The 89,492-nt window shown below is 61.3% G+C and carries 89 protein-coding genes and 8 tRNA genes (1 of these 97 only partly in view); 43 read left to right on the forward strand and 54 right to left on the reverse strand.

Annotated features, from left to right (window positions below; genetic code table 11):
- The 3 genes from Q9Q94_RS17135 to Q9Q94_RS17145 all read right to left on the reverse strand — a co-directional run.
- Positions 1 to 598: the 5' portion of an alpha/beta hydrolase gene (locus tag Q9Q94_RS17135; RefSeq protein ID WP_305981355.1), read on the reverse strand. It extends 572 nt beyond the left edge of the window; only the first 598 of its 1,170 coding nucleotides appear in the window; the start codon lies at positions 596 to 598; the stop codon falls past the left edge of the window.
- Between the two features lie 2 nt (positions 599 to 600).
- On the reverse strand, positions 601 to 1,302 hold the full coding sequence (locus Q9Q94_RS17140) for an NADPH-dependent F420 reductase (RefSeq protein ID WP_371929874.1): 702 nt from the start codon (positions 1,300 to 1,302) through the stop codon (positions 601 to 603).
- A gap of 117 nt (positions 1,303 to 1,419) precedes the next feature.
- Complete coding sequence (locus Q9Q94_RS17145) at positions 1,420 to 2,334, reverse strand: LysR family transcriptional regulator (RefSeq protein WP_305981357.1); 915 nt, start codon at positions 2,332 to 2,334, stop codon at positions 1,420 to 1,422.
- A 98-nt stretch (positions 2,335 to 2,432) separates the two neighbouring features.
- Between Q9Q94_RS17145 and Q9Q94_RS17150 the strand changes: the two genes are divergently transcribed.
- The 3 genes from Q9Q94_RS17150 (at position 2,433) to Q9Q94_RS17160 (ending at position 4,374) form a co-directional block, all read left to right on the forward strand.
- Complete coding sequence (locus tag Q9Q94_RS17150; protein ID WP_305981358.1) at positions 2,433 to 3,059, forward strand: NADPH-dependent F420 reductase; 627 nt, start codon at positions 2,433 to 2,435, stop codon at positions 3,057 to 3,059.
- Between the two features lie 62 nt (positions 3,060 to 3,121).
- Positions 3,122 to 4,120, forward strand: a complete 999-nt coding sequence (locus Q9Q94_RS17155) for an alpha/beta fold hydrolase (protein WP_305981359.1) — start codon at positions 3,122 to 3,124, stop codon at positions 4,118 to 4,120.
- Positions 4,121 to 4,191: 71 nt separating this feature from the next.
- Positions 4,192 to 4,374, forward strand: coding sequence for a 4-oxalocrotonate tautomerase family protein (locus Q9Q94_RS17160; protein ID WP_305981360.1), 183 nt, complete (start codon positions 4,192 to 4,194; stop codon positions 4,372 to 4,374).
- 39 nt (positions 4,375 to 4,413) lie between these two features.
- Here Q9Q94_RS17160 and speD read toward each other — a convergent pair whose 3' ends face one another.
- The 8 genes from speD to Q9Q94_RS17200 form a co-directional block, all read right to left on the reverse strand.
- A complete protein-coding gene (gene speD, locus Q9Q94_RS17165; RefSeq protein WP_305981361.1) occupies positions 4,414 to 4,824 on the reverse strand; it encodes an adenosylmethionine decarboxylase in 411 nt (136 codons plus the stop codon).
- 265 nt (positions 4,825 to 5,089) lie between these two features.
- Positions 5,090 to 6,715 carry an NAD(P)-binding protein gene (locus Q9Q94_RS17170; RefSeq protein ID WP_305981362.1) on the reverse strand — a complete coding sequence of 542 codons (1,626 nt, stop codon included), beginning with the start codon at positions 6,713 to 6,715 and terminating at the stop codon, positions 5,090 to 5,092.
- A 19-nt stretch (positions 6,716 to 6,734) separates the two neighbouring features.
- Positions 6,735 to 7,784, reverse strand: a complete 1,050-nt coding sequence (locus Q9Q94_RS17175; protein ID WP_305981363.1) for a thiamine pyrophosphate-dependent enzyme — start codon at positions 7,782 to 7,784, stop codon at positions 6,735 to 6,737.
- Between the two features lie 11 nt (positions 7,785 to 7,795).
- Complete coding sequence (locus Q9Q94_RS17180; RefSeq protein ID WP_305981364.1) at positions 7,796 to 9,049, reverse strand: transketolase C-terminal domain-containing protein; 1,254 nt, start codon at positions 9,047 to 9,049, stop codon at positions 7,796 to 7,798.
- On the reverse strand, positions 9,042 to 9,620 hold the full coding sequence (locus Q9Q94_RS17185) for a 2-oxoacid:acceptor oxidoreductase family protein (protein WP_305981365.1): 579 nt from the start codon (positions 9,618 to 9,620) through the stop codon (positions 9,042 to 9,044). The genes Q9Q94_RS17180 and Q9Q94_RS17185 overlap by 8 nt, the downstream gene beginning before the upstream one ends.
- Positions 9,621 to 10,000: 380 nt before the next feature.
- Positions 10,001 to 11,194: an outer membrane protein assembly factor BamC gene (gene bamC, locus Q9Q94_RS17190; protein WP_305981366.1), complete on the reverse strand. Its 1,194-nt coding sequence runs from the start codon at positions 11,192 to 11,194 to the stop codon at positions 10,001 to 10,003.
- A 10-nt stretch (positions 11,195 to 11,204) separates the two neighbouring features.
- Positions 11,205 to 12,083, reverse strand: coding sequence for a 4-hydroxy-tetrahydrodipicolinate synthase (dapA, locus tag Q9Q94_RS17195; RefSeq protein ID WP_305981367.1), 879 nt, complete (start codon positions 12,081 to 12,083; stop codon positions 11,205 to 11,207).
- 385 nt (positions 12,084 to 12,468) lie between these two features.
- Positions 12,469 to 13,398 carry a histone deacetylase family protein gene (locus Q9Q94_RS17200; RefSeq protein WP_305981368.1) on the reverse strand — a complete coding sequence of 310 codons (930 nt, stop codon included), beginning with the start codon at positions 13,396 to 13,398 and terminating at the stop codon, positions 12,469 to 12,471.
- Between the two features lie 155 nt (positions 13,399 to 13,553).
- Between Q9Q94_RS17200 and Q9Q94_RS17205 the strand changes: the two genes are divergently transcribed.
- The 4 genes from Q9Q94_RS17205 to mltB are packed head-to-tail and all read left to right on the forward strand — an operon-like array spanning position 13,554 to position 18,487.
- Entirely contained in the window at positions 13,554 to 14,477 is a 924-nt protein-coding gene (locus Q9Q94_RS17205) for a MoxR family ATPase (protein WP_305981369.1), read from the forward strand.
- An 8-nt stretch (positions 14,478 to 14,485) separates the two neighbouring features.
- Entirely contained in the window at positions 14,486 to 15,469 is a 984-nt protein-coding gene (locus Q9Q94_RS17210) for a DUF58 domain-containing protein (RefSeq protein ID WP_305981370.1), read from the forward strand.
- Entirely contained in the window at positions 15,462 to 17,420 is a 1,959-nt protein-coding gene (locus Q9Q94_RS17215; protein WP_305981371.1) for a DUF3488 and transglutaminase-like domain-containing protein, read from the forward strand. The genes Q9Q94_RS17210 and Q9Q94_RS17215 overlap by 8 nt, the downstream gene beginning before the upstream one ends.
- Positions 17,417 to 18,487 (forward strand): lytic murein transglycosylase B, encoded by a 1,071-nt coding sequence (gene mltB, locus Q9Q94_RS17220; RefSeq protein ID WP_305981372.1) that lies wholly within the window; start codon positions 17,417 to 17,419, stop codon positions 18,485 to 18,487. The genes Q9Q94_RS17215 and mltB overlap by 4 nt, the downstream gene beginning before the upstream one ends.
- Before the next feature lie 160 nt (positions 18,488 to 18,647).
- On the opposite strand, the gene rpoS is transcribed toward mltB, so the two are convergent.
- From rpoS to Q9Q94_RS17295, 15 genes are all read right to left on the reverse strand, one after another.
- Entirely contained in the window at positions 18,648 to 19,586 is a 939-nt protein-coding gene (gene rpoS, locus Q9Q94_RS17225) for an RNA polymerase sigma factor RpoS (RefSeq protein ID WP_305981373.1), read from the reverse strand.
- Between the two features lie 7 nt (positions 19,587 to 19,593).
- Positions 19,594 to 20,586, reverse strand: a complete 993-nt coding sequence (locus Q9Q94_RS17230; RefSeq protein ID WP_305981374.1) for a peptidoglycan DD-metalloendopeptidase family protein — start codon at positions 20,584 to 20,586, stop codon at positions 19,594 to 19,596.
- A gap of 8 nt (positions 20,587 to 20,594) precedes the next feature.
- Positions 20,595 to 21,263, reverse strand: a complete 669-nt coding sequence (locus Q9Q94_RS17235) for a protein-L-isoaspartate(D-aspartate) O-methyltransferase (protein WP_371929872.1) — start codon at positions 21,261 to 21,263, stop codon at positions 20,595 to 20,597.
- A complete protein-coding gene (surE, locus tag Q9Q94_RS17240; protein WP_305981376.1) occupies positions 21,260 to 22,003 on the reverse strand; it encodes a 5'/3'-nucleotidase SurE in 744 nt (247 codons plus the stop codon). The genes Q9Q94_RS17235 and surE overlap by 4 nt, the downstream gene beginning before the upstream one ends.
- A gap of 137 nt (positions 22,004 to 22,140) precedes the next feature.
- The gene (locus Q9Q94_RS17245) at positions 22,141 to 23,820 is read right to left on the reverse strand and encodes an ABC-F family ATP-binding cassette domain-containing protein (RefSeq protein ID WP_305981377.1); all 1,680 of its coding nucleotides are present in this window, start codon (positions 23,818 to 23,820) and stop codon (positions 22,141 to 22,143) included.
- 104 nt (positions 23,821 to 23,924) lie between these two features.
- A tRNA-Pro gene (locus Q9Q94_RS17250) sits at positions 23,925 to 24,001 on the reverse strand.
- 66 nt (positions 24,002 to 24,067) lie between these two features.
- Complete coding sequence (locus tag Q9Q94_RS17255; RefSeq protein WP_305981378.1) at positions 24,068 to 24,442, reverse strand: MerR family transcriptional regulator; 375 nt, start codon at positions 24,440 to 24,442, stop codon at positions 24,068 to 24,070.
- Positions 24,426 to 24,746 carry an integration host factor subunit alpha gene (locus tag Q9Q94_RS17260; RefSeq protein WP_305981379.1) on the reverse strand — a complete coding sequence of 107 codons (321 nt, stop codon included), beginning with the start codon at positions 24,744 to 24,746 and terminating at the stop codon, positions 24,426 to 24,428. The genes Q9Q94_RS17255 and Q9Q94_RS17260 overlap by 17 nt, the downstream gene beginning before the upstream one ends.
- Before the next feature lies 1 nt (position 24,747).
- Entirely contained in the window at positions 24,748 to 27,123 is a 2,376-nt protein-coding gene (gene pheT / locus Q9Q94_RS17265; protein ID WP_305981380.1) for a phenylalanine--tRNA ligase subunit beta, read from the reverse strand.
- A 52-nt stretch (positions 27,124 to 27,175) separates the two neighbouring features.
- Positions 27,176 to 28,210 carry a phenylalanine--tRNA ligase subunit alpha gene (locus Q9Q94_RS17270; protein ID WP_305981381.1) on the reverse strand — a complete coding sequence of 345 codons (1,035 nt, stop codon included), beginning with the start codon at positions 28,208 to 28,210 and terminating at the stop codon, positions 27,176 to 27,178.
- A 104-nt stretch (positions 28,211 to 28,314) separates the two neighbouring features.
- Entirely contained in the window at positions 28,315 to 28,674 is a 360-nt protein-coding gene (gene rplT / locus Q9Q94_RS17275; protein WP_305981382.1) for a 50S ribosomal protein L20, read from the reverse strand.
- 16 nt (positions 28,675 to 28,690) lie between these two features.
- Positions 28,691 to 28,888, reverse strand: a complete 198-nt coding sequence (gene rpmI, locus Q9Q94_RS17280) for a 50S ribosomal protein L35 (RefSeq protein ID WP_305981383.1) — start codon at positions 28,886 to 28,888, stop codon at positions 28,691 to 28,693.
- 144 nt (positions 28,889 to 29,032) lie between these two features.
- Positions 29,033 to 29,566 (reverse strand): translation initiation factor IF-3, encoded by a 534-nt coding sequence (gene infC / locus Q9Q94_RS17285; RefSeq protein ID WP_371929875.1) that lies wholly within the window; start codon positions 29,564 to 29,566, stop codon positions 29,033 to 29,035.
- A gap of 25 nt (positions 29,567 to 29,591) precedes the next feature.
- Entirely contained in the window at positions 29,592 to 31,502 is a 1,911-nt protein-coding gene (thrS, locus tag Q9Q94_RS17290; RefSeq protein ID WP_305981385.1) for a threonine--tRNA ligase, read from the reverse strand.
- 164 nt (positions 31,503 to 31,666) lie between these two features.
- Positions 31,667 to 31,743: transfer RNA gene (locus Q9Q94_RS17295), tRNA-Val, on the reverse strand.
- 155 nt (positions 31,744 to 31,898) lie between these two features.
- Between Q9Q94_RS17295 and Q9Q94_RS17300 the strand changes: the two genes are divergently transcribed.
- On the forward strand, positions 31,899 to 32,345 hold the full coding sequence (locus Q9Q94_RS17300; protein WP_305981386.1) for a hypothetical protein: 447 nt from the start codon (positions 31,899 to 31,901) through the stop codon (positions 32,343 to 32,345).
- Positions 32,346 to 32,457: 112 nt separating this feature from the next.
- Here the strand turns inward: Q9Q94_RS17300 and orn are convergent, their stop codons facing one another.
- Positions 32,458 to 33,009 carry an oligoribonuclease gene (gene orn / locus Q9Q94_RS17305; RefSeq protein WP_305981387.1) on the reverse strand — a complete coding sequence of 184 codons (552 nt, stop codon included), beginning with the start codon at positions 33,007 to 33,009 and terminating at the stop codon, positions 32,458 to 32,460.
- An 83-nt stretch (positions 33,010 to 33,092) separates the two neighbouring features.
- On the opposite strand from orn, the gene Q9Q94_RS17310 reads away from it, so the two are divergent.
- The 11 genes from Q9Q94_RS17310 (at position 33,093) to Q9Q94_RS17360 (ending at position 44,417) form a co-directional block, all read left to right on the forward strand.
- Positions 33,093 to 34,343 (forward strand): M48 family metallopeptidase, encoded by a 1,251-nt coding sequence (locus Q9Q94_RS17310; protein WP_305981388.1) that lies wholly within the window; start codon positions 33,093 to 33,095, stop codon positions 34,341 to 34,343.
- Complete coding sequence (gene rsgA, locus Q9Q94_RS17315; protein WP_305981389.1) at positions 34,340 to 35,236, forward strand: ribosome small subunit-dependent GTPase A; 897 nt, start codon at positions 34,340 to 34,342, stop codon at positions 35,234 to 35,236. Before Q9Q94_RS17310 ends, rsgA begins: the two co-directional genes overlap by 4 nt.
- A gap of 222 nt (positions 35,237 to 35,458) precedes the next feature.
- Positions 35,459 to 36,253: a BPSS1780 family membrane protein gene (locus Q9Q94_RS17320; RefSeq protein ID WP_305981390.1), complete on the forward strand. Its 795-nt coding sequence runs from the start codon at positions 35,459 to 35,461 to the stop codon at positions 36,251 to 36,253.
- Between the two features lie 49 nt (positions 36,254 to 36,302).
- Entirely contained in the window at positions 36,303 to 36,989 is a 687-nt protein-coding gene (locus tag Q9Q94_RS17325; protein ID WP_305981391.1) for an RDD family protein, read from the forward strand.
- On the forward strand, positions 36,986 to 37,963 hold the full coding sequence (locus Q9Q94_RS17330; RefSeq protein ID WP_305981392.1) for a stage II sporulation protein M: 978 nt from the start codon (positions 36,986 to 36,988) through the stop codon (positions 37,961 to 37,963). The genes Q9Q94_RS17325 and Q9Q94_RS17330 overlap by 4 nt, the downstream gene beginning before the upstream one ends.
- A 135-nt stretch (positions 37,964 to 38,098) precedes the next feature.
- On the forward strand, positions 38,099 to 39,658 hold the full coding sequence (locus tag Q9Q94_RS17335; RefSeq protein WP_305981393.1) for a DUF4129 domain-containing protein: 1,560 nt from the start codon (positions 38,099 to 38,101) through the stop codon (positions 39,656 to 39,658).
- Entirely contained in the window at positions 39,651 to 40,931 is a 1,281-nt protein-coding gene (locus Q9Q94_RS17340) for a DUF4350 domain-containing protein (RefSeq protein WP_305981394.1), read from the forward strand. Before Q9Q94_RS17335 ends, Q9Q94_RS17340 begins: the two co-directional genes overlap by 8 nt.
- Positions 40,928 to 41,899: a MoxR family ATPase gene (locus Q9Q94_RS17345; protein ID WP_305981395.1), complete on the forward strand. Its 972-nt coding sequence runs from the start codon at positions 40,928 to 40,930 to the stop codon at positions 41,897 to 41,899. Before Q9Q94_RS17340 ends, Q9Q94_RS17345 begins: the two co-directional genes overlap by 4 nt.
- Positions 41,896 to 43,203 carry a DUF58 domain-containing protein gene (locus Q9Q94_RS17350; RefSeq protein WP_305981396.1) on the forward strand — a complete coding sequence of 436 codons (1,308 nt, stop codon included), beginning with the start codon at positions 41,896 to 41,898 and terminating at the stop codon, positions 43,201 to 43,203. Before Q9Q94_RS17345 ends, Q9Q94_RS17350 begins: the two co-directional genes overlap by 4 nt.
- 30 nt (positions 43,204 to 43,233) lie before the next feature.
- Positions 43,234 to 43,503 (forward strand): YceK/YidQ family lipoprotein, encoded by a 270-nt coding sequence (locus Q9Q94_RS17355; RefSeq protein WP_305981397.1) that lies wholly within the window; start codon positions 43,234 to 43,236, stop codon positions 43,501 to 43,503.
- Between the two features lie 194 nt (positions 43,504 to 43,697).
- Entirely contained in the window at positions 43,698 to 44,417 is a 720-nt protein-coding gene (locus Q9Q94_RS17360; protein WP_305981398.1) for an SDR family NAD(P)-dependent oxidoreductase, read from the forward strand.
- 142 nt (positions 44,418 to 44,559) lie between these two features.
- Here the strand turns inward: Q9Q94_RS17360 and Q9Q94_RS17365 are convergent, their stop codons facing one another.
- The 5 genes from Q9Q94_RS17365 to Q9Q94_RS17385 form a co-directional block, all read right to left on the reverse strand.
- Complete coding sequence (locus tag Q9Q94_RS17365) at positions 44,560 to 45,429, reverse strand: DUF4349 domain-containing protein (protein ID WP_305981399.1); 870 nt, start codon at positions 45,427 to 45,429, stop codon at positions 44,560 to 44,562.
- Between the two features lie 126 nt (positions 45,430 to 45,555).
- Positions 45,556 to 46,257, reverse strand: a complete 702-nt coding sequence (locus Q9Q94_RS17370) for a DUF3592 domain-containing protein (RefSeq protein ID WP_305981400.1) — start codon at positions 46,255 to 46,257, stop codon at positions 45,556 to 45,558.
- A gap of 187 nt (positions 46,258 to 46,444) precedes the next feature.
- Entirely contained in the window at positions 46,445 to 47,083 is a 639-nt protein-coding gene (locus Q9Q94_RS17375; RefSeq protein ID WP_305981401.1) for an HAD hydrolase-like protein, read from the reverse strand.
- Between the two features lie 22 nt (positions 47,084 to 47,105).
- Positions 47,106 to 47,900 carry a DUF2971 domain-containing protein gene (locus Q9Q94_RS17380; RefSeq protein ID WP_305981402.1) on the reverse strand — a complete coding sequence of 265 codons (795 nt, stop codon included), beginning with the start codon at positions 47,898 to 47,900 and terminating at the stop codon, positions 47,106 to 47,108.
- 14 nt (positions 47,901 to 47,914) lie between these two features.
- On the reverse strand, positions 47,915 to 49,024 hold the full coding sequence (locus tag Q9Q94_RS17385) for an AIR synthase-related protein (RefSeq protein ID WP_305981403.1): 1,110 nt from the start codon (positions 49,022 to 49,024) through the stop codon (positions 47,915 to 47,917).
- A gap of 263 nt (positions 49,025 to 49,287) precedes the next feature.
- Here Q9Q94_RS17385 and Q9Q94_RS17390 point away from each other — a divergent pair, with 263 nt between their 5' ends.
- The 10 genes from Q9Q94_RS17390 (at position 49,288) to panB (ending at position 59,704) form a co-directional block, all read left to right on the forward strand.
- Positions 49,288 to 51,933, forward strand: a complete 2,646-nt coding sequence (locus tag Q9Q94_RS17390; RefSeq protein ID WP_305981404.1) for a family 16 glycoside hydrolase — start codon at positions 49,288 to 49,290, stop codon at positions 51,931 to 51,933.
- A gap of 128 nt (positions 51,934 to 52,061) precedes the next feature.
- A complete protein-coding gene (gene hda / locus Q9Q94_RS17395; RefSeq protein WP_305981405.1) occupies positions 52,062 to 52,775 on the forward strand; it encodes a DnaA regulatory inactivator Hda in 714 nt (237 codons plus the stop codon).
- Between the two features lie 81 nt (positions 52,776 to 52,856).
- Positions 52,857 to 53,567: an HAD family phosphatase gene (locus tag Q9Q94_RS17400; protein WP_305981406.1), complete on the forward strand. Its 711-nt coding sequence runs from the start codon at positions 52,857 to 52,859 to the stop codon at positions 53,565 to 53,567.
- Between the two features lie 71 nt (positions 53,568 to 53,638).
- On the forward strand, positions 53,639 to 54,022 hold the full coding sequence (locus Q9Q94_RS17405; RefSeq protein ID WP_305981407.1) for a DUF6394 family protein: 384 nt from the start codon (positions 53,639 to 53,641) through the stop codon (positions 54,020 to 54,022).
- 10 nt (positions 54,023 to 54,032) lie between these two features.
- A complete protein-coding gene (locus Q9Q94_RS17410) occupies positions 54,033 to 55,727 on the forward strand; it encodes an NAD-binding protein (protein WP_305981408.1) in 1,695 nt (564 codons plus the stop codon).
- 98 nt (positions 55,728 to 55,825) lie between these two features.
- Positions 55,826 to 57,178 carry a polynucleotide adenylyltransferase PcnB gene (gene pcnB, locus Q9Q94_RS17415; protein WP_305981409.1) on the forward strand — a complete coding sequence of 451 codons (1,353 nt, stop codon included), beginning with the start codon at positions 55,826 to 55,828 and terminating at the stop codon, positions 57,176 to 57,178.
- A gap of 5 nt (positions 57,179 to 57,183) precedes the next feature.
- Positions 57,184 to 57,675: a 2-amino-4-hydroxy-6-hydroxymethyldihydropteridine diphosphokinase gene (folK, locus tag Q9Q94_RS17420; RefSeq protein ID WP_305981410.1), complete on the forward strand. Its 492-nt coding sequence runs from the start codon at positions 57,184 to 57,186 to the stop codon at positions 57,673 to 57,675.
- Between the two features lie 14 nt (positions 57,676 to 57,689).
- Positions 57,690 to 58,031 (forward strand): DMT family protein, encoded by a 342-nt coding sequence (locus Q9Q94_RS17425; RefSeq protein WP_305981411.1) that lies wholly within the window; start codon positions 57,690 to 57,692, stop codon positions 58,029 to 58,031.
- A 91-nt stretch (positions 58,032 to 58,122) separates the two neighbouring features.
- Positions 58,123 to 58,758 carry a deoxynucleoside kinase gene (locus tag Q9Q94_RS17430; protein ID WP_305981412.1) on the forward strand — a complete coding sequence of 212 codons (636 nt, stop codon included), beginning with the start codon at positions 58,123 to 58,125 and terminating at the stop codon, positions 58,756 to 58,758.
- A gap of 130 nt (positions 58,759 to 58,888) precedes the next feature.
- A complete protein-coding gene (panB, locus tag Q9Q94_RS17435; protein ID WP_305981413.1) occupies positions 58,889 to 59,704 on the forward strand; it encodes a 3-methyl-2-oxobutanoate hydroxymethyltransferase in 816 nt (271 codons plus the stop codon).
- Between the two features lie 54 nt (positions 59,705 to 59,758).
- Here panB and Q9Q94_RS17440 read toward each other — a convergent pair whose 3' ends face one another.
- The 5 genes from Q9Q94_RS17440 to Q9Q94_RS17460 all read right to left on the reverse strand — a co-directional run bounded on the left by Q9Q94_RS17440 (position 59,759) and on the right by Q9Q94_RS17460 (position 63,933).
- Positions 59,759 to 61,006 carry a hypothetical protein gene (locus tag Q9Q94_RS17440; protein WP_305981414.1) on the reverse strand — a complete coding sequence of 416 codons (1,248 nt, stop codon included), beginning with the start codon at positions 61,004 to 61,006 and terminating at the stop codon, positions 59,759 to 59,761.
- On the reverse strand, positions 61,007 to 62,269 hold the full coding sequence (locus Q9Q94_RS17445; protein WP_305981415.1) for an ankyrin repeat domain-containing protein: 1,263 nt from the start codon (positions 62,267 to 62,269) through the stop codon (positions 61,007 to 61,009).
- A gap of 150 nt (positions 62,270 to 62,419) precedes the next feature.
- Positions 62,420 to 62,496, reverse strand: a tRNA-Arg gene (locus Q9Q94_RS17450).
- Positions 62,497 to 62,564: 68 nt separating this feature from the next.
- Positions 62,565 to 62,657: transfer RNA gene (locus Q9Q94_RS17455), tRNA-Ser, on the reverse strand.
- A 46-nt stretch (positions 62,658 to 62,703) separates the two neighbouring features.
- Complete coding sequence (locus Q9Q94_RS17460) at positions 62,704 to 63,933, reverse strand: aspartate kinase (protein ID WP_305981416.1); 1,230 nt, start codon at positions 63,931 to 63,933, stop codon at positions 62,704 to 62,706.
- 315 nt (positions 63,934 to 64,248) lie between these two features.
- Between Q9Q94_RS17460 and Q9Q94_RS17465 the strand changes: the two genes are divergently transcribed.
- The 4 genes from Q9Q94_RS17465 (at position 64,249) to Q9Q94_RS17480 (ending at position 66,086) form a co-directional block, all read left to right on the forward strand.
- The gene (locus Q9Q94_RS17465; protein ID WP_305981417.1) at positions 64,249 to 64,542 is read left to right on the forward strand and encodes a DNA-binding transcriptional regulator; all 294 of its coding nucleotides are present in this window, start codon (positions 64,249 to 64,251) and stop codon (positions 64,540 to 64,542) included.
- A gap of 121 nt (positions 64,543 to 64,663) precedes the next feature.
- Positions 64,664 to 65,122, forward strand: coding sequence for a 6-carboxytetrahydropterin synthase QueD (queD, locus tag Q9Q94_RS17470; protein ID WP_305981418.1), 459 nt, complete (start codon positions 64,664 to 64,666; stop codon positions 65,120 to 65,122).
- A 65-nt stretch (positions 65,123 to 65,187) separates the two neighbouring features.
- A tRNA-Ser gene (locus Q9Q94_RS17475) sits at positions 65,188 to 65,277 on the forward strand.
- Between the two features lie 122 nt (positions 65,278 to 65,399).
- Positions 65,400 to 66,086 carry a Bax inhibitor-1/YccA family protein gene (locus tag Q9Q94_RS17480; protein ID WP_305981419.1) on the forward strand — a complete coding sequence of 229 codons (687 nt, stop codon included), beginning with the start codon at positions 65,400 to 65,402 and terminating at the stop codon, positions 66,084 to 66,086.
- Between the two features lie 62 nt (positions 66,087 to 66,148).
- On the opposite strand, the gene rlmD is transcribed toward Q9Q94_RS17480, so the two are convergent.
- On the reverse strand, positions 66,149 to 67,447 hold the full coding sequence (rlmD, locus tag Q9Q94_RS17485) for a 23S rRNA (uracil(1939)-C(5))-methyltransferase RlmD (protein WP_305981420.1): 1,299 nt from the start codon (positions 67,445 to 67,447) through the stop codon (positions 66,149 to 66,151).
- A 333-nt stretch (positions 67,448 to 67,780) separates the two neighbouring features.
- Between rlmD and Q9Q94_RS17490 the strand changes: the two genes are divergently transcribed.
- The 4 genes from Q9Q94_RS17490 to Q9Q94_RS17505 all read left to right on the forward strand — a co-directional run bounded on the left by Q9Q94_RS17490 (position 67,781) and on the right by Q9Q94_RS17505 (position 71,294).
- Positions 67,781 to 67,981 (forward strand): hypothetical protein, encoded by a 201-nt coding sequence (locus tag Q9Q94_RS17490; RefSeq protein ID WP_305981421.1) that lies wholly within the window; start codon positions 67,781 to 67,783, stop codon positions 67,979 to 67,981.
- Between the two features lie 402 nt (positions 67,982 to 68,383).
- The gene (locus Q9Q94_RS17495; RefSeq protein ID WP_305981422.1) at positions 68,384 to 69,358 is read left to right on the forward strand and encodes a TRAP transporter substrate-binding protein; all 975 of its coding nucleotides are present in this window, start codon (positions 68,384 to 68,386) and stop codon (positions 69,356 to 69,358) included.
- A 91-nt stretch (positions 69,359 to 69,449) separates the two neighbouring features.
- Positions 69,450 to 70,736, forward strand: a complete 1,287-nt coding sequence (locus Q9Q94_RS17500; RefSeq protein WP_305981423.1) for a TRAP transporter large permease — start codon at positions 69,450 to 69,452, stop codon at positions 70,734 to 70,736.
- Positions 70,737 to 70,751: 15 nt separating this feature from the next.
- Positions 70,752 to 71,294 (forward strand): TRAP transporter small permease, encoded by a 543-nt coding sequence (locus Q9Q94_RS17505; RefSeq protein WP_305981424.1) that lies wholly within the window; start codon positions 70,752 to 70,754, stop codon positions 71,292 to 71,294.
- Between the two features lie 124 nt (positions 71,295 to 71,418).
- On the opposite strand, the gene Q9Q94_RS17510 is transcribed toward Q9Q94_RS17505, so the two are convergent.
- Both Q9Q94_RS17510 and Q9Q94_RS17515 read right to left on the reverse strand, forming a co-directional pair.
- The gene (locus Q9Q94_RS17510) at positions 71,419 to 72,651 is read right to left on the reverse strand and encodes a HAMP domain-containing sensor histidine kinase (RefSeq protein ID WP_305981425.1); all 1,233 of its coding nucleotides are present in this window, start codon (positions 72,649 to 72,651) and stop codon (positions 71,419 to 71,421) included.
- Entirely contained in the window at positions 72,638 to 73,798 is a 1,161-nt protein-coding gene (locus Q9Q94_RS17515) for an FIST signal transduction protein (protein ID WP_305981426.1), read from the reverse strand. The genes Q9Q94_RS17510 and Q9Q94_RS17515 overlap by 14 nt, the downstream gene beginning before the upstream one ends.
- A gap of 235 nt (positions 73,799 to 74,033) precedes the next feature.
- Here Q9Q94_RS17515 and nifV point away from each other — a divergent pair, with 235 nt between their 5' ends.
- The 4 genes from nifV to nifM are packed head-to-tail and all read left to right on the forward strand — an operon-like array spanning position 74,034 to position 76,840.
- Positions 74,034 to 75,170 carry a homocitrate synthase gene (nifV, locus tag Q9Q94_RS17520; RefSeq protein WP_305981427.1) on the forward strand — a complete coding sequence of 379 codons (1,137 nt, stop codon included), beginning with the start codon at positions 74,034 to 74,036 and terminating at the stop codon, positions 75,168 to 75,170.
- A gap of 14 nt (positions 75,171 to 75,184) precedes the next feature.
- Complete coding sequence (gene nifW / locus Q9Q94_RS17525) at positions 75,185 to 75,511, forward strand: nitrogenase-stabilizing/protective protein NifW (protein ID WP_305981428.1); 327 nt, start codon at positions 75,185 to 75,187, stop codon at positions 75,509 to 75,511.
- On the forward strand, positions 75,508 to 75,960 hold the full coding sequence (locus Q9Q94_RS17530; RefSeq protein ID WP_305981429.1) for a nitrogen fixation protein NifZ: 453 nt from the start codon (positions 75,508 to 75,510) through the stop codon (positions 75,958 to 75,960). Before nifW ends, Q9Q94_RS17530 begins: the two co-directional genes overlap by 4 nt.
- 13 nt (positions 75,961 to 75,973) lie before the next feature.
- Positions 75,974 to 76,840: a nitrogen fixation protein NifM gene (nifM, locus tag Q9Q94_RS17535; protein ID WP_305981430.1), complete on the forward strand. Its 867-nt coding sequence runs from the start codon at positions 75,974 to 75,976 to the stop codon at positions 76,838 to 76,840.
- A 286-nt stretch (positions 76,841 to 77,126) separates the two neighbouring features.
- On the opposite strand, the gene Q9Q94_RS17540 is transcribed toward nifM, so the two are convergent.
- From Q9Q94_RS17540 to Q9Q94_RS17570, 7 genes are all read right to left on the reverse strand, one after another.
- Positions 77,127 to 77,202: transfer RNA gene (locus tag Q9Q94_RS17540), tRNA-His, on the reverse strand.
- A gap of 32 nt (positions 77,203 to 77,234) precedes the next feature.
- Positions 77,235 to 77,311 (reverse strand) — tRNA-Arg (locus Q9Q94_RS17545).
- Between the two features lie 52 nt (positions 77,312 to 77,363).
- Positions 77,364 to 77,440: transfer RNA gene (locus Q9Q94_RS17550), tRNA-Pro, on the reverse strand.
- Between the two features lie 83 nt (positions 77,441 to 77,523).
- Complete coding sequence (locus Q9Q94_RS17555) at positions 77,524 to 77,745, reverse strand: DUF2892 domain-containing protein (RefSeq protein WP_305981431.1); 222 nt, start codon at positions 77,743 to 77,745, stop codon at positions 77,524 to 77,526.
- A gap of 43 nt (positions 77,746 to 77,788) precedes the next feature.
- Positions 77,789 to 78,013: a DUF2892 domain-containing protein gene (locus Q9Q94_RS17560; RefSeq protein ID WP_305981432.1), complete on the reverse strand. Its 225-nt coding sequence runs from the start codon at positions 78,011 to 78,013 to the stop codon at positions 77,789 to 77,791.
- On the reverse strand, positions 78,010 to 81,258 hold the full coding sequence (locus Q9Q94_RS17565) for an efflux RND transporter permease subunit (RefSeq protein WP_305981433.1): 3,249 nt from the start codon (positions 81,256 to 81,258) through the stop codon (positions 78,010 to 78,012). Before Q9Q94_RS17565 ends, Q9Q94_RS17560 begins: the two co-directional genes overlap by 4 nt.
- Positions 81,255 to 82,268 carry an efflux RND transporter periplasmic adaptor subunit gene (locus tag Q9Q94_RS17570; RefSeq protein WP_305981434.1) on the reverse strand — a complete coding sequence of 338 codons (1,014 nt, stop codon included), beginning with the start codon at positions 82,266 to 82,268 and terminating at the stop codon, positions 81,255 to 81,257. The genes Q9Q94_RS17565 and Q9Q94_RS17570 overlap by 4 nt, the downstream gene beginning before the upstream one ends.
- 92 nt (positions 82,269 to 82,360) lie before the next feature.
- Here Q9Q94_RS17570 and Q9Q94_RS17575 point away from each other — a divergent pair, with 92 nt between their 5' ends.
- A complete protein-coding gene (locus tag Q9Q94_RS17575; protein ID WP_305981435.1) occupies positions 82,361 to 82,765 on the forward strand; it encodes a helix-turn-helix transcriptional regulator in 405 nt (134 codons plus the stop codon).
- On the opposite strand, the gene Q9Q94_RS17580 is transcribed toward Q9Q94_RS17575, so the two are convergent.
- From Q9Q94_RS17580 to Q9Q94_RS17605, 6 genes are all read right to left on the reverse strand, one after another.
- On the reverse strand, positions 82,766 to 84,055 hold the full coding sequence (locus Q9Q94_RS17580; protein ID WP_305981436.1) for an MgtC/SapB family protein: 1,290 nt from the start codon (positions 84,053 to 84,055) through the stop codon (positions 82,766 to 82,768). It abuts the gene before it with no gap.
- Positions 84,056 to 84,291: 236 nt separating this feature from the next.
- Positions 84,292 to 84,771, reverse strand: coding sequence for a peptidylprolyl isomerase (locus Q9Q94_RS17585; protein ID WP_305981437.1), 480 nt, complete (start codon positions 84,769 to 84,771; stop codon positions 84,292 to 84,294).
- A complete protein-coding gene (locus tag Q9Q94_RS17590; protein ID WP_305981438.1) occupies positions 84,737 to 85,306 on the reverse strand; it encodes a peroxiredoxin in 570 nt (189 codons plus the stop codon). The genes Q9Q94_RS17585 and Q9Q94_RS17590 overlap by 35 nt, the downstream gene beginning before the upstream one ends.
- A 100-nt stretch (positions 85,307 to 85,406) precedes the next feature.
- A complete protein-coding gene (locus tag Q9Q94_RS17595; RefSeq protein ID WP_305981439.1) occupies positions 85,407 to 85,769 on the reverse strand; it encodes a YkgJ family cysteine cluster protein in 363 nt (120 codons plus the stop codon).
- Positions 85,766 to 86,431 (reverse strand): tRNA (guanosine(46)-N(7))-methyltransferase TrmB, encoded by a 666-nt coding sequence (locus Q9Q94_RS17600; RefSeq protein ID WP_305981444.1) that lies wholly within the window; start codon positions 86,429 to 86,431, stop codon positions 85,766 to 85,768. Before Q9Q94_RS17600 ends, Q9Q94_RS17595 begins: the two co-directional genes overlap by 4 nt.
- On the reverse strand, positions 86,428 to 87,390 hold the full coding sequence (locus tag Q9Q94_RS17605; protein ID WP_305981440.1) for a tRNA-dihydrouridine synthase: 963 nt from the start codon (positions 87,388 to 87,390) through the stop codon (positions 86,428 to 86,430). Before Q9Q94_RS17605 ends, Q9Q94_RS17600 begins: the two co-directional genes overlap by 4 nt.
- Positions 87,391 to 87,512: 122 nt before the next feature.
- Here Q9Q94_RS17605 and Q9Q94_RS17610 point away from each other — a divergent pair, with 122 nt between their 5' ends.
- Complete coding sequence (locus Q9Q94_RS17610; protein WP_305981441.1) at positions 87,513 to 87,935, forward strand: DUF1178 family protein; 423 nt, start codon at positions 87,513 to 87,515, stop codon at positions 87,933 to 87,935.
- Between the two features lie 195 nt (positions 87,936 to 88,130).
- On the opposite strand, the gene Q9Q94_RS17615 is transcribed toward Q9Q94_RS17610, so the two are convergent.
- Positions 88,131 to 89,363, reverse strand: a complete 1,233-nt coding sequence (locus Q9Q94_RS17615; RefSeq protein ID WP_305981442.1) for an alkaline phosphatase family protein — start codon at positions 89,361 to 89,363, stop codon at positions 88,131 to 88,133.
- Positions 89,364 to 89,492: the final 129 nt, after the last annotated feature.

Here is an 89,492-nt window from a genome sequence, read left to right on the forward strand (position 1 = left end):
CAACGCCCAGCTCACTTAACCATTGCTCCGCGCGCAGCGCCCAGCTTGCGGGCAGAACGTTGTCCAGCTCCCCGTGGCTGATGAAGGCTTGCATGCCCTTCAGGCGGGCGGGGCTGGCCAGATGCGGAGCCAGCTCGGGAAGGATGCGGCCGGAGAGGATGCCGAAACCCAGTACGCGTTCGGGCTCGCTCAACGCGACACTGGCGCTCATAATGCCCCCCTGGCTGAATCCGGCAATAATCGTTCGGCCCGGGCTCAGCCCATAAGCGGCCTCCAGCTCGGAAATGAAACGCAGCAAGGTTTCGCGTGCCTGGTCGGCTTCGGCAAGATCAGGTCTCGGGCCGTCAGCCGTGAAAGTGACCCTGAACCATCCGTATTGAGCGGGCCCCAGCAGCAGCGGGCCACGCGGCAACACGACCAGCACCCGGGGATCCAGCGCTTCGGCAATCTCGGCAAGATTGGTTTCATTGCCGCCCACGCCGTGCAGCAAGATCACACAGGCTGTCGGGCGGGAGGAAACGGGCTCGCGCAAACGGAAGGACAGGGAAAAACCGGCATCCTCCCGCAGCGCACTGATCGAGGCTGGCTGTGCTTGCATGATCAGGCCTTGTGCAGCCAGGTCGGGGCAATCGCCGTGCCTTGCCCGGCACCATAGCCAAAGAAAATGTTCAGGCCTCCCAGCGGCTCCAGATAGCGCGCATTCTTCAGGCCGCCCGCATCAATCGTGGCAAAGCCGATGCTCTGCGCCAGCGCCTGCACGCTTTGTTTGGCCGTCGCATCATCACTGGCGACGAACACCGGCACGGTCTGACCCGCGCCAAAATCGGCACCCTCTGCCAGCACCTGCGCAAACACCGTATTGAACGCCTTGACGATCGTGGCGCCCGGCACGGCACGAGCGATTTCCTCTGCCGCCGAGTTGCTGTGGCCAATCGTAAGGCCCATGTAGTCAGGCGTCAGCGGATTGGTGATGTCGACCACAACCTTGCCTTGCAGGCTCCCCAGCGACTCCAGCGCTGCAATGGCTTCGTTGAAGCCGGTGGCGAGTACGATGATGTCGGCCTGAGCAGCGGCAGTTTCAGGGGAAACTGCGCTGGCTCCCGGATTGGCCGCCGCAAGCGCTTGCGCTTTGGCGAAGTTGCGGGCCGTCACAAACACTTCATGCCCTGCCCGTGTGAGTTGTTTGACGAAACCCGAACCCATATTGCCTGCGCCGATGATGCTGACTTTCATGATCTGTTCTCCATGCTGTGATGATTGGCGGTTTGTCGCCAGGACCGCAACGCGCGGTGCATGGAAGATACTTTAAACACCTCATTTACTGAGATAAACAACATTATTGTCCATTGTTTATTGCGAAAAACGGGATTAATGAAATAAGCGATGCGAGAGATTTTCAAGCAGCAGTCTGTCTCATACTCAGGATGCTTTCGTACCGGCAGGCTGTGCGTCGCCCCCAAACGCAGCCAGCGCAAAATCGACGAAGCTGCGCAGCTTGGGCGTCATGCGCCGGTCTGGCGCATACACGAGGTGGAAGGGGCGGGTCGGCACCGGAAAGTCCGGCAGCAATTCGACAAGCAGGCCGGCGGCAAGGTCATCACGCACCAGTTCACAAGGCTGCAACAGGACGCCCATGCCGGCGCGCGCGGCCATCAGCAGCGCTTCACCACTATCGACCATCAGCTTGCCAGAGACCGCGACGGTGATCGGCCCCTCCGGCCCCTCGAAACTCCAGCGTGTTCTCAACTCGGTGTAGGAAAAGCCGAGGCACTCGTGTTGCTCAAGATCGGCAGGATGGGTGATTGGCGCATGGCTGGCGAGATAGGCGGGCGCCGCGCACAGGCGCAGCCGATAGGGCGCGAGCCGGCGCGCGATCAGCCCGCTGTCTGAAAGCTCGCCAACCCGGAAGGCCACATCAAAGCCTTCATCGATCAGGTCAACGAAACGGTTGGCGAGCGACATATCGACCGACACTTCAGGATACGCGGCCAGGTACTCGGGCAAGCGCCTGGACAGGGCATGTATCCCGAAGGACACCGGCGCATTGATACGCAGCCGTCCGCGTGGCGTGCCACCGCTCATGGCCGCCATGCCTTCAGCCGCGTCCACCTCGGCGAGGATGATCTTCACCCGCTCGTAGAAAGCGAAGCCGGCTTCGGTGAGATGCTGACGCCGCGTTGTACGATTGATCAGGCGTACGCCCAGATGCTGCTCCAGAGTCTGCACATGCTTGCCGACCAGTTGCGAGGACATGCGCAAGACTTCTCCAGCGGCCGAGAAGGAGCCGGACTCCACAGCCTTGGCGAACACGCTCATGCTCAGCAGACGATCCATTACAAACGCTCTGTTTCAAGTAATGACGATTATCGATCATTTATCTGAAGTAGTTTCAAGTTTTAAAGTGAGCGCTCCAACCAACAAGGAGCACGAACATGAAAATCGCCATCATCGGAACGGGCAACATGGGCGCAGGCTTGGCCTCGGCACTGGCTACAGCAGGACACGAAATCAGCGTCGGGGCGCGTGATCTGACCAAAGCCGCCGCATTGGCAGAGAAGATCGGTCACGGCGCAGTGGGTGGCGGGATTACCGCCGTAGCCCAGCTTGCTGACGTGGTGATTCTGGCGCTGCCGTTTGGCGCCGCAGCCGAGGCCATCAAGCTGGCCGGAGACCTCGCCGGCAAGCTGCTGATCGATATCTCCAACCCGATCAGCGCGGACTACAAGGAACTCACCATCGGTCACACCACTTCGGCCGCCGAAGAAATCCAGAAGCTCGCCCCGCAGGCCCGCGTGGTGAAAGCCTTCAACACGATCTTTGCGCAATTGCTGGCGCCCGAATCCCGCACCGGCAAAACCCTGCAAGTGTTCGTGGCGGGCGATGACGCTACCGCCAAGGCCACCGTATCCGGGCTGGCGCAGTCCATCGGCTTCGAGGCCGTGGAAGCCGGCCCGCTTTCCAATAGCCGTTTCATCGAGCCTATCGGCGAGATGAACATTCATTTCGGCTACTTCCTTGGCAAGGGCCCGAGCGTCGCGCCGGCCTGGGTTCAGATTTAAACCGTTTGCCCTCACCAGGCGGCCTGCGTCAGCGGGCCGCTGGATTGCCTTCAAGGATCATCATGGACTTCCGTATTCGCACAGTGCTGGGCGCACTCGCCCTGCTGGTCTGCTCCAGCCTTGCACTGGCCGCTCCGGCCATCGAAGTGCTGGGCCGCGACTTCAGCTTTCCCAACAAGCTGGAGGGCCTTCCTGCAAAGCTCTCTGACTTCAAGGGCCTGCAGATCAACAGTTTCACCACCAGTGATGACGTGCAGCTCAGCTACTGGGAGGCGGGTTCCGGCAAGCCGCTGGTGTTCATCCCGGGCTGGTCGGCCAACGGCGCCGAGTACATCAATGTGATGTACCTGCTCAGCAAGAATTACCACGTTTATGTGCTGGACCCGCGCAATCAGGGCCTGTCGCAACGCGTCGATTACGGCACGCGCATCGCACGCTTTTCGGTGGACCTCAAAGAGTTCTCGGCGCACCTTGGCCTAAAGTCGGCCGATTACATCGGCTGGTCAATGGGGGCCTCCGTGCTGTGGGGCTACATCGACCTCTTCGGTACGCAAGGCATGCGTAAGGCTGTCTTCGTGGATGAGCCGGTGTCGATCTATTCGCACGCGGACTGGTCGGAGCAGGAGCGTCTGGAGGCCGGCGGCATGACTTCCTCAGTCGAGCGCATGGTCGCCAGTTTCACGGCCGGCGCGCCGACCAACCAGCTCGTGGTCGACATGAAGGTCATCGAGCGTGCGATGGCCACAGATTCGCCCTATTACGTGAACTCGCAAGCCTTCGCCAACGCGTTCATCAAGACCGACCCTGCCTTTACCGCCAAGGTGCTGTTCGATCACGCGACCAATGACTGGCGCGACGTGATCCGCCACAAGATCACAGTTCCCACTGCGATCTTCTCGGGTGAATACAGCCACAACCTGCCCAGTCAGCGCTGGATGGCCTCGGTGATTCCGAATGCCCGGCTCTATGCCTATACCGAGGCTGAGCAGGGCGACCACTTCCTCATGTTCAAGAACCCGCACAAATTCACCCTGGATCTGCGCGATTTTCTCGAACACTGAGTTCGCGCCGGCCTCGGCCGGCTAACTTCCCCAACCCCAACCTCAATCTCATTTCATTCAAGGAGAAACCCATGCCCGTCGTACGCGTCAGCTGGTTCGAAGGTAAAGACACCCCCACCAAACAGGCTGTAGCCGCTGAAATCACCGAAAGCATCGTGCGCAATACCGGCACCGATGCAAAGTACATCTACGTCATCTTCGAAGACGTGAAACCCTCTGACTGGGCCGGTGAAGGCAAGCTTTTCGGCGGCTGAGTCCTTGGTCCCTGGCGGTGCGCCTGCCAGCGCGCCGCCTTACTCTGCCGTCGAAGACACACATCTCAGCAAGCGCTGACAATTCACAGCGGCTGGCTGGAACACGGCCAGTAACGCATCCATCAGCTGTTCAGCCCGCGTCGTGTTGTCGGCCGAGTAGTTGCACACATACACATCCAGCGTGACGACGCCGAATTCCGGCCAGGTGTGCAGAGCGACGTGCGATTCGGCGAGCAGCAGGGTGCCGGTGACTCCGCCGGCCTGTTCTCCCGCATCCGGAAAACGGTGAAAGGCTTCGCCGACAACGGTAAGTCCGGCAGCCAGCACCGCTTCGCGCGCCAGCAGGGCAAGTGCCGGAGCATCGCTGAGCAAGGCCGGCGCACAGGCGCAAGCCTGCAGGTCGGCAACCAGATGCAGGCCTTGCATGGCGGCGGGAACGGATGGATTCATCAGGGGTCCTGAGGCGTTCAGTCAAAACGGCAGGCGAATGGTGACATGAATCCGGCGGGAATGCGGCTGTACTGCCGGGCGGCGGAAGAGGCGCTTGCAGCCTTGATCTGCAGGCAGGCATGCTGGCAAGACCCGACAGGCATGGTTCTCCAGCACATCCGCCTGAAGAAGACCGCCGGATGCGGCTCTTCGAGCCCCCGCTCAGCAAGAAAAACGCCCGCTGGCACGAGGCGAGCGGGCGTTCAAGGCGAGCGGACCAGAGCGATCAGGTCTGCTCGGATTCCATCTTGATGGCGCCGCAAGGACATTCTTCCACGCACACACCGCAACCCTTGCAGTAGTCGTAGTTGAATTCGAAACCCTTGCCGGGGCCGAGCTTGATCACTGCGTTATCCGGGCATACGCCGTAGCAGTTATCGCACTCGAAACAATTGCCGCAGGAGAGACAGCGACGTGCTTCAAACAGGGCGTTGTCTTCGTTCAGGCCACCCTGCACTTCATCAAAGGTCGATTGACGACGGATGATGTCCAGCATCGGACGCACCGTCTTGTCGGCATCGGTGTAGTACCAGGTGTTGAGCTTCTCGAAGTTGGCCAGTTCGGGCTTGGCCGGCTTGACGTAGGTCGTGCCGTTGAGCCATGCGTCGATGTGGCGTGCGGCGAGCTTGCCGTGACCGATACCGACGGTGACGGTACGGTCGGACGGGACCATGTCGCCACCGGCGAAGATGCCGGCGTAACCGGTCATCATGTTGTCACCCACCTGTACGACGCCGTCCTGGAAGGTCAGGTCGGGCACGCCGTTGAGCAGGCCCAGATCGACGTCCTGACCCAGCGCCAGCACCACGGAGTCGGCTTCCAGCGTGTCGAATTCGCCGGTCGGAACGGGCTTGCCGTTCTCGTCCAGCTCCATCTTCTCGACCTGGATGGCACCCTCGCCCACATGCTTGATGGTGGACAGCCAGCGCATCATCACGCCTTCCTGCAGCGCCTCTTCGACTTCGAAGTCGTGCGCCGGCATCTTGTCGCGGGTGCGGCGGTACACGATGATGGCTTCTTCAGCGCCAAGACGCTTGGCGGTACGGGCCACGTCGATGGCGGTGTTGCCGCCGCCATACACGACCACGCGCCGGCCCAGCATCGGCTTGTCTTCACCTTCCATGCTGCGCAGCACGGCCACGGCATCGAGGATCTTGGCCGATTCGGCAGCCGGAATGGCGGTGCGCTTGGCGATGTGCGCGCCCACAGCCAGGAAGGCCGCGTCGAATTTCTCGTCCTTCATGGTCTTGAGGAGATCTTCGACCTTGGTGTTCAGACGCATTTCAACGCCCATGTCGATGATGCGCTGCACTTCGGAGTCCAGCACTTCACGCGGCAGACGGTACTTCGGAATGCCGAAGCGCATCATGCCACCCGCCAGCGGACCGGCTTCGAAGATCACGACCTGGTGCCCCATGCGGCGCAGCTGATAGGCGGCGGACAGACCGGAAGGGCCTGCGCCGACAACGAGGATGCGCTTGCCGGTTTCCTTGCTAGGGGCCTCGAATTTCCAGCCCTGCTTGATGGCCTCGTCACCGAGGAAGCGCTCCACCGAGTTGATGCCCACGGCCGAGTCGAGCTGACCACGGTTACAGGCGCCTTCACAGGGGTGATAGCACACGCGCCCCATCACGGCAGGCATCGGATTGGCCTGGGTCAGATGACGCCAGGCGGTTTCGTAGTCACCGGATTCGGCGTGGTAGAGCCAGCCCTGGGTGTCTTCGCCGGCCGGGCAAGCGTTGTTGCACGGCGGCAGACGCTTGATGTAGGTCGGGCGGAAGGTCCGCCAGGTGCCGGTCTTGTTGGCGAGCGACGAGCCAACATTCAGCGTGATTGCAAACGGTTTGTTCATTGTTTCAACTCCCCTTGCCTTACTTGTGCTCGCTGTCGGGGAAGCCGACAACAGCCTTGTCGTTACCGAGCAGACCGAACTTGTGGATGTTCTGGTCAGCCATCGCCTGGAAACGCGCAATCAGTTCAACCTGCGGTTTCTTGCCGAACAGGTGGGCAAAGCGGCGCTGCAGGCGCAGATAGGCTTCCACCGGCTGCTTCTGGCGGATCTTCGACACATTCGTCACTTCACCGTATTCGGCTTCGAACACCGGGAACAGACCGGTTTCCTTGGCCAGGCGGGCGAGCTTGATGGTGTCGTGCGAAGCGGAGCCCCAGCCCAGCGGACACGGCACGAAGATGTGGATGTAGCGCGCGCCACGCATGCTCATGGCCTTCTTGACCTTGTATTCCAGGTCGCGCAGGTCCGACACGCTGGCCGTTGCCACGTAGGGAATGCCGTGCGCCATGGCAATCAGCGGCACGTTCTTGCCCTGACCCCAGTCGTTGCCCGGATGCTCACCCACCGGCATGGTGGTCGCGGTACGGGCCGCCGGCGGAGTGGCGGAAGAGCGCTGCACACCGGTATTCATGTAGGCCTGATTGTCGTAACAGATGTAGAGCACATCGTCATTACGCTCGAACATGCCGGAGAGACAGCCGAAACCGATGTCGGTGGTGCCACCGTCACCGCCCTGGGCGATCACGCGCACCTCGGGCAACTGCTGGCCGGCCTTGCGCGCGCGGACCTTGGCGGCGGCAGCCACCCCGGTTGCCACAGCGGCGGCGTTGCCGAACAGCGAGTGGATCCATGGAATTTGCCAGGAGGTTTCCGGATACGGCGTGGAGAACACTTCCAGACAGCCCGTGGCGTTGACCGCAACCAGCTGGTTGTTGGTGGCGCGCATCGCAGCGTCGATCGCATAACGTGCGCCGAGCGCTTCACCGCAGCCCTGACAGGCACGGTGGCCGCAGTTCAGCGAGTTGGTACGTTCGATTTCCGACTGTACCGAACGCTGTTCAGGTGGCAGCAGGCGATTGCCGACGGTGAAGGTGCCGGTCTGATAGAACTTTACGTCTTGATGTCCCATGTCTGCTCTCCTCAGCCCACGTTCGACTTGGTCTGACCCAGGTCACGCAGGATGTTCTCGGCAATCGGGCCGGAACGGCGGGTGGTGCGCTCGCGGTCGAGTTCCTTGTTGACGATGCTCCACTCCAGATCGAGGAAGTGCAGCGCCTCAAGCTGGTCGTGCATGGCCATGCGGAACACGCGATGCAGCGAGGAACGGGTGATGTTGCGCCCGCCCAGACCGGCCACCACTGTGTAGATGCGCTTGTCGAGACCGTCCAGCGCCATGCGCACGTCAGTGGCAACGATGCCGCCGATGCCCACGGCCAGGCTCTTCTCCAGCACCACGATGCGTTTGGCATGCGACAGGGCACGACGGATCGCCGACACAGGGAAGGGACGGAAGGAATTGATGCCGAGCACGCCGATGGAGATGCCATCCGCACGCATTTCGTCGATGGTGTCCTTGATCGTGCCGAGCACCGAGCCCAGAGCGATGACCACGGTTTCCGCATCTTCCAGCATGTAGGGACGCACCAGACCACCGGAGTCGCGACCGAAAATTTCCTGGAATTCGGAAGCAATTTTCGGGATCAGCTCAAGCGCCTGCATCTGCTTGGCGTGGGCCAGGTAACGCACTTCCGAGAAGGCTTCCGGGCCGACCATCGCGCCAATCGAGACCGGCGCAGCGGGGTCCAGCACCTGACGCGGGGAGTACGGCGGCAGGAACTTGTCGACCTGCTCCTGCGTCGGGATATCGACACGCTCGTAGGCGTGGGTCAGGATGAAACCGTCCATGCAGACCATCACCGGCAGGCTCAATTCTTCTGCGAGCTTGAAAGCCTGGATGTGCAGGTCGGCGGCTTCCTGGTTGGTTTCGGCAAAGATCTGGATCCAGCCGCAATCACGCTGACTCATCGAGTCGGAGTGGTCGTTCCAGATGTTGATCGGCGCACCGATGGCCCGGTTGGCCACCGTCATGACGATCGGCAGGCCCAGACCCGAGGCGTTGTACACCGCTTCGACCATGAACAGCAGACCTTGCGAAGCGGTTGCCGTATAGGTGCGGGCACCCGCGGCCGAAGAGCCGATCGCGACCGACATGGCCGCAAATTCGGATTCAACGTTGATGTATTCGCAGTTTTTGATGTCGCCTGCTTTGACCATCTCGCCGAGACCTTCGACGATGTGGGTTTGCGGGGAAATCGGGTAAGCACAGATCACTTCCGGGCGCGACAGCGCCACGGCTTCCGCAACGGCGTGCGAACCTTCACATTGCTTAAGCATGCGCGGCCTCCATGGCTGCCTTGGCGATGTTGTAGGCCTCGGTGGCGGCGGCGATATTGCCGTCGGCGACCTTGCCCGAGAATTTGTCACGAATGGCGGCGACCACCGAATCCAGCGAAATCAGGCCGGAAACCGCAGCGAACGCGCCGAGCAGCGGCACGTTGGGTGCATTGCGGCCCACATGCTTGAGCGAGAGATCGGTCGCCGACACGGCAACCAGACGCTCCGGACGAATCCGCTTGGCCAGATCGCCCAGCCCCAGATCCTCGAAGCTGTGATTGGTGTTGAGCACGACGTAACCGTCTGCCGAAAGACCTGCGAAAACATCGATCTGATGCAGCAAGGTGGCATCCTGAATGATTAGGGCATCCGGTTCCATGACCGGCTCGCGCAGCCGGATTTCCTTGTCTGCAATACGACAGAAAGCCACAACTGGCGCTCCTGTCCGCTCCGAGCCGAAACTCGGAAATGCCTGTGCGTGACGGCCTTCAAGGAAAGCTGCGATGGAGAGCATTTCAGCCCCCGTCACCACCCCTTGACCACCGCGCCCGTGAATCCTCACCTGGAACATCCATATCTCCCTGATGTGAGACTAGCTGCGATATCCGGAGACAAGCTGCGCACCCGAACATTCGTGCGGCTGGCCTCCTGCTGGTCACCAAGGGGCATCAAACAGAGGCCGCCAAGGCGATGGATGGAAACTATTGCAAGTTGGTGAAATTCACTATGCGCCACATCAAGTTTTCGGGCTTGCCCGCACTTAAAAAGTGGCTATAGGCAATACGACTGCGTATGCCGCCTGCGGATCAAGCCGGCGCCAGCCAGGGTCATGAACCGTTTCCGCGGCAAGCCTGCCACACAGGCCCAGACGCCTGCACCGCACAAGCCCAAAAACAAAACCCGCCGGCATCCCAGAGGAATGCGGGCGGGTTTCTCGACCGTGAGGTCGGCTTATTTCAGTTCGTTGTAGAGCAGGTTCAGGATCTGCTTGGCCGAAGCAGCAGGCGCCTTGGCCCCTTCCTTGTTCAGCAGGCGTACAACCGTCTGCTGGGCCTCGGCAACCACCTCGACACGGAACTGGTCCGTGCTGGAGTCTTTCTTGCCGCCCCAGGAGAACAGGCGTGCAAACCAGCCTTCGCGCTCTTTCTTGGTGCTCGGATCTTCAACCGCGATGTAGCGCACGAAATACACGCCCTTGGCACGATCACGATCTTCGACCACCACGCCGGTACGATCCAGCGCCAGTCCGAGTTGCCGCCAGGCACGGTCCAGCGGCTCATTCACGGTCAGCTGCAGGCTGCCATCGGCAGCGTTGCTCAGTCGGGCACGCTCAGGCACAGGCGCCGCAACCTTGGTTTCAGCAACAACCTTCTGCGCGACCTTTTCCTCAAGCCCCAGACGCCCCATCAGACGCTGCAACATTTCAGCTTCAAGGTCCGGATCATTCGGGCGCGGTTCCCAGTGAGTGCCATCCTGATTGCCGGAGTTGCGCACCTCGATCATGCCGCGATGGCTGATGTAAATTTCCACGGCGCCCGGCTGGGCCGTGCTTTCCACGCGCACCCGGTACTTGTCACGCTCACCGGTGCTGTAATACGTGCCCATCGCCTTGCGCAGCAAGTCCTGGATCGGATCGCCCAGAATCTTGGCACGGTTCTCGGCCCATTCGGTTTCCATCAGGCCGGCCTGCTGATTGTCAGACACCAGCACGAAGCCCAGATCTTTCCAGAAGCTCTGCAGCTGCGGCCACAGCGCCGCATTGCTCGTACCCTGAATCACCAGCCAGCGCTGGGCGCCGACACGCTCGATGCGCAACTTGCCCGGCGCCGCTGCTGCGGCCACCGGTGCAGTGGCCGCCGGCTGCGAAGCGGATGCGGCACTGGCAGCAACCGCCGGCTGACGTTCGGCCTCATAGGTCGACAAGGTGGCACTTGAGCGCGAGCTGCCATCCGGCACCACATACCGGTCATCACGCGCTGGCGTGATCAGGTCGGGCGGAACCTCCAGCGATTTTTTCTTGCTGGCGCCATCCACACCATGAGTGGTGTAGTCAATCGTCGGCTTCTCATTCTTTGAACCGCCGCAGGCTGCGAGCAGCAGCGCAAGCACAGATCCAGCCAGTACGGCACGGGAAATTGAACGCATCAAGAACCTCTCAGGACAGGATATCGGCGGCACGCATCGCAGCGCGCACTCGCTCGTGGAAGACTTCGGACAAAGGGGTCAGCGGCAGGCGGATCGCGCCCTCCAGCAAACCCATCTGCTGTGCGGCCCATTTCACCGGAATCGGGTTCGCCTCGACGAACAGATCACGATTGAGCAGGAAAAGTTTCCGGTTGATCGCCGTGGCGCGGGGTACATCACCAGCACGAGCAGCCTTGCACAGGTCCGCCATCAGGCGCGGCGCAACATTGGCCGACACCGAAATCACGCCATGACCGCCCAGCAGCATGAAACACATGGCGGTCATGTCGTCACCGGAATACAGGGCAAAACCTTCCGGCGCGCGCATGACCAGATCGGTGATGCGCTCCATGTTGCCGGTGGCGTCCTTGATGCCGATGATGCCCGGCACCTGCGCCAGCCGCAGCACGGTATCGTTGGACAGATCGGCTACGGTGCGGCCCGGCACGTTGTACAGGATCACCGGCAGATCGACTGCTTCGGCAATGCTGCGGAAGTGCTGGTACAGCCCTTCCTGCGTCGGCTTGTTGTAATAGGGCACGACCGACAACGCGGCAACCGCGCCGACCTTCTTGGCAAAGCGCGACAGCTCGATGGCTTCGGCCGTCGAATTTGCTCCCGTGCCGGCGATGATCGGCAAGCGGCCGGCGGAATGCTCGACAGCGATTTTGATCAGTTCGCAGTGCTCGCTGACGTTGACCGTCGGCGATTCACCCGTGGTGCCGACGATCACCAGACCGTCCGAACCTTCACGCGCATGGAAATCAATGAGAGCCCGGAAGCGGGCCAGATCAAGCTGCCCATCCGCCGTCATGGGCGTCAGCAGGGCGACGAGGGAACCGGTGATCATGGGAAGCCGTGTCACAGTGGGAAAGCGGCGATTGTAGACCAAGGACCGCAAGCTGAGGACCGAGGACCAAGTAAAACATTTCCACCAACACGGTCGCAGCCCTCATCCGTCCATCGCAGCATGCCGGGAAGCCGCATGCAGCAAGCCTCTGCGGGCAGCATGCGGCAAACGCCTTCAGCGGCGGCCCTCTTCAGCACGCCTGCCCGCAGAAGTCCGCCACATGTGGGTCTTCAGAGGCAGCTCACGATCTGTAGCGAGAGGCCGTCAGCAGGGTGAAGAGCAGCACAGGAACCGGAGTTTATGTTGATAAATGAGGATTCCGAGCAGCGCATGAGCTCTCTCGGTTACAACTACGCGGCCTCGCAGTAAGATCATGAACAGTCTCTCAGATATCCGCCAGCGCCCGTACGTGTGCCAGCACGCTACGCCCCAGGGCCGGCAGCGAGTAGCCACCTTCGAGCATCGACACCAGTCGGCCGCCGCAATGCGCATCGGCCCATTGGCGCAGCTCCTTGCTGATCCAGGCAAAGTCGGCATCCACCAGCCCCATCGAAGCCATGTCATCTTCGTAGTGGGCGTCGAAGCCAGCGGAGATGAACAGCATCTGCGGCTGATGTTCAGCCAGCGCGGGCAACCAGACGTGACTGAGCAACTCGCGGACCTTGTCGCCACGGGTGCCGGCCGGGAAAGCCGTGTTGTGCATGTTCGGCGCCGTACTCTTGTTGCCGCAGTACGGATAGAGCGGGTGCTGGAAGAAGCTGAGCATCTGCACGCGCGGATCGGCGACGAAGATGTTTTCCGTGCCGTTGCCGTGGTGCACGTCGAAATCGATGATGCTGATGCGCTCCAGTCCGCATACGTCGAGCGCATGACGCGTGGCCACCGCCACATTATTGAAGAAGCAGAAGCCCATCGCACGCAGGCGTTCGGCATGGTGCCCCGGCGGGCGCACTGCACAGAAGGCGTTGTGGACGGTGCCTGCCAGCACCAGTTCGGTGGCCATCACGCCGGCACCGGCGGCGCGCAGCGCGGCCTTGAGCGTGTGGGGCGTCATCGCGGTATCCGGGTCAAGGTGACGCAGACCCTGCTCGGGCGAAATCTCGAAAAGTTCTTCGACATAGGCCGGAGAGTGCGCGCGATAGAGCTGCTCCAGCGTGGCCTGCGGCACGTCTTCGCGCATGTCGAGCAGACCATCGAGGCCGGAACCCTTGATCTGGTCAAGAATCTCGGTGAGGCGATCCGGCGATTCCGGATGCATGCTCCCCATGCTGTGCAGCCAGCAGTCGGAATGGCTGATGAAAGCGGTACGGCTCATCGGGTCTCTCCTTTGGCGCTTTTCGTCCATGCCCGCCGATACATGCCAGCGCGCCTCTTGTGTGCCGTAAACTACTGCCAAACTCCGTCGCATACCAGCCGAACCTTTGGCCGTATCCGCCAGTCTGATTCACACGCTTATCCAAGGATCCCGCCATGCCCGCACCACAAAATGCCGCCACCGATGCCATCCTCGCCCAGCTCGGTCAGGTGCTGCTCGGCAAGCCGCAGGCGCTGCGCCTGGCGCTTGCATGCCTGCTCGGACGCGGCCATCTGCTGATCGAGGACCAGCCCGGCGTAGGCAAGACAACGCTGGCGCATGCGCTGGCCGTCACACTGGGACTGGATTTTCAGCGCGTGCAGTTCACCAGCGATTTGCTGCCGGCCGATCTGATCGGCGTGACGATCTTTGACACGGCCCAGCAAGGCTTCCGTTTCCATCCCGGCCCCCTGTTCACCCAGGTGCTGCTGGCCGACGAGATCAACCGCAGCACCCCCAAGACCCAGAGCGCGCTGCTGGAAGCAATGGAAGAACGGCAGGTTTCGGTAGATGGCAAGACCCATCCGCTGCCGGAGCCCTTTTTCGTCATCGCCACCCAGAATCCTTCGCAACAGATCGGCACCTTCCCGCTCCCGGAGTCCCAGCTTGACCGTTTCCTGATGCGCCTGTCGCTGGGCCTGCCGGATGCGGCAGCCGAGCGCGAACTGCTGGCCGGGCGGGATCGCCGCGAAATCCTTGCCGGATTACCCGCCTGCATCAGCAGCGCCGAACTGCAGGCCCTGCAGGCGCAGGCTGCCACGGTGCATGTCAGCGAACGCATTCTCGACTACGTGCAGGCCCTGCTGGCAAAGACCCGCAGCCTGCCAGAGATCGCCCAGGGCCTGAGCCCGCGAGCCGGCCTCGGTCTGCTCGCTGCCGCACGCGCCTGGGCCCTGATCGCCGGGCGCGATCATGTGCGGCCGGAAGACGTGCAAGCCATCCTGCCGGCGGTGGCCGGGCATCGCCTGAACGCTGCGGACACCCGCCAGGGCGGCGAGATGCTGGCCCGCCGGCTTATTGAGAGCGTTGCAGTTTCGTGAACCGCAATGTGACACCCGATCAGACCCGGAGCTGGCGCCGCCGGCTCCGGCGCTGGGCAACCCGTGCCGAGGTCCCCGAACCGCAGCCGGTCACGCTGCGTCAGGCACGCGTCTATGTATTTCCCACGCGTGCCGGCTTTGCCCTCCTCGCGACCTTGCTGCTGATGTTCATTGGTGCGGTGAACTACAACCTGTCATTGGGCTATGCACTGACGTTCTTTCTGGCCAGCATCGGCATGGTGCACATCCTGCACAGCTGGCGCACCCTCACCCGTCTGCAGATCAGTCTGCAAGCCGATGGCGAAGCCTTTGCAGGCAGCAGCGCCCACTGGCAGCTCAGCCTGATCAACGCTCAGATGCTGACGCGCCCGGCGATCCGCGTGCTGGATGCCGAAGGCACTGAACTGCTGTATGCCGATCTGCTGCCTGGTAGCACCCATACCGCCCGGATTGCCCTGCCCTGCCCTCAGCGCGGGCCGCAGCAGCCGGGCCAGCTCACCATCGAAACGCGCCAGCCGCTGGGCTGGATCCGCGCCTGGAGCTATATCGAACCGGATGCCCCGCATCTGGTGTTCCCCGCCCCCGCTGGAGATCTGGCCCTGCCCATGCAGGCCGGGGAACAGGCCGAAAACGGCAGCGGACTGGTCGCCGGGCAGGATGACTTTGCCGGGCTGCGTGGCTTTCAGCCGGGGGACTCCTTGCGTCACGTCGCCTGGAAGCAGCTGGCGCGCGGCCAGGGCATGCTGACCAAGATTTTCGCCAGCAGCCAGGCCCCCGCCTGCATTCTGGACTGGCATGCCTTGCCAACCGGCATGGCGCCGGAGGCACGCCTTTCCCAACTCTGCCAGTGGGTGCTGGCAAGCCGCCAAGGTGGCGCGCGCACCACCCTCCTCCTGCCCGGCGGCCAGACCGGGCCGGGGCAGGACGCCCTTCATCACCACACCTGCCTGACCCGGCTGGCGCTGTTTGGCCTGGAGCGGCACGATGGCTGAATCGCGCCCCAGCCCGCCCCTGCCACGCGAAGCCGGTTTCTTCCTGCTGGCCACTGCCGCATTGGGGCTGGCGCCCTTCGTACCCTATCTACCCTGGAGCCTGAGCCTGCTTGCCGCCCTGCTCCTGCTCTGGCGTGGCGTACTGGTCTGGCGCGACGCACCGCCCCCAGCCCGCTTCACCCTGCTACTGGCTGCCGCCCTGGGCATTGTCCTGACTGTCGCGAGCTATCACACCATTTTCGGCAAGCAGGCGGGCCTGAGTCTGCTGAGCATGCTGCTGCCGCTCAAGCTGCTCGAAGCCCGCACGCGCCGCGACGGCCGGGCCGCCCTGTTGCTGTGCTGCTTCCTGCTCACCGGCCAGTTCCTGAATGCACAGAGCATGGCCGTGGCCGCTTTCGTACTGTTGTGTGCCACCGCCATCGTAGCCACCAGCGCCAAACTGGAACAGCCCGGACAGGCGCCCCGCGGAGCACTGCGCACCGCCTTGCGCCTTCTCGGTGGCGCGGTGCCGCTGATGCTCCTGCTGTTTGTCCTGTTCCCGCGCATCAACGGCCCGCTCTGGGGCATGCCGCTGGACGCCTATGCTGGCAGCACCGGTTTGTCGGACAGCATGCGTCCTGGTTCGATCTCGGAGTTGATCCAGTCCGGCGAAATCGCCTTTCGGGTCGAGTTTGAAGGCACACCACCCGCTCCCGCGCAACGCTACTGGCGCGGCCCGGTGCTGAGCGAGTTTGACGGTCAGGAATGGAAGGTTCGTGAATCCATGCTGCGACGCGCCCCGACCTACACCGTCGCGGGGCCGGCGTATCGCTACTCTCTCACGCTGGAGCCTCACAACCGTGGCTGGCTGCTGGCACTAGACTACCCCGACAGCGGCGCCGCCGATGCGCTGTACGGCGACGATCTGGTGTTGCTGGCGCGCCGCCCGGTACGCAATCGCGTACGCTACAACCTGACATCCTTCCCCGAAACACCGGTGGGCCTGCAGGAGCGCGAGAACGTCCTGAAAGCCGCACTGCGTCTGCCTCCCGCAAGCAATCCCCGGACAAGCGCACTGGGCGCGGGCCTGCAGGCAGGCAACGCAGAGCCTGCAGCGCGTGTCGAGGCGGCCCTGCGCTTCATGCGCGAGGCACGTCTGGCCTATACGCTCAGCCCGCCATTGCTGGGCCAGCACCCTGCCGATGAATTCCTGTTCGACACAAAACGTGGTTTCTGCGAGCACTTTGCCGGCAGCTTCGTCGTACTGATGCGTGCGGCCGGCGTACCGGCGCGCGTGGTCACAGGCTATCAGGGTGGCGAATTCAATCCGGTGGATGGCACGCTGGTCGTACGCCAGTCGGATGCCCATGCCTGGGCCGAGGTCTGGCTGGCAGGCCGGGGCTGGCAGCGCGTGGACCCGACCGCAGCCAGCTTCCCGCGCCGAATTGATGAGGGCATCGCCCGCGCCCTGCCCGAGGGTGAAGCCATGCCGATCATGCTGCGCCAGAACTTCGAATTCCTACGTAGCTTGCGCTATCGCTGGGAGGCCATCAGCAATGGCTGGAATCAGTGGGTGCTCGGCTACAACGCCCAACGCCAGCTCGATCTGATGCGCTCATTGGGGCTGCCGGATGCAGACTGGCGCCAGCTCGCCGGGCTGCTCGCCGCCTGCGCCAGCGCCTGGCTGCTGTGGCTGGGGCTACGCCTGTGGCCACGCCATGCCCGGCTGGATGCTCTGGACCGCTGCTGGCGTCGCCTGTGCCGCAAGCTGGCCCGCCAGGGTGTCCGGCATCAGCCATGGGAAGCGCCTGGCGACTTTGCCCGCCGTGCCGCCGCAGCCCTGCCACAGCATGCCGACACCATCATCGCGATTGCCGAGCACTACGCCACGCTGCGTTACGGGCCGGGCGTCGAAAAACCGGCCACGCAGCTCGCCGCACTGCGCGCCGCCGTGCAACAATTCAGGCCATGATCATCAAGCCTCACCTGCTGGCCCTGTGCGCCAGCCTGCTCCTGCCCCTGACTGCCCTGGCCGGAGATTTCAGCCAGCGCGAAGACGTGCAGGCGTTCATCCGCGATGTTGCGCAACGCCAGAATTTCAGCCCGGCTCAATTGCAAGCGGCCTTCGACGACGCCCAGGCCCTGCCCAAGGTCATCGAACTGATCCGCCCGCCCGCCAACCCTGGCGTGCGCAGCTGGCAGCGCTATCGCCCACGCTTCATCAACAACCAGCGCATCTCTGCGGGCGTGCAGTTCTGGCGCGAACACGCACAAACCCTCGCTGCGGCAGAAGAAAAAACCGGCGTACCGGCCGAGATCATTGTCGGCATCATCGGCGTGGAAACCGTGTATGGCCGCAACATGGGCAATTTCAGCGCCCTGTCCGCACTCACCACGCTGGCCTTCGACTATCCGCCGCGCGCGGATCTGTTTCGCCGCGAACTCGAAGCTCTGTTCCTGCTCGCCCGTGAGCAGGGCCGCGACGTGCGCGACTACCGCGGCTCCTACGCCGGTGCGCTCGGCCAGCCGCAGTTCCTGCCCAGCAGCATTCGCAGCTTTGCCGTCGACGGCGATCAGGACGGGCACATCGATCTGCGCGAAAGCGCCACCGACGCCATTTTCAGCGTCGGCAACTTCCTCGCCAGCCACGGCTGGCAGCGTGGCGCGCGCATCGTTTTGCCCGCGCAGGTGGACGATGAAACCCAGGTCAAACCGCTGATCGACGCCGGCATCCTGCCCGCACTGGACGGCAAGCTGTTGCGTCAGGCCGGTGTGCACAGTGATCTGTCCGACCAGGCCAGCGAACTGGTCACTCTGGTCGACATGGTCAGCCCGGGCTTCCCGACCGAATACTGGCTGGGGTTCCAGAATTTCTACGTGATCACGCGCTACAACCGTAGCAGTTTCTACGCCATGTCGGTGCACGATCTGGGGCACGCAGTGAAACTGGAATTCGCGGCACGCCGCGATCTGGCCCAGCTGAGCAAAGCGCCTGTACCCAAGACCTCTGCCAAGAAGACATCGAAGAAGGCTCCCTGAAGAGCCGCTTCTGACAGCCTTCTCCAGCACATCACCCCGCACATCCGCTTGTAGCCTTGCTGAGCAGGACGGCATACTGCAGAAGAAGTCTGCACGCGGCTCTCCAGCCCGCCATGAAAAAGCCCGCCAAATGGCGGGCTTTCACTGCAGACAAAACTTCCTAGAAAAGCACCTCGCGTGACACACCACGTCGCTTCAGAATGCGGCGCAGCTGGGCCAGCGCTTCAAGCTGGATCTGGCGCACCCGCTCGCGTGTCAGGCCAAGCTGTTCGGCGAGGTCTTCCAGCGTCAGCACCTCTACATCATCCAGCCCATAGCGATACTGGATCACCAGGCGCTGTTTCTCCGAAAGCTGACTGATCCATTCGCGAATCAGGGCTTCTACCTCGGAGGTGTGAATCGACAGTTCCGGACTGATCGCCTGATCGTCGGCCAGCGACTCGCCGATCGAGAGGTTCGGGTCAATGTCCAGCGGTGCATCCAGTGACGCAGTATGCTCGGACAGAGCCAGGATCTCGCGCACTTCGCCCACCGGCCGATCGAGCTTCCGGGCGATGTCTTCCAGTCGCGAAGACTGGCCGTTGCTCGACTCCACCTGACGTTGCGCACGCAACACCTGATTGAGCTCCTTGACCACATGCACCGGCAGGCGAATGGTGCGCGACTGGTTCATGATCGCGCGCTCGATGTTCTGACGGATCCACCAGGTCGCATAAGTCGAGAAGCGGAAACCGCGCTCGGGATCGAATTTCTCCAGCGCATGCATCAGGCCGAGATTGCCCTCCTCGACCAAATCCAGCAGCGGAATGCCTCGGTTCAGGTAGTGCTTGGCAATATTCACGACCAGTCGCAGATTGCGTTCGATCATGATCTGGCGCGCTTCGAAATCTCCCAGACGAACCCGGCGGGCCAGTGCCGCCTCTTCTGTCGCGGTCAGCAGGGGATTGAGGCCGATTTCGTTGAGATAGATCTGGGTTACGTCGTTGAGGAATTCGCTTTCAGGCACCGGCGCCGGCAAGGCCTCGGCAAATGCCTCCAGTTCCGGGGGAAGCTCCGCTTCCTTTTCTTCTGGCTCGTCAAGGAACTCCGGATCGAACATGATGACCTCAGCGCGTGGGCAGGTGCTTCATGGGGTCGACAGGTTTTCCCTGTCGGCGGATTTCAAAATGCAGCTTGGGCTGATCGGTATCGGAGTTGCCCAAGGCGGCAATCTTCTGGCCTTTCTGCACGATCTGCTCTTCCTTCACCAGAATCTCACTGTTGTGTGCGTACACACTCTGGTAGTTCTTATTGTGCTTGATGATCACCAGCTTGCCATACCCGCGCAAACCCGAACCCACGTACATCACTCGCCCCTTTTCGGCAGCCAGCACAGGATCTCCGATGTTGCCTGCCAGATCGATGCCCTTGTTGCTGCTGTCATTGAAGGTAGCGATCACCTTGCCACTGCCAGGCCAGCTCCAGCCGGGTTCGTCGTCGTTTGCGACAGCGGGTTTGCTCTCCGCAGGCTTGCTTTGAGCGGCCTGCGGCTGGCTTGCAGCAACCGGCACAGACGCCGCCGCCGGCACCACAGCTCCAACGGCTTGCAGATCTTTCCACGCCTGTGGCGAGTACGCCATGCGTCCGCCCTTTGGTTCAGCCTTCTGGCCCACAGGGGCAGGCGTGCCAGTCGCACTGCTGGCAGGGGCAGATATCGGCCCGGCAGACGCCACTTCGGAAGATCCGGTGATGGGTTTCGATTCGATGATGGTGGCAGGCGCAACGGCGACTGCCCCGGTCACCACGGCCGCGTCGGCCACAGGCGCGACTCGCAGCTCCTGCCCTACCTTGATGACACCAGGATCATCGAGGCCATTCCACGCTGCGATCTCACGATAATCGCGCTCGTGAAGACGAGCAATGCTGTATAGCGTGTCGCCTTTTTTAACAATGTAATGGCCCGGGCGTGCGACAGCTGGCGCCACCTCGCCGCTGGCTTCCGGGCGGGAAGGCGTACGCGTTTCCATTGGTGCAGGAGCCGTGGATGCACAGCCCGAAAACAACGCCACAAGCGTCATGCCCACGATGAAAACACGCATCAGCGAAAAACCTTCCTGCATTCCAGACCTCACTCGGTTCCCGGCAACAATGGTACGAATCGTACCGCATCCAGCCGCGTTTCCTTGAACCCGCCATTCGCGGCGCGCTCGATCAGCACCACCACCTGCTCACCAGACGGCAAGGCCAAGGGCAGGACCATGCGCCCCAGTGGTGCCAGTTGTTCCACCAGCATTTTCGGCACGGCAGACGCTGCCGCAGCCAGGATGATCGAATCGAACGGTGCAACTTCGGGCAAACCCAAGCTGCCGTCGGCATGTTTGAGCCGTACATTCGGCAAACGCAATGGCCGCAGATTTGCACGCGCCTTTTCAAGCAATTTGCCAATGCGCTCGATGGCATACACATCACTGGCCAGATAGGACAGCACGGCAGCCTGATAGCCACACCCCGCGCCAACCTCCAGCGTCTTGCCCATGGCCCGACCACCAGCCACCAGCAATTCGGCCATGCGCGCCACGATGAACGGTTGTGAAATGGTTTGCTGAAAGCCCAGCGGCAGCGCGGTATCTTCATAGGCGCGACTGGCCAGGGCCTCTTCTACAAAGGCGTGGCGAGGCACCTGGTTCAAGGCATTCAGGACACGTTCGTCGCGAATGCCGTCACTGCGCAAACGCTCGACCATGCGCGCACGTGCACGCGCAGCAGTGGGATTAGCGGCAGAAGGACTGGCCATCATTGCTCCAGCCAACGCTGTACGCCACCGATCTGGGCAACGTGCGTCAGATCAATCTGCAAGGGCGTTATCGACACAAACCCCTGCGCTACCGCATGAAAGTCCGTTCCGTCGCCCGCGTCGGCAGCCTCACCGACCGGACCGATCCAGAATATCTGCTCGCCACGCGGATTGGTGTCGCGAATCACGGGCTCAGCACGATGACGTTTACCCAGACGGGTAATCCGGGTCCCTTGCAGCTCGGCATAGGGCAGATCCGGCACGTTCATGTTGAGCAACACCGGCTGGCCAAAAGGTTCACGCTGCACCCGCTCCACCATTTCGCGCGCCAGTATCGCGGCCGTCTCGAACTGTGTTGGCGAACGCCCGACCAGCGACACGGCCAGCGATGGCACTCCCAGCAAAAAACCTTCTGTCGCGGCAGCCACCGTGCCGGAATATACGGTGTCGTCACCCATATTGGCACCATGGTTGATGCCTGAGATCACCATGTCCGGCACCATGTCGAGCATGCCTGTGACGGCAAGGTGTACACAGTCGGTCGGCGTACCGTTCACATAGTAGAAACCACTGGCCGCGCGGCGCAATTGCAAAGGCCGATCCAGAGTCAGGGAATTGCTGGCTCCGCTGCGATCACGCTCGGGCGCCACCACGGTGATGTCTGCCACCTTGGCTAGTTCGCATGCCAGTGCCTGCAGGCCGGGCGAGAAATAGCCATCATCATTGCTCAGTAGAATCCGCATGCTTCACCACAGACAGGTCAAGCGGTCGATTATAGGGGTGAGGCGCAAGCCTGTCTGCAAGGATTACCCACGTCAGCCAGATGTCGCCTGCCGCTGCGGTCAAAGCACCACAACGCCCTCAGGCAAGCACGCGGGATCTACGTGGCAAGCCGTTTCTGCGCGGCCGATGCGGCTTCGCGAGCACGCTTGGCCTGATCGAGCAGATAGACCTGATAGTCATCCAGATCACCTTCAAACGGCTCCACCCCACCATCAGCCACCAGCCAGAATTCATCGCACACTGCGCGCAACAAGGCACGATCATGGCTGACCAGCATTACCGTGCCTTCAAACTCGTTCAACGCCACGCCCAATGCTTCGCGCGTGGAAAGATCCAGGTGATTGGTCGGTTCATCCAGCAGCAGCAGATTGGGGCGTTGCCACACGATCATGCACAGGACAAGGCGCGCCTTCTCGCCACCACTCATGGTGCCGACAGCCTGCTTGACCATGTCGCCGCCGAAGTTGAAGGTACCGAGGAAGGTGCGCAGTGCCTGCTCGCCGGTGGCCTGACCCGAGCGCAGGCTGGCCGGCAGATCGCGGGCGAGGCGCTGCATGTGCAGCAGCGGCGAGGCTTCCGGGTCCAGCACGTCAAGTTCCTGCTGGGCGAAGTAGCCGATGTTCAGCCCCTTGCCCTCACTGATCTCGCCGACGATGGGCGCGAGCGCGTGGGCCACGGTTTTCACCAGCGTGGACTTGCCCTGGCCGTTCGCCCCCAAGATGCCAATGCGCTGACCGGCGAGCACCGAGCGGTTGATGTTCTGGACGATCACGGTCGGCGGCGTACCGGCGGGCGCATCGTCCGGCGGCGGATAGCCGAAGCTTGCGCCTAGCATCGAGAGCATTGGGTTCGGCACGTTGTTCGGCTCCTTGAACTCGAAGCTGAACTCCGCATCGGCCAGCACCGGCGCGATCTTTTCCATGCGCTCCAGCGCCTTGACGCGGCTCTGCGCCTGCTTGGCCTTGCTGGCCTTGGCCTTGAAGCGGTCGATGAATTTCTGCAGATGGGCGATCTTGTCGGCCTGTTTGGCGAGCGCCGCGGTCTGCAACGCCATCTGCTCGGCGCGCATGTCCTCGAACCTGCTGTAGTTGCCGCCGTAGCGGACCAGCTTGGCATTGTCGATATGCAAGGTCACGCCAGTCACCGCATCAAGAAACTCGCGATCATGACTGATTACCACCATCGTGCCCTCGTAGCGCTTGAGCCAGGCTTCCAGCCACACCAGCGCATCGAGATCCAGGTGATTGGTTGGCTCATCGAGCAACAGCAGGTCGGACGGACACATCAGCGCACGCGCCAATTGCAGGCGCATGCGCCAGCCACCGGAGAAACTGTTAACTGGCTGGCTCAACTCTGCCGTGCTGAAGCCCAACCCGAGAATCAGCGCCTGCGCCCGCGCTGGTGCATCGTGCTCGCCTGCGTCATGCAAGGCCATATAGGCGTGCGCCATCGCCATGCCATCATCTCCGGCCTCTGCCGCAGCCACTTCGGCCCGCGCAGCCAGCAACACCGTATCGCCTTCAATCACGAAGTCTGTCGCGCTCTGTTCCGTCTCTGGCATATCCTGCGCAACCTGTGCCATCTGCCATTGGGAAGGGATCGAGAACTCTCCACCATCTTCGTGCAAAGTGCCGTTCAGCAAGGCAAACAGAGAGGATTTTCCTGCCCCGTTGCGTCCAACCAGGCCCACTTTTTCGCCAGGATTGAGCGTAGCGGACGTGCTGTTCAGCACGATCTTGGTGCCGCGACGCAGCGTTACATTCTTGATGGAAATCATGCGCAAGCCGGAACTGGATTTGCCCGACGGATCGCCGTGACAAACAGGTTGAACAGCAGAAACAAAAAGGCCACTCCGGAGAGTGGCCTTTTGCTTGAATCAATTGGTCGGGGCGGCGGGATTCGAACTCGCGACCCCTTGCACCCCATGCAAGTGCGCTACCAGGCTGCGCTACGCCCCGACACAGAAGCAAGATTATAGCAGGGCAGCAAAATTACGCCAGACGCCCATGCAGATTTTTTATGGCTCAGGCCCTGAGAATTGCCAGTACCGCTTCCAGCTCTTCACGCAAGTGAGCTGAACTGGCCTTGCCACGCTCCACGATCTCTGCGGTTTCCCGCTTGAGAATCTGGTATTCCTCCAGCCGGTTGCGTGCGCCACTGATGGTAAAGCCTTCGCTATACAACAACTCACGGATCCGCCGTACCAGCAGAACTTCATGGCGCTGGTAATAACGCCGGTTGCCCGTTCGCTTGACCGGCTTGAGCTGGGTGAACTCCTGCTCCCAATAGCGCAACACATGCGGCTTCACCGCACATAGTTCGCTCACCTCGCCAATCGTGAAATACCGTTTGGCAGGGATCGGGGGCAACTCACCGACATCTTCAAGCTGGCTGTCCATCACTCAACTGTTCAACCGTTGTCTTCAGTTTCTGGCTGGCATGGAATGTGACCACACGCCGGGCCGTAATGGGAATTTCCTCTCCAGTCTTCGGGTTGCGACCCGGCCGCTGGGGCTTGTCACGCAACTGAAAATTACCGAAACCGGAAAGTTTCACTTCTTCGCCACGTTCCAGCGCATTGCGGATTTCGTCGAAGAAGCCTTCTACCATATCCTTGGCTTCGCGTTTGTTCAAGCCGACCCGATCAAAGAGCAGATCCGCCAATTCGGCCTTGGTCAGTGTCGCAGCAGAATTCTTGTTCATTTCAGGCACGCAGGCGTCCCCCCAACTCTCGCTCGGCAGCGCTGATCAGCGTCCGCATCGCGTTATCGATTTCAGTCTCTTCCAAGGTGCGCTCAGCATGCTGGAGCATCACCCTCAACGCAATGCTCTTCTGATCCGGTTCGATACCTTTGCCCGAATAAACATCAAAAACGGCGACTTCACGCACAATTCCAGTCGCAGCAGACCGCAACACCGACAACAAGACATCTGCCGTTACAGTATTGCCAACGACCAGCGCCAGATCGCGCATGACCGCCGGATGACGAGGCAATTCGGCAAACGAGGGCACACCTGCGGCCAGCACCTGCTCAAGATCCAGTTCAAAAAGCACCGGAGCAGAAACCAGATCGTAACGTTGTACCAGAGCTGGATGCAGTTCACCCATGAAGCCTGTCACAGTCCCATCTACTTTGACCGCCGCCGAGCGGCCCGGATGAAAGGCGGGATGTTTATCAGCGACAAATTCGGCACGACCACCCAGCAACAACTCGACATCGCGCTTTACATCATAGAAATCAACACGGCGCGAAGTCTGCCCCCACTGCTCAGGAGCGGCCGGCCCCCACGCCAGGCCCGCCACGCGCACAGGCTGCGAGTAGCCCGAGACCGGTAAGCCTGCAGCATCCTTGGCAAAACAACGCCCGACTTCGAACAGACGCACGCGGCTGGCGCGGCGACGCTGGTTGGCGCTCAAAGCCCCTACCAGACCGCCGACAAGGCTGGAGCGCATCACACTCATCTGACTGGCGATGGGATTGGCCAACTTGACCGGATCGACATTGCCGGCGAAGTCACGCTCCCACGCCTCTTCAACAAAAGCGTAGCTGATGACCTCCTGATAATCCTGAGCCGCCAGCTGGCGGCGCAGCCGGTGCACCGGACGTGTGGCTTCGGTACTGGCCAGCATCATTGCCGGGCCCTTGGGCGGCAGCGGCTGGATGTTGTCGTAGCCATACACGCGCGCCACCTCTTCGATCAGATCTTCCTCGATCTCGATATCGAAGCGGTAGCTGGGCGGGATCACCTGAAGAGCCGCGCCAGCATTGGCTGTGCACATACCCAGGCGGGAGAGTGAGGCCAGCATTGCCTCATCAGACACCTCGAAGCCCAGCACCTTGCGCGCACGATCCGGGCGGAAATTCACGGCCTTGCGCTGCGGCAGATGCACAGCCGATGCTGCCTCCACCACCGGACCCGCAGCAGCACCACAGATCTCGACGATCAGCTGGCTGGCACGCGCCATGGCACGCTGAGCAAGTTCGAAATCCACGCCGCGTTCGTAACGATGCGAGGCATCGGACGAAAAGTTCAATGCACGAGCACGCCCCACAATGGCGTCCGGCTGGAAGAAGGCTGACTCCAGGAAAATCTCGGTCGTGTCGTCCGACACGCCAGTGTCTTCACCGCCCATCACACCGGCCAGCGCCAGTGCACGGGCTTCATCGGCGATCAGCAGCATGTTGGCCGCTGGCTCGATTTCCTGCCCGTTCAGCAAGGTGAGCTTTTCACCGGCTTGCGGCCAGCGCACATGAATGGCACCCGAAAGCTTCGCGTTGTCGAAGGCATGCAGCGGCTGGCCGAGTTCCAGCATCACGTAGTTGGTGATGTCGACCACGGCGCTGATCGAGCGCACGCCACAGCGCTCAAGACGCGCTTTCATCCAGTCCGGCGTCGCGGCCTTGGCGTTAACGCCGGTAAAAATCCGGCCGCAGTAACGCGGGCAGGCTTCCGGCGCATCCAGCACGACGCTGCGCTGCTGCGCGTGGCTCACCGCCACATCCAGCGGTGCGGTCAGCGTGGCCGGCGTACCCGTCAGCGCTGCCAGCTCACGCGCCACACCAGCCAGACTCAGACAGTCGGCACGGTTCGGGGTGAGCTTGATGGTTATCTTCTTGTCATCGAGCGCGAGGTATTCGCGGATGCTGGCCCCTACCGGCGCATCGGCCGGCAACACCAGCAGCCCGTCGTGATCCTGACTCATACCCAGCTCATCGGCCGAACACATCATGCCGAAGGACTCCATGCCACGCAGCTTGGCAGGCTTGATCTCGAAGCCGGGCAGCTTGGCGCCCACCATCGCGCACGGGGCTTTCATGCCTTCAACAACATTGGGCGCACCGCACACGATCTGCAGCAGCTCGCCCCGCCCCACATCCACGCGGCATACGCGCAGCTTGTCGGCATTCGGGTGCTTCTCGAAGGACACGATCTGCGCCACGACCACACTGGTAAAGGGCGGCGCAACGGCTTCGACCTCTTCGACTTCAAGGCCTGCCATGGTCAGCAGATGGCACAACTCTTCGGAGTTGAGCGGCGGATTACACAGGGCACGAAGCCATTGTTCGGAAAACTGCATGATGTGAGATTTCTATATAGAAGAGCACACAGAAGAATCGCTGTCGGCCGACTCAGTCTTGAAACTGCGCCAGGAAACGCAAGTCGTTCTCGAAGAACAGACGCAGGTCATTCACGCCGTAGCGCAGCATGGTGAGGCGATCCAGCCCCATGCCAAAGGCAAAGCCGGTGTAACGGGCAGCATCAATGCCGCCATTTTTCAGCACGTTCGGATGCACCATGCCGCAACCCGCGATCTCCAGCCAGCGGCCCTTGTTCGGCCCGCTCATGAAGGCGAAGTCGATCTCGGCGGAAGGCTCGGTGAAGGGGAAAAAGGACGGACGGAAGCGCACCTGCAGTTCGTCGGTTTCGAAGAAGCGCTGCAGAAAATCGATGATGACGCCTTTCAGACCGGCGAAGCTGATGTCCTCACCCACCCACAGACCTTCGACCTGATGGAACATCGGTGAGTGCGTCGCGTCGGAATCCACACGATAGACACGGCCCGGCACGATGATGCGCAGCTCGGGCATGCTCGCCGAATCCTTGAATTTCGCTGCATGCGCCTGCATGGCACGGATCTGCACCGGACTGGTGTGGGTGCGCAGCAGCACATCTTTGGCGCCTTCGATGTAGAAGGTGTCGTGCATCGACCGCGCGGGGTGATTATCCGGCGTATTCAAAGCAGTGAAGTTGAACCAGTCCTCCTCGATTTCGGGACCATCAGCCACTTCAAAGCCTATGGAGCGGAACAGGGTCTCGAAACGCTCCTGGGTGCGCACCACCGGGTGCAAACCACCACGCCCCATGCCACGACCAGGCAGGGTGACATCCAGCGCCTCGGCGGCAAGCTGGGCTTCGAGCTGGGCAGAACGCAAAGCTTCACGACGGGCTTCAAGAGCTTGTTCGATGGCGCTCTTGCAACGATTGATTTCGGCTCCGGCGCTCTTGCGCGCCTCGGGGTCGAGCTTGCCGAGCCCCTTGAGCAATTCGGTCACGCTGCCACTCTTGCCAAGAAACACAGCCTTGGCCTGCTCCAGCGCGTTGATGTCAGCGGCGGCAGCAAAGGCGGCGGCGGCATCACTGAGCAATTGATCGAGGTTTTCCACGCCAACACTCACAATCGATTCGAATTCAGCACACCGCTAGCGGCACGCCTACGGTAAAGCAAAAAAAAGGAGGCCTGCGCCTCCTTTTCGTCCTGCAGCGCGACTTAGGCTCCGAGTTGCGCCTTGGCCTGATTGGCCAGAGCAGCAAATGCGGGCTTGTCGAACACGGCCAGATCAGCCAGCACCTTGCGGTCGACTTCAATCGCAGCCTTCTTCAGACCGTTCATGAAACGGCTATAGGTCAGACCCAGTTCGCGAGCCGCTGCGTTGATACGAGCGATCCACAGGGTGCGGAACTGACGCTTGCGCTGACGACGGTCGCGGTAAGCGTACTGACCAGCTTTCATCACCGCTTCTTTGGCGATGCGGTATACATTCTTGCGACGGCCGCGGTAACCCTTGGCTTTGTCGAGGACTTTCTTGTGACGGGCGCGTGCCGTTACACCACGTTTAACGCGAGGCATTTATTTATCTCCTGATTCAAGCGTAAGGCATCATCGCGGTAACGCGTGCCGTATCGGTTTCGTGAACAGCGTGGACACCACGCAGTTGACGCTTGGACTTGGTAGTCTTCTTGGTCAGGATGTGGCGCTTGAACGCGGAACCGCGTTTCACGCTGCCACCGGCGCGAACCTTGAAGCGCTTGGCGGCGCCACTCTTGGTTTTCATCTTCGGCATTGCTAACTCCAGATATTGGATATGACGCCTGGTGACTCCTGACGGAGTGCTTCAACTACCAAGGCACCACTTGTTTTGCAGCAGGGATCAAACTTCGATCAGGGCTGCTGCGCCCCCGCCACCGTCTTGCGACAGCCGCAAAAATCAACTCTTCTTCTTCGGCGCCACGACCATGATCAACTGGCGCCCTTCCAGCTTCGGAAACTGCTCCACCACGATCAGCTCGCCCAAGTCAGCCTTGATGCGCTCAAGCTGCCGAATACCGAATTCCTGGTGGGCCATTTCACGGCCGCGATAGCGCAGGGTCACCTTGACCTTGTCGCCCTCTTCCAGGAAGCGCGTCATGTTGCGCATCTTGATCTGGTAATCGTTTTCATCAGTCCCCGGACGAAGTTTCACTTCCTTCACCTGGATCTGCTTCTGCTTGAGCTTGGCTTCGTGGGCCCGCTTCTGCTCCTGGTACTTGAACTTGCCGTAGTCCATCAGACGACAAACCGGCGGTTTGGCCTGCGGCGCAATCTCCACCAGATCCACACCGGCCTCTTCGGCCATGGCCAATGCCTGCAGCGTCGGCACAATGCCTAGTTGTTCGCCGTCTTCCCCTGCCAGCCGCACCTCGGGAACACTGATTTCCCGGTTGATGCGATGTGCGTTCTTTTCCTGAGCGATGGTGATTATCTCCAAAAAAACAATAAAACCGAGGCTAGGCTTCGCGGCTCTTCAGCTCGCTTTGCCAGCGCTCGACCAATTCCGTGATGGACATTTGCCCCAGATCCTGACCGCCGCGGACGCGAACCGCGACCTTGCCGGCTTCTTTTTCCTTGTCGCCGACAACCAGCAGGTAGGGCAGCTTTTGCAAGCTATGTTCGCGGATTTTATAGTTAATTTTCTCATTCCGCAAATCCGACTCGACCCGGAAGCCCTGCGCGCGCAATTGCGCAACCAGATCAGCCACGTAATCAGCCTGCGCTTCCGAGATATTCAGCACCACCGCCTGGGTCGGCGCCAGCCACAGCGGGAAGGCACCGCCGTGGTTTTCGATCAGAATCCCAAGGAACCGCTCCAGCGAACCAAGGATCGCACGGTGCAGCATGACCGGACGCTTGCGGGTATTGTCTTCCGCCACGTACTCGGCATCCAGGCGCTCAGGCAGAACGAAGTCGAGCTGGATCGTGCCGCACTGCCAGGAGCGACCCAGCGCATCCTTGATGTGATATTCGACCTTGGGACCGTAGAAAGCCCCCTCACCCGGCAGCTCTTCCCACTCCTTGCCTGATGCTTTCAATGCATTTCGCAGACCTTCTTCAGCCTTGTCCCAGATTTCGTCGGAGCCCGCACGCTTTTCAGGGCGCAGCGCCAGCTTCACGGCCACGTTGTTGAAGCCAAAATCCTTGTACACACTCATCAGCAGTGCATCGAAAGCCATGGCTTCGGATTCGATCTGGTCTTCAGTGGCGAAGATGTGCGCATCATCCTGCACGAAGCCACGCACGCGCATCAGGCCATGCAGCGCGCCAGACGGCTCGTTGCGATGACAGGAGCCGAATTCAGCCAGGCGCAACGGCAGGTCACGATAGGAGCGCAAACCGTGATTGAAGATCTGCACGTGACCCGGGCAGTTCATGGGCTTCACCGCGTAGTCGCGCTTCTCGGACTCGGTGGTGAACATGTTGTCGCGGTAGTTTTCCCAGTGGCCGGACTTTTCCCACAGAGTGCGGTCCATCACCATCGGCGTGCGCACTTCCTGGTAGCCCGCCTCATTCAGGCGTGCGCGCATGTACTGTTCGACGGCCTGCCACAGAGTCCAGCCTTTCGGGTGCCAGAACACCATGCCCGGCGCTTCGTCCTGCAGATGGAACAGGTCCAGCTGCTTGCCGACGCGGCGGTGGTCGCGCTTTTCAGCCTCTTCCAGCATGTGCAGATAGGCTTCCAGTTCTTCCTTCTTGGCCCAGGCCGTGCCGTAGATGCGCTGCAGCTGTGCATTCTTGGCGTCGCCGCGCCAGTAGGCGCCCGCAACCTTCATCAGCTTGAAAAACTTGAGCTTGCCGGTAGACGGCACGTGCGGGCCGCGACACAGATCGATGAAGTCGCCTTCGCGGTACAAGGAAATGGTTTGCCCGGCCGGAATCGCCTCAATCAGTTCGGCCTTGTACTTCTCACCCATACCAAGGAAGAACTGGATCGCCGCGTCGCGCTCCATCTCCTCGCGGCTGATGGCGACATCCTTCTTCGCCAGCTCGCCCATGCGCTTTTCGATGGCTTCGAGATCTTCCGGCGTAAACGGGCGCGAGTAAGCGAAATCGTAATAAAAGCCGTGCTCGATGACCGGACCGATGGTGACCTGCGCTTCCGGGAACAGTTCTTTCACCGCATACGCCAGCAAGTGCGCAGTGGAGTGACGAATGACTTCAAGGCCATCGACATCCTTTTCGGTCACGATCGCCAGATTGGCGTCAGCAGCCATCACGTACGAAGTATCAACCAGCTGGCCATTCACCTTGCCGGCCAATGCAGCCTTGGCCAAGCCCGCGCCAATCGAGGCGGCAACCTGTGCAACCGAAACAGGCGCATCGAAGCTGCGGACGGAACCATCGGGAAGCGTGATATTCGGCATTGCAGGCCTCTTTCCAGAAAGGGCAAAAACAGGGCAAAAAAAAAGTGCGGACTTAGCCGCACTTTTCAATTTTTACCAAATCGGGGACGCGCGGCGCTGAACGCTCAGAAAGCAATCATTACCGTGCGAGTTCGAAACATATTTAATCCCCGCTTCAGGAATTTTGGTAGGCGCGATTGGACTCGAACCAACGACCCCCACCATGTCAAGGTGGTGCTCTAACCAGCTGAGCTACGCGCCTGAAGAGCTGCGCATTATAGCGACGTTTTTTGATGTGTCAAAGGATTTGCCACGGTTTTTTCCATTTCCTCCTCCGCAGCCCGGATATCGGATGCCGCGCCATCCACCTTCATGATCGCCTACACTGCAGAAATCCGACCCTTTCAGGAGCCTGAAATGAAAGCCCTACTTGGACTGCTCGCCCTTGTTGCTGCCAGCTTGTTGCTGGCGGCCTGCGCCAGCACGAAGTTTTATCCGCACGAAAGCCGCGACAACAGCTACATGGGCAAGGGTGGCTCCCGCTTCACCACGGAAGGGATGGATGTGTGGTTCATTGGCGAGCCGGATCGCAAATACATGATCCTTGGCTACATCGAGGATGAGTTCAACCCAGCCGTCGATGAGCGTCATCAGAGCGTATCTGACGCCGTACTGAAAAAGGCGCGCGAGATTGGCGCTGACGCACTGATCGAAGTCGTTACCCAGACGCGCACCGGCAGCAGCATCTCTACCGGTGGCATGTTTGGCGGCCGTCACAGCGGCGTAGGCATGGGCATAGGTTTCGGCGTCCCGCTCAGCGAGCAGAAAAACGCCCGTTACACGGCGATCCGGTATCTGAACTAAGTTCTCTGGAGACCCGCACCGGGCGGACCTCTTCAGAGAGGCTGCCTGAAAAGCCTCGGGCAGCAAGGCTTTTCAGGCCAGCGCCTTGCAGAGCAAGGCAGGACGCGGCTCTTCAGGCAGGCAACTTCAGGAAGTTGTCACGGTAATAGCGCAATTCTTCAATCGACTCGCGAATATCCGCCAGCGCGGTGTGCGCTTCGCTCTTCTTCACGCCCGCCAGCACCGGCGGATTCCAGCGCCGCGCCAGCTCCTTCAGGGTGCTGACATCGATGTTGCGGTAGTGGAAATACGCCTCCAGCGTCGGCATGTAGCGCGCCATGAAGCGGCGATCCTGACCGATGGTGTTGCCGCACATCGGCGTCGTGCGCTTGGGCACCCACTGCGCCATCCACTCCAGATACAGGGCTTCAGCGGCGGCTTCGTCGGTGGTCGAAGCGCGCACGCGCTCGATCAGGCCGGATTTGCCGTGGGTGTTCTTGTTCCAGTCGTCCATCGCATCCAGCGTCGCCTCAGATTGATGCACCACGACCACCGGGCTCTCGGCCAGCACGTTGAGATTCACGTCGGTGACGATCATGGCGATCTCGATGATGCGGTCCGTGTCCGGCTCCAGTCCGGTCATCTCCATATCCAGCCAGACGAGGTTGTTTGCATCCTGTGCCATATAATTCCTTAGCGTTCGTGATTGGCCGGCATTTTCGCACGCGCCCGCAGGATCGCCACTACCCGAAAGACGACCGCCCCTCCATGACCGCTTCGACTCTGAGCCTCGCCTTCATTTTCTTCATCGTGCTGAGCACGGCCATCCGCCTGTGGCTGAACTTCCGCCAGGTCGCCCACGTGCAGGCGCACCGCGCGGCCGTGCCGGCTGAATTCGCTGCCCGCATCGAACTCGCCGCACACCAGAAGGCGGCCGATTACACGGTCGCCAAGTCGCGCTACGGGCGCATCGATCTGGTGCTCGGGCTGATCTGGTTGCTGCTGCTGACTTTCGGCGGCGGCCTGCAACTGATGCATGAATTTCTGGGCAACTATCTGGATCCGCACAGCCTGTGGCATGGCATCGCCCTCTTCGGTCTGCTCAGTGCGCTGGGCTTTATCTGGGAACTACCCGGCTCGCTGTATTACACCTTCGTGCTCGAAGAGAAGTTCGGCTTCAACAAGACGACGCTCGCCACCTTCATCACCGACATCGTCAAGAGCAGCGCCATTTCCATCCTGATTGGCGCGCCGCTGCTGTGGCTGGTGCTGTGGCTGATACGCAGCATGGGCGGCAACTGGTGGCTGTGGACCTGGGGCGTACTGATTGCCTTCAATCTCGCGGCGATGGTGATCTATCCCATATTCATCGCACCGCTGTTCAACAAGTTCGAGCCGCTCAAGGACGAAGCACTCGCCACGCGCATCAATGCGCTGCTCACGCGCTGCGGTTTCAAGTCCAAGGGACTCTTCGTGATGGATGGCTCCAAGCGCAGCGCCCACGGCAATGCCTACTTCACCGGCTTTGGCGCGGCCAAGCGCATCGTGTTCTTTGACACTCTGCTCGCCACCCTGACACCAGAGGAGGTAGAGGCCGTGCTGGCGCACGAACTCGGCCATTTCAAGCACCGCCACATCTGGCAGCGCGTGGCACTGTTCGCGGTGCTGTCTCTGGCCTTGTTCGCCGTGCTCGGCGGGCTCAGCCAGCAATCCGCTTTCTACAACGGTCTGGGCGTGCAGGCGCAAAGCGAGGCGCTAGCCCTGATCCTGTTCTCGCTGCTGCTGCCGGTCGTGACCTTCCCGTTCACCCCGCTGATGAGTTTCTGGTCGCGCAAGCACGAATTCGAGGCCGATGCCTATGCGGTCGCCAACGCCCAGGCCAGCGATCTGGTCTCTGCGCTCGCCAAGCTGTATCGCGACAACGCCAGCACGCTGACGCCGGACCCGCTGCATTCGCTGTTCTACGATTCGCACCCACCTGCCGCGATCCGCATCGGCCGCCTGCAGGCCGCGGCATGAGCACGACAGGTACCGTCATCGCCGCCTTCGGCCGCCAGTACGCCGTTCGCCTTGAGGACGGTACGGAAGTGCTGTGCGTGCCACGCGCGAAGAAGAGCGAAGTCGCCTGCGGCGACCGCGTCAAACTGGCGATGACCAGCACCAATCAGGGCGTGATCGAAAAGATCAGCGAGCGCGCCAGCCTCTTCTACCGCGCCGATCAGTGGAAAGAAAAACTGATCGCGGCCAATGTCAGTCTGGTCGTGGTGGTAGTCGCCACCGAGCCGAACTTCAGCGACGAGCTGATCACACGCTGCCTGATCGCCGCCGACGCGCAGGACATCCCCGCGCTGATCGTGCTCAACAAGTGCGATCTCGCCCCCGAGCTGGTCGCCTATGCGCGCGAACAACTCGCACCCTTCGCCGCCGCTGGTCACGATGTGCTGGAGCTTTCCGCCAAGGGCGATGTCGAGCCATTGCGAACCCGCCTCGCGGGCCACGTCAGCCTTTTCGTCGGCCAGTCCGGCATGGGCAAATCCACGCTCACCAATGCCCTGATTCCGGACGCCGAAGCGCGCACCCGCGAGATCTCGGAAGTGCTCAACTCCGGCAAACACACCACCACCCACGCGCGGTTGTATCCCTTACCCGGTGGCGGCGAACTCATCGACAGCCCGGGCCTGCAGAGCTTCGGCCTCGCCCACCTCAGCAAGAACGAGATCGAGTGCGGCTTCCTCGAAATCCGCCCGCTGCTCGGCAAATGCCGCTTCCGCGACTGTCAGCACCTCAAGGAGCCGGACTGCGCGATCCGCGCCGCGCGCGACGCCGGGGCCTTCGACCCGCGCCGCTACGCCACCCTGCTGCAGGTACTGGACGAACACGAGGTGGCGCGCAAGCACCGCCTCGAACACTGACCTGCCCGAAGAGCCGCACCCGGTGGCCCTGTTCAGGCAGGCACGCTTGCAAGCCAAGCCCCATGCGGCTCTCCGGCAAGCCTGCCGTGTGACCCGGATACGACGCTCCGGTCGGCCCGGCATGACATCCGGCAGCCCGTGCTTGCGCCGGGCATGCGCCTGCGGCATCCTGCCGGACGCAGCATGCAAAACCACATTTCAATAAATAACAGGGAGCATCCGATGAACGAACCCGGCAGCAATCCTTACGCCCCGCCCGTCGCCGTAGTGAATGATGGCGAGCCGTACCAGAGCGAAGGCAATTTCATCCCCGGCGGACGCACGGTGGATGCAGGTCACGGTGCCTCCTGGATCGGTGCGGGCTGGGATAGCTTCAAGCAGAGCCCGGGTGCCTGGATCGTGATGATGATCCTGTTTGGGGTCATCTGGATCATCACTTCACTGATCCCCCTGGTTAACCTGCTGACCCTCATCCTGTTCCCCGTTCTTGGCGGCGGCATCGTGATTGCCTGTGACAACCAGCGCCGTAACGGCAGCCTGAATATTGGCGACCTGTTCGCTGGTTTCCAGCAGAAATTCGGCCCGCTGGCCATTCTGGGGCTGATCGCCTTTGGCCTCATGCTGCTGGCCATGATTCCCGTCGTCCTGATCATGGGGGTGAGCGTCTTCAGCATGTTCATGGGCGGACAACAGCCCGACCCCGCGATGATCGCAACCATGTTCGGCTCTCTGGGGCTGATGTTCCTGCTCATCATGGTCGCCTCGACCCTCATGTATTCCGCGCTCTGGTTCGCCCCCGCACTGATCGTGCTGCATGACCTCAGCCCGTGGGACGCCATGAAGTCGAGCTTCACCGGCTGCTGGCGCAACTGGCTCGGAGGCCTGATCTATTTCATTCTGGTCACGCTCCTGATGTTTGTGGCGATGATCCCTCTGGGCCTCGGCCTGCTGGTCATGATCCCGGTGTTGTGGGCATCCATCTACGGCGCCTACCGCGACATCTACATCGAAGACTGAACTCCCCTGCGCTTTCACTGGCGGCGTCTGCGGGCGCCGCCACCGTTCCATGCTCGATACCCTGCGTTCCGTCACCACGCCCGAATTGATCGAAGTCCAGCTGCGCCCGGCGGGTCTGCTGCCGCGCACGCTCGCCTGGCTGATCGATTTCGCCATCCGCCTGGGGGTCGTGATGAGCGTGGGCACGGTGCTGGAAAGCCTGGGCGACTTCGGCGGCGGCCTGCTGCTGCTGCTCTACTTCGGACTGGAATGGTTCTACCCGGTGCTCTTTGAAGTGCTGGGCAAGGGCGCCACGCCGGGCAAGCGGGCACTGAATCTGGTGGTGGTCAACGCCAATGGCACCCCGATCGGCTGGGGCGCCTCGATGACCCGCAACCTGCTGCGCACTGCTGATTTTCTGCCTTTTGCCTACGGTTTCGGCATGGTCACGATGCTCTGTCACAGGGAATTCCGCCGGCTGGGCGATATCGTCGCCGACACGCTGGTGGTCTATCGCGAGAAGCAGCAAGCCTTGCCGGATCTGGCAGAGGCCACGCCGATCATGCCCACGGCGCCGCTGGACCGTGCCACCCAGCGCGCACTGGTCGCCTTTGCCGAACGCGCCCGGGGCCTCACCCCGGCGCGCCAGGAAGAGCTGGCCGATCTGGTGCCGCACCTGGCGCACGACGCCACCGGTCCGCAGGGCGCGGAGCGGCTGCTGGGGCTGGCCAATCACCTGATCGGGCGGCGCACATGAAGCAGGAATTTTTCGAGCAGCAGCACGCTGCCGACTGGCAGGCCTTCGAGCAATGGCTGAAGCTCTCTGTCAACAAGCGCAAGGACCGGCCGCCCCTGCCGTTTGCCGCCCACGAACTGCCGCAACGCTACCGCCACCTGTGCCAGCATCTGGCCCTCGCCCGTGACCGCGACTACAGCCTGTCGCTGGTCGAACACCTGCATCAGCTGGTCCAGCAGGGGCATGACCTGCTCTACGGTGCGCAAGGCAATTTCGGCCAGCGCGCCTGGGCCTATGCGGCAGGCGGCTTCGCTGCCGATGTGCGCGCCAACCGCTGGTGGGTACTGGCGGCAGCGCTGCTGCTGTTCGGCCCGCAACTGGCGATAATGCTGGCCGTACACCTGCAACCGGATCTGGCCTATCTGATCATGAGCCCGCTGGAAGTGGCGCGCATGGAGCAGATGTACAGCAACGATGCGCAAACGCTGGGACGCGTGGCCCGCGAGGCCTCGACCGATTTCCAGATGTTCGGCTTCTACATCTTCAACAACGTCAGCATCGGCTTCCGCTGCTTTGCGGGTGGTATCACGGCCGGGCTGCTGACAATCACCGCGCTGGTTTTCAATGGCCTGTCCTTCGGGGTGGTCGAGATGCGTCTGACCCAGGCCGGGCTGGCCGAGAACTTCTATTCCTTCGTGATCGGCCACAGCGGTTTCGAGCTCGGCGCCATCATCCTCTCCGGCGCGGCGGGTCTGCGTCTGGGCCATGCCGTCATCGCCCCGGGCCAGCGCACGCGCGGTGCCGCCCTGCGCGACACGGCCCGGGCGCTGATCGGCATGGTCTGCGGACTGGCGGTGATGCTGGTCATCGCCGCGCTGATCGAGGCCTTCTGGTCACCCCTCAAGCTGGGGCTGCCGATCAAGCTGAGCGTGGGCGGCGTGCTGTGCGTGCTGCCGCTGGTGTACTTCGTGTTTGCCGGAAGGAGGCGTGCATGAGGCACCGCCTCGCAAAGCCGCTTCCACAGTCACTCTTCAGCCAGGCATTGCCAGGAGCCCACACACACGGCGGTTTCCGGCATGCATGCTTGAAGATGACCGTCCGATGCGGCTCTTCGACGCATCACAGACTGCATGGGAGCCACGATGGAGCTTGAGCGCCTGTCTGTCGCCCTGCGCCCGCGCAATCACTGGGAGGCCATCGACCTCGGCGTGCGCCTGGGCATTCACCACGCCCGTCCGCTGTATGCCGCCTGGTTTGCGGTGACCCTGCCGGTGCTGGCCGTGCTGGTGCTGATCTTTTCCCTGTGGAAGGGGGAGATTTCCTGGGTCAGTCCGATCATGTGGTGGCTCAAACCGGCGTTCGACCGGGTAGCGGTACATGTGGTCAGTCATTCCGTGTTCGGCGAGACGCCAAGCGTCCGCGCCACCCTGCGCGCCCTGCCCGGCCTGCTCTGGCACACACGGCTCTTCGCCGGCCTGACCTGGGGCCGCTTCAGCATGAGCCGCAGCCTGAAACTTCCGGTCGACGTGCTCGAAGGCCTGCGCGGCAGGCCCGCCCGCCAGCGCAAGAGCCTGCTCAGCCGCCGCGTGAGCAGCGCAGCACGCTGGCAGACCCTGGTGTGGCTGCATCTGGAGGTCATTCTCTGGCTGAGCCTCTTCGGTCTGCTCGCCATGCTCGTACCCAGCAGCATGTGGCCCGAGCAGGGTAGCGGCCTGTGGCAGCGCCTGACCGAGGCGCCGCTGTGGCTCTCCCTGCTCCTCTACCTGCCGCTGCTGGCCTGCAGCCTGCTGCTGGAGCCGCTTTATGTGGCTGGCGGCTTCATGCTCTACATCAAGCGGCGCACCGATCTCGAAGCCTGGGATGTGGAACTGCAGCTGCGCCGCCTTGCTCGCGCCCGCACCGCCGAGCAGGCCAAGGCACTCGCCAGCAGTTTCGTTGGCGTGTTGCTGTGCCTGCTTCTCGGCTTCAGCCTGGCCGGCTCGCCACCAGCACACGCCAGTGACAACGCCACCCTGCGCGAGCAGGCCGTCGAACGCTCCGCCCAGGAAATCCAGCAGGTCATGCAGGACCCGGCTTTCGGCAAGGAAGAGCAAGATCGCGAGCTGCGCTGGCGCAAGGCCCCGAAGCAGGACAAGAAGACCGAAGCCAGCAAGCTGCCGGATTCGCTGCAAAGCTTGCTGAACAGCGTTTTCGAGGGCATGAAATGGATTGGCGAGGCCTTCGCCACGCTCGGCCGGGTGGGCGGCTGGGTGCTGATCCTGGTGGCCGTAGCACTGATCCTGTATCTGGTTTCACGCTTTGGCTGGGGGAGTGGGCGCGGCTCGCGCTACGTGCCGCCAGCCGAACTGGCCGGGTTCGACATCCGCCCGCAATCGCTGCCCGACGACATCGCCGGCGCGGCCCTCCATCTGCTCCGCACGGGCGACACGCGGGCAGCCCTGAGCCTGCTGTTCCGCGGCACCCTGTCGCGTCTGGCGCATCAGGAGCAGGTGCCCTTCACCCGCGGTGACACGGAAGGCGATTGTCTGGAACGCACCCGCAAGCACGCCCCCGCACGCTCGGCCTTCCTCGCCCGCCTGCTCGGCTGCTGGCAGCGTCTGGCCTACGCGCATCAAAGCATCGGAGCGCACGAAATCGAGGCGCTGTGTCAGGAGTGGTGGCGTGAATTCGGCGGAGGCACGCATGAGTAAAACGCGCCTGATCATCAGTGCCGCCGCCCTGATCCTGCTGGGTCTGTTCGGCTGGTATCTGTACGACCATCTGGAATGGCACGACACCACCCGGCGCACGGGTTACACAAAGGAAGCCCTGCGCAATAACTACCACGCCGGCATGCTGCTGCTGAACCGCCTCGGTTATCCAGCCGAACGCAGCGAGGACCTCGCCCGGCTCGATACGCTTGCGCCACAGAGCACCCTGCTGCTCTCCGGTGATGAGAGCTTTGCCGACCCGGCGCTGCGCCAGAGGCTGCTCGACTGGGTCAAGCGCGGTGGCCATCTGGTGCTGCCGATCACCCCGGACGACAAAGGCAGTGAAGTGCTCAAGGCCTTGCAGATTGATGTACAGGGACGCCTGGAAAACGGCCGGGAACGCTTCGCACAGCAATCGAATTCCGCGGCTCCGCCGCGCCGCGAACAGGATCTGGATCGGCGCGATCTGGAAATCGAGGGTCATGACGTGAGCGTCAGCCTGCGCAACGCCGCCGTATTCGACGCGGCGCTGAGCATGGATCGACCGGGCGAATGGAGTGTCCAGGCCGATGGCGCGTTCAAGGATGACGACTCGCTGGGCGACACCCGCGTGTTCCAGCCCCTCCAGGCCTCCGCCGAGGATGACGAAAGTGAAAGCGTCATGCTGTATGCCCGCTTCAAATGGGGTAACGGTTTTGTCACTGTCGGCAGCTTCGCGCCATTCACCAACGACGCACTCGACAAGGCCGATCACGCCAGCCTCTTCGTGCGCCTGCTGAGCCTGCCCGACGGCAAGCGGCCGGTGCTGATGCTTTTCGCGCCGAACTATCCAGACCTGCTGGAATGGCTGCTTGAGCATGCCCCCGAAGCCATCACCGGCCTCGCCCTGCTGATCCTCGCCGGCCTGTGGCGCGCAGCCCCACGCTTCGGCCCCCTGCAGCCGGAACCGGAGCCGGTGCGCCCCGGCCTGCGCGAGCACCTCGCCGCCAGCGGCTATTTCCTGCTCAAGCAACGCAGCTACGAAGCCCTGATCGCTCCCTTGCGTGAAGACGTGCTGCGCCAGCTCGAACACCTGCAGCACCGTCACCCTGAAATCGAAGGCCGCGATCGCCTGGGCGAACACCTGTCGGGCATCAAGGCCGGCGAGATCACCCGGGCTTTCGCGCCCGAGCCTGATTCACAGCACGAATTCCTGCGCCGTGCCCAAACCCTGGCGACACTGCGCGCGCATTGCAACCAATTGCGGCAAACCACTCCCGGAGCACTCTCATGACCCTGCCCGTCACGCCCCTTGAAGCCACTGAACTGGCGCGCCAGCTGCGCGCCGAAGTTGCCCGCGTTTTCGTCGGCCAGACCGCGGTTGTCGAGCACACCCTGTGTGCCCTCATTTCCGGCGGCCACATTCTGCTGGAAGGCGTGCCAGGGCTGGGCAAGACCCTGCTCGTCAAGGCACTGGCGAAGACCTTCGGCGGCCAGTTCTCGCGCATCCAGTTCACACCGGATCTGATGCCCGCCGACGTCACCGGCCATACGCTCTACGACACGCGCAGCAGCCAGTTCGTGATCCGCCGCGGCCCGGTCTTCGCCAATCTGGTGCTGGCCGACGAAATCAACCGCGCCCCAGCCAAGACCCAGGCCGCGTTGCTTGAAGTGATGCAGGAAGCGCAGGTCACCATCGAGGGCAAGACCATCCCGCTGCCGCCGCCCTTCCTGGTCCTCGCCACACAGAATCCGATTGAGCAGGAGGGCACCTACGCCCTGCCCGAAGCACAGCTCGACCGTTTCCTGCTCAAGGTGCTGATCGACTACCCAACACACGATGAGGAGCGCGCGCTGGTTGCCGCCTCCTGCGCCGGACGCACCGGTGATCGTCTCGAAGTGGAAGCCGTGCAGCAGGTCGCCACGCCCGAGCAGCTCATCGCCATGCAACAGATTGCCGCTGGTCTGCGCGTCGATGACAGCGTGCTCGACTACGCCGTGCGCATCGTCCGCGCCACCCGCGAATGGTCCGGCATTGCCATCGGTGCCGGTCCGCGCGGCGCCATTGCGCTGGTGCGAGCTGCACGCGCCATGGCCCTGATTGCCGGGCGCGATTTCGTCACCCCCGACGACGTCAAACGCATCGCCCTGCCCGCGCTGCGCCACCGCATCAGTCTGGTTCCGGAAGCCGAGATCGAAGGCCTGTCGATTGATGGCGTGCTCGGCAGCCTGCTGGCGCGCACGGACGCACCCCGCGCATGAACCTGCCCTCCCGGCACCTTCTCGCCGCGCTCGGCATCTGGCTCGCCCTGGCAATCGCCACGGCCTTCCTGCCCGCCATCCTGTCCTGGTGCACGGGGGTGGGCGTGGTGCTGATCCTGTGGGCGGCGGCAGACTGGCTGCTGGTCCGGGCGCAGGCCCTGCCTGCTGCCCAGCGTGTGGTGAACGGCACGCTGGCCGTGGGCGAATGGTCACCGGTGGAAGTGCGCCTGCACTGGGCCGGCGCCGTGCCCGCGCAACTTGCGGTCTTCGATCATCATCCCGCCGGCTTCCAGCAGGAAGGCCTGCCCGGCCAGATCGTCACCACCGGCAAGAACAGCTTCGCCCTGCGCTACCGGGTGCGGGCGCTCCTGCGCGGCGACCATCGCTTCGGCCAGATCGAGCTGCGCACAGTCTCGCCCTGGCGCGCCTGGCTGCGTCAGGCAAAAGTCGGCGAAGCACAGGACGTGCGCGTCTATCCCAACTTCGCACCACTCGCCCGCCACGCCCTGCGCGCCGTGGACTACCGCAACGCGCGCTTCGGCCTGCAGCAGCGCCGGCGGCGTGGTCAGGGCATGGATTTCTCGCAGCTGCGCGAATACCGCGAGGGCGACTCCATGCGCCAGATCGACTGGAAAGCCACCACGCGCATGGGCAAGATGATCTCGCGCGAGTATCAGGACGAACGCGACCAGCGCATCCTGCTGCTCGTCGACTGCGGCCGGCGCATGGGCGCACGCGACGGTGAGCTTTCACACTTTGACCACGCCCTGGATTCGGTGCTGATGCTCGCCTACGTGGCGCTCTCCCACGGCGACCGCGTCGGTCTGATGACCCTCGGCGGGCCGGAGCGCTACCTGCCGGCCCAGCATTCACAGGCCACCGTCAGCCGCATCCTGCGCGAGACCTACGATCTGCAGCCCAGCCTGCAGGTCAGCGATTTCGAACGCGCCGCCCAGCAACTGCTGCTGCGCGAACGCAAACGCGCGCTGGTCGTACTGATGACCAACCTGCGCGACGAAGATGATCAGAGCCTGATCGCCGCCACACGCCTGCTCGGCAGCCGCCACCTGGTGCTCGTCGCCAGCCTGCGTGAATCGGCACTGGATCAGGCGCAAAGCGACACCATCGCCAACGCCCACGACGCGGCGCGGCTGGCCGCCGCCGTCGGCTACGCCCGCCGCCGCGAAGCCGCGCTCAAGCGCCTGCGTGCCGAAGGCGTGCTGTGCCTCGATGTGGCACCGGAAGATCTGGCGATTGAAACCGTGAACCGCTATCTGGCTGTGAAGGCGGCGAGCCAGCTGTAACGGGGTCGTTACGCCCTTCAAGGAGAACCCATGCAACGCCTTCTGATCCGTGCCGCCACGATCGCCATGGCGCTTTCGCTGTCGGCCTGCGCTTCGGTCTATGGGCTGACCTGCAGCGGCGCCTACGCCTGCCCGGGCGACAAAGTGATGGCAGGCACCCAGATTGATGCCGCGCTGGTGGCCGGCGCCACCAACAATTGCTCCGCCGAATGCTGGATGGGTGTGCTGGCGGCGGTTGATTTCCCCTTTTCGTTCGTTCTGGACCTCGTGGCCTTGCCCTACGCGCTGATTGCCCGCTAAGCAGCGACTCATCAAAGAGCCGCTTCTGGCAAGCCTTTTCAGCCACCCGGCCCTATCAAGCAGGCTCCGCGCGCTTCACCCGACAGGCCACCTGAAGACCCTTGCCAGATGCGCCTCTCCAGACATCACCGCTCTTCAGCCGGTTTAACCGCAGCCACATCATCACGATCTCAACGCACGATCAGGAGGCAAAAATGAAGCTCGCCATCATTTCCGGTGGTTCCCGCGGTCTGGGCGCCGCGTTGTGCCGGCAGTACCGCGACGCCGGGTTTGAACTCGTCGAGTTCTCGCGCAGTGCGCCGCATCCGTTCTCGGTGGCCTGCGACTTCACCAACCCGGCACAGGTCGCGCACAGCGTGGCCGAGCGCCTGGCGCCGCTCGCGGCGGGTCAGGCGGTCAGTGAACTCGTGATCATCAGCAACGCCGCGATGCTCGACCCGATCGGCCCGGTTTCGCGCAAGGCGCCCGCAGCAGTGCAGGCCAACCTGAATGCAAGCCTTGTATCCGCCATCCTGTTCATGAGCGAAGCCATCCGCTATTTTCAGAGCAGCGCGGCGCGCAAGACGCTGGTGAGCATCTCCTCGGGCGCGGCCACCAAGGGGCACGCGGGCTGGTCGCTGTACTGCGCGGCCAAAGCCGGTCTGGATAATTTCATGCGCGCGCTGACGCTTGAACAGGCCCTCGAAGCGCGTCCGTTCCGCACCCTGATCATTGATCCGGGCATCATGGATACAGCCATGCAGGCCGATATCCGCGCGAGTAGCCGGGAAGACTTTCCGAGCGTAGAACGCTTTCAGGGGTTCCTGCGTGACGGTGCACTGCGCACGCCCGAACAGATCGCTACCGCGATCCGGACCATCATCGCCGGAGAGCATGCCAGCGGCGAACGCCTGATCGCCGCCGACTTCATCTGAACCACGACTTCGCAAGCAATCCCGCCGGGCATCATCTGCAGACCCGCATCCAGCGGCACTCTGCAACACCCCTGGCCGCACAGTGAATCCCCGTGCGGCCCACATGGCAGGCCACCCGAAGATGCTTGCCAGAAGCCGCTCTTCAGGCAGCCTTGTTTTCGCGACGTGCGCGCAGTTTGCGCCACAGCCGGCGCAGGGCCCAGATCACCCCGCCGCCGACCACGAACCAGGGCAGACCACCCGCCAGGAAGTACATCAGCCCGGCGAGGCTGGCGGCGAACGTGCGGCCCATGTTCTGCCAGGCCTCGCGCAGGGGCTCCCAGCTGCCGGGCCGGCTGAAGGAGGCGGGTGCGCGGAAATTGATGTCAAAGCTGATTTTCTCCGTCACCGCCAGGGTGGCGCGCATCTGGCCTTCGGCCGAATCGATCTCGCCCTGCACGCGGGCCAGTTCGCGCTCCACTTCAAGCAACTCGCTGACTTTCGCGACATTACGACTCGCCACCAGCGTGCGCAGCCGGTCGCGCAGGGTTTTCTGATTGGCGAGACGCGCCTGGATGTCGACCACCTCGTTGGTCCGGTCGGTCTGACTCATCTGGTGCTGCGCCAGCTTGCCCAGTCCGCGCAAGGTATCGAGCAGCATGCCCGCCTGCGCCGACACGATGCGCAAGGACAGGTTGGCTCCGCCCATATCCCCATTCTGATTTTCGATGCCAGCCGACACCACTTCACAGGCTGGCAGCCTGCAGGCTTCCAGACGCTCGCGCCACACCGCCTCAAGCTTGTCCGCCGGCACTTCGAGCGTTACGTTATGGCGCAGCTCGATGTGGCGTGGCTGCGCATCCGCCACTGCCTCCATGGCTGCCGGTGCCATCGCCTTATCGGTCTCCGTCAGTACCGCACCCCGTTTCATCTCCGGCGCCGGCGCAGCAGCCAACATCGGAGCGGCCTCCTCTTTCCGGCCACAGGCCGTCAGGGCCAGTACCACCATGACCGCACACAAGCTCTTACGCATTTCGTTCCCCTGAAAGTCAGTCGTGACACTGTAACGGACCGGACCGGCGTTACGGGTTAAGCCTCCCGATCAAGCACGCAGACCTCAACAACGAGCGTCTGGCCCCTGACGCTGTTGGCAACCTGGCTACTCAGCCAGTTCCGGAAGAAAACTCGTGTCCACGCTGTAACGCTTCGGGTTGGCAGGATCGATGAACACTCTCACGTGCTTCTGATGGATATGGGCTGCGGGATCAAACCACAGGTTTTCGCTGTAGAACACGTGCAGTTTCCCGGTCTGCGGGTTCAGCCATTGCGCCACCAGGCGCCAGGGATTCCGGCCATTGACCTCCAGATGGCCGATTTCTTCCACGCGCAGAAACTCGGCCTGAACAGCCTGTCCGCTTTCGCGCAAGTTGGCCGCCGACGAGCCGCTGCGCCATGCGGCAAACCAGATCCCCGCACCAATGGCAAAGAACAGCAGCCCAAGGCTACCCATGATAAGCACCACACCCCACAAGGCGAAGAAGCCGTTGATACTGGCTTTGTCAGGGTTTGCAGGATCATAGAGCACCTCGACATCCTCCCCCTGATCATACGAAGGCGGATTGCTGCCGGAACTGGAACGGAAGACATGCTCACGTCCATCAAGCGACTGGAAACCGATGATGGGGTAGTAAACATCGGAATCGTCACCCCGGGATATCTCCAGCTGAACCACGACACCGGGCACATGTTGTGCTCCGTTCACGAAACTCCGCGTACTGGCAAACCATAGCATCGCGACAGCCAGAAGCAGAACACCGATGCCACCAAAAATGAACTGAAACAACCTGAGCGGATTATTCATTCAGCACTCCCCCGATATTTTTTCCTGATCGCCGACAACCGGAGCCCCCGGCATGCACAGCAACAGCATGGTCGCAGCCAATGCGTATGCCTGTTCCGGTGCAGCTTGAACCACCGCTACACGCAGCAACGAGTTCTCTCAGAAGAATCGTCGTGCAGATTCTAACGGGCAAGCACCCGATAACGCGCTAGCCCAGGGCGGAAACGAGTTCGCCCGGCTCGCTGAGCAAGTAACGCGGCCCTTCGGCCGACAGCTCGGCATGATCGCCAAAACCCCACAGCACGCCAGCAGCAGCGAGGCCATTGCGATGACCGGCAATCATATCCACATCCCGGTCGCCCACCATCACGCCACCTTGCGTGATCGTACCCGCCGTGATCAGGCCGGCGATCTGCTGCCACTTGTGGATGCCGATATCGCCACCGCTCACGAAGCGGAAGTACTGGCGCAGGCCGAAGAGTTCAAGAATCCGCTCGGCAAAATCCGCACGCTTGGAGGTACACAACGCCAGCGGCTTGCCCCTCGCATGCAGCGCGGCGAGCGCCTCTGGAATGCCTGCGTACAAGGTGTTTTCGGCGTAACCGATGTCGCCATAACGCTCACGGTATTTGGCGATCAGCTCGTGAATATGCGCGTCCGAGTCCGTGCCGGTCAGCACGCGGAAGCTCTGGTCAAGCGGCGGCCCGATGCAGGGTTTCAGATCGTCCAGCTCGCGCTCCGGATAACCGAAATGCGCCAGCGCGTAATTCAGCGAACGGCCGATGCCCTGCAGCGGATCGCTGAGGGTGCCGTCGAGGTCGAAGAGGATGAAATCGGGTTTCGTCACCAATCTGCCACCGTTGATCTAGTCAGCACGAAACAAGCTTAAATTTGAATTGCCTGTCATCTAACTCGACTTTATGGAATGTGCAGGTTATCCCAGCATCCTTAACCCAAGCGCGAACATCGCTTTGCTTCGTATCTTCGCAGTTCAAACCGAAAACCACTCCCGTAAGCGTATCAACAGGAGCGGTATATAGCCCCGAGCCGACCAACTTTACGTCAAGCCCCATCGCAGCCAGGACACTTCCGTCATTTTTAGCGTAGGACACTATCCGCCACTCTTTTTCGTAGTCCCAATACGTGGCCTTTGTGCACGCGACCATTCGGTGCATCTCGGAATAATCCTGATTAGCCGTATCAACGAAGGGATACTGCTCTTGATATCGAACATCAAACGCAAGCTGAAAAAGCCACTTTGATGTATCAAATTCAAGACACACCCCTCGGTGCATGTCTGCGTAATGAGCCCACATCAACGGAGAGTCAGGCAACTCAGACAAAGAGAGAAGTCCAATCTCAGTCAGTTGGCCTCGCTGCAAAGGTGGCATACGCGCCATTTGCGCTGCCAATTGCACCCTCGCAGCAGGTTTGGCGCCGGGAACTCTTTTTTTTACCAATTCCCCAATATGGGCTCGGGTGTTCGCCCCTTTAGACGAAAATCCCGAAAGAGGGCGGCACTCAAACGGATCATTCAGCTGCTGCGGTGAGGGAAAGTAATGTTCACCATGAAGAATGATCCGTTGAACAACGGGTTCTTTAGTTACTGGATCGATACTATCCAGCGACCGGTACCGATAAAGTCGTGGAGGAATAAGCTTCACGACTATCCCCTGAATCAAGCCCGCAGATGAAGCTCGTCGGCTGCATACGTCAGATTCAGCGGCTCGATCACCACCTGCTTCGGACCGGCTTCGACGCGACCGGCCACCCAGGCCTTGATGCCCAGGCCATTGGCAATGCGCGCCACTTCTTCAGCCTGTTCGGCGGCAACGTAGAAGGCGAAGCCGGCGCCCATGTTGAGGCTGCCGTAGGCTTCGCGGTCGTCGATGCCAGCGTGCTGCTGCATGAAGCTGAGCACCGGCGGCACGTCCGGCAGGGTGTGGATGCGGTAGGTGAATGAGCCGGGGTGGCGCATGATCTTGCGCCAGCCGTGGCCGGTGATGTTGGCCGAGTAGTGCGGAGTGACGCCGGCAGCGAACAGGGCTTCGGTGACCGGCACGTAGAGCGTGGTCGGGTCCAGCAAGGCTTCGCCGTAACAGCGGCCGTCGGAGAGTTTGGTGGCATAGCCTTCCGGCAGACGCTCAACCAGCTTGCGCGCAAGGCTCACACCGTTGGCGTGGATGCCGGAGGAAGCGAGCAGCACGATGGCGTCACCGTCCTGCATCTTGTCGCCCAGCGTCAGGCGATCGCGCGAAGGAATCACGCCAACGCTGGATGCCGCCAGATCGATGCGCCCGGCTTCGACCACGCCTGCCAGTGCCGGCGTTTCACCGCCGCCCCAGCTGACCTTGCACACGTCGCAGGCCTTCTGCCAGCCGGAGACCAGATCACGCATGCGCTGCTCGTCGGCAAACCATTCGCTGCCGCCCGCGGACCAGTAGGCATGCACCGACAAGGGCGTGGCGCCGACGGTGATCAGGTCATTCACCGCCATGGCGATGGTGTCCTGAGCGATGGCGTCGTAATGCGTCTTGCCGGTAATCGGGCGCACCGCGTCGGCGACCAGCGCTTTGGTACCCAGGCATTCGGTGATCGAGGCGATCAGGGTGCCGCCGATGTCCATCACGTAGGCCGATTCGCCGCGCGAGGCGGGGATCTCGGTCACGCCATGACCGCCCAGATTCACGGCCGTAGCACTGGCGGCTTTCTGGGCAAGGATCTTGAGCGGGTCGATCTTCGTGTAATCGACGCCAGCAGCAGCGTAATCGAGAGGGGTCTGGGCCATGTTGATGAACTCGGGCAATCGGGAAAGTGCGGCATTTTACCCGCTTGAGCGCCGGGATGCCCGTCAGTTATGGGGCGAATTGCCGCAGAGGCAGCGCAACAGCCCCTGGAGCATCTGTTGCGACGACACAACAGATGAAAAAAACACATGCCTCACTCCTGAAAATTCACAAAACAAACTTTGTTACCGATATCATTCGGCAAAACAATAAAAGTTTCCGGTACCAAATGATTTATACAAACATTCTTGAGAGGAGATAACTCATGAGTATTCTTTCCCGGTCCAGCGGCTTTACCGCTGCGATCTTGTTCAGTGCGCTGGCCCTGACGGGCTGCGGAGGCGGCAGCGGCGGTGGCAGCTCCGACAATGGCACGACGAGCAGCAGCTCCAGCTCCAGCAGCTCCGGCTCGAGTTCGAGCAGTTCGAGTTCCAGCAGCTCCAGCGGAGGCGTCAGCCCGCAGAGTTGCCCCGCAACCAGCAGCACTTTGTATTTCTGCGACGACTTCCAGGCCGGAAATTCCGACAACTGGACGCTGACCCCCAACGGTAGCGATGCCGCGTTCGCCGTGGTGGATGCCACTGACGTGAATGGCGCGACGACCAAGGCTTTGCAGTACACGGCAGGGACGCTCAGCGTGAGCAGTTCCGTCACAAATGGCGTGGTGGCCTTGATGAAGGATGCCGTCTGGACATCCAAGGTCGGTACGAAGGGGGACTACTACGTGGAAATGCGGATTCAACCGCAGACGAACTCTACGACCGGCAACAAACAGCTGTTCATGATCGGGCGCTACCAGAACAACACCAACTGGAACCTGGGCGGCCTGAACGTGCAGAACAGCACCAGCAGCACCCAAGTGGAAGCTGGCTATGCATACAACGGCACTATTTCCCGTTCGTCGCAAACCAAAAAGGCCATCAGCAACGGCAACTGGTACACCGTCCGCATGGAAATCATTGGCAACGTGACCACCATGTATCTGGATGGTGACACCATTGCCAGCTATACGGACAGCGCGACGGGTTTCACCTCCGGCAAGATCGGTCTGTTCACCTATAACAAATCCTTCCTGATTGATGACGTGAAGGTGGGCGATCCGAGCGTCAAGCCGACGCAACTGTCACTGAGCGCTGGCAACTCGTATACGGCCGAAGCTGGAGCCACCCCGCTGAGCGTGACCGTGACAGCCAAGAAAACAGACAGCTCTGCCGACACCTTCACGGTAACGTCCAGTAATAGCAATGTTGTGTCGGTGGCAACCAGTGGAACCACGGTTACCCTGACTCCGGTTGCTACAGGGACAGCCACGATCAAGTTTGTCAGCGGTTCGGATGCCTCGGTAGTCAAGACCATCACGGCAACAATTCAGCCCGCCTACACGGACTCCACGACGACCTACACGCTCACCGGCAATGTGTTGCCGGCGGCCGGCGCAACGACCGTGTACCCGGAAGACAAGCTGCAGCTCACCTTCGATTCCGCTCCGACCTTGGGCTCCGCCGGCACGATCCGCATCTTCAAGACCAGCGACAATTCACTGGTCGACAAGATCCAGTTGAGTGGTGAAAACGACTCGATCGGCGTGACAGGTTCCACGGTACGGGGCGTGAACACCACTCCGATCCAGATCAACGGAAACACCGTCACGATCACCCCGCACAGCGGCAAACTGACCTACGGCACAAGCTACTACGTGGGCATTTCCGACACTGCCTTCACTGGCGCCACGCTGGCTGGCAAGACCTTTGCCGGGATCGGCAAGGCCGCTGGATGGGCCTTCACGACCAAGTCCGCTGGACCGGCGACGGGTCTGTCATCCGTGACCGTTGCCCCGCAAACGGATACGACGGCAGACTTCCACACCGTACAGGCCGCGTTGAACTACTACATGGTGAACACCTCGGTCAGCAACCCGGTCATCAACGTGAAGAACGGTACGTACAACGAAATGCTGTACCTGTACAACCGTGCGAACGTGACGATCCTCGGCGAGAGCCGTGCCGGTGTGATCCTCCAGTACAACAACTACGAAACCCTGAACAGTGGTTCCGGGGCCGGTGCTGTGGGTGCGACATCAGGTGGCGGCCGTTCCGTACTCATGGTGGAAAACAGCGACATGTTCACGCTGGATACACTGACTCTGAAGAGCACGCACCTGCGCAGCAGCCTGTTCTCGAATCAGGCGGAGGCAATCTTCTTCAAGTCAGCATCGACATCAACCAGCGGCCATCGTCTGGTTGCGAAGAACGCCAATTTCTACAGCGAGCAGGACACGCTGCAACTGCAGGGCTACGCATGGTTCTACAACACCAAGGTCTCGGGCAACGTCGACTTCATCTGGGGCAACAACTACGTTTCCCTGTTTGAAGCCAGCACCATCGAGATGCTCGGTGACTCGCAATACCCATCTACCGTTTCCGGGTACGCGAACGGCACGGGTGGCTACATCCTGCAGGCCCGTACCTACTCGGGAGGGAAAGGGTTCATCTTCGCAGGAAGCTCTTTGACCTATGCCGATGGCCCGGCAGGTGTTCATGTGGCGACAGGCAGCAATGCAGCGAGCTATCTGGCTCGTGCAGCGTCGGGCACCTGGGTCGACAACATTGCCTTCCTGAACTGCAAGATGGATACGCATATTGCAGCCCTGGGCTGGGCGTCGGGGGTGTCGGGCAACCCTGCACCGAACCCTGCCACGCCGACGGCGAGCACGGGATGGCGTGAGTACAACAGTATGGACATGTCCAGCGTTGCACTCTCGGTGAGTGGTCGTACCTCCAACAGCAAGCAGCTTACGAGCTCTGACGTTTCGGCTGCCGGTCTGGGGGACTTCACTGCGAGCGGAGCCTATCCGACCAATGCGGACCGTGCGACCATCTTCAGCGCAATCAGCTGGGCGCCCGTGCCGTAAGCTTCGATCGTTGCAGGCAACACCAAAAGGATGGCTTCGGCCATCCTTTTTTTTTGCCCGTGCTCGGCGGCATTTGAGAAGCCCGCCCCGCCCGGTAGAATCCGCACCTCGACCAGCACATCCAGACCATGTCCGCCCCCTGCTCTCCTGCCCCGATGCACCAGCTGACGCTCGACGTCCGCCCCGAAGTTCCAGCTACGCTGGACAACTTCGTCGTGGGCGAGAACGCCGCGTTGCTGGCCGCCTTACGTCGCCAGATTGCAGCACGCGACGGCAGCTGGCTCTACATCTGGGGTGCTCCGGGAACCGGGCGCACCCACCTTCTTCAGGCAGCCATCGCGGAGAGCCGCGCCAGTGGCCGTCCTTCAGCCCGCCTGCCCGCAGATCAAGGCGGGATGCTGCAGATGGAGCCAGACCTGCTGGTGGCGCTGGACGATATAGACCAACTCGACGCCGACGGTCAGGCGCTACTCTTCCGTGCGCTGATCCAGGCCCGCGAAGCCGCCGGCAGCCTGATCCTTGCCGGCAATGCCCCCCCCCAGCATCTGGTGCTGCGCGAAGACGTGCGCACGCGCATTGGCCAGGCCCTGATCTTTGAAATCCAGCCACTGGATGATGACGCCAAGGGCGTACTCCTGATCCAGCACGCCGTGGCGCGCGGCATTGCGCTGGACGCCGACATCGTCGAATACCTGCTGCGCCATGGCCGCCGCGATGCGCACTGGCTGATGGGTGTGCTCGACGAACTGGACGACGCCTCACTCACGCAATCCCGCCCGGTCACACTGCCACTGCTGCGCGAGATCCTGCGTGATGAATGCGAGCCAGGGTTACCGTTTTGAGTCACGGGCAGGTGACGCGTAAAGTCGCCATGCCCCCATCTTGTCACCTATTACCGATCACCTATCACTCCCCGTAAAACAATGAACCTCGCTCTCTTTGATCTCGACAACACGCTGCTCGACGGCGACTCCGACCACGCTTGGGGTCAGTTTCTGTGCGACAAGGGAGTCGTCGACGCCGCTGAATTCAAGGCGCGCAACGACGCCTTCTACGAGCAGTACAAGGCTGGCACGCTGAACATCAGCACCTTCCTGGATTTCGTGCTGGCCCCGCTGGCCAGCCGTTCGCGCGAGGAGCTGATGACGCTGCACGACGAGTTCATGAACGACGTGGTGTTCAATATGGTCAATCCACTGGGGCAAGCGCTGGTGCGCTGGCACGTGGAGCAAGGCGACCTGTGCGCCATCGTGACCGCCACCAATGCTTTCGTGACCGAGCGCATCGTGCGCTACCACTTCCACGTGCCGCACCTGATCGCCACCGTGCCGGCCCTTGAAAACGGCCGCTTCACCGGCAAGGCGCGTGGGGTTCCGGCATTCCGCGAAGGCAAGGTCGAACGCGTGAACGCCTGGCTGGAATCCATGGCAATGGATCTGTCCAGCTTCGACAAGACCTGGTTCTACAGCGACTCGGCCAACGACATTCCGCTGCTCGAAAAGGTCAGCGACCCGGTTGCCGTCGATCCCTGCGTAGCCCTGCGCCTGCGCGCCGAAACCCTGGGCTGGCCGATCATCAGCCTGCGTGACCGCGACGAGGACGGCGCGGGCAGCGGCATCATCCTGCAGGCCTGATCGGGCAGCTCCCTGCTGCCAGTTCACCGGAACTGGCAGCATGCCGGAAAACCAAACAGGAAATCGCCAGCATGAATCTCGAAAAAATCATTTTCGGTTTCTTCATCATCCTTGCCTGCACGCTGAATTTCGGCTTTGTCATCGGCGACATTGACCGCCCCGAACTGCACCACGCTTCCGAGCTGTTTGCGGCCATCATCGTCAATCTGATCGCCACGGTGCTGAAGTTCGGCGACCGCACCCATATCGGAGCCACCCATCTGGCGACGAGTCTGGTTGCGGTGCTGCAGTTGCTGGCCGCAAGCATCGTATGGATGTGGCAACTCCACATTACCGGTCAGCCCATGGATGGCCAGGTCATTTCCATCGTGGTTTCGCTGTCGGGTGGCGCTCTGCTGGCCAATTTCATCTCCGTAATCCTTCTGATCGGCGAAACCCTCAAGCAAAGCCGCTGAGGACGCAACCGTGGGGGACGTTCTCTTCATCGCACTGCGCCGGCTGCGCACGCCGCTGATCACCCTGATCCTGGCGTATGCCATATCCGTAGCCGGGCTGGTCGCCATACCCGGCGTAGATGCGCAGGGGCACCCTGCCTCCCTGGGCTTTTTCCACGCGTTCTATGTGGTGAGCTACACGGCCACCACCATCGGTTTCGGCGAACTGCCCTGGGTATTCTCCGACGCCCAGCGTGCCTGGATCACGTTCACGATCTACCTCTCGGTCACCTGCTGGGCCTACGCACTGGGTAGCATTTTCGCGCTGGTGCAGGAGCCGGTGTTCCGCACAGCCGTTGCACGCAGCAATTTCGCCCGACGGGTCCGACGCCTCAACGAACCCTTTTACGTCATCGCCGGCTACGGCCAGAGCGGCACAGCCCTGGCTCATGCCTTTGATGAACTGCACACCCGCAGCGTATTGATCGAGCTGCGCCCTGAACGCGCTGCCCGCCCGGATGTGGAGGTTTATCAGGAGCCGCCTCTGGCTCTGTGTGCCGACGCACGCTGGCCGGACATCCTGACCGATGCCGGCATCATGCATCGCCGCTGCAAGGCCTTGATCGTGCAGGTAGGCGACGACGAGGCAGCTCAGGCCATCGCGATCGGAGCCAGTGCCCTGAATCCCGATCTGACTGTGATCGCGCGGGTGCACAGCACACTCGCCCGCGCCAATCTCGACGGGTTCCCGAACATCACGGTGATCGACCCCTTCGAGACTTTCGCTGCCAATCTCGAAATGGCACTCGCCACGCCTGCTGTGCTGTGGGTGGAGGAATGGCTCTCCAGCGTGCCCGGCAGCGCTTGTCCGGAGCCCCCTGTAGTTCCGAAAGGCCACTGGCTGATTCTCGGTTATGGCCGTTTCGGTCATGCCGTTGCCCGGGCCCTGACCCATACAGGAACCACCTGGACGGCCATTGACGCCAATGCACGCCTGCCCGACGAACCGCACCTGCAGCACAGCGACAATTCCGTCGAAAGCCTGCACACGGCAGGCATCGAGCAGGCCGTCGGCATCGTCGCCGGCACCGACCGCGACGCCATGAATCTGGCTCTCATCACGCGTGCCCGCAAACTCAAGCCGGGGTTGCATGTGATCATCCGCCAGAATCATGTGGCCGAACGCAGCCTGATCGAAGCGGCCCGTGCCCACCTGTGCTTCGTGAAATCCGAGATCATGGTGCGTGAGTGCCTGCAGTTGCTCGTTGCTCCGCTGCTCAACCGATTCCTGCTGCAAGTGCGCCGGAAAGGACCGCAGCTCGCCGAGCAGATCGCCGTACGCCTGCTCACCGAACTGGAGGAGCGCGTCCCGCACATCTGGGTTTTCAATGCCTATGCCTCATACCCGGGGCTACGCAACGCACTCGCCGGACAGACTGAGCACCCCCTGCTGTTGCGCGAACTCCTGATCAATCCGCTCGACCCCGCGCAAACGCTCAAGGCTGTACCCCTGCTGCTGCTCCGAGGCGACGAGGAAATCATGCTGCCCCCGCCGGCAACCGCCCTGCATTCGGGCGACCGGGTCCTGTTCGCCGGGCGTGGCGGCGTGGAAAGCCTGCAGCACCGCTTCCTCCTTGACCCCAGCCCGCTGGGATACGTACGCAGCGGCGTGGAACCCGCCCGCAGCTGGCTATTCCGGACACTGCAGGCACGTCAGACCAGATAATCCGCGAAGCCCGGGCTGCTGGCGGTATACTTCCGCCCTCGGGGCAGAAAGCCCTTCACTGAAACCAGAATCGGGCCAAGGCCCCACACCACACAAGCATGATCCGCAAACTGTTGCGCAAGGTGTTTACCAAGAAGACATCCGTCAGACCCAAGGCCGAAGGCGCGGTCATCCCGCTGGCCTCGCACGGCATTCGCCGCGAGATGGTCTCGCCCGCCGCGCGCAAGGTGTGCAGCGTGCTGCAGGAGGCAGGCTTCACCGCCTACGTGGTCGGTGGCGCAGTGCGCGATCTGATCGCCCGCATCGACCCCAAGGATTTCGACGTCGCCACCAGCGCCACGCCGGAAGAGGTTCGCCACCTGTTCCGCCGCTCGCGCATTATCGGCCGGCGTTTCCGCATCGTGCATGTGATGAGCGGACCGGAAACGATTGAAGTCTCGACCTACCGCGCGCTGCACGACGACGACACCGAGACAGACGAACATGGCCGCGTGCTGCACGACAACGTATGGGGCTGCATCGAAGACGACGCCACGCGACGCGACTTTACGGTCAATGCCCTGTTCTACGACCCGACGACCGAGACCGTGCTGGACTTCCACCACGGCGTAGCCGACCTGAAACAGAAGACCATGCGCGTAATCGGCGACCCGGCCACGCGTTACCGCGAGGACCCGGTGCGCATGCTGCGCGCCGTGCGCCTGGCCGCCAAACTGGATCTGATTCTCGACCCTGCCGCCCGCAAGCCAATCCGCGAGATGGCCGGTCTGCTCGCCAATGTGCCGGCCGCCCGCCTCTTTGACGAGATGCTCAAGCTGCTCTCGTCCGGCTATGCGGTGGTGAGCCTCAAACGCCTGCGCGACGAAGGACTGCATCACGGCCTGCTGCCCTTGCTGGATGTGATCCTTGAGCAGCCGATGGGCGAAAAATTCGTATGGCTGGCGCTGGAAAACACCGACGCCCGGGTGCGCGCCGGCAAGCCGATTTCCCCCGGCTTCCTGTTTGCCTGCCTGCTCTGGCATGAAGTACTGAGCAACTGGACGGCCCGCAAGGCCACCAAGCAGCATTCACAACCGGCACTGTTCGAAGCCATGGATGAAGTGCTCGCCTCCCAGGCCCAGAAACTCGCCATCACCCGCCGAATTGCGGGCGACATCACCGAGATCTGGGCGCTGCAACCGCGCTTCGAGAAGCGTGCGGGCAAGGCCCCGTTCCGCCTGATCGAGCAGCCGCGTTTCCGCGCCGGCTATGACTTCCTGCGCCTGCGCGCAGAATCCGGCGAGATCAACATGGAGCTGCCGGACTGGTGGGATGAATTCGCCAGCACCAACACTGATGCACGCGAAGCCATGTTGGTACCCGAAAAGAAAGGCGATGGCGCTGCCCGCAAACGCCGCCGCCCGCGCAAGAAGCCGGCTGGCGCCTCTTCTGACAGCACGGCGGGAGAATAAGCACAGTGGCCGTTCTCGCATGGGTTGGCCTCGGCGCCAACCTGGGTGACCCTGTCGCCACCGTGCGCGAAGCCCTCGCGGCACTCGGCAATTTGCCGGAAAGCCGCGTCATGGCGCGCTCCAGTCTTTATCGCACCGCCCCAGTCGGCCCTGGCACGGAAGGTCAGCCCGATTACATCAATGCCGTCGCCGCGCTGGACACTACACTGGCTCCGACCGAACTGCTCGACGCCCTGCTCGCTCTGGAGAAAGCTTTCGGCCGCCAGCGCAGCGCCCGCAATGCCGCGCGCACCCTGGATCTGGACCTGCTGCTCTACGGCCACGAGATTCTCGACGCCCCCGGCCTGCACCTGCCGCACCCGCGCATGCATGAACGTGCGTTCGTGCTGATTCCGCTGTGCGAGCTTGCCCCCGAAACCCGCATCCCCGGGCGCGGTCCGGCACTGGAATTGCTCGACACACTGCCCGACGCGCATATCGCGCGCATCGCTGACTGAAGAAGGAGACCTGCATGCCCGTGTGGTTGCAAACTGGCGGCCTGCTCGTCGCCTCCAATGTGTTCATGACTTTCGCCTGGTACGGGCATCTGAAGCACCTGCAGAACCGGCCATGGATCATCGCGGCCTTCATTGCCTGGGGCATCGCCCTGTTCGAGTATCTGCTGCAGGTCCCGGCAAATCGCATCGGTGCACAGGAACTTTCACTCGGCCAGCTCAAGATCATGCAGGAGGCGATCACGCTGGCCGTGTTCGTACCTTTTGCCGTGTTCTACATGGATCAGCCGCTCAAGCTTGATTACCTGTGGGCTACCCTCTGCATGCTGGGCGCGGTGTATTTCATTTTCCGCGGCTGAGCCTCAGGCCTCCGCTGAGAGGATTCCAGCTGCCATCCTTGCCGAAGTCCGCCCTACAATATCGCTACACATCGCAGGCACTTGAAACTCCATGCTCGAAAAAGCCCAATACATCGTCGTTGAAGGTCCCATCGGTGCCGGCAAGACCAGTCTGGCACGACGCCTGGCGCAACGCATGAACGGTAATCTGGTGCTGGAACAACCGGAGATGAACCCCTTCCTTGGCCGCTTCTATGCCGAACGCGAACGCTGGGCACTGGCCACCCAGATCGAGTTTCTGTTCCAGCGCGCCGACCTGCTCGGCCAGGCAGCCGAGCGCCTGAATGCGGGGCATCGCGTGGTGGGCGATTTCATTCTCGAGAAAGATCCGCTGTTTGCCAGCCTGAATCTGACGGAGGATGAAGCCCGGCTCTACGAGCGCGTCTTTGAACAACTGCGCCCGGCTCCGCTCAAACCGGATCTGGTGATCTATCTGCAGGCCCAACCGGAAACCCTGATCGAGCGTGTACGCAAGCGCGGGCTGGATGCCGAGCGCAAGATCACCGAAGGCTACCTGGCCACCGTATCCGAGCGCTACGCGCGCTTCTTCCACGATTTTGAGGCCGCGCCGCTCTTCGTGATCAATGCCGAGGTGCTGAACCCGGTGGAAGAAGACGACGACTTCGAACTGATCCTGCAACGTCTGCTGGCCATGCGTGGGTATCGCGAATACTTCAGCTACGCTTGAACCCGGCCTCACGGGGCTGCATTTCAATCCATACCTCCATAAAAACACTGGATACTCCGCTCACACAGATTGGCGGACAATTCGCTCCCACCGCGGGCGATCCTGATCGCCCCACTGCACAGGAGTTGCCATGAGCTACCTCGCCAACACCAAACCCGTCACCCTTACCAGCCTCGCGGCCATGCGTCAGAACGGCGAGAAGATCGCCATGCTCACGGCTTACGACGCGAGTTTCGCTGCGCTATGCGAACGCAATGGCGTGGATGTGCTGCTGATCGGCGATTCGCTGGGCAATACGGTGCAAGGACAGAAAAGCACCCTGCCGGTAACGATGGATCACATGGTCTATCACACCGAATGTGTTGCTCGTGCCGCCCAGCGCGCCTGGGTGATCGCCGACCTGCCCTTTGCCAGCTATCAGGAAAGCCCGGCCCAGGCTCTGCGCAATGCGGCACGCCTGATGGCAGCAGGCGCGCAGATGGTGAAGCTGGAAGGCGGCGCGTACATGGCCGAGACGGTGCGTTTCCTCGTTGAGCGTGGCGTGCCGGTGTGCGCCCACATCGGCTTGACGCCGCAATCGGTGCACCAGCTCGGCGGTTACCGCGTGCAGGGCAAGACCGAAGCCTCCGCCACGCAGATGAAAGCCGACGCACTGGCTCTGGAGGCCGCCGGCGCAGCCATGGTCGTACTGGAAATGGTCCCGGCGACATTGGCCGCCGAGCTCACAAAATCCCTCACCAGCATGGCCACCATCGGCATCGGCGCGGGCAAGGACTGTGACGGTCAGGTGCTGGTGCTGCACGACATGCTGGGCATTTACCCCGGCAAGGTCGCACGCTTCGTGAAGAACTTCATGGAAGGAGCGGCCAGCATTGACGCGGCCGTGGCGGCTTATTCTGCCGCCGTAAAGGGTGGCAGCTTCCCGGCGCCGGAACACACCTACTGATGAGGGATATGTGCGGTGATGGTGACAGGTCGCCTGACCTGTCACTATCGCCCGTCACGCCCCGCACAAGGTCCGGATGTAGTCAGCCACCTTGCGCAACCGCTCCGGCTTGAATGAACCATCCGGCTCGTCACGCGTGACGAAGAGATTCACGCCGGCATCAAAACCGTTCTCTGCATACCAGGCCTGCTGCGCTTGCCAGCGTGTGCGCAGACTCTCGTCCTCGCCATGCGCCAGATGCTCCCACAGCAGAGGCTGGCCATCCTTGTCCTGCACGGTGAAGCTCGGTGAATGCGCGCCACCCGGCAAAGGCTGAAGATAGGCACAGGTCAGCCCGGCTTCATCCAGCAAACGCGCAATTTCCAATTCGGCCGGGCTGCAAACCCGCCCCCCGCCTTTGTTTTCAGGCATATCGCTCGTAGACTCAATAACGACGGGAGTCTCCACACTGGGCGGCTGCACAGGTCCGCCAGGAGCCGCTGTCGAAGCAGGCGCCGCAGCAGGAGCATTGCCAAGCAAACGCGCGTCGAGCTCCTGCTGGAGGCGCTGCAACTCGCTCTCGGTGCGAGCAATGTCGCGCTGGATACCCGCTTCGATGACGCGCAATTTGTCTTCACCGCGGGCTTCGGCCTCTTCCACGGTTTTGAAGAGGCGATACAGTCCGGAATCACGCAAGGTGGCCGTTGCCTGACTGATCTCGCCAATCTGCTCGCGCACCCGTGACATCAGGCGGATGGTCCGGATCAGGCGCGTGGCCGCATCATCCTCGCCCGGCTGGGCACGCATCTGGTATTCGTCGATCAGGGCCTGGATGGTGTGCACATGACCATCCCGATAAGCCACGTTGATGCGCGACATGATCTCGTCGCGCAGGCCGCGGTCATCGTCATCGCCGGCGCGATCCGGGTGCACGATCCGGGCCGCCATTCGGTAGAACTTGCGCAGATCTTCGGTCGGCGAGAACTCCTCATTGCCCAGATCCACATCGATTGCGCGGGCGGCATCCGCACTGGCCCGTGCCTGTGTTGTCGCCGCCTTGGCCGCAGCCTGACGCGACGGGTCACGCGGGGCCAGACGGACCCGCACGCGTGCGATGTCCGCGCGCAATTCATCCAGCCGGGCGTACAGATCCCCCACTCGGCGCCAGTAACGCAGCTTGAAAGCCGCCAACGCGTTCTGCAGGGTGACGTATTCGGTCTGCACTTCGGCATAGCGCTCTTCGAGCACCTCAAGCTGCTGCAGCTTGCCATCGAGCTCGAGTTGCTCGGGGGCCGGTTTATCGCGATTCAGCCACTGGAACACTCAGCAAACCCCTCCGGTCAGACGTTCGCGATAGGCTCGCACCAGATGCGGGCGATTTTCTGCGCCGAGCATCTCGGCCAGCCAGTCGCTGAGAACCAGCAAACTTTTGCTGCCCAGCGGAAATTCCGCCAGCAGATTGAGCAAAAAGGCCCGTAATTCAGCATAGGCGGCAGGCTGACAGGTGATGTACTGATCATCGAGATGACTGAACACACCCTCCCCCGCTTCGCCGCGCTGAGCGCGCTGCAGCAGGGCCGCCAGCTGGGAATCATCGCAACGCTCAGCCAGCTGCAGTGCGCTCTCGCCACTGCCTGCCTCGACGAGCGCCGGATTGGCTCCATAGCAAAGCAGCATTGCTGCCGCTGCCGCATGGTCATTGATGACGGCATAGTGCAGCGGCGACATGCGTGTTGTAAGACCTTCGAGTTCGCAACAATCCTGTGCGTCCGGATCTGCCCCCGCCGCCAGCAGCACCTCCAGCGCCGCAGCGCAACCACGCGCGGCTGCGTAATGCAGGGGCGTCCGCAAATCGGCAGCGCAAACATCGCGCTCCGCCCCTGCTTTCAGCAGCAAGCGGACAATTTCCGCCCGATTATTCAACGCAGCCACATGCAAGGCGCCATTGCCGCCATAAGCGCCTAGCTGATCATCGTAGGAGTGCCAGCGGGCCTGTGCTTCAATATCCGCTCCGGCGTTGAGCAAGGCCGCCACCAGAGCCTCCTGTCCATGCGCCGCGGCAAACTGTAAAGCCGTCTCGCCCCCGGCCGGCAGACAGGCATCTGGGTCAGCTCCTGCAGAAAGCAGGCAGAGGGCCACGTCCTCACGCGCCAGCTCCGCCGCAATCAGCAAAGGCGTCGCACCAGGCAGCCCTCCCTCTTCAGCACAACGGGCATCCAGCGGCGCACAAAGCTCGATCAACAGGGCAACACAAGAGGCGGAACCATTACGTGCAGCCACATGCAGAAGCTGCTGCCCGTCCTCCGCTGAGCGGTATTCCGGTAGCCCCGGATGTTCATGCAATAAACGCCCCAAACCCGCCAGATCATCACGCTCAATCAATGTCCGTGCCTCGGCATGACGAGCCGCCTGATCTGCTGTCAGCAGCTCACCACCAGCAGCCATCTCACGCCACAGGATTGCCAGGCCACGATTGACGAACCCGGCCGAGTCCTGCACGACCACAAGCGCCTGTCGCTCCGGAGGCAAAGCCAGTGCGCCGGCAGACGACAGTGCAATGGATTGGGAGCTGGATTCGATATTCATGAGAAGTGACGGTAACGCAGGCATTCAACACGGCAACCGTCGTATTGTGCGGTAAAAACCGGCATCCGGCGCAGCGCACCTAAAGGCAGAAGAAATTCCGCGCTGAAAAGCAAAAAGGCCGGTCTTTCGACCGGCCTTTCCACTTGAAACTGGTACACCCAGAGCGATTCGAACGCCCGACCCCCTGGTTCGTAGCCAGGTACTCTATCCAGCTGAGCTATGGGTGCAAAAACAGAAGCGGAATTATGAACAACTTTCCCGTTTTCTGCAACACCTTTCGATGTTTTTTTCTTTATGGCGGAGAGCAAGGGATTCGAACCCTCGAGACAGGTTTTGCCCGTCTGCTCCCTTAGCAGGGGAGTGCCTTCGACCACTCGGCCAACTCTCCGCAAAGAGGGCGCATTCTAGCCGCCCTCCTGCCCCTCGTCAATCTCTCAAGCAGCAGTCTGATCGAGTTCAAATGCCTTGTGTAAGACGCGGACAGCCAACTCCAGATATTTCTCGTCAATCGCCACCGAAATCTTGATCTCGGAAGTGGAAATCATCTGGATATTGATGCCTTCTTCGGCCAGCGTGCGGAACATGCGACTGGCAACGCCTACATGCGAGCGCATGCCTACGCCGACGACCGAAACCTTGGCCATGGTGCGGTCACCATGAACTTCGCGTGCGCCGGTATGGGTCTTGACCCCCTCCAGAATGCTCATGGCGCGATCCATTTCGCCACGCGGCACGGTAAAGGAGAAATCGGTCGAGCCATCCTGGCCAACGTTCTGGATGATCATATCTACATCAATATTGGCCTCAGCGACCGGGCCAAGGATCTGGTAAGCAATGCCCGGGCGATCCGGCACACCTTGAATGGTGAGCTTGGCTTCGTCGCGATTGAACGCGATGCCGGAAATGATCGGCTGTTCCATCTTGGTATCTTCCTCGAAAGTAATCAGCGTGCCCTCGCCTCCATCCTGAAAGCTGGAGAGCACCCGCAATTTGACCTTGTATTTACCGGCAAACTCGACAGAGCGGATCTGCAACACCTTGGAGCCAAGGCTTGCCATTTCGAGCATTTCCTCGAAAGTGATGCGATCAAGCTTGCGCGCCTCAGGCACGATGCGTGGGTCAGTGGTGTAGACGCCATCCACATCGGTATAAATCTGGCATTCATCAGCACGCAACGCTGCCGCCAACGCGACCCCGGTCGTGTCCGAACCACCGCGCCCCAGGGTAGTGATGTTGCCAGCATCATCAACCCCCTGGAACCCCGCAACCACAACCACGCACCCCTCATCGAGGTCCTTACGCATGCGGTCTTCGTCAATTTTCAGAATGCGGGCCTTGGTAAAGGAGCTATCTGTCAGGATACGGACCTGCGGCCCTGTGTAGCTTCGGGCCTTGATGCCTTCAGCTTGCAGCGCCATGCTCAACAGACCGATGGTGACCTGCTCGCCCGTGGATATAACCACGTCAAGCTCACGGGGATCAGGATTGGCCTGAACTTCCTTGGCCAGAGCAACAAGGCGGTTCGTTTCGCCACTCATGGCAGACACGACTACAACCAGCTTGTGCCCTTCTGCATGCGCGCGCGCCACTCGTCGGGCCACGTTCTTGATGCGTTCGGGGTTGCCGACCGAGGTACCACCGTACTTCTGAACTATCAGCGCCATCTTGGGTGTGTGTTACCAAAACAGGAAAGGGCAAGATTTTATCCCATGCACTGGATTCCGGCACGCCTGTTTACATATTCATCAACCGGGTTTATTGACAACTTTTTACGTCAAGCCCTGAACTTTTCTCGAAAAACAGACACAAATGCTACTTGAATGCCCCGGAATTATTGATCTATACTAGCTTTAACCTATAACCAAAGTCATAGGTCGATTTCAAGCTTCCAGCATTTTTTAAAAAGGCAGGGGCTTAAACGGCAAGGCGGCGATCCCCCTTCTGCGCCAACGCTCCAACTACTGACAAGGAAACCATACATGAAGACCATCGAAAACATCGATGTACGCGAAATCCGCCGCAAACTAGGCCTGAATCAATCTGAATTCTGGTCAGAACTGGGTGTCACCCAAAGTGGCGGCTCCCGCTATGAAAGCGGCCGCAACATCCCCCGTCCCGTTCAGGCGCTGCTGCGACTGGTACACATCGAACAGATCGATATCGACAAGATCCGCAAGGATGATTTTGAAGTCATCGAGTATCTGCGCGCGCACAAGTCAGATCTGTACAAGAGCCTGAAGAAGGACGCCAAAGCCAAGAAGAAGGAAAAGTAATCCTTCCGGGAGGTTTTCCTCTCGCCATTCTTTGCAAACCCCGCAAGTACAGTGCTTCGCGGGGTTTTGCTTTGATGGGCTACAATCCGATTCGTGTTCCACGCAAGACCCTGCTGATATCGTGATCATCACCCGTCGCCTTGAATTCGATTCCGGACATCGCATCCCGGATCACCGCAGTCTGTGCCGGCACCTGCATGGGCACCGTTACGCGCTGGAGGTCACCGTTTCCGGTGATGTGACCCGCATGGACGGAGACCCCCGAAACGGCATGGTGCTGGACTTCTCGGAAGTCAAGACCCTCATGCGTCAGCATGTCGTCGACGTTTGGGACCATGCCTTTCTCGTATATCAGGGCGACCTGCAAATCCTGAATTTCCTGAACAGTCTGCCGGAACACCGTACAGTCGTACTGGATGTTGTGCCCACCGCTGAAAATCTGGCCGCCAAGGCCTTTGAGCTGCTCCATCCACATATTGGCGACCTCTGCGCCAAGGCTCTGACGTTGGAGAATGTCCGCATCTATGAAACGCCCAACTGCTGGGCGGATGCCAGCCAGGCCAATCAGCAGCACAACTAGACAGCGCCGCGCCTCAAAGGCACAATGCGCTCCCTGCAGGAAAGACCCCGCAGTGATTGATTTCTGGAGGTGTGGCAGAGCGGTTGAATGCACCGGTCTTGAAAACCGGCGATGTTGAAAGACATCCGTGAGTTCGAATCTCACCGCCTCCGCCAGAATATGAAACGGCCCGGGAACTCCGGGCCGTTCTGTTTTCGGGGAACCTTGCGGCATCTGCCTTGTCAATTCACCAGACGCAAAACGCGCGTCGCCTCAAACCCGTCTGGAGAGACCCGTCATGGATCGTGCCCTCAGCACCTCATCACTGGACCTTGCGCAAAACCGCAACAAGGTCCTGCGCAACACTTATAACCTGCTGGCGCTGTCCATGCTGCCAACGGCGGCAGGCGCTTGGCTGGGCATGCAGATGCACTTCGCCGGCCTGTTCAAGGGCAGCCCGCTGATGGGGCCGCTGCTGATGCTGGGCGTTATGGTCGGACTGATGTTCGCAATTCAGCGTTTCCGTGACAGCTCGACTGGCGTATTCCTGCTGCTGGGCTTCACCTTTGTCATGGGGCTCATGCTTTCGGTGACGCTGGAGCGCACGCTGAGATTCTCTAACGGAGGTACGCTGATCGCCATGGCCGCCGGTGGCACTGCCATCATTTTCTTCGGTATGTCGGCCCTCGCTTCGTCCATCAAGCGGGATCTGTCCGGTATGGGAAAATTCCTTTTCATCGGCACCTTGCTGCTGATCGCCGCCAGCTTGGCCAACCTGTTCTTCCAGTTGCCAGCCTTGCATCTGGCGCTGACGGTCATTACCTGCGGTCTGTTTTCTGCCTGGCTGTTGTTTGATCTGAATCGCATCATCACTGGCGGAGAGACCAATTACATTACCGCCACCCTGTCGGTTTATCTCGATCTGTACAACATCTTCGCAAGCCTGCTGCAGATCCTCGGCATCTTTGGTGGCGATCGCGACTGAACAAGCGCCTGCCAGAAAAAACAAGGCCCGCAAATGCGGGCCTTGTTTTTTAGCGAATACCTTCAACCCCGCTCGAATAGGGCAATGGATTCAACATGCGAGGTCTGCGGAAACATGTTTGCCACACCCACCGCACGCAAGTGATAACCCTTTTCGTGCACCAGCACCGCTGCGTCGCGGGCCAACGTCCCCGGATTGCATGAAACATAAACAATGCGACGAGGCGCTTTGTCTCCCAACGCTCTGCACACAGCGACAGCACCTTCGCGGGGAGGATCGATCAACATCTTGTCGAGCCGTCCCATGGTGGCTACGCTTTTTTCTGTTGCCTCAAACAAGTTGGCTACACGGAAATCGCATCGTTCATCGAGACCATTCACCGCAGCATTTTCTGCAGCGCGCCGGGTCAGCACCGCACTCCCTTCCACGCCGATAACGGCTGCACCCCGTGCGGCGACGGGCAGGCTGAAGTTGCCAAGACCACAAAACAGATCAGCAATACGTTCGCCAGGACGCGGATCCAGCAGCTGCATGGCGCGACGAATCAGCAGGCGATTGATATGCACATTGACCTGAGTAAAATCGGTGGGGCGAAAGCGCAAGCGCAGCCCAAACTCCGGCAAGGTGTAATAAAGAAACCGGTCCTCACCCTTTCGTACCGGATGTACCGTGTCTGCGCCTCCCGGCTGCAGCCACATGCTGATCGCGTACCTGGAACCAAAATCCAGCAGTTTCGTCTCGTCTTGCGCACTCAGCGGCAACAAATTGCGCAGTACCAGAACATTGCGATCACCCCCGATCGCAATTTCGGCTTGCGAGATTTTGTCAGGAGACGACAGGCCTGCGATCAATTCTCGCAGAGGCAAAAGCAAAGCCGAAATATGCTTTGGCAGGATTTCACAAGAATCCATATCCGCGATATAGCTGCTTTTTTTCTCGTGAAACCCTATCAGCACTGCTCCATTTATTCCGGTCTGGCTCACACCAAGACGCGCCCGATCACGGTACCCCCAAGCTGGGCCATAAATCGGAGGAAGAATGATCTCCGGCCGCAGCTTGGCAATATGCCGGAAAGCGTCTTCCAGAACTCGCTGCTTGGCGGCAACCTGGGCCGCCTGGTCAAGATGCTGCATGCTACAACCCCCGCACACGCCAAAATGCGGGCAACGCGGCTTGACGCGCAGCGGGCTCTCCCGCAACACATGCACAGTGGTGGCCTGTTCAAAGCTGGGCTTCTTGCGATAACTCGAATATTCCACCTTCTCACCCGGTAAAGCCCCCTCAATGAAAACAGCTTTACCCTCGCAACGGGCTACGCCACGCCCCTCGTGGTCCAGTGACTCTACAAGCGCTACAGGCATGAACAACCCCGAATCCGGTGAAAAGTGGGCGATTGTAGACGCCAAGTCGACTTTTGCAAGCCGCCCCCCGCACAAAACCACAGAAAATCAAATAGATGCATCGCATGTCAGGCAACCATCCAGTTGTCCGTACATCCTGTGGCGCACGCTTCCCTTCCGGACAAGCTGATTTGCGGGGAAGTCCTTATTGTGACTCAGCCTTATCCGTTGAGTCTTTGTACCAAAGTGTTCCCTTTTTGCATTTCGGGTTGTTATAATCTCGTCAATCGGCCAAATGGTCGATTTCCGATTTTTTGGCTTGTCCGCTCTCATTTTTCGCAAGGGAAACTAACAATGAAACAGTCTCTCCTCGTCGCCGCCCTGATCGCTCTGGCTGTGTCCGCATGTGGTAAGAAAGAAGAAGCTCCGGCAGTCGTCGAAGCCTCCGCTCCGGTTGTTGAAGCCTCCGCTGTTGTCGAAGCCTCCGCTCCGGCTGCTGACGCTTCCGCTCCTGAAGCTTCTGCTCCGGCTGCTGACGCCTCCGCTGCCAAGTAATTCAGGCACGACGCGTAAAAAGCCGACCGCAAGGTCGGCTTTTTTTGTTCACAGTTCCTTCTTGGCTCCTGCGATTCTGATGACTGATTCGTGGCAGAGTTGTCAGGCATGTTTCTAGGCCACCTAAATCCGGCCGGGTTTTGAATAAACTCTTGCGCCAGATCAAATTCAGCTATTCACCCCCTTCAAACCAGCATATTGCGTCGGAATTCCTTCGTTTTCGGGGAAAACCCTCAGTATGACCACGGCCAGGCAATCCGTATCCTGTCGGACAACTGCAGATCATCATGTTGCAGTCTGATTCTGGAAGACATTTGCGCCTTGCTTCACTCTGTTGTTGCGTCATTGGCAGTCAGGTACTCCTGCCATCGCCTTTCGAGTGCCGTCGTTTCTGGAGGAGACATGAAAAAAATCGCGTTCCTGCTGATGCTGGCTTTTGCAGCCTCACACGCTTCTGCACAAGTCGAACTCAAACTCGGCCATTTCGGTGCCGAGGACCATCCCGCCCAAACTGCAGCCAAACAGTTCGCCAGCAATGTGGATAAACGCACCGGGGGCAAGGTGCGTATCAAGATTTTCCCGAATAACCAGCTCGGCAATCCACCTGAAGTACTCGAGCAGGCTGTGCTTGGCGCCATCGACATGAGCCTCTCCGGGCAGGATCAGATTGCCAAGTACGTACCGAAGTTTGATGCAGTGAGTACCCCATTCGCATTCAAGGATTATGCGATGGCCGACAAGGTGCTTGATGGCGATTTCAAGAAATGGGTCGCCAAGGATCTCGAAGCCAAGGGGCTGGTCTACCTGTCGGCCTGGGAATGGGGGTTCCGCGAAGTATCCAATTCCAAGCGCCCCATCCTCAAGCCCGAAGACATGAAAGGCTTGAAGATCCGCACCCCACCGGCTTTCGCCTACCAGGCCTTCGTGGAGGCCTGTGGTGGTCTGGTCCAGACCATCGGCTTCTCGGAACTGGTCATGGCAATGAAGACCGGCGTGGTTGACGGGCAAGAGAATCCAATCGCGGTGATCTACAACCTGAAACTCTACGAGTCGCAGAAATACATCTCGATGCTCAATTACACCTACAGCTCGATGACTCACGTAGTCTCGAAGCGGGTATGGGACAAGCTGACGCCGGAACAGCAGAAGATCATTCAGGAAGAGTCCGACTCGGCCAGCAAGCTGATGCGTCATCTGGTACGTGATCAGGAAGCCACCCAGATCGCAGAGATGAAAAAGCTGGGAATCCGTATCGACACACCAGACCTGGCTCCGTTCAAGGCCGCCATGCCTTCCGCTTATGAAAAGGTGAAGGTCAAGGTTGGCGCCAAGAACTTCGACGAGTTCATGGCCATCATCAAGAAAAACGGCGGCTGAGCTCCCGTTTCAAGCGCCCGCCTCAGCGGGCGCTTTTCATTCAATCAATCCGCACAAGAATCATGGCTTCCTACGCCCAGGGGATAGGCACATGCTCACGTTCACCATCTTCACCGTTCTGTTGATCCTGCTGATGATCGACTTGCCGATTGCGGTGGCCATCGGCCTGACCGCCATCGGCTTCTTCCTGTGGGAAGGCGAGCCCGATCTGCTCATCATGCTGCCACAACGCATGTACGGTGGAACCACCGGCTTCACCCTGCTGGCCATTCCATTCTTCATCCTCGCCGGCAATCTGATGAACACTGGTGGCATCACCAACCGCATCTTCCGCTTCGCCAAGGCCTGCGTCGGCCACATATCTGGCGGGCTGGGCCAGGTCAGCGTAATTTCCTCGATGATTTTCTCGGGCATGTCCGGCTCGGCCGTAGCCGATGCCGCGGGTCTGGGCCGTATCCAGCACAAGGCAATGGTGGATAACGGTTATCCCAAACCATTGTCAGCAGCCATCGTCGCCTCGGCCAATTGCATCGGGCCGGTCATACCGCCCTCGATTCCCTTCGTCCTGTACGGAGCCATTACCTCGGTTTCTGTGGCCAAACTCTTTCTCGCCGGCTTCATTCCAGGGATGTTGATGGGCGGCGCGATGATGCTGGCCATCGCGCTGATGGCCAAGCCGCGCGGTCTGCCACGCTCGGAAAAAGCCGACTTCACCGAACTGGTCGCCAGCACCAAAGCCGCATTCTGGCCGCTGCTCGCTCCCGTCATCATCATCGGCGGGATCCTCACCGGCTTCTTCACACCAACCGAAGCCGCCGTGATCGTCACCCTGTATGCACTGGGCCTGGGCTTTGCCTATCGCGACCTGAAGTGGAAGGATCTTCCTCCCATCCTGTTTGCCTCGCTGAAACAAACCACCGGTCTGCTCTTCATCATGGCCGCAGCCAATTTCTTCGGCTGGCTGACCATTCATCAGCGCATTCCGGATGCGGTCATCCAGTCACTGGCAGGTCTGTCGGCCTCGCCCGCCGGGGTCTTGTGGATGATCATCGGGGTGGTGGTGGTGCTGGGCTGCTTCCTTGAGGGCAACGCAATCTTCATGATCACCCTGCCGATCTTCATGCCGATCGCACGCCTGTTCGGCATCGACCTGATCAATCTGGGTGTGGTCATGACCCTGCTGATCATGATCGGCAACCTGACGCCGCCAGTCGGCATGTGCCTGTTTGCCGTCGACAGTTTTGCCCGTACCGGCGTCTGGCCGCTGGCAAAGGAGTGCATGCCTTTCATCATCGGCATCCTGCTGGTCACGATCCTGATCGCCTTCGTGCCGGAAATCGCGCTGTTCCTGCCCAACTACTTCATGCCCGGCATGTAAAAAAGGACGCTGACCATGAAAGCCTTTCACGCAATTTTCGACCGCTTTGATGCCTTCATCACCGTCATCCTCGAATGGGTGTGCATTACCCTGTTCGCCGGGCTGACCCTGCTGCTCACCGCCAATATCGTGATGCGCTTCGTGCCACTGTTCTCGCTGCACTGGTTCGATGAAATCGTCGAACTGATCTTCGCTGCGCTGGTGTTCTATGGGGCGGCAGCGCTCTGGGTTACGCGCGGGCATTTCAGCGTGGGCGACTGGATCTCGAAATACATCCCCAGTGTGCGTCTGCGCTACGTGTATCGTCTGCTGATCGAACTCGCCTCACTGTTTTTCATGGGCGTGTTCCTGAAGTATTCGTACGAGCTGGCCATGCGGGCGGAAGACGTGACGAATGCCCTGCAGCTGCCAAAAACCCTGCTGTATTCATGCATGCCGATCGCTGCGGCAATTATGCTGCTCTACAGCGTGAAAAACGTGGTCATCGAGGTGGGTTGCATCATCGACCCAGAGAATGGCGAGCGCTTCCGCGCCACGCCAGAGGATGCGGCGCACTGAGGGGTGCCTGAAGAGCCGCTCGTGGAAAGGATCTTGGGCGTGCCTGCCTGTAGTCCAAAGTCCGGAGCGGTTCTTCAGACCAGCCTACCCAAGACGCTTGCTAGGCGCGGCTTCCCGGCAGGGCTCACTCCAGCACTCCGAGTCCGGGATCGACACGCGGCAGGAGCAGGGTAAAGGTGCTGCCCACGCCGGGCTGCGAGCTCAGTTCGATCACGCCCCCCATGCGCTCGGCCAGTTCCAGCGCAATGGCCAGTCCGAGGCCCGTTCCTTCGTGGTTGCCCGCCATCACGTTATCCACCTGACGGAAGCGCTCGAACACCAGCCTCTGTGCTTCAGGAGGGATGCCTGGCCCGGTATCTGACAAGGCAAAGGCGATCAGCCCGTCGTTCATGTACACCTGCATCTCGACCCTGCCTCGGGCGGTGTACTTGATTGCATTGGCCAGCAGATTGCTGAGGATCTGACGCAAACGAACCGGATCCACCAGCATGCGTGCCGGAACATCCGGCGCCATCGCCATAGCGGCATCCAGCCCCTTGTCCAGCGCGTCACGCGAGAGCGTGGCCCACAACTCCCGGCACAATTCGCCCAGGTCGATATCTTCCGGGTGCAGGGCAAGGCGGTCAGAATTAAGCTTGGCCAGATCCAGCAGATCGTTGAACACCGCATACAGGTGGCGCCCCGAGGCATGAATGCTCTTGGCGTATTCATGCAGTTCGCCATCACCGGTTTCGAGCTGTAGCAGCTCAGCAAAGCCTATGATGCTGTTCAACGGCGTACGTATCTCATGCGTAATCGCTGCAACAAACTCGCTCTTGCTGCGTGAGGCCGCCTCTGCCCGTTCGCGTGCGGCCTCCAGTTCGGCATTCTGCAGGCGGGTCAGATCCAGCAGCGCACGGCTGCGTGCATGATCAAAGCACGCCTGGCAGGAAAGTGCGAGGCGCGGCATCAGGGTCCGCAAGGCGGCCAGAGAGGCCTCGCCGAGCGGTGCCTTGCCATGCTCGATGAACACACAGGCATGCCCCCCGACGCGCAAGGCGGTCACCGTCCCGTTGGCAAACTCCAGCGGGGCCGTGTCATCGAAGCTCTCACCAAGCAAAGCCTTCAGTCGGGCACTGCGCTGCGCATCGCCCAGCCACGCCTCCAGGCTGCACGCAGGATAAGCATGCCGCGAAATGGTTCCATCCTCACCCTGCCACCACACCTGGGCCGCGCGGGCATGCAGGCGCTGGGTCAAAACCACCAGAAAACGGTGCAGCATTTCCGCCAGATCCAGCGAGGTGCCGATGCACATCGAGAGCTCGCACTGCAGCGAAAGCAGGCGGATGGTTTGCGGGTCACTGTCAGAGGCATGCATTCGGCATCAACCCCAACACAAAAGTCTTGTTGAACAATTCGAGACTGTAATCGCCCGGATTGGCGATCTCGCCCAATGTCAGCACGCCAAACACCGGCACAGCCTCCTGTCCGGCGTCGGCCAGCGCATCACTGACTGCAGCCAGCTCGGCCCGGTAGCCATCTTCCAGAAACAGGGCGCGACTGATGCAGTCCACCAGCAACGCGCCCGCAACCCCTTTCCCCAGCGCCTGCAGAGCCTGTGCCGTTCCGGTGCTCGCCGCGCGGATCAGCGATGCCTCCTCACCGCGCAAGACGTGCAGACAGGACTGACCAGGCACATCGCCAACACAGACAATACTGTTGCCATCCAGAATGATCGGATCCCGCACCACGAACGAGCCATCGAAACGTTCCAGGCCAAAGGGAAAATCCTTGGCCACTGCGAAAAAATTCTCTTCATTCAGAACAACGTCGGCCAGAGGCTCCACTACTTCACGGTACAGCTCGGCCGCCGAGCGAAAATCCAGGCTACGGATTTCGTTGCCATGAGCCTCGGACACAATGAACGGCCCCGCCACCGGCAGCCAGCCATGCTCGACCCCCAGTGCCATGCGCGGTGGCAGCCCGACAACCAGTGCGGCCCCCTGCAACATGCCGCGACTGGAAAACAAACAAGGGCCAGCACTGAAACTCAGCGACCCGGCCCCCCCACCGATATAGCACGGCCCAGCACCCAATACGTCAAAGACAGCTTCCATCAATGCAGCGATGTGTCGTGCCAGCCCATCCACCCAGATCATCACCGTGCCGGACTGACGCATTGCTTCGCAATGCGCATGACTACGCTCGAACCCCTGCATCGCCCCATCCAGCCCTTCGGCAATACACACATCCGCCGTGCAACTGAGGCCCACGACCAGCACCCCGACCGCGTGCTCCTGCCGCCCCAGCACCACGCGCGGAAAAACTCCGCCGAAGACCGGCACGGGTAACGCCTGCAGCATGGCATCCCATTCCGGACGGCACAGATCGGTTTCTTCTCCAGCAAGGATCAGCAGCGAACGTGCCCCTGCTGCGAGCAAACGGTCGATGTGTGCCCGCACAGACAGCACGTCACCGTTGTCCAGCAATTCGACGGGGGCGATGATCATCGGAAGGAGTCTCACAGAAGATACTGCAGTGCAAAGAATACACAGCACCCGACACATGGCTGCGGGATGCACCCCAATGGCCGTACCTGACAAACCGTCTGGCGCAAACCTCTCAAAAATCTGTCGGTGAAACGCCAATCAATATCTCCGACGATGCCTGAAGAAGCCCGCGAATACAGGGTTTCAAGGCAGCTCAGGAAGGTGGCACCGAGCTTGCTAGAGATAGTACGTCCCAGTCGAGAACCGTGCCATGAGCCGCCAACTCACCATCAACGACACCACCCTGCGCGACGGCGAACAAACCGCCGGCGTAGCGTTCAGCCGTGACGAGAAACTCGACATTGCACGCAGCCTTGATGCGCTGGGCGTGCGCGAAATGGAGGTCGGCATTCCGGCCATGGGTGAGGCCGAGCGCGATAGCATCCGGGCGATAGCCACACAGAATCTCCAGGCCCGCCTGATGGTCTGGGCGCGCCTGAATGACCGCGACATTGCCGCCTGCGCCAATCTGGGCGCGCACCTGATCGATATCTCCGCGCCCGCATCTGACCAGCACATCGCCAGCAAGCTGCAGAAGAGCCACGGCTGGCTGCTCAGCGAGATTTACCGTCTGGTGCAGCGCGCCCGCGATCTGGGGCTGGACGTCTGTGTCGGCATGGAAGATGCCTCGCGCGCCGACCCCGCCTTCCTGCGCCAGATTGCCGAAGTCGCTCAGCGCGCCGGCGCCCGCCGGCTGCGCTACGCCGACACGCTGGGGATCATGGAGCCCTTTGGTATCACCCGCGAGATCAAGGCCTTGCGGCGCGCCTGCGATCTGGAAATCGAGATGCATGCCCACAACGATCTGGGCATGGCCACCGCCAACAGCCTGGCGGCCGTGCGCGCGGGCGCCACACACGTCAACACCACGGTCAATGGACTGGGCGAACGCGCCGGCAATGCCGCGCTGGAAGAAGTCGTACTGGGCCTCAAACAGTGCTACGGCATCGACACCGGGGTTGACCTGCACGGCTTCCCGGCACTGGCCGAACGCGTGGCCAAGGCCTCCGGTCGCCCGATTCCGGTGCAGAAAAGCCTCACAGGCGCAAACGCCTTTACACATGAATCCGGCATTCACGTGGATGGGCTGCTCAAGGACCCTGCCAACTATCAAGGCTTCGACCCGGCCATCGTCGGCCGCGAGCATCGCGTGGTGCTCGGCAAGCATTCAGGCACGCGTGCAGTCAAATCCGTGTTCGCCGCACTGGGCCGCCAGCTCGGTGATCTGGAAGCCAGTCTGATGCTCGAGATGGTGCGGCGTTTTGTTGCGCGGGAAAAACGCACACCCGACGAATCCGAGCTGATGCTGTTTTTTGAAGGCCTGCAACACGAGTGTCCGCATTGCTGAAACGGAGAACGTCGATGACCACCAAGACCCTGAGTCCTGAAGACTTTGCTGCAGAGCTCGCCGAGCTCGAAAGCATCGAAGACTTCCTCGCCTACTTCTGCATCGAATACGACCCCGCCGTCGTCCAGATCAACCGCCTGCACATCCTGCAGCGCTTTCACGACTACCTGCGCGGCGCCGGCAAGGAACCCGAATTCGAAACCTGGAAACGCCTGCTGGCGCGCGCCTACGAAGATTTCGTGCGCTCCGACGCCCTGACCGAAGGCGTGTTTAGCGTCTTCAAGCGCGCTCGCGGCATCGCCACGATTCCGCTCAGTGCCATCGGCAGGGCCCGCTCATGAAACCCAAATGGGATCTGGGCGACAGCCTGCGCGTCGTGCGCAACGTGCGCGATGACGGCACTTTCCCCGGCGCCAGTCGTGGTGAGCTGCTGGTGCGCCGTGGCAGCGTTGGAGCAGTCGTGGATATTGGAACTTTTCTGATGGATCAGGTGATCTACTCCGTGCATTTTCTGGAGCAGAACCGCATCGTCGGCTGTCGCGAAGAAGAGCTGATCGGTCTGGAAGAACACTGGGTGGAAACGCGTTTCGAGACCCGCGAGCGCGTCAGCTGCACTCGCGCGCTGGCCATTGGCGGAGAAGTGCGTGTGCCCATCGGCTCACGCGGCGAAATCCTCAACGTGCTGCGCGATGCAGTGGGTGGCATCGCCTACCACGTGCATTTTGATTGCTACGCCGGCCACCCGCTGATTGTTCGTGAAACCGCGCTGGATTCCACCAGCGCCCTGTAGGAAGAAGCACACCATGTCTGAACTCGCCGCCCCCGCCGCCGCCATCAGCGCCGCCGCCTCACCCTACCTCACCCTGAAGCACGCCAACGCACTGTTTTCGACAACGCCGGAGGCGCTCACACCCGAGCAGCGGCAACAGGTCAGCACCGTCGTAGCCCGTCAGCGCGAGATTGAGCGACGCATCCTGAACAGTCCGCAGGCTGCACATGTGGTGGTCAATGATGAAGCCATTGCCCGCAGCCTTGGCGAGATTGCCGCGCGCTTCACCAGTGAAGCCGAATTCGTGCTCGACCTCGCCCGCCACGGCCTGAGCGAGCAGGCTCTGCGCGAAGATGTGGAACGCGACCTGCGCGTCGAGGCCGTGCTGGAAATGGTGTCAGCCCGCGTAGCACCCGTCAGCAATCTGGAAACCGAACTGTTCTATCAGCTTCACTACCCACGCTTCCAGACGCCCGAGCGGCGCAGCCTGCGCCACATACTCATTACCATCAATGACGACACGAAGGACAATGCTCGCGCCGCCGCGCATGCACGCATCGAGCAGATCCACGCCCTGCTGCTGAAATCACCGGACCGCTTTGCCGAACAGGCTCTGCGCCACTCCGAATGCCCCACCGCCATGCAGGGCGGCCTGCTCGGTCAGGTGCCGCGTGGTGAGCTGTTTCCCTCGCTGGACGAAGCAGCCTTCCAGATGCGTCCGGCAAGCATTTCGGGCGTACTGGAATCACCAATGGGCTTTCACATCCTGCGCTGCGACAACGTCCAGCCTGCCGGCACAGTGCCGCTGACAGCCGTGCGCGACAAGATCCGCGCCCAGATGCTCAAGACCCGCCGGGAAAACAAACAGCGCGCCTGGGTCAAAACCCTGCTTGCACGATAGCCTGAAGAGCCGCATCTGGCCGCCATCTTCACAAACCCCATCTGGAAACACATGCCAGTAGAGGCTTGGCAGGCAGACTGGCTGCAAAGGCTTGCTGCACGCCGCTCTGCAGGCATGGCGTACACCGTCACTTCACATTCCGCTAGCGAACAATCGGCGTTACAAATCAGGCAGAGAACCGCCAGTTTCCTGTGTGCCGAACAAACTACACCCGGATTGAAATAACTCACCTTCGGCGCAAAAATGGAAACGGCCCTGTGATCACTCACAGGGCCGTTCGTATTCTTGGGGCGACATACCGGGTTCGAACCGGTGACCACTGGAATCACAATCCAGTGCTCTACCAACTGAGCTAATGCCGCCACTGGGTATTACAAAAATCTACTTCATCTACTGGCCTGCCCGAAGGGAATCGAACCCCTAACCTACGGCTTAGAAGGCCGTTGCTCTATCCAGTTGAGCTACGGGCAGTTCCTTGTCGAGCAGTCCCCGGGCAATTCCAACCAAGTTTACTTTGGAACCTTGGTCGGGGCGAGAGGATTCGAACCTCCGACATCTTGCTCCCAAAGCAAGCGCGCTACCGGGCTGCGCTACGCCCCGAGGGATCGAGATTGTATGCGAAGCCGGATGCCAGAGTAAAGCCCGACGTGAAAGTTTTTATCGCCCCGGTTCCGTACCCTGATTCATTTCTGCTTTTCGTGAAAATGCAGGTCTTCCTTCGGTGCCGGGCAGGTGCTGATGCCCAGCAACGGATAAAGAGGGCAGAACCTGAACAACCCGGTCGCAATCGGCACAACGCCGATCCAACCCCACATGCCGATATAGCCGAGTGCGGCCAGCAGCACCAGAATGAGACCCACGGAAACGCGCAGTGCGCGGTCAATCGTTCCTACATTTGCTTTCATGTTTCTCTCCTTTGCGGGGTGCTTCACTATTCGCGCCAGTAATTCATTTACAGCACGCGCCTGTCGAATCCTTGATACCCAGCCTGTGCAGGATGTTGACCAGCGGGCACAAACCGGTAAAGCCACTCTGGAACAGGTTGGCTCCTGTGAAGGTGGTGAGCCAGAGGAAGTGCTTGCTCACGAAGAGCGGACTGGCTTCGGCGCCCAGGGCGAGCGAAATCAGGACAAAAAAGCCGGCTACGGTGCGGACGATGCGTTCGGTGTTCATGCAGTGTGCTCCTCTTTGGTTCTGGGTGCCTGGTTTTTCGGGTGATAGGCCACGTAGTAGAGCAACGGAATCACGACCAGGGTCAACAGGGTGGAGATGGCGATGCCAAACAGCAGCGAGACAGCCAGACCATTGAAAATCGGGTCGTCAAGAATGAACAGTGCGCCGAGCATGGCGGCCAGAGCCGTCAATACGATGGGTTTGGCACGCGCGGCCACCGCATTGATCACCGCTGCATCAAACAAGATCCCCTCGCCCACCTGCAACTGGATGAAGTCGACGAGCAGGATGGAGTTGCGCACGATGATGCCGGCCAGCGCGATCATGCCGATCATCGAGGTGGCCGTGTATTGCGCACCCATGATGGCGTGACCCGGCATGACCCCGATGATGGTGAGCGGAATCGGTGCCATGATGATCAGCGGCACGAGATAGGAACGAAACTGCGCTACCACCAGCAGGTAAATCAGAACCAGCCCGACGGCATAGGCGGCTCCCATGTCACGGAAGGTTTCATAGGTAATCTGCCACTCACCGTCCCACTTGATGGCGTAGCCACGATACGGATCAGCGGGCTGACTGATCCAGTACTCGCCCAGCGTTCCACCTTCCGGCAAAGCCTTGCCGAAGAGCTTTTCGCGCAAGGCAAACATGCCATACAAGGGGCTGTCGATCATGCCTACCGCATCACCCTGCACGTAGGTCACGGGCAGCAAGTCCTTGTGATAGACCGGTTGATCCTGCACACCTTGTTCCACTCTGAGCAGCTCCGAAAGCGGCACCTGCGCGCCACTGCGCGAACTGACCGTGAGCTTGAGCGCGTCCTCGATCCGTGCCTGCTGCTCCGGCGCCAGTCGCAGACGCACAGGCTGCGGATATTTGGCGTGGCCTTCGCGCAACCATGTCGCGTCGATTCCGCTGAGCGCGGCCCCGAGCACTTCGCTGATCTGTGCCTGATTCACGCCCAGCGAGGCGGCACGCCTGGCGTCAATGCGCAGACGCAGCTTGGGCGTATCAGCAATCACGCTGCTGTCGATGGCGGCAATCCCCTCGGTGGCATGAAATGCTTGCTCCATCCGCCGGGCAACCGCAACCCGGCCCGCCGCGTCAGGGCCGTACAGCTCGGCCACAATGGGCGACATTACGGGCGGGCCAGGAGGAACCTCCACGACCTTGATCTTCGCCCCGTGCCGCTTCGCAATCTCCTCCAGCGCAGGACGAACCGCCTGGGCAATGGCGTGGCTCTGACGATTGCGGTGATGCTTGTCGACCAGTGCGACCTGGATATCGGCTTGGCCAGGCTGGGTGCGCAAGGCGTACTGACGCACCAGACCGTTGAAAGTAATCGGGCTGGCCGTGCCGACGTAGGCTTGATAGTGCGTGACTTCCGGCAAACGTGCGAGCTCGGCCGCCAGTTCGCGTACAGCAGCGGCAGTGCGCTCCAGCGGAGTCCCTTCAGGCATATCGACCACCACCTGAAATTCGCTTTTGTTGTCGAATGGCAGCATCTTCAGGATCACCCATTGCGCGGCGGGTAATGCCAGAGAAACGATGATCAGGCCCAGCACTCCAAGCCACAGCAGCAGTCGATTCCGCCCGCCACGGACCTCGTCGAAGAAGGGCGCAAACAGGCGCTGCGCAAGGCGATGCAGCCAGGAAGCAGGCCGCGCGCCGCTCTCCGGGGCAGCATGCTGAAGACGCCCCATCAGCTTGCCTGCCAGCCAGGGCGTCACCACGAAGGCCACTGCCAGCGAGATCAGCATGCCCATGCTCGCATTGATGGGGATCGGCGCCATGTAGGGGCCCATCAGGCCACTGACAAAAGCCATCGGCAGCAAGGCGGCAATCACTGTCAATGTCGCCAGGATCGTCGGGCCACCCACTTCATCGACCGCACGCGGCATCAGATCGAAAAAGGAGGCATGCGGGTCGATCTCGCGATGACGATGTATATTTTCGACCACGACGATCGCGTCATCGACCAGAATGCCGATCGAGAAAATCAGCGCAAACAGTGACACCCGATTCAACGTGAAGCCCCAGGCCCAACTGGCGAAAAGCGTCGCCGCCAGAGTCAGGACCACGGCAATCCCAACAATCGCAGCCTCCCGCCGCCCGAGCGCCAGCCAGACCAGCGCCACAACCGAAGCGGTGGCAAACAGCAGCTTCTGGATCAGTTTCTGTGACTTGTCGTTCGCCGTTTCACCGTAATTGCGGCTGACCACGGTTTCCACACTCGCTGGCAACACCGTGTTGCGCAAGATCTCCACACGCTGCATCAGGCGCTCGGCCACATCTACCGCGTTTTCACCGGACTTCTTGCTCACCTGCAGGGTCACGGCAGGAAACTCTTCCGCCGCCTTGCCCTGCGTCACCACGCCATGCCACACATAGCGCTCCGGCTGCGGCGCCCCCGCCTCAACCCGCGCCAGATCGCCGAGAAATACCGGTTTGCCGTTGCGTACCGTAACCACCACGTCGGCCACATCCTGTGCGGATTGCAGGAAGGAGCCCGTTTCCACCATCAGGCGACGGTTGCCATCAACCAGAGCTCCCACCGGGCCTGCCACGTTACGCAGATTGAGCGCCTGCGCTATCTCGGCTACCGAAACCCCCGCCCGGCGCATGCCCTCCGCATCAAGGAGAACATTGATGGCCTGTCCCGGCCCACCGATGCTGCGGATATCGCGGGTGCCCGGCACACGCTTGAGTTCGACCTCCAGCGCGTGTGCCACGCGCTCCAGATCGAAGGCGGAGATTTTCTCGTCACGCGAAAACATGGTCAGCGCCACAATCGGCACATCATCAATTCCGGCAGGCTTGACGATGGGCTCTTGCGCACCGAGATTGCGTGGCAGCCAGTCACGATGACTTTGCAGTGTGTCGTGCAGTCGCACCAGCGCTTCCGTGCGCGGCACCCCGACCTTGAACTGCACGGTGATGAGGGCCTGCTCCGGTTGCGACACGGACATGACATGCTCCACACCGGGCATGCGCGAAAGCACCTGCTCGGCCGGCGTGGTGATCATGGATTCGATATCGGCCACGTCGGCGCCGGGAAAGGCGATGGAAACATTGGCCATGGTCACGTCGATCTGCGGCTCCTCTTCGCGCGGAGTCACCCCTAGCGCAAAGATGCCCAGAAGGAACAGCAGCAAGGCCAGCAGGGGCGTGATTGCATTGTTCTGAAACAGCGTGGTGATGCGCCCGGAAATGCCGAGCGGGGTTTGCCGGTCATCACTCATTTGTGCATCCCCGCCAGCACCGGATCAAGGGCGACTTTCTCGCCCGCCGAAAGCCCGGCCAGCACCTCAACCCCCGCCTCGCCGAATTGCTCCCCGAGTCGCAGCAAGCGCTGCAGAAAGTGCCCATCCGGGGTCTGGACGTAGGCCGCTGTCAGCTCGCCACGCCGCACGACGGCTGCATTCGGCAACACCAGCCGGCGACTTTCACCCGTCGCCAGCAGCACGCGGACAGACTGGCCGGGCAGGAGGCCCTCCTGCGAAATCTGCTCCAGACGCACCTCGGTACTCTGGGTTGCGACATCGGCCGTCGGCAACAACTTCACCAGTCCGGCTGATTTCCATTGCCCCGGCACCGGCTCGAACTGGGCTTTGCCCTGAGCCCGCACGGCGGCCAGGCGCGCTTGCGGCACCTGCGCCACGATCCGCAAGTCACCCGGCGCATACAAGCTCAGCAGCGGGGCTCCCGGCGTTGCCATGTCGCCTTGCTCAACACTCACGCTCGCCACCACGCCGGCGTACGGCGCGACAATCTGTGCATGGCTCTTGCTGGCCGATGCGGCACTCGCTCCGGCCTTCAACGCATCGACCTGAGCGCGGGCGGAACGGGCTTGCGCCTCGGCCTGGTCAAGCGTGGCCGGACTCATGAATTTCCGCGCTACCAGCTCCCGTGTACGCGCCAGACCCGCTTCTGCATTAACCAGTTGCGCCTGAGCCGCTGCTACTTGTGCCTGCTGTGCCGCAACGCCCTGCCCCAGTTCCCGATCATCAATCCGCAGCAGGATCTGGCCAGCCGCAACCCGGTCACCGGCCTTCACTGCAACCAGCACAACCCGGCCCGCAATCTGTGCAGCGATCTGGCTCTGACGCGCCGCCTGCACCACACCATCAGTCGCATAGGCTGCCGGCACCTGTTTCAGCATCACCTCGGCAACCGGCACGGCGTCTTGCGCCGAGGCGGTGCGCAGTGCAAGCAGCAGGACAAACAGACTCAATCTGGACACGGCCCGCATGGCAGCCTCCCGGAAAATGAATTTGACTTTATATACTTTATAACCACATAGTTATATTGTCAATAAAAGCAAAGTACCGGACACCCGATATAATGACCACTCATGAAACGAATCCAGTCTTCACTCAAGGACACTACTGCATGCAGGCTCTGGACGAATCCGCACTGACCCACGTGGCCACTTATTTCCGTGCCCTCTCCGAGCCAACCCGGCTGCGCATCCTGAACACCTTGCGCGACGGCGAGAAAAACGTCAGCCAGATCACCGAGCTGACCGGCTGTGGTCAGGCCAATGTTTCCAAGCATCTGGCCCTGCTCTTCGAAGCGGGTCTGGTCACGCGCTCAGCGCAGGGAACGGCAGTCTTTTACGGTATCGCCGACGCGGCCACTTTCGAGCTGTGCGACATCGTCTGCGGCAATGTTGCGCGCATCGTTGAGCGCCAGTTTGCCAGTGCCAATGCACTCAAGAAGCAGCTCGGCAAAATCGGCAAAGCCTGATCAGAGCAGCCAGACAGCCATCAGTCCGACCGCCAGCACGCTCCCCGTCGCAACGCTCATGCGCCACGCCAGGCCGCGACTACCCAGCGCCACCGTCAGCCCGGCCTTGACCACGGTATTTGACAGCACACCGGCCACCACCGCCTGCGCGGCAAGCCCGATCTGGCTGGACTCGCGTGCCAGATCCACCATCGACAGGGTGATTGCATCCACATCGGTCGTCCCGGCCAGCACGGCAACATAGAGCAGTCCTGTTGTCGAAAAGCTGCGCCGGGTTATTTCAACGAGCAGCAGCACCACGGCGAAGAGCAGGCCGAACTTGCTTGCCGACCACAGACTGAACGGATTTTTCAGCGGGATTTCTGCCACCGTATCGGTCTGATGAGCCGCACCACTCAGACTACGCAGATAGTGCCAGCCGGCAAAACCGGCGTTGACCGCCAGCATCCCGCCAAACGGCCACAGCAGGGGCGTGATCAAGGCCGGATTCAGCAGCAGCACCATCCCCAGCACACGCACGAACATCACACACCAGGCGATGAGCACGCCGGCCGCATACGCATCATCCTTGCTGGCCAGTCCACCAGTCCGGCTTTCCCGGGCGATCGACAAGGTCACCGCCGTGGAGGACACCAGCCCCCCGGTCAGCCCGGTCACCGCTACGCCACGGGCACTGCCCAGCCACCGGGTGGCGACGTAACCAATCAGTGACAAGGCCGAGATCAGCACGACCAGCAGCCAGAGCTTGTAGGGGTTCAATGCGTTCCAGGGATCGATCGGCTGATGCGGCAGCAATGGCAGCACGATGAAACTGGCAATCAACAGCTTGAGTCCGGCAAAGATGTCCTCCTTGCCCAGTTTCTGCACGGCGCCATGCAGCGGGTCCTTGAACGCCAGCAAGGACGTATTGACCACCGCCAGCCCGACAGCCACCGCCGCATGGCCAAACATCACTGCCGCACCAAGCAGGAATACGGTGAGTGCGGCCAGCTCGGTGGTCAGGCCAATGGAAGCGGGGTCCGCACGTTTTTCCAGCAGATAGGCGGAAGCCACCAGCAGCAGCAAGCCGGCCAGGGAAACCCCAAAGATCAGCGGCATGCCCGTCTGGGTTGCCAGCCAGGCAGAGAGTGCTCCGGCCTCCGAAAGCAGCATGAAGGTGCGGATGCCGGCAAACGCCGGACGCTGCGTATCCGCTTTCTTCTTCTCACGCTCAACCCCTACCAATGCTCCGATCAACAGGGCTATCGCGAATGACTGGGCAATGCCCAGTTCGTGGGTCTGCTCGAACATGCCGGGCTCCTGTCGCAGGCGTTCCTGCAACTAACGGCAGAAACCGCCTTCAGCCTGAGGGGAGCCTGAAGAGACGCTCCGCACGGTCTTCTGCGAGAGGCCTGCCCGGTCACGCGCAGCCAGTCTGGCTGATCCGGCAGGCCGGCTGGAGAGTGAGGCTGCACGCGGCTTTGCAACATGCTTCGTACAAAAATGAAACAGGCCGCAAAAGCGGCCTGTTGTTCAGCGGCATGCGATCAATGATGATGACCGTGTTCGCCATGCACGTGCCCGTGCTCCAGTTCCTCCTTGGTCGCCATGCGCACTTCGCGCACGGTGACGTCAAACACCAGCGCCGTGCCAGCCAGCGGGTGGTTGCCATCAACCACGACCTTCTTTTCAGCGATGTCGGTAATCCGGAACACCATGTCGTCTTCACCGTCATCACCCACGCGCTCGAAGGCCATGCCCACTTCGATGTCGGCCGGGAACAGCTCGCGGTCTTCAACCAGCACCAGGCTTTCATCGAATTCGCCGAAGGCGTCGTCCGGCTGCAGCTTGAGGTTGAGCTTGTCACCCTCATTCATGCCGTGCAGCTTTTCTTCCAGCAGCGGGAAGATGGCATCGTAGCCGCCGTGCAGATACACCAGCGGGTTGGCGCCGTCATCCACGACATTGCCTTCAGGATCGCGCACGGTGTAGTCAAGCGTGACGACGGTGTTCTTGATGATTTCCATTCTTTCTCCGATTGAGTGTTTTCAGCAGTTCGAGCAATTTCTCGGTGTGATCCCGCAAGTCGACATTGTAATCCGCATGCAGCAGCACGCCATCACTTCCGATCACGAAAGTGCTGCGATGCACGGCCGGACGCACCACGCCATCCACCAGCCGATCCTGCCATACGCCGTAAAGACGACAGACTTCGCCTTCAGGATCTGACAGGAGTTCCATCGCAATGCCGTTCTCGTCGCGAAAGTCTGCATGTGTCAGGCATTCATCCAGACTCACCCCGACCACCAGCGCCCCGCACCGGGCGAAGTCGGCGTCGTGCTCGGAAAAGGCAATGGCCTGCTTGAGGCTGGAGGGCATCACATCACGCGGGTAGAAATGCAATACGACGGTCTTGCGTTGCACCGCTTCGGACAGGTCAAAAATTCCCATATCGGCGTCCGGCAGACAAAAAACTGGCGCCGTATTGCCCGGCGCCAGGAGTGATTCTGCACGGCGACAGCCCCCAACCATTTCGCCCGACCAGCTTGCGAGTTGCCCCATGTTTTGCTCCTTGCTGCGATACCGATACTTTCTGGATAGACGCGTGTGCAGCGAACAACAAGGAGAATGCGGAAAGCCCTAAGCTGCTTTTCCCTGAGGGCTACAACAGATTCTCTGGCGCGGGCAGCGGGGGCAGGCCGTGGCGCCGCCGCACGCGACTGCATTCGACGTTGCTGATGCCGTGCACGCCGTGCGGCGAAAATTCACGACACGGCTCCGGACGGAATTCGTAGATGCCGCAATGCACCATCTCGCCTGGCTTGCCGACCAGTGCCACACAGCGCGGCTGGGCACGATCGGTACCACGCATGCGGCAGGTGCTGGCCGTTTCTTCATCGGCCAGCGCATCCGGCACACAACCGCCTTCCGAAACAAGCTGACTGCGGTGAAAGCTCACGCGCAGACTGGCGCAACAGGCTCCACATTGCAGGCAGGGGTCGCGACCTGCAGCGCCTTCGCTCATACGGCCCCCAGATCCAGCGTCAGCCGATACAGGCTCTGTCCGGAGTCGCGGTATTTGCGCTCAAACGGCGTGAGTGGCTCTTCCGCTACCCAATCTTCCAGCACGGGCTCTTTCCCGCTCAACAACTGTAGTGCCAGCGCCAGCTCTTCGAGGTAGATGCGCCAGTTGCTGCGGCTCTCCAGCACTCCGCCCAGTTCAAGCAAGACCGGAAAAACCGCGTGCCCATGCCAGCGCCGCGCAAGCTGACCGATCTTTGGCCAGGGATTCGGGTACAGGATGTAGTGACGCGACAGTTTCACCCCACGCTCGGCCAGCAGTCGCCAGAAGTCCACCAGGTCGGCCCGCACGAAACACAGATTATCTGGATGTTCGCCGGGCTTGCCGCGGCTCAGGCGATCTTCACTCTGATCCACGCCGAGCACGAAATGATCAGGCCAGGCACGCGCCAGCTGCAGGCTGCTCCAGCCCACCCCACAGCCCGCATCCAGCAGGATCGGCGCCCGCCCGTCCCAGCGCTGCATGGCCGCGTCAAACGCAGCCACATTCCACGGCGCGTACGGCTTGCGGAAGGCGGCGTCGCGATGGCGCAGCACGACCTCTGCAAGCTTGTCATGCGGCCCGGTTTGCGCCGTCTGGATGTCTCGCGAGTTGGCGTACATCAGCAGGCCCCCGCCGCTCGCAAGGCCGCCTCGACATCATGCGCCGTGCGCAGCGGACGCACCTGCTGATGCAGCAACTCGGCCTGCGGAAATGTACGCCGCAGGAAATTCAGCCATTGCTTGATGCGGCCCGGCGCATGATGCTGCTCCACCTTGTGCAGCACGCCCTGCCAGAAATGCCCGATCAGAGGCAGCAGACGCGCCCAGTCATCCTCGGCCCGACTCGGTGCCTGCCCCGCTTCGCTGGCGCGAATGCGTTCAGCCAGAAACGGATCGGCTACCGCCCCCCGTCCGAGCATCAGCTGGCGACAACCGCTTTCAGCCACGCAACGACGGTAGTCTTCGACAGTCCACACTTCACCGTTAGCGACGACCGGAATCTTCACGGCTTCGGCAATGCGCGCGATCCATGGCCAGTGTGCCGGCGGGCGATAGCCCTCCTCCTTGGTGCGCGCGTGCACCACCAGCAACTCCGCCCCACCGTCTGCCAGAGCCTGCGCCGCCTCGATCGCCCGATGGGTGTCGCGGACCCCCAGACGCATCTTGGCCGTCAGGGGCACCCGACCGGAGATGCCGGTGCGCACGGCCTGTACGATGCGAAACAATCGCTCAGGCTCATCCAGCAACACCGAGCCACCGCCATGACGATTGACCATCGGTGCCGGGCAACCGAAATTCAGGTCAATGCCTGCCGGCTGCAGGCGCGCAAGCTTCTCTGCGCAAGCGCCCATGCGCTCAGGATCGGAACCCAGCAACTGCACCCGCACCAGGGTTCCGGCAGGCGTTCTGGCACCGGCCAGCAGCTCCGGAGCCACCCGTGTATAAACGCGGGAAGGCAGCACGGTATTGGAAACCCGTACGAATTCGGTCACGCACCAATCGTAGGGAGTGACGCGCGTCAGCACATCACGCATCACGGCGTCGACCAGACCTTCCATTGGAGCTAGCAGCAAGCGCGGCATCGGGACTAAATGCAAACGACGGTGAAAGAGCGCGGATTTTACGCGCTTGTCCACACCCCGGCAGCAGCATGGCGGCAATGCCGTGATATCTTTTGTTTCTTTCGATGCAGAGAGAGTTCGTCGTGATAGTGCTGGACCTGGAGTGCGAACAGGCACACCGTTTCGAAGGCTGGTTTGCCTCGGCACAGGCATTCGAGCAGCAACATGCCCGCCTGATGGTCACTTGCCCGGTGTGCGGCAGCCATGACGTGCAGCGCAAGCTTTCGGCACCGCATGTCGCACGCAGCTCCGCCGCCGACACTGCGCCGGCAGCGCAACCCGACCAGACCCGCATCCTGGCGAAACTGATCGACGTACTGCGCGATCATGGAATCGACTCGGAAGACGTAGGCCAACACTTCGCCGAAGAAGCCCGCAAGATCCATTACGGTGACGCAGAAGAACGCGCGATCCGCGGCAAAGCTTCGCTGGGCGAAGCGCTGAAACTGCTGGAAGAAGGAATCAGTGTGTTACCACTGCCGCCGGCAAAAGAGGATCTGCACTGAGAGCCTCATCCTGCGCGCCAGCCGAGCCAGACTCCAGGCCAAGATAAAAAGCGCTGAATCCATCCAGCGGCGAAACATACAGTCGCACTTTTTGCCACATCATCCGGAACGGGTTTGCTGTCTGCATGCCGGCATCCTCCTTGTGTTGCAAGGCTAGGGCTACAACATGACACGGCAGCGACAGCTGTGTGACGTTCAGTTTGCAACGCCGATGATCAGCGGCACACACATCTCTTCCGCGCTGAGCCCGCCGTGAACGCCAATCATGGGTGGAGCATCCTCGCCTGCCACACTGTCACGCACAGTCCAGTCGTCGCGAGCGATCAGCACCCAGTCACCACAGCGCGCCAGCGTTTCGACATCCACAGTCCCCGGGCCAAACAATCCGCTGGCCAAGGCCTCCGTTGCTGTCAGGGCAATCAGAGCGTGACCAAAGTGTGTCTCGATGACTTGGCCGAAAGATTCTGCGAATTCCGGCAGGACGTGACAGTACGCGGCGCGCCGCTCACCACTGAGCGGGCCACGCAGCATCGCGCGAATTTCAGGGTAGGCCATCAGATCAATCTGATGCTCAGGCGGATTGTCGATAAAACCATGATCTGAAGCCACCACAATCAGGGCCTGCGGCACCTGCGCACGAATCTGTGCGTACGCCGCGTCTATCCTGGCAAGCACACAGCGCGACGCCGCCGAATCAATCCCGCAATCATGGGCGGTACGATCCAGCAGAGGGGTATAGGCATAGATGTAGCGCGGACCAGTCCCCGTAGCGGCAGCTTGCTTGATCTGCGCAGGCAGTTCATCAAGCTCCCGATAGGCATGCACCACAGCGCCTGCCGCGTGAAAGCTGCTGAACGGGCCCTGGGCCAACTCCGGCAACGTCACCAGATGTGTCTGACGTTTGGCGGCCGGCATCAATGGCGTGGTACGCAGCAAACGATCGATCACCGCCTGCTCCGGCACACTTCGGCACCCTCGCAAGCGCATCGGGAGGGGTGCGACGATGGACGCGCTCTGCTCGTCACGCACGAACCAGCCGAGCATGCCATGCACCGTCGCCGATTCACCGGTCATCACGGTCGTGATCGCAGTAGCGGTTGTCGAAGGGAACACCGAAGATATCTGACCAACCCGATCGCGCCAAAGATTCGGAGCCAATTCGCGGTTGGCGGTCAGAAAATGATCACCCAGACCATCTACGAGCAGGAATACCAGTGTCTCGTGCTGTGCCCATGCCTCACTGGCGTGGCGGCCATCCGGCAAATGCAGTTCGGGATAATGAGTGCGGGCGGGGACGCCACACACGCGAGCCAGAGAAACAGCCAGATTGAACAGCCCCCGCCCCGAATAATCAGGCAGGCTGGCCTCATGCAGTTGTGGCAGCGGCAAAGGCGTCAGCTGCAGCGCCTGATTTTCATTCAGATACATCGAGCCACCACAAAAAACAAAAGGGGAAAGGCATAAGCCTTTCCCCTTTGAGACTGGAGCGGGAAAAGAGTCTCGAACTCTCGACCTCAACCTTGGCAAGGTTGCGCTCTACCAACTGAGCTATTCCCG

Origin of the sequence: Uliginosibacterium sp. 31-16, assembly GCF_030730865.1 — a bacterium.
GTDB lineage: Bacteria > Pseudomonadota > Gammaproteobacteria > Burkholderiales > Rhodocyclaceae > Uliginosibacterium.

Bases quoted from the DNA above. Each gene is read 5' to 3' on its own strand.
- orn (WP_305981387.1), bottom strand. From the start codon at position 33,009: ATGGCACAGGATGCAAACAACCTCGTCTGGCTGGATATGGAGATGACC.
- Q9Q94_RS17255 (WP_305981378.1), bottom strand. From the start codon at position 24,442: ATGGACAGCCAGCTTGAAGATGTCGGTGAGTTGCCCCCGATCCCTGCC.
- Q9Q94_RS17310 (WP_305981388.1), top strand. From the start codon at position 33,093: ATGACCGCTTCGACTCTGAGCCTCGCCTTCATTTTCTTCATCGTGCTG.
- Q9Q94_RS17175 (WP_305981363.1), bottom strand. From the start codon at position 7,784: ATGGGACATCAAGACGTAAAGTTCTATCAGACCGGCACCTTCACCGTC.
- Q9Q94_RS17585 (WP_305981437.1), bottom strand. From the start codon at position 84,771: ATGGAAATCATCAAGAACACCGTCGTCACGCTTGACTACACCGTGCGC.
- Q9Q94_RS17360 (WP_305981398.1), top strand. From the start codon at position 43,698: ATGAAGCTCGCCATCATTTCCGGTGGTTCCCGCGGTCTGGGCGCCGCG.
- Q9Q94_RS17260 (WP_305981379.1), bottom strand. From the start codon at position 24,746: ATGAACAAGAATTCTGCTGCGACACTGACCAAGGCCGAATTGGCGGAT.
- Q9Q94_RS17590 (WP_305981438.1), bottom strand. From the start codon at position 85,306: ATGGGGCAACTCGCAAGCTGGTCGGGCGAAATGGTTGGGGGCTGTCGC.
- Q9Q94_RS17465 (WP_305981417.1), top strand. From the start codon at position 64,249: ATGAAGACCATCGAAAACATCGATGTACGCGAAATCCGCCGCAAACTA.
- dapA (WP_305981367.1), bottom strand. From the start codon at position 12,083: ATGATCACCGGTTCCCTCGTCGCCCTGCTGACGCCCATGACGGCGGAT.
- Q9Q94_RS17330 (WP_305981392.1), top strand. From the start codon at position 36,986: ATGAAGCAGGAATTTTTCGAGCAGCAGCACGCTGCCGACTGGCAGGCC.
- nifM (WP_305981430.1), top strand. From the start codon at position 75,974: ATGTCTGAACTCGCCGCCCCCGCCGCCGCCATCAGCGCCGCCGCCTCA.
- speD (WP_305981361.1), bottom strand. From the start codon at position 4,824: ATGAATCCATCCGTTCCCGCCGCCATGCAAGGCCTGCATCTGGTTGCC.
- Q9Q94_RS17530 (WP_305981429.1), top strand. From the start codon at position 75,508: ATGAAACCCAAATGGGATCTGGGCGACAGCCTGCGCGTCGTGCGCAAC.
- Q9Q94_RS17320 (WP_305981390.1), top strand. From the start codon at position 35,459: ATGAACGAACCCGGCAGCAATCCTTACGCCCCGCCCGTCGCCGTAGTG.
- Q9Q94_RS17185 (WP_305981365.1), bottom strand. From the start codon at position 9,620: ATGTTCCAGGTGAGGATTCACGGGCGCGGTGGTCAAGGGGTGGTGACG.
- Q9Q94_RS17580 (WP_305981436.1), bottom strand. From the start codon at position 84,055: ATGTTCGAGCAGACCCACGAACTGGGCATTGCCCAGTCATTCGCGATA.
- Q9Q94_RS17425 (WP_305981411.1), top strand. From the start codon at position 57,690: ATGCCCGTGTGGTTGCAAACTGGCGGCCTGCTCGTCGCCTCCAATGTG.
- Q9Q94_RS17565 (WP_305981433.1), bottom strand. From the start codon at position 81,258: ATGAGTGATGACCGGCAAACCCCGCTCGGCATTTCCGGGCGCATCACC.
- Q9Q94_RS17215 (WP_305981371.1), top strand. From the start codon at position 15,462: ATGGCTGAATCGCGCCCCAGCCCGCCCCTGCCACGCGAAGCCGGTTTC.
- nifV (WP_305981427.1), top strand. From the start codon at position 74,034: ATGAGCCGCCAACTCACCATCAACGACACCACCCTGCGCGACGGCGAA.
- rpoS (WP_305981373.1), bottom strand. From the start codon at position 19,586: ATGTTCGATCCGGAGTTCCTTGACGAGCCAGAAGAAAAGGAAGCGGAG.
- Q9Q94_RS17605 (WP_305981440.1), bottom strand. From the start codon at position 87,390: ATGCCGCGCTTGCTGCTAGCTCCAATGGAAGGTCTGGTCGACGCCGTG.
- Q9Q94_RS17150 (WP_305981358.1), top strand. From the start codon at position 2,433: ATGAAAATCGCCATCATCGGAACGGGCAACATGGGCGCAGGCTTGGCC.
- Q9Q94_RS17335 (WP_305981393.1), top strand. From the start codon at position 38,099: ATGGGAGCCACGATGGAGCTTGAGCGCCTGTCTGTCGCCCTGCGCCCG.
- Q9Q94_RS17575 (WP_305981435.1), top strand. From the start codon at position 82,361: ATGACCACTCATGAAACGAATCCAGTCTTCACTCAAGGACACTACTGC.
- Q9Q94_RS17365 (WP_305981399.1), bottom strand. From the start codon at position 45,429: ATGCGTAAGAGCTTGTGTGCGGTCATGGTGGTACTGGCCCTGACGGCC.
- Q9Q94_RS17300 (WP_305981386.1), top strand. From the start codon at position 31,899: ATGAAAGCCCTACTTGGACTGCTCGCCCTTGTTGCTGCCAGCTTGTTG.
- nifW (WP_305981428.1), top strand. From the start codon at position 75,185: ATGACCACCAAGACCCTGAGTCCTGAAGACTTTGCTGCAGAGCTCGCC.
- hda (WP_305981405.1), top strand. From the start codon at position 52,062: ATGTCCGCCCCCTGCTCTCCTGCCCCGATGCACCAGCTGACGCTCGAC.
- Q9Q94_RS17430 (WP_305981412.1), top strand. From the start codon at position 58,123: ATGCTCGAAAAAGCCCAATACATCGTCGTTGAAGGTCCCATCGGTGCC.
- Q9Q94_RS17350 (WP_305981396.1), top strand. From the start codon at position 41,896: ATGAACCTGCCCTCCCGGCACCTTCTCGCCGCGCTCGGCATCTGGCTC.
- Q9Q94_RS17595 (WP_305981439.1), bottom strand. From the start codon at position 85,769: ATGAGCGAAGGCGCTGCAGGTCGCGACCCCTGCCTGCAATGTGGAGCC.
- surE (WP_305981376.1), bottom strand. From the start codon at position 22,003: ATGCGGATTCTACTGAGCAATGATGATGGCTATTTCTCGCCCGGCCTG.
- Q9Q94_RS17180 (WP_305981364.1), bottom strand. From the start codon at position 9,049: ATGCTTAAGCAATGTGAAGGTTCGCACGCCGTTGCGGAAGCCGTGGCG.
- Q9Q94_RS17490 (WP_305981421.1), top strand. From the start codon at position 67,781: ATGAAACAGTCTCTCCTCGTCGCCGCCCTGATCGCTCTGGCTGTGTCC.
- Q9Q94_RS17400 (WP_305981406.1), top strand. From the start codon at position 52,857: ATGAACCTCGCTCTCTTTGATCTCGACAACACGCTGCTCGACGGCGAC.
- Q9Q94_RS17385 (WP_305981403.1), bottom strand. From the start codon at position 49,024: ATGGCCCAGACCCCTCTCGATTACGCTGCTGCTGGCGTCGATTACACG.
- Q9Q94_RS17445 (WP_305981415.1), bottom strand. From the start codon at position 62,269: ATGAATATCGAATCCAGCTCCCAATCCATTGCACTGTCGTCTGCCGGC.
- Q9Q94_RS17230 (WP_305981374.1), bottom strand. From the start codon at position 20,586: ATGCAGGAAGGTTTTTCGCTGATGCGTGTTTTCATCGTGGGCATGACG.
- Q9Q94_RS17160 (WP_305981360.1), top strand. From the start codon at position 4,192: ATGCCCGTCGTACGCGTCAGCTGGTTCGAAGGTAAAGACACCCCCACC.
- Q9Q94_RS17460 (WP_305981416.1), bottom strand. From the start codon at position 63,933: ATGGCGCTGATAGTTCAGAAGTACGGTGGTACCTCGGTCGGCAACCCC.
- Q9Q94_RS17345 (WP_305981395.1), top strand. From the start codon at position 40,928: ATGACCCTGCCCGTCACGCCCCTTGAAGCCACTGAACTGGCGCGCCAG.
- rpmI (WP_305981383.1), bottom strand. From the start codon at position 28,888: ATGCCGAAGATGAAAACCAAGAGTGGCGCCGCCAAGCGCTTCAAGGTT.
- Q9Q94_RS17405 (WP_305981407.1), top strand. From the start codon at position 53,639: ATGAATCTCGAAAAAATCATTTTCGGTTTCTTCATCATCCTTGCCTGC.
- panB (WP_305981413.1), top strand. From the start codon at position 58,889: ATGAGCTACCTCGCCAACACCAAACCCGTCACCCTTACCAGCCTCGCG.
- Q9Q94_RS17355 (WP_305981397.1), top strand. From the start codon at position 43,234: ATGCAACGCCTTCTGATCCGTGCCGCCACGATCGCCATGGCGCTTTCG.
- Q9Q94_RS17390 (WP_305981404.1), top strand. From the start codon at position 49,288: ATGAGTATTCTTTCCCGGTCCAGCGGCTTTACCGCTGCGATCTTGTTC.
- rplT (WP_305981382.1), bottom strand. From the start codon at position 28,674: ATGCCTCGCGTTAAACGTGGTGTAACGGCACGCGCCCGTCACAAGAAA.
- Q9Q94_RS17245 (WP_305981377.1), bottom strand. From the start codon at position 23,820: ATGATTTCCATCAAGAATGTAACGCTGCGTCGCGGCACCAAGATCGTG.
- thrS (WP_305981385.1), bottom strand. From the start codon at position 31,502: ATGCCGAATATCACGCTTCCCGATGGTTCCGTCCGCAGCTTCGATGCG.
- Q9Q94_RS17370 (WP_305981400.1), bottom strand. From the start codon at position 46,257: ATGAATAATCCGCTCAGGTTGTTTCAGTTCATTTTTGGTGGCATCGGT.
- Q9Q94_RS17205 (WP_305981369.1), top strand. From the start codon at position 13,554: ATGCCCGCACCACAAAATGCCGCCACCGATGCCATCCTCGCCCAGCTC.
- Q9Q94_RS17560 (WP_305981432.1), bottom strand. From the start codon at position 78,013: ATGAACACCGAACGCATCGTCCGCACCGTAGCCGGCTTTTTTGTCCTG.
- Q9Q94_RS17555 (WP_305981431.1), bottom strand. From the start codon at position 77,745: ATGAAAGCAAATGTAGGAACGATTGACCGCGCACTGCGCGTTTCCGTG.
- pcnB (WP_305981409.1), top strand. From the start codon at position 55,826: ATGATCCGCAAACTGTTGCGCAAGGTGTTTACCAAGAAGACATCCGTC.
- Q9Q94_RS17200 (WP_305981368.1), bottom strand. From the start codon at position 13,398: ATGAGCCGTACCGCTTTCATCAGCCATTCCGACTGCTGGCTGCACAGC.
- rsgA (WP_305981389.1), top strand. From the start codon at position 34,340: ATGAGCACGACAGGTACCGTCATCGCCGCCTTCGGCCGCCAGTACGCC.
- Q9Q94_RS17480 (WP_305981419.1), top strand. From the start codon at position 65,400: ATGGATCGTGCCCTCAGCACCTCATCACTGGACCTTGCGCAAAACCGC.
- Q9Q94_RS17170 (WP_305981362.1), bottom strand. From the start codon at position 6,715: ATGAACAAACCGTTTGCAATCACGCTGAATGTTGGCTCGTCGCTCGCC.
- Q9Q94_RS17495 (WP_305981422.1), top strand. From the start codon at position 68,384: ATGAAAAAAATCGCGTTCCTGCTGATGCTGGCTTTTGCAGCCTCACAC.
- pheT (WP_305981380.1), bottom strand. From the start codon at position 27,123: ATGCAGTTTTCCGAACAATGGCTTCGTGCCCTGTGTAATCCGCCGCTC.
- bamC (WP_305981366.1), bottom strand. From the start codon at position 11,194: ATGCGTTCAATTTCCCGTGCCGTACTGGCTGGATCTGTGCTTGCGCTG.
- mltB (WP_305981372.1), top strand. From the start codon at position 17,417: ATGATCATCAAGCCTCACCTGCTGGCCCTGTGCGCCAGCCTGCTCCTG.
- Q9Q94_RS17505 (WP_305981424.1), top strand. From the start codon at position 70,752: ATGAAAGCCTTTCACGCAATTTTCGACCGCTTTGATGCCTTCATCACC.
- Q9Q94_RS17325 (WP_305981391.1), top strand. From the start codon at position 36,303: ATGCTCGATACCCTGCGTTCCGTCACCACGCCCGAATTGATCGAAGTC.
- Q9Q94_RS17500 (WP_305981423.1), top strand. From the start codon at position 69,450: ATGCTCACGTTCACCATCTTCACCGTTCTGTTGATCCTGCTGATGATC.
- Q9Q94_RS17510 (WP_305981425.1), bottom strand. From the start codon at position 72,651: ATGCATGCCTCTGACAGTGACCCGCAAACCATCCGCCTGCTTTCGCTG.
- Q9Q94_RS17615 (WP_305981442.1), bottom strand. From the start codon at position 89,363: ATGTATCTGAATGAAAATCAGGCGCTGCAGCTGACGCCTTTGCCGCTG.
- Q9Q94_RS17235 (WP_371929872.1), bottom strand. From the start codon at position 21,263: ATGATGGCCAGTCCTTCTGCCGCTAATCCCACTGCTGCGCGTGCACGT.
- Q9Q94_RS17155 (WP_305981359.1), top strand. From the start codon at position 3,122: ATGGACTTCCGTATTCGCACAGTGCTGGGCGCACTCGCCCTGCTGGTC.
- Q9Q94_RS17145 (WP_305981357.1), bottom strand. From the start codon at position 2,334: ATGGATCGTCTGCTGAGCATGAGCGTGTTCGCCAAGGCTGTGGAGTCC.
- rlmD (WP_305981420.1), bottom strand. From the start codon at position 67,447: ATGCCTGTAGCGCTTGTAGAGTCACTGGACCACGAGGGGCGTGGCGTA.
- Q9Q94_RS17570 (WP_305981434.1), bottom strand. From the start codon at position 82,268: ATGCGGGCCGTGTCCAGATTGAGTCTGTTTGTCCTGCTGCTTGCACTG.
- Q9Q94_RS17340 (WP_305981394.1), top strand. From the start codon at position 39,651: ATGAGTAAAACGCGCCTGATCATCAGTGCCGCCGCCCTGATCCTGCTG.